This window comes from Marinomonas ostreistagni (assembly GCF_016461785.1).
GTDB lineage: Bacteria > Pseudomonadota > Gammaproteobacteria > Pseudomonadales > Marinomonadaceae > Marinomonas > Marinomonas ostreistagni_A.
This window is the reverse complement of the sequence record NZ_JAEMUH010000001.1, coordinates 230,686-339,475: the sequence shown is the minus strand read 5'-3', so window position 1 is coordinate 339,475 and position 108,790 is coordinate 230,686. Positions and strand designations below refer to the sequence as shown.

General features: G+C 43.8%; 116 protein-coding genes and 5 tRNA genes (1 of these 121 cut by a window edge). 48 read left to right on the top strand and 73 right to left on the bottom strand.

What is annotated here, in order from left to right; genetic code table 11:
- Positions 1–213: 213 nt before the first annotated feature.
- From pssA to JHD44_RS01665, 5 genes are read right to left on the bottom strand one after another with little or no spacing between them, the layout of a single operon-like run.
- On the bottom strand, positions 214–1,005 hold the full coding sequence (gene pssA, locus JHD44_RS01685; protein ID WP_418903724.1) for a CDP-diacylglycerol--serine O-phosphatidyltransferase: 792 nt from the start codon (positions 1,003–1,005) through the stop codon (positions 214–216).
- Between the two features lie 16 nt (positions 1,006–1,021).
- Complete coding sequence (gene hemL / locus JHD44_RS01680) at positions 1,022–2,308, bottom strand: glutamate-1-semialdehyde 2,1-aminomutase (protein ID WP_199460433.1); 1,287 nt, start codon at positions 2,306–2,308, stop codon at positions 1,022–1,024.
- A 24-nt stretch (positions 2,309–2,332) separates the two neighbouring features.
- The gene (gene hemJ / locus JHD44_RS01675) at positions 2,333–2,755 is read right to left on the bottom strand and encodes a protoporphyrinogen oxidase HemJ (RefSeq protein WP_199460431.1); all 423 of its coding nucleotides are present in this window, start codon (positions 2,753–2,755) and stop codon (positions 2,333–2,335) included.
- A 2-nt stretch (positions 2,756–2,757) separates the two neighbouring features.
- Positions 2,758–4,536 carry a chloride channel protein gene (locus JHD44_RS01670; RefSeq protein ID WP_233401563.1) on the bottom strand — a complete coding sequence of 593 codons (1,779 nt, stop codon included), beginning with the start codon at positions 4,534–4,536 and terminating at the stop codon, positions 2,758–2,760.
- A gap of 50 nt (positions 4,537–4,586) precedes the next feature.
- Entirely contained in the window at positions 4,587–5,018 is a 432-nt protein-coding gene (locus tag JHD44_RS01665) for an Lrp/AsnC family transcriptional regulator (protein WP_133562833.1), read from the bottom strand.
- Positions 5,019–5,164: 146 nt separating this feature from the next.
- Here JHD44_RS01665 and yjeH point away from each other — a divergent pair, with 146 nt between their 5' ends.
- Both yjeH and luxS read left to right on the top strand, forming a co-directional pair.
- Positions 5,165–6,439, top strand: coding sequence for an L-methionine/branched-chain amino acid transporter (yjeH, locus tag JHD44_RS01660; protein WP_199460429.1), 1,275 nt, complete (start codon positions 5,165–5,167; stop codon positions 6,437–6,439).
- Between the two features lie 56 nt (positions 6,440–6,495).
- Positions 6,496–7,008, top strand: coding sequence for an S-ribosylhomocysteine lyase (luxS, locus tag JHD44_RS01655; protein WP_199460428.1), 513 nt, complete (start codon positions 6,496–6,498; stop codon positions 7,006–7,008).
- 71 nt (positions 7,009–7,079) lie between these two features.
- Here the strand turns inward: luxS and JHD44_RS01650 are convergent, their stop codons facing one another.
- Positions 7,080–7,712: a LysE family translocator gene (locus JHD44_RS01650; protein ID WP_199460426.1), complete on the bottom strand. Its 633-nt coding sequence runs from the start codon at positions 7,710–7,712 to the stop codon at positions 7,080–7,082.
- Between the two features lie 171 nt (positions 7,713–7,883).
- Here JHD44_RS01650 and JHD44_RS01645 point away from each other — a divergent pair, with 171 nt between their 5' ends.
- Positions 7,884–8,768, top strand: coding sequence for a DMT family transporter (locus JHD44_RS01645; RefSeq protein WP_199460424.1), 885 nt, complete (start codon positions 7,884–7,886; stop codon positions 8,766–8,768).
- Here the strand turns inward: JHD44_RS01645 and JHD44_RS19025 are convergent.
- The 4 genes from JHD44_RS19025 to JHD44_RS01625 form a co-directional block, all read right to left on the bottom strand.
- Complete coding sequence (locus JHD44_RS19025; protein WP_199460422.1) at positions 8,749–9,207, bottom strand: Lrp/AsnC family transcriptional regulator; 459 nt, start codon at positions 9,205–9,207, stop codon at positions 8,749–8,751. The two genes, JHD44_RS01645 and JHD44_RS19025, sit on opposite strands and share 20 nt — an antisense overlap.
- Positions 9,208–9,333: 126 nt before the next feature.
- Positions 9,334–9,837 carry a hypothetical protein gene (locus JHD44_RS01635; protein WP_199460420.1) on the bottom strand — a complete coding sequence of 168 codons (504 nt, stop codon included), beginning with the start codon at positions 9,835–9,837 and terminating at the stop codon, positions 9,334–9,336.
- A gap of 247 nt (positions 9,838–10,084) precedes the next feature.
- Entirely contained in the window at positions 10,085–10,576 is a 492-nt protein-coding gene (gene ilvN / locus JHD44_RS01630; RefSeq protein ID WP_199460417.1) for an acetolactate synthase small subunit, read from the bottom strand.
- A gap of 1 nt (position 10,577) precedes the next feature.
- The gene (locus JHD44_RS01625) at positions 10,578–12,296 is read right to left on the bottom strand and encodes an acetolactate synthase 3 large subunit (protein ID WP_199460415.1); all 1,719 of its coding nucleotides are present in this window, start codon (positions 12,294–12,296) and stop codon (positions 10,578–10,580) included.
- A gap of 423 nt (positions 12,297–12,719) precedes the next feature.
- Here JHD44_RS01625 and JHD44_RS01620 point away from each other — a divergent pair, with 423 nt between their 5' ends.
- The gene (locus tag JHD44_RS01620) at positions 12,720–12,980 is read left to right on the top strand and encodes a hypothetical protein (RefSeq protein ID WP_133562813.1); all 261 of its coding nucleotides are present in this window, start codon (positions 12,720–12,722) and stop codon (positions 12,978–12,980) included.
- An 83-nt stretch (positions 12,981–13,063) separates the two neighbouring features.
- Positions 13,064–14,134: a tRNA epoxyqueuosine(34) reductase QueG gene (gene queG / locus JHD44_RS01615; protein ID WP_325097027.1), complete on the top strand. Its 1,071-nt coding sequence runs from the start codon at positions 13,064–13,066 to the stop codon at positions 14,132–14,134.
- Here queG and JHD44_RS19020 read toward each other — a convergent pair.
- Together JHD44_RS19020 and tesB are read right to left on the bottom strand one after the other, a co-directional pair.
- Complete coding sequence (locus tag JHD44_RS19020) at positions 14,061–15,428, bottom strand: GGDEF domain-containing protein (protein WP_199460413.1); 1,368 nt, start codon at positions 15,426–15,428, stop codon at positions 14,061–14,063. The genes queG and JHD44_RS19020 overlap by 74 nt on opposite strands.
- 160 nt (positions 15,429–15,588) lie before the next feature.
- A complete protein-coding gene (gene tesB / locus JHD44_RS01605) occupies positions 15,589–16,452 on the bottom strand; it encodes an acyl-CoA thioesterase II (protein WP_199460411.1) in 864 nt (287 codons plus the stop codon).
- Positions 16,453–16,609: 157 nt separating this feature from the next.
- On the opposite strand from tesB, the gene moaA reads away from it, so the two are divergent.
- The 4 genes from moaA to JHD44_RS01585 are packed head-to-tail and all read left to right on the top strand — an operon-like array spanning position 16,610 to position 19,809.
- On the top strand, positions 16,610–17,593 hold the full coding sequence (gene moaA / locus JHD44_RS01600; RefSeq protein ID WP_199460409.1) for a GTP 3',8-cyclase MoaA: 984 nt from the start codon (positions 16,610–16,612) through the stop codon (positions 17,591–17,593).
- A 16-nt stretch (positions 17,594–17,609) separates the two neighbouring features.
- Complete coding sequence (gene moaB / locus JHD44_RS01595) at positions 17,610–18,149, top strand: molybdenum cofactor biosynthesis protein B (protein ID WP_133562800.1); 540 nt, start codon at positions 17,610–17,612, stop codon at positions 18,147–18,149.
- Positions 18,150–18,151: 2 nt separating this feature from the next.
- Positions 18,152–19,342, top strand: coding sequence for a gephyrin-like molybdotransferase Glp (glp, locus tag JHD44_RS01590; RefSeq protein WP_199460407.1), 1,191 nt, complete (start codon positions 18,152–18,154; stop codon positions 19,340–19,342).
- A gap of 41 nt (positions 19,343–19,383) precedes the next feature.
- Entirely contained in the window at positions 19,384–19,809 is a 426-nt protein-coding gene (locus JHD44_RS01585; protein ID WP_199460405.1) for a hypothetical protein, read from the top strand.
- 67 nt (positions 19,810–19,876) lie between these two features.
- Here JHD44_RS01585 and serB read toward each other — a convergent pair whose 3' ends face one another.
- On the bottom strand, positions 19,877–20,797 hold the full coding sequence (serB, locus tag JHD44_RS01580) for a phosphoserine phosphatase SerB (protein WP_199460403.1): 921 nt from the start codon (positions 20,795–20,797) through the stop codon (positions 19,877–19,879).
- Between the two features lie 167 nt (positions 20,798–20,964).
- On the opposite strand from serB, the gene JHD44_RS01575 reads away from it, so the two are divergent.
- Entirely contained in the window at positions 20,965–22,398 is a 1,434-nt protein-coding gene (locus JHD44_RS01575; RefSeq protein WP_199460401.1) for an AhpA/YtjB family protein, read from the top strand.
- A gap of 49 nt (positions 22,399–22,447) precedes the next feature.
- Here JHD44_RS01575 and rpoS read toward each other — a convergent pair whose 3' ends face one another.
- The 13 genes from rpoS to JHD44_RS01510 form a co-directional block, all read right to left on the bottom strand.
- Positions 22,448–23,440 (bottom strand): RNA polymerase sigma factor RpoS, encoded by a 993-nt coding sequence (gene rpoS / locus JHD44_RS01570; RefSeq protein WP_199460399.1) that lies wholly within the window; start codon positions 23,438–23,440, stop codon positions 22,448–22,450.
- A 31-nt stretch (positions 23,441–23,471) separates the two neighbouring features.
- Positions 23,472–24,098, bottom strand: coding sequence for a peptidoglycan DD-metalloendopeptidase family protein (locus JHD44_RS01565; RefSeq protein ID WP_233401558.1), 627 nt, complete (start codon positions 24,096–24,098; stop codon positions 23,472–23,474).
- A 239-nt stretch (positions 24,099–24,337) separates the two neighbouring features.
- Positions 24,338–25,273, bottom strand: a complete 936-nt coding sequence (locus JHD44_RS01560; protein WP_199460395.1) for a DUF368 domain-containing protein — start codon at positions 25,271–25,273, stop codon at positions 24,338–24,340.
- Positions 25,266–25,928, bottom strand: coding sequence for a protein-L-isoaspartate(D-aspartate) O-methyltransferase (locus JHD44_RS01555; protein WP_199460393.1), 663 nt, complete (start codon positions 25,926–25,928; stop codon positions 25,266–25,268). The genes JHD44_RS01560 and JHD44_RS01555 overlap by 8 nt, the downstream gene beginning before the upstream one ends.
- A complete protein-coding gene (gene surE / locus JHD44_RS01550; RefSeq protein ID WP_199460391.1) occupies positions 25,925–26,671 on the bottom strand; it encodes a 5'/3'-nucleotidase SurE in 747 nt (248 codons plus the stop codon). The genes JHD44_RS01555 and surE overlap by 4 nt, the downstream gene beginning before the upstream one ends.
- On the bottom strand, positions 26,649–27,743 hold the full coding sequence (gene truD, locus JHD44_RS01545; protein WP_199460389.1) for a tRNA pseudouridine(13) synthase TruD: 1,095 nt from the start codon (positions 27,741–27,743) through the stop codon (positions 26,649–26,651). The genes surE and truD overlap by 23 nt, the downstream gene beginning before the upstream one ends.
- Positions 27,740–28,228: a 2-C-methyl-D-erythritol 2,4-cyclodiphosphate synthase gene (gene ispF / locus JHD44_RS01540; RefSeq protein WP_199460387.1), complete on the bottom strand. Its 489-nt coding sequence runs from the start codon at positions 28,226–28,228 to the stop codon at positions 27,740–27,742. Before ispF ends, truD begins: the two co-directional genes overlap by 4 nt.
- A gap of 9 nt (positions 28,229–28,237) precedes the next feature.
- The gene (gene ispD, locus JHD44_RS01535) at positions 28,238–28,936 is read right to left on the bottom strand and encodes a 2-C-methyl-D-erythritol 4-phosphate cytidylyltransferase (protein WP_199460385.1); all 699 of its coding nucleotides are present in this window, start codon (positions 28,934–28,936) and stop codon (positions 28,238–28,240) included.
- Complete coding sequence (locus JHD44_RS01530; protein WP_233401555.1) at positions 28,936–29,214, bottom strand: septum formation initiator family protein; 279 nt, start codon at positions 29,212–29,214, stop codon at positions 28,936–28,938. The genes ispD and JHD44_RS01530 overlap by 1 nt, the downstream gene beginning before the upstream one ends.
- Before the next feature lie 111 nt (positions 29,215–29,325).
- Positions 29,326–30,621, bottom strand: coding sequence for a phosphopyruvate hydratase (eno, locus tag JHD44_RS01525; protein WP_199460383.1), 1,296 nt, complete (start codon positions 30,619–30,621; stop codon positions 29,326–29,328).
- Between the two features lie 51 nt (positions 30,622–30,672).
- Complete coding sequence (locus JHD44_RS01520) at positions 30,673–32,307, bottom strand: CTP synthase (protein ID WP_199460381.1); 1,635 nt, start codon at positions 32,305–32,307, stop codon at positions 30,673–30,675.
- A 178-nt stretch (positions 32,308–32,485) separates the two neighbouring features.
- Positions 32,486–33,448 (bottom strand): PDR/VanB family oxidoreductase, encoded by a 963-nt coding sequence (locus JHD44_RS01515; protein ID WP_325097026.1) that lies wholly within the window; start codon positions 33,446–33,448, stop codon positions 32,486–32,488.
- Between the two features lie 82 nt (positions 33,449–33,530).
- Positions 33,531–33,824, bottom strand: coding sequence for a DUF6482 family protein (locus JHD44_RS01510; protein WP_199460379.1), 294 nt, complete (start codon positions 33,822–33,824; stop codon positions 33,531–33,533).
- Between the two features lie 64 nt (positions 33,825–33,888).
- On the opposite strand from JHD44_RS01510, the gene JHD44_RS01505 reads away from it, so the two are divergent.
- Positions 33,889–34,569, top strand: coding sequence for a hypothetical protein (locus JHD44_RS01505; protein ID WP_199460377.1), 681 nt, complete (start codon positions 33,889–33,891; stop codon positions 34,567–34,569).
- 141 nt (positions 34,570–34,710) lie between these two features.
- Positions 34,711–35,949: an outer membrane protein transport protein gene (locus JHD44_RS01500; RefSeq protein ID WP_199460375.1), complete on the top strand. Its 1,239-nt coding sequence runs from the start codon at positions 34,711–34,713 to the stop codon at positions 35,947–35,949.
- 53 nt (positions 35,950–36,002) lie between these two features.
- Here JHD44_RS01500 and tilS read toward each other — a convergent pair whose 3' ends face one another.
- Positions 36,003–37,250: a tRNA lysidine(34) synthetase TilS gene (gene tilS, locus JHD44_RS01495; RefSeq protein WP_199460373.1), complete on the bottom strand. Its 1,248-nt coding sequence runs from the start codon at positions 37,248–37,250 to the stop codon at positions 36,003–36,005.
- A gap of 78 nt (positions 37,251–37,328) precedes the next feature.
- Entirely contained in the window at positions 37,329–38,633 is a 1,305-nt protein-coding gene (gene tyrS, locus JHD44_RS01490; protein WP_199460371.1) for a tyrosine--tRNA ligase, read from the bottom strand.
- A 115-nt stretch (positions 38,634–38,748) separates the two neighbouring features.
- On the opposite strand from tyrS, the gene JHD44_RS01485 reads away from it, so the two are divergent.
- On the top strand, positions 38,749–40,062 hold the full coding sequence (locus JHD44_RS01485; RefSeq protein WP_199460369.1) for a peptidoglycan DD-metalloendopeptidase family protein: 1,314 nt from the start codon (positions 38,749–38,751) through the stop codon (positions 40,060–40,062).
- Positions 40,063–40,113: 51 nt separating this feature from the next.
- On the opposite strand, the gene trxA is transcribed toward JHD44_RS01485, so the two are convergent.
- The 6 genes from trxA to lptM form a co-directional block, all read right to left on the bottom strand.
- On the bottom strand, positions 40,114–40,440 hold the full coding sequence (trxA, locus tag JHD44_RS01480) for a thioredoxin TrxA (RefSeq protein WP_199460367.1): 327 nt from the start codon (positions 40,438–40,440) through the stop codon (positions 40,114–40,116).
- Positions 40,441–40,538: 98 nt separating this feature from the next.
- On the bottom strand, positions 40,539–41,252 hold the full coding sequence (locus tag JHD44_RS01475; protein WP_199460365.1) for an HAD family hydrolase: 714 nt from the start codon (positions 41,250–41,252) through the stop codon (positions 40,539–40,541).
- Positions 41,249–41,917 (bottom strand): DUF484 family protein, encoded by a 669-nt coding sequence (locus tag JHD44_RS01470; protein WP_199460363.1) that lies wholly within the window; start codon positions 41,915–41,917, stop codon positions 41,249–41,251. Before JHD44_RS01470 ends, JHD44_RS01475 begins: the two co-directional genes overlap by 4 nt.
- Positions 41,918–41,928: 11 nt before the next feature.
- Positions 41,929–42,759, bottom strand: coding sequence for a diaminopimelate epimerase (dapF, locus tag JHD44_RS01465; protein WP_199460361.1), 831 nt, complete (start codon positions 42,757–42,759; stop codon positions 41,929–41,931).
- 10 nt (positions 42,760–42,769) lie between these two features.
- Complete coding sequence (gene lysA, locus JHD44_RS01460) at positions 42,770–44,023, bottom strand: diaminopimelate decarboxylase (RefSeq protein WP_199460359.1); 1,254 nt, start codon at positions 44,021–44,023, stop codon at positions 42,770–42,772.
- 11 nt (positions 44,024–44,034) lie between these two features.
- Entirely contained in the window at positions 44,035–44,172 is a 138-nt protein-coding gene (gene lptM, locus JHD44_RS01455; protein ID WP_199460357.1) for an LPS translocon maturation chaperone LptM, read from the bottom strand.
- Positions 44,173–44,352: 180 nt separating this feature from the next.
- Between lptM and JHD44_RS01450 the strand changes: the two genes are divergently transcribed.
- Positions 44,353–45,165, top strand: coding sequence for a hypothetical protein (locus JHD44_RS01450; protein ID WP_199460355.1), 813 nt, complete (start codon positions 44,353–44,355; stop codon positions 45,163–45,165).
- A 65-nt stretch (positions 45,166–45,230) separates the two neighbouring features.
- Here the strand turns inward: JHD44_RS01450 and argH are convergent, their stop codons facing one another.
- Positions 45,231–46,637, bottom strand: coding sequence for an argininosuccinate lyase (gene argH / locus JHD44_RS01445; RefSeq protein WP_199460353.1), 1,407 nt, complete (start codon positions 46,635–46,637; stop codon positions 45,231–45,233).
- 156 nt (positions 46,638–46,793) lie between these two features.
- Here argH and hemC point away from each other — a divergent pair, with 156 nt between their 5' ends.
- From hemC to JHD44_RS01425, 4 genes are read left to right on the top strand one after another with little or no spacing between them, the layout of a single operon-like run.
- The gene (gene hemC / locus JHD44_RS01440; protein ID WP_199460351.1) at positions 46,794–47,720 is read left to right on the top strand and encodes a hydroxymethylbilane synthase; all 927 of its coding nucleotides are present in this window, start codon (positions 46,794–46,796) and stop codon (positions 47,718–47,720) included.
- A gap of 29 nt (positions 47,721–47,749) precedes the next feature.
- Positions 47,750–48,514, top strand: a complete 765-nt coding sequence (locus tag JHD44_RS01435; protein ID WP_199460349.1) for a uroporphyrinogen-III synthase — start codon at positions 47,750–47,752, stop codon at positions 48,512–48,514.
- A complete protein-coding gene (locus JHD44_RS01430; RefSeq protein ID WP_199460347.1) occupies positions 48,504–49,745 on the top strand; it encodes a uroporphyrinogen-III C-methyltransferase in 1,242 nt (413 codons plus the stop codon). The genes JHD44_RS01435 and JHD44_RS01430 overlap by 11 nt, the downstream gene beginning before the upstream one ends.
- On the top strand, positions 49,742–50,977 hold the full coding sequence (locus JHD44_RS01425; RefSeq protein ID WP_199460345.1) for a heme biosynthesis HemY N-terminal domain-containing protein: 1,236 nt from the start codon (positions 49,742–49,744) through the stop codon (positions 50,975–50,977). Before JHD44_RS01430 ends, JHD44_RS01425 begins: the two co-directional genes overlap by 4 nt.
- Before the next feature lie 76 nt (positions 50,978–51,053).
- Here the strand turns inward: JHD44_RS01425 and JHD44_RS01420 are convergent, their stop codons facing one another.
- The 3 genes from JHD44_RS01420 to JHD44_RS01410 all read right to left on the bottom strand — a co-directional run bounded on the left by JHD44_RS01420 (position 51,054) and on the right by JHD44_RS01410 (position 53,870).
- The gene (locus JHD44_RS01420; protein ID WP_199460343.1) at positions 51,054–52,601 is read right to left on the bottom strand and encodes a methyl-accepting chemotaxis protein; all 1,548 of its coding nucleotides are present in this window, start codon (positions 52,599–52,601) and stop codon (positions 51,054–51,056) included.
- 133 nt (positions 52,602–52,734) lie between these two features.
- Positions 52,735–53,649 carry a hypothetical protein gene (locus JHD44_RS01415; protein WP_199460341.1) on the bottom strand — a complete coding sequence of 305 codons (915 nt, stop codon included), beginning with the start codon at positions 53,647–53,649 and terminating at the stop codon, positions 52,735–52,737.
- Between the two features lie 26 nt (positions 53,650–53,675).
- Positions 53,676–53,870 carry a hypothetical protein gene (locus JHD44_RS01410; protein ID WP_199460339.1) on the bottom strand — a complete coding sequence of 65 codons (195 nt, stop codon included), beginning with the start codon at positions 53,868–53,870 and terminating at the stop codon, positions 53,676–53,678.
- An 89-nt stretch (positions 53,871–53,959) separates the two neighbouring features.
- On the opposite strand from JHD44_RS01410, the gene yaaA reads away from it, so the two are divergent.
- Positions 53,960–54,733, top strand: a complete 774-nt coding sequence (yaaA, locus tag JHD44_RS01405; protein ID WP_199460337.1) for a peroxide stress protein YaaA — start codon at positions 53,960–53,962, stop codon at positions 54,731–54,733.
- Positions 54,734–54,735: 2 nt separating this feature from the next.
- Here yaaA and prmC read toward each other — a convergent pair whose 3' ends face one another.
- The 3 genes from prmC to hemA are packed head-to-tail and all read right to left on the bottom strand — an operon-like array spanning position 54,736 to position 57,968.
- Positions 54,736–55,575 carry a peptide chain release factor N(5)-glutamine methyltransferase gene (prmC, locus tag JHD44_RS01400; protein WP_199460335.1) on the bottom strand — a complete coding sequence of 280 codons (840 nt, stop codon included), beginning with the start codon at positions 55,573–55,575 and terminating at the stop codon, positions 54,736–54,738.
- 34 nt (positions 55,576–55,609) lie between these two features.
- Complete coding sequence (prfA, locus tag JHD44_RS01395; RefSeq protein ID WP_199460333.1) at positions 55,610–56,698, bottom strand: peptide chain release factor 1; 1,089 nt, start codon at positions 56,696–56,698, stop codon at positions 55,610–55,612.
- 1 nt (position 56,699) lies between these two features.
- Positions 56,700–57,968 carry a glutamyl-tRNA reductase gene (hemA, locus tag JHD44_RS01390; protein WP_199460331.1) on the bottom strand — a complete coding sequence of 423 codons (1,269 nt, stop codon included), beginning with the start codon at positions 57,966–57,968 and terminating at the stop codon, positions 56,700–56,702.
- Positions 57,969–58,365: 397 nt separating this feature from the next.
- Here hemA and JHD44_RS01385 point away from each other — a divergent pair, with 397 nt between their 5' ends.
- The 13 genes from JHD44_RS01385 (at position 58,366) to JHD44_RS01325 (ending at position 66,037) form a co-directional block, all read left to right on the top strand.
- Complete coding sequence (locus JHD44_RS01385; RefSeq protein WP_199460329.1) at positions 58,366–59,940, top strand: tetratricopeptide repeat protein; 1,575 nt, start codon at positions 58,366–58,368, stop codon at positions 59,938–59,940.
- Positions 59,941–59,949: 9 nt separating this feature from the next.
- On the top strand, positions 59,950–60,528 hold the full coding sequence (lolB, locus tag JHD44_RS01380; RefSeq protein ID WP_199460327.1) for a lipoprotein insertase outer membrane protein LolB: 579 nt from the start codon (positions 59,950–59,952) through the stop codon (positions 60,526–60,528).
- On the top strand, positions 60,525–61,394 hold the full coding sequence (gene ispE, locus JHD44_RS01375) for a 4-(cytidine 5'-diphospho)-2-C-methyl-D-erythritol kinase (protein WP_199460325.1): 870 nt from the start codon (positions 60,525–60,527) through the stop codon (positions 61,392–61,394). Before lolB ends, ispE begins: the two co-directional genes overlap by 4 nt.
- Positions 61,395–61,444: 50 nt before the next feature.
- Positions 61,445–62,392 (top strand): ribose-phosphate diphosphokinase, encoded by a 948-nt coding sequence (locus tag JHD44_RS01370; protein ID WP_133562710.1) that lies wholly within the window; start codon positions 61,445–61,447, stop codon positions 62,390–62,392.
- Positions 62,393–62,460: 68 nt separating this feature from the next.
- Positions 62,461–63,039 (top strand): 50S ribosomal protein L25/general stress protein Ctc, encoded by a 579-nt coding sequence (locus tag JHD44_RS01365; protein WP_199460323.1) that lies wholly within the window; start codon positions 62,461–62,463, stop codon positions 63,037–63,039.
- 16 nt (positions 63,040–63,055) lie between these two features.
- Positions 63,056–63,640 carry an aminoacyl-tRNA hydrolase gene (gene pth / locus JHD44_RS01360; protein WP_199460321.1) on the top strand — a complete coding sequence of 195 codons (585 nt, stop codon included), beginning with the start codon at positions 63,056–63,058 and terminating at the stop codon, positions 63,638–63,640.
- A gap of 24 nt (positions 63,641–63,664) precedes the next feature.
- Complete coding sequence (gene ychF / locus JHD44_RS01355; RefSeq protein ID WP_199460319.1) at positions 63,665–64,756, top strand: redox-regulated ATPase YchF; 1,092 nt, start codon at positions 63,665–63,667, stop codon at positions 64,754–64,756.
- A 104-nt stretch (positions 64,757–64,860) separates the two neighbouring features.
- Positions 64,861–64,935, top strand: a tRNA-Gln gene (locus JHD44_RS01350).
- A 12-nt stretch (positions 64,936–64,947) separates the two neighbouring features.
- Positions 64,948–65,024, top strand: a tRNA-Met gene (locus JHD44_RS01345).
- Between the two features lie 12 nt (positions 65,025–65,036).
- Positions 65,037–65,111 (top strand) — tRNA-Gln (locus JHD44_RS01340).
- 21 nt (positions 65,112–65,132) lie between these two features.
- Positions 65,133–65,209, top strand: a tRNA-Met gene (locus tag JHD44_RS01335).
- Between the two features lie 14 nt (positions 65,210–65,223).
- Positions 65,224–65,298 (top strand) — tRNA-Gln (locus tag JHD44_RS01330).
- An 85-nt stretch (positions 65,299–65,383) separates the two neighbouring features.
- Positions 65,384–66,037 (top strand): TIGR04219 family outer membrane beta-barrel protein, encoded by a 654-nt coding sequence (locus tag JHD44_RS01325; protein ID WP_199460317.1) that lies wholly within the window; start codon positions 65,384–65,386, stop codon positions 66,035–66,037.
- Positions 66,038–66,116: 79 nt separating this feature from the next.
- Here the strand turns inward: JHD44_RS01325 and clpB are convergent, their stop codons facing one another.
- From clpB to rluD, 3 genes are all read right to left on the bottom strand, one after another.
- Complete coding sequence (gene clpB / locus JHD44_RS01320) at positions 66,117–68,720, bottom strand: ATP-dependent chaperone ClpB (RefSeq protein ID WP_199460315.1); 2,604 nt, start codon at positions 68,718–68,720, stop codon at positions 66,117–66,119.
- A 97-nt stretch (positions 68,721–68,817) separates the two neighbouring features.
- Positions 68,818–69,561, bottom strand: coding sequence for a peptidoglycan editing factor PgeF (gene pgeF / locus JHD44_RS01315; protein WP_199460313.1), 744 nt, complete (start codon positions 69,559–69,561; stop codon positions 68,818–68,820).
- 70 nt (positions 69,562–69,631) lie between these two features.
- On the bottom strand, positions 69,632–70,609 hold the full coding sequence (gene rluD / locus JHD44_RS01310) for a 23S rRNA pseudouridine(1911/1915/1917) synthase RluD (protein WP_199460311.1): 978 nt from the start codon (positions 70,607–70,609) through the stop codon (positions 69,632–69,634).
- A 105-nt stretch (positions 70,610–70,714) separates the two neighbouring features.
- Between rluD and JHD44_RS01305 the strand changes: the two genes are divergently transcribed.
- Positions 70,715–71,560: an outer membrane protein assembly factor BamD gene (locus tag JHD44_RS01305; protein ID WP_199460309.1), complete on the top strand. Its 846-nt coding sequence runs from the start codon at positions 70,715–70,717 to the stop codon at positions 71,558–71,560.
- A gap of 55 nt (positions 71,561–71,615) precedes the next feature.
- Here the strand turns inward: JHD44_RS01305 and JHD44_RS01300 are convergent, their stop codons facing one another.
- The gene (locus JHD44_RS01300) at positions 71,616–71,828 is read right to left on the bottom strand and encodes a cold shock domain-containing protein (protein WP_325097025.1); all 213 of its coding nucleotides are present in this window, start codon (positions 71,826–71,828) and stop codon (positions 71,616–71,618) included.
- Positions 71,829–72,272: 444 nt separating this feature from the next.
- Here JHD44_RS01300 and JHD44_RS01295 point away from each other — a divergent pair, with 444 nt between their 5' ends.
- Both JHD44_RS01295 and JHD44_RS01290 read left to right on the top strand, forming a co-directional pair.
- A complete protein-coding gene (locus JHD44_RS01295) occupies positions 72,273–73,484 on the top strand; it encodes an ammonium transporter (RefSeq protein ID WP_199460307.1) in 1,212 nt (403 codons plus the stop codon).
- Between the two features lie 98 nt (positions 73,485–73,582).
- The gene (locus JHD44_RS01290; protein WP_199460305.1) at positions 73,583–74,062 is read left to right on the top strand and encodes a DTW domain-containing protein; all 480 of its coding nucleotides are present in this window, start codon (positions 73,583–73,585) and stop codon (positions 74,060–74,062) included.
- A gap of 2 nt (positions 74,063–74,064) precedes the next feature.
- On the opposite strand, the gene JHD44_RS01285 is transcribed toward JHD44_RS01290, so the two are convergent.
- The 3 genes from JHD44_RS01285 to JHD44_RS01275 all read right to left on the bottom strand — a co-directional run bounded on the left by JHD44_RS01285 (position 74,065) and on the right by JHD44_RS01275 (position 76,593).
- Positions 74,065–74,766 (bottom strand): fumarylacetoacetate hydrolase family protein, encoded by a 702-nt coding sequence (locus JHD44_RS01285; protein WP_199460303.1) that lies wholly within the window; start codon positions 74,764–74,766, stop codon positions 74,065–74,067.
- Between the two features lie 12 nt (positions 74,767–74,778).
- On the bottom strand, positions 74,779–75,426 hold the full coding sequence (locus JHD44_RS01280; RefSeq protein ID WP_199460301.1) for a cupin domain-containing protein: 648 nt from the start codon (positions 75,424–75,426) through the stop codon (positions 74,779–74,781).
- A 231-nt stretch (positions 75,427–75,657) separates the two neighbouring features.
- Positions 75,658–76,593, bottom strand: coding sequence for a porin (locus JHD44_RS01275; RefSeq protein ID WP_199460299.1), 936 nt, complete (start codon positions 76,591–76,593; stop codon positions 75,658–75,660).
- A 485-nt stretch (positions 76,594–77,078) separates the two neighbouring features.
- On the opposite strand from JHD44_RS01275, the gene JHD44_RS01270 reads away from it, so the two are divergent.
- A complete protein-coding gene (locus JHD44_RS01270; protein WP_199460297.1) occupies positions 77,079–77,840 on the top strand; it encodes a sulfite exporter TauE/SafE family protein in 762 nt (253 codons plus the stop codon).
- A 79-nt stretch (positions 77,841–77,919) separates the two neighbouring features.
- Here the strand turns inward: JHD44_RS01270 and JHD44_RS01265 are convergent, their stop codons facing one another.
- Entirely contained in the window at positions 77,920–78,129 is a 210-nt protein-coding gene (locus JHD44_RS01265) for a cold-shock protein (protein ID WP_055462030.1), read from the bottom strand.
- A gap of 338 nt (positions 78,130–78,467) precedes the next feature.
- On the opposite strand from JHD44_RS01265, the gene JHD44_RS01260 reads away from it, so the two are divergent.
- From JHD44_RS01260 to JHD44_RS01250, 3 genes are all read left to right on the top strand, one after another.
- Positions 78,468–79,472 (top strand): 2-hydroxyacid dehydrogenase, encoded by a 1,005-nt coding sequence (locus tag JHD44_RS01260; RefSeq protein WP_199460295.1) that lies wholly within the window; start codon positions 78,468–78,470, stop codon positions 79,470–79,472.
- A gap of 149 nt (positions 79,473–79,621) precedes the next feature.
- A complete protein-coding gene (locus JHD44_RS01255; protein ID WP_199460293.1) occupies positions 79,622–80,578 on the top strand; it encodes a LysR family transcriptional regulator in 957 nt (318 codons plus the stop codon).
- A 6-nt stretch (positions 80,579–80,584) separates the two neighbouring features.
- On the top strand, positions 80,585–80,977 hold the full coding sequence (locus JHD44_RS01250; RefSeq protein ID WP_199460291.1) for a VOC family protein: 393 nt from the start codon (positions 80,585–80,587) through the stop codon (positions 80,975–80,977).
- A 54-nt stretch (positions 80,978–81,031) separates the two neighbouring features.
- On the opposite strand, the gene grxD is transcribed toward JHD44_RS01250, so the two are convergent.
- Entirely contained in the window at positions 81,032–81,364 is a 333-nt protein-coding gene (gene grxD / locus JHD44_RS01245) for a Grx4 family monothiol glutaredoxin (RefSeq protein ID WP_199460289.1), read from the bottom strand.
- Between the two features lie 239 nt (positions 81,365–81,603).
- Between grxD and argF the strand changes: the two genes are divergently transcribed.
- Together argF and JHD44_RS01235 are read left to right on the top strand one after the other, a co-directional pair.
- On the top strand, positions 81,604–82,509 hold the full coding sequence (argF, locus tag JHD44_RS01240) for an ornithine carbamoyltransferase (RefSeq protein WP_199460287.1): 906 nt from the start codon (positions 81,604–81,606) through the stop codon (positions 82,507–82,509).
- A gap of 98 nt (positions 82,510–82,607) precedes the next feature.
- Positions 82,608–83,528 carry a LysR family transcriptional regulator gene (locus tag JHD44_RS01235; RefSeq protein WP_199460462.1) on the top strand — a complete coding sequence of 307 codons (921 nt, stop codon included), beginning with the start codon at positions 82,608–82,610 and terminating at the stop codon, positions 83,526–83,528.
- Positions 83,529–83,549: 21 nt separating this feature from the next.
- Here the strand turns inward: JHD44_RS01235 and JHD44_RS01230 are convergent, their stop codons facing one another.
- From JHD44_RS01230 to JHD44_RS01205, 6 genes are all read right to left on the bottom strand, one after another.
- Positions 83,550–85,037, bottom strand: a complete 1,488-nt coding sequence (locus JHD44_RS01230) for an ATP-binding protein (RefSeq protein ID WP_199460285.1) — start codon at positions 85,035–85,037, stop codon at positions 83,550–83,552.
- A 5-nt stretch (positions 85,038–85,042) separates the two neighbouring features.
- On the bottom strand, positions 85,043–85,762 hold the full coding sequence (locus tag JHD44_RS01225; RefSeq protein WP_199460283.1) for a response regulator: 720 nt from the start codon (positions 85,760–85,762) through the stop codon (positions 85,043–85,045).
- A gap of 42 nt (positions 85,763–85,804) precedes the next feature.
- Positions 85,805–86,266, bottom strand: a complete 462-nt coding sequence (locus JHD44_RS01220) for a DUF1499 domain-containing protein (protein WP_233401549.1) — start codon at positions 86,264–86,266, stop codon at positions 85,805–85,807.
- A 16-nt stretch (positions 86,267–86,282) separates the two neighbouring features.
- The gene (gene rluB / locus JHD44_RS01215; RefSeq protein ID WP_199460281.1) at positions 86,283–87,197 is read right to left on the bottom strand and encodes a 23S rRNA pseudouridine(2605) synthase RluB; all 915 of its coding nucleotides are present in this window, start codon (positions 87,195–87,197) and stop codon (positions 86,283–86,285) included.
- 139 nt (positions 87,198–87,336) lie between these two features.
- Entirely contained in the window at positions 87,337–87,957 is a 621-nt protein-coding gene (locus JHD44_RS01210; RefSeq protein ID WP_199460279.1) for an L-threonylcarbamoyladenylate synthase, read from the bottom strand.
- Between the two features lie 60 nt (positions 87,958–88,017).
- Positions 88,018–88,869: a PHP domain-containing protein gene (locus JHD44_RS01205; RefSeq protein ID WP_199460277.1), complete on the bottom strand. Its 852-nt coding sequence runs from the start codon at positions 88,867–88,869 to the stop codon at positions 88,018–88,020.
- 66 nt (positions 88,870–88,935) lie between these two features.
- On the opposite strand from JHD44_RS01205, the gene JHD44_RS01200 reads away from it, so the two are divergent.
- Both JHD44_RS01200 and JHD44_RS01195 read left to right on the top strand, forming a co-directional pair.
- The gene (locus JHD44_RS01200; RefSeq protein WP_199460275.1) at positions 88,936–89,472 is read left to right on the top strand and encodes a septation protein A; all 537 of its coding nucleotides are present in this window, start codon (positions 88,936–88,938) and stop codon (positions 89,470–89,472) included.
- 3 nt (positions 89,473–89,475) lie between these two features.
- Positions 89,476–89,772 carry a YciI family protein gene (locus JHD44_RS01195; protein WP_199460273.1) on the top strand — a complete coding sequence of 99 codons (297 nt, stop codon included), beginning with the start codon at positions 89,476–89,478 and terminating at the stop codon, positions 89,770–89,772.
- A 94-nt stretch (positions 89,773–89,866) separates the two neighbouring features.
- On the opposite strand, the gene JHD44_RS01190 is transcribed toward JHD44_RS01195, so the two are convergent.
- Positions 89,867–90,154: a SelT/SelW/SelH family protein gene (locus JHD44_RS01190; protein ID WP_199460271.1), complete on the bottom strand. Its 288-nt coding sequence runs from the start codon at positions 90,152–90,154 to the stop codon at positions 89,867–89,869.
- A gap of 87 nt (positions 90,155–90,241) precedes the next feature.
- On the opposite strand from JHD44_RS01190, the gene JHD44_RS01185 reads away from it, so the two are divergent.
- Both JHD44_RS01185 and mnmC read left to right on the top strand, forming a co-directional pair.
- On the top strand, positions 90,242–90,793 hold the full coding sequence (locus JHD44_RS01185) for a peptidylprolyl isomerase (protein WP_199460269.1): 552 nt from the start codon (positions 90,242–90,244) through the stop codon (positions 90,791–90,793).
- Positions 90,783–92,729 (top strand): bifunctional tRNA (5-methylaminomethyl-2-thiouridine)(34)-methyltransferase MnmD/FAD-dependent 5-carboxymethylaminomethyl-2-thiouridine(34) oxidoreductase MnmC, encoded by a 1,947-nt coding sequence (gene mnmC / locus JHD44_RS01180; protein WP_199460267.1) that lies wholly within the window; start codon positions 90,783–90,785, stop codon positions 92,727–92,729. Before JHD44_RS01185 ends, mnmC begins: the two co-directional genes overlap by 11 nt.
- Before the next feature lie 24 nt (positions 92,730–92,753).
- Here mnmC and JHD44_RS01175 read toward each other — a convergent pair whose 3' ends face one another.
- Positions 92,754–93,083, bottom strand: a complete 330-nt coding sequence (locus JHD44_RS01175; protein ID WP_199460265.1) for a hypothetical protein — start codon at positions 93,081–93,083, stop codon at positions 92,754–92,756.
- Positions 93,084–93,187: 104 nt separating this feature from the next.
- Between JHD44_RS01175 and cysE the strand changes: the two genes are divergently transcribed.
- On the top strand, positions 93,188–94,006 hold the full coding sequence (gene cysE, locus JHD44_RS01170; RefSeq protein ID WP_233401547.1) for a serine O-acetyltransferase: 819 nt from the start codon (positions 93,188–93,190) through the stop codon (positions 94,004–94,006).
- Between the two features lie 84 nt (positions 94,007–94,090).
- Here cysE and JHD44_RS01165 read toward each other — a convergent pair whose 3' ends face one another.
- The 12 genes from JHD44_RS01165 to ccmA all read right to left on the bottom strand — a co-directional run bounded on the left by JHD44_RS01165 (position 94,091) and on the right by ccmA (position 104,206).
- Positions 94,091–94,324 carry a YheU family protein gene (locus tag JHD44_RS01165; protein ID WP_199460263.1) on the bottom strand — a complete coding sequence of 78 codons (234 nt, stop codon included), beginning with the start codon at positions 94,322–94,324 and terminating at the stop codon, positions 94,091–94,093.
- Position 94,325: 1 nt separating this feature from the next.
- Positions 94,326–96,362: an NAD-dependent DNA ligase LigA gene (ligA, locus tag JHD44_RS01160; RefSeq protein WP_199460261.1), complete on the bottom strand. Its 2,037-nt coding sequence runs from the start codon at positions 96,360–96,362 to the stop codon at positions 94,326–94,328.
- 69 nt (positions 96,363–96,431) lie between these two features.
- The gene (gene zipA, locus JHD44_RS01155; RefSeq protein WP_199460259.1) at positions 96,432–97,466 is read right to left on the bottom strand and encodes a cell division protein ZipA; all 1,035 of its coding nucleotides are present in this window, start codon (positions 97,464–97,466) and stop codon (positions 96,432–96,434) included.
- Positions 97,467–97,531: 65 nt separating this feature from the next.
- On the bottom strand, positions 97,532–98,710 hold the full coding sequence (gene ccmI, locus JHD44_RS01150; RefSeq protein WP_199460257.1) for a c-type cytochrome biogenesis protein CcmI: 1,179 nt from the start codon (positions 98,708–98,710) through the stop codon (positions 97,532–97,534).
- A gap of 2 nt (positions 98,711–98,712) precedes the next feature.
- The gene (locus JHD44_RS01145; protein WP_199460255.1) at positions 98,713–99,126 is read right to left on the bottom strand and encodes a cytochrome c-type biogenesis protein; all 414 of its coding nucleotides are present in this window, start codon (positions 99,124–99,126) and stop codon (positions 98,713–98,715) included.
- Entirely contained in the window at positions 99,123–99,632 is a 510-nt protein-coding gene (locus JHD44_RS01140; protein WP_199460253.1) for a DsbE family thiol:disulfide interchange protein, read from the bottom strand. Before JHD44_RS01140 ends, JHD44_RS01145 begins: the two co-directional genes overlap by 4 nt.
- Position 99,633: 1 nt before the next feature.
- Positions 99,634–101,571 (bottom strand): heme lyase CcmF/NrfE family subunit, encoded by a 1,938-nt coding sequence (locus JHD44_RS01135; protein ID WP_199460456.1) that lies wholly within the window; start codon positions 101,569–101,571, stop codon positions 99,634–99,636.
- A gap of 17 nt (positions 101,572–101,588) precedes the next feature.
- Entirely contained in the window at positions 101,589–102,020 is a 432-nt protein-coding gene (gene ccmE / locus JHD44_RS01130) for a cytochrome c maturation protein CcmE (RefSeq protein WP_199460251.1), read from the bottom strand.
- Positions 102,021–102,197, bottom strand: coding sequence for a heme exporter protein CcmD (ccmD, locus tag JHD44_RS01125; RefSeq protein ID WP_199460249.1), 177 nt, complete (start codon positions 102,195–102,197; stop codon positions 102,021–102,023).
- Entirely contained in the window at positions 102,187–102,933 is a 747-nt protein-coding gene (locus JHD44_RS01120; protein WP_199460247.1) for a heme ABC transporter permease, read from the bottom strand. The genes ccmD and JHD44_RS01120 overlap by 11 nt, the downstream gene beginning before the upstream one ends.
- A complete protein-coding gene (gene ccmB / locus JHD44_RS01115; protein ID WP_199460245.1) occupies positions 102,933–103,595 on the bottom strand; it encodes a heme exporter protein CcmB in 663 nt (220 codons plus the stop codon). The genes JHD44_RS01120 and ccmB overlap by 1 nt, the downstream gene beginning before the upstream one ends.
- Positions 103,592–104,206 (bottom strand): cytochrome c biogenesis heme-transporting ATPase CcmA, encoded by a 615-nt coding sequence (gene ccmA / locus JHD44_RS01110; protein ID WP_199460243.1) that lies wholly within the window; start codon positions 104,204–104,206, stop codon positions 103,592–103,594. The genes ccmB and ccmA overlap by 4 nt, the downstream gene beginning before the upstream one ends.
- A 105-nt stretch (positions 104,207–104,311) precedes the next feature.
- Between ccmA and JHD44_RS01105 the strand changes: the two genes are divergently transcribed.
- Both JHD44_RS01105 and JHD44_RS01100 read left to right on the top strand, forming a co-directional pair.
- Complete coding sequence (locus tag JHD44_RS01105; RefSeq protein ID WP_199460241.1) at positions 104,312–106,297, top strand: flagellar hook-length control protein FliK; 1,986 nt, start codon at positions 104,312–104,314, stop codon at positions 106,295–106,297.
- Entirely contained in the window at positions 106,298–106,573 is a 276-nt protein-coding gene (locus JHD44_RS01100; RefSeq protein ID WP_199460239.1) for an EscU/YscU/HrcU family type III secretion system export apparatus switch protein, read from the top strand. It abuts the gene before it with no gap.
- On the opposite strand, the gene JHD44_RS01095 is transcribed toward JHD44_RS01100, so the two are convergent.
- The 3 genes in view from JHD44_RS01095 to JHD44_RS18665 are tightly spaced (at most 27 nt apart) and all read right to left on the bottom strand, a layout consistent with a single transcriptional unit that may run on beyond the window.
- Positions 106,570–106,986, bottom strand: coding sequence for a DUF2802 domain-containing protein (locus JHD44_RS01095; protein ID WP_199460237.1), 417 nt, complete (start codon positions 106,984–106,986; stop codon positions 106,570–106,572). The two genes, JHD44_RS01100 and JHD44_RS01095, sit on opposite strands and share 4 nt — an antisense overlap.
- 27 nt (positions 106,987–107,013) lie before the next feature.
- Complete coding sequence (locus tag JHD44_RS01090; RefSeq protein ID WP_199460235.1) at positions 107,014–107,508, bottom strand: chemotaxis protein CheW; 495 nt, start codon at positions 107,506–107,508, stop codon at positions 107,014–107,016.
- 16 nt (positions 107,509–107,524) lie between these two features.
- Positions 107,525–108,790: the 3' portion of a chemotaxis protein CheW gene (locus tag JHD44_RS18665; RefSeq protein ID WP_233401545.1), read on the bottom strand. It continues 33 nt past the right edge of the window; the window shows 1,266 of its 1,299 coding nt (coding positions 34–1,299); the start codon falls outside the window, past its right edge — the gene reads right to left on this strand; its stop codon occupies positions 107,525–107,527.

The window sequence follows — 108,790 nt, the reverse complement described above, 5'->3', positions numbered from 1 at the left end:
TGCAAGCTCTTTTTTAATTAATTTTAAAAAAGTTCCGTTTATTGCGAGAAAAACACAAAATTGATTGTTTATCACTCAAAAACAGCCATTTATCGATCAAGAAACAATCAAAGCAGCTATAAAGCAAGTAACCAGCCCCTAAACCTATGACTCTAAAAACAAAAAGCCCGCTACTTGTATAAGTAGCGGGCTTTAAATACGTGATCAATTTCGTTAGCGTAGTTGTTTAATAAAAATCCCGAGCAGCCCCCATAAACCATAGGCACAGAAGACGCCAGCAAGAACAAGTGCAGGCTCAAGAGCAATCAAAACCAATACCAATACGGCAATAAGCAGAACAACAAAAGGAACACGCCCTTTGATATTGAGGTCTTTAAAGCTTCGGTACTTAACATTGCTCACCATAAGCAATCCAGTTACAGGAACTAACAAAGCCATCACGCTTGCCACTTGATCACCTGATACACCTGAACTTTCACAAGCCCAAATGAAACCAGCAACAATGCCCGCAGCCGAAGGGCTTGGTAACCCTGTAAAGTAACGTTTATCTTGACTACCAATCATAGTGTTAAAACGCGCCAATCTTAGGGCTGCACCAACGGCATAAATAAATGCAGCAATCCAACCTACTTTACCTAGCGGAGCTAATGCCCAAGTAAATGCAACGAGTGCCGGCGCAATACCAAATGACACCATATCAGCAAGTGAATCATACTCAGCACCAAAGGCACTTTGAGTACGAGTCAAACGAGCCACTCGTCCATCCAGACCATCCAAAACCATAGAAATAAAGATGGCCACAGACGCTTGAGTGAAATTGCCGTTCATAGCAGCAATAATTGAATAGAAACCTGAAAATAAAGCGGCCGTAGTAAATAAGTTTGGCAGTAAGTAAACGCCTCGGTGCGGCTGTTTCTTAGTCGTTTCTGAGTTTTCACTACCTTCAACTTGTTCCGAACGCAGTTCTGTTTCAGTTTCTTCTGCAGGCATATTGTCTTCTTTCATAATTAAAGACCCTTACCTATACGAGTTTAGCTAATGCACGTTTGGCAGCGGCTATCGTATATTCAATGTCTGCTGCTGTGTGCGCTTGAGATGTAAAGCCAGCTTCAAATGCAGAGGGCGCTAAATACACACCTTCTTCAAGAAGGTGATGAAAAAACACCTTAAACTTCTCAGTATCACATTTTTGCACATCCGCAAATGTGGTCACTTTCTCTTGCTCAGTAAAAAACAATCCAAACATTCCACCACCGGCACATACCGTAACAAGAGGAACATTAAGCTCGTCTGCAGCAGCTTGAATCCCCTCCATCAACGCAACGGTTTTTGCTTCTAATGTTTTGTGGAACTCTGGTTCACTGATTTTATTCAAAACAGCAAGACCGGCCACCATTGCAACGGGATTACCTGATAATGTACCCGCTTGATAAACAGGGCCAAGCGGCGCAATGTATTCCATGATTTCACGTTTACCACCAAAAGCACCTACAGGCATACCTGCGCCAATCACTTTACCCAAAGTTGTTAGATCAGGTTTGATATTGAATCGTTCTTGAGCACCACCTAATGCAACACGAAAGCCCGTCATAACCTCATCAAAAATAAGCACTGCTCCAGACTGATCACACACTTCACGAAGTGCTTCAAGGAACCCCTCTACAGGTGGAATACAGTTCATATTTCCAGCTACGGGCTCGACAATAATACAAGCGATCTGTTCACCCATTTCAGCGAAGCATGATTTCACTTCTTCAATATCATTAAACTGCAGAGTAATCGTATGTTGCGCAAGATCTGCAGGCACACCAGGAGAGTTAGGTACGCCAAGTGTCAAAGCACCGGAGCCAGCTTTTACTAATAAGGAGTCAGAATGGCCATGGTAACAGCCCTCAAACTTTACAATTTTATCTCGTCCAGTGTACCCACGAGCTAGACGAATAGCACTCATAGTCGCTTCGGTACCTGAGTTCACCATTCGTACCATATCCATCGATGGTACAAGCTCGCATACCTTATCAGCCATAGTGATTTCTACTTCTGTAGGTGCACCAAAGCTCAAGCCAAAGTCTAACTGCTTACGCACTGCATTCATGACATCAGGATGCGAATGACCGAGGATCATTGGCCCCCAAGAACCCACATAGTCGATGTAGCGCTTTCCATCCTCATCATATACATAAGCACCTTCTCCTTTTTGGAAAAAAACTGGCGATCCACCTACACCGTTAAAAGCTCGAACCGGTGAGTTCACACCACCAGGAATGTGTTTTTGGGCACGTGAATATAATTCTTCTGAACGACTCATATTTGGATCCATAAATTCGATAAATTAAAACGGTCTTACAACGACGAGAATACACACGCCGATGAGAATTAGAACGGGAAACTCATTAAACCAACGATAAAACTTGTGACTGCGTGTATTTTGGTCATTAGCAAATTTTCTTAACAAGCGACCACATGCGTGGTGGTAGCCTAGCAACAAAGCAACGAGCAGCATTTTGGCATGGAACCAGCCTGAACTAAAATAGTACTCAGTGTTATAAGAAACCACCCAAAACCCTAAAACAACAGTCGCGATAGCCGATGGCGTCATAATGCCACGATATAGCTTACGTTCCATGATTTTAAAGCGCTCAATACTTTCCCTATCTTTTGCGTCAGCATGGTAGACAAATAATCGCGGCAAATAAAACAGTGCAGCAAACCAACATACCACTGCAATAATATGAAATGCTTTAACCCAAAGCATGATTACCCCTTTAATAACATTTGATCGAGCTGTTGCGATGTTACCAACCATAGCTCTTGTTGCTGAGAGAAGCTGACCAAAACCTGATGCTGCTCATTTTGATGTAGCCAACTTAATAGCTCGGCTAGAGAAAGCGATGAATCCAGCACGTGAACCTTATAACTTGGTGCGGCATCCAATACAGACATTGCAATACGTTCTTGATCTTTAACCAACCATGGTTGCGGACCCGCATCTAACGTCTTTAACGCCTCTATTAATGAAGAAACAGATACAACATAGTAGTACCCACCTCTATCAATAACAACATAGTCTACCATACTCGACGCTAAATCTCGGACTCGCTCAAAATGCAGCAATTCAGGAAAGATGTCGACTTTAGCTGCCACACTTCTAACATCATGCTGGCGCAATACCCTTTGAACTGGACTCCACTCAGACACCATACCTAATGAGTGCATCCGCTCTACAAAGATAGAATCCTGCTTAAACACTAAACGAACGGTGATACAGGACAAGACAATGACGAAGATAGCAGGAGGAATAGCGACAGAGGTATGAGTCATCTCCACCATTGCAACGATAGCTGTTAGCGGTGCTTGAAAAACCGTCCCCATCATCGCAGCCATTCCTAGTAATACAAATAACCCCAGCTCTTCTGACATCGGAATAGACGTATCAAACCAAAAGGCAATTTGCGCCCCTAACAGCCCACCAATAACAAAGGTAGGCCCAATCATGCCACCAGGGATGCCTAAACCAATCGATATAGATGTTAACAAGACTTTGGCCACAATCAGGCCAAATAAAGAAACCGCAAGTACTTCGCCAGTGAGAAGAAGGTCTAGCGTGTCATAACCACTGCCTAATACCTGAGGGTAGAATAGGCCTATCACCCCAGTTAACACACCAACGGTTAAAAACCTCCCCCACACAGGAATGTAAGCAACGCCCCACAAAATACGCTGAACCTGATAAAAAAGGCCCGCAGCTAAAATAACACCGATCGACAGCACAGCATAAGCCGCCATCATCTCCAAATCGTATAGGGGCATGAAAACAGCCTGCAACTCAAAGATTTCAATGCGTCCCAATAACCATTGGCTAATGGCCGTTGCTACGATAGCCGACAATAAAACAGGCAATACTAAACGCAACCGATATTCGTGGAAGATCACCTCATAAGCAAACAAAACACCTGCTAGAGGGGTCTGAAAAGCAGCCGCAATAGCACCTGCCACACCACAGGCAACCAAGGTATCCACACCGATGTAAGACAATCGAAAATGCTGTGCAAGACGGCTACCAAAGGTCGCGCCAATGTGAACAGCAGGTCCCTCTTTGCCAATTGAAAGACCGCCAAAGAGACCAATAAATGCACCAAAGAATTGCACAAATGCGTTCAACCAACGCAAGTTTCCTTGATGATAATTTAATCGCTCCACGACGTAAGGAATCCCAACTTTCAAACCTCTCTCTGGTACCAAATACCAAAACACCGTCAAAACAAGACATGCTGCAACTGGAAGGATAAAACGAAAATTTGGCGATAACTCTTCATAGTTTTCACTATGGGATGGCAACACAGCAGATGACAACCAATACAGAAGCTCAATCATGCCCGTCATTGTTAGGCTACTTAAGACTCCGCATCCAATAGCCAGCATAGATAACAACAGTAAATCGTCCGTTGCGATATCTCGATTACGCCAACGTGCGATGAAATCTAAGCCTTTCAGAACAGCACTCTCCCTGACATATAGATGATTGTGTTTACGCAAATGCTAAATCAAGTAGACACGAACCAATTAAGCAAATCACTACTAGTGTACTACAAACGATCCAGTCGTGTGGCTAAACACATATGAGTCATCACTTTATCGATATTTGGCCAACTGTCCATTTCCAATCGTATCTCATGTAAACGTTTCATAGATGGCACCTGAACAAGAATCATCAGATCAATATCGCCGCTAATAGAATGCGCTAGCTTAACTTCGGGAATTTTATCTATGTATGGCTGTACTTGTTCGCAAGATAAAGGCCTAAACGTCAAGGCTAAGTAAGCAGAAATAAGATCTTGGTCCATTTTTGACACATGAGCGTGGTAGCCAGTAATCATGCCACCTTCCTCTAATCGCTTTATACGCTCAGAAACAGCGGAGCGAGAAAGGTTCACCTGGCGGCTAATATCCGATACAGACAAACGAGCATCTTGCACCAGCAATGCCAGCACCTTTTCGTCATAGCGATCTAGAGTCATCTAACAACCTTATTGTTATCACCGTCACTTTGCTGGCAAAACCGACACATTGTCATCAAATAGGCGCAAAGTGACTCAAGCATTCTTATTGCGCTCATTTTATCCTGTACAACATAAATTCAAAGCACTTTCATTAGGAATGAAGCATGCAGTACCAGCGCACTCTAGGCCCTATACAAGGCATCGCAATGACCGTGACCACATTCGTCGGTACCGGATTAATGATTTTACCGGCGATGTCCGTTGCACAAGCAGGAAGCTTTGCATTTTATGCTTGGCTTGTAACGGCCTTAATCATAGTCCCCGTAGCATTTGTATTCTCCTTTTTAGGGAGCCGCTTTCCTTCAGCAGGAGGTGCTTCCCACTATATTGGCAAGGTACTTGGGCAAAAAGCAGAAAGAGCCGTTGGTTGGCTATTCTTAAGCATCTTGCTAGTTGGCCCAGCTGTTGCGATTAAAGTGGCTGCCGCATACCTTGCAATCGTACTAGATGTTTCCGAAAGCAGCCTTTTCCTATTAAGTAGTATCACTTTGATAGGAATGCTGTTGTTCTCCATAGCTGGCATGAAAAACTCGGCTAACTTTCAAACGGGAGTGGTCATCTGTCTTATTGGTACAGTGTTAGGGCTTTTTATATTAAGCGATGTATCCATCAGCAACCTAACAGTCCAGCAACCTACGAATTGGGGAGAATGGGAAAGTACCTTGCTCGCAACTGGGACGATCTTTTGGTGCTTCCTCGGTATCGAGGTCATGGCTCACATGGGTTCAGAGTTTAAAAACCCAAGCCGAGACTTTCCAATTGCGCTACTGGGCGGAATTGCATTAGTTGTACTGCTCTACTTAGCCACCGTGCTAATGATTGCTCACTATCAAGTCTACGGTGATGAGCTGACCAACAGTCAATCCCTTGCTCTGTTAGTCGGCGCCTTACTCGGTGAAGACGCTCGCAGATGGTTTGCCTTAGGCGCCTATGTTATTGCGTTTTCTAATGTTGGGGCTTACATCTTGGGCTTTGCAAGGATGGTTCAATCTATGGCCAGTCAACAGGCACTGCCAAGCTACTTTGCTTCCCTATCAAAGCAAGGTACACCAATACGAGCAGTTACCTTTGTTGGAGTGATGTGTTTACTATCCTTGCTATACATTGAGCTCTTCACTGCTCAAATGGAATGGCTCATAGAAATGACCAACGGCGCATTTTTACTGATCTACTTACTGACCTGCGCAACTGCGGTGAAATCACTTGGCCAAAAGCACCTTTGGCTCTCTGCTCTAGCAACGATTAGTTGCCTGATCATGGCATTGTTTGTAGGACAAAATATGTGGTTTGCTGGTTTTGTCTTCGTTCTTGCATTGCTATGGGAACATGTAAAAACTCGCAATCCCCCCATGATGGAAGACAAAATTCATGTACAATAGCAGACATAAATAATCACCTCGCCCACTGCTTGGCGAGAGCATAGGAGAGAATTCAAATGCCACTATTAGACAGCTTTCGCGTAGATCACACTCGTATGTATGCGCCTGCCGTGCGTGTTGCAAAAACTATGGAAACCCCAAAGGGTGACACCATCACGGTATTTGATTTGCGTTTTTGCATTCCGAATGAAGAAATCCTTTCTGAGAAAGGCATTCATACTCTAGAACATCTGTTTGCAGGCTTTATGCGTGACCACTTAAACGGTGACAGCGTTGAAATTATCGACATTTCGCCAATGGGTTGCCGAACTGGCTTTTACATGAGCCTTATCGGAACGCCAAGTGAAGAAACCGTTGCTCAGAGCTGGAAAGCTGCTATGGAAGATGTGCTGAACGTGGCTGCAAAGGAAGATATCCCTGAGCTAAACGAATATCAGTGTGGCACTTACACTATGCACTCTTTAGAAGAAGCTAAGCAAATTGCGAAAAATATTCTAAGTCGTGACGTGAAAGTAAACAGCAACCAAGAACTGTACTTATCTGAAGAGTTTCTTGCAGAGCACTCTTAATGAATCTGCCTTGATACCAAAGAGGGAGCCAATGGCTCCCTCTTTTCGTTTTAACTGCTTTAGCCTTGCTTCTACACTCTAGAAGCCGTTGCCAGAAAAGCACTGGCTAGAACAAATATCCCGCCCATCCCTCGATTTAAATTAATCATCCCTTTAGGGCTACGAATCAGTCTACGCAGCTGACGCCCACCCAATGCATAGAAAAATGCCGCAATAAACTCTGTTGCCATGAACGTTACCCCCATGATTAGAAACTGTGTCGTAACTGGCTCAGAAAGATCTAACATCTGCGGGAAAATAGCTGTAAAAATCAAGATCGCTTTCGGATTACTGATCGCTACCATAAACTCTTGGCGCATACGACTCACATGGGTGCTAGGCACCACTACCCCTCCTTCTTCCATGTCAGATAGACTGTTGGACGCATTCACCCACGCTTTAACACCAATGTAAAACAGATAAATCACACCTAACCACTTCACGACATTAAACCAAAATACCGATGAAACAATGACCGCACCCAGCCCTAATGCCGATATGAGCATCAGTAGACCAAAAGCAATATTTCGCCCCACAACCGCCACCACAGCAGAACCCGCACCGACACGAATACCGTTATACATTGCCGTAAAGTTATTGGGGCCTGGCCCAAAAGAAAGTAGTAATAAAATAGGAGCTACCGCTAGCCAAACTTCAAGTGCCATCTATTGTTTCTTTTACCTCTCACATTAACGCTTTCGTTTTGAAAGCAAATATTATTTAAAAACTTATAAAAACAAGGAATGAGCTTTGCTTTCGAAGGTTTCACGCTGTTTCGAATGCCTCGCACCACCTTAAAATGGACGGCAACTCTACTCATAAAAGACGAGGTTGTCATGTCTATTTCGCACTTATTTTTATGGCTTACCGCTTGTATTTGGGGATTTGCATTTGTTGCACAAAGTACTGCAATGGATGTCATTGGCCCGCACACTTTTAATGCTGTTCGCTTCTTTCTCGCCACCCTTTCCTTAATACCCCTCTTGTTTATCTTTAAGGTAAAAGAGCCCTATTCGAAGCCAGCTCTTTTTAAAGGGAGCGCGGCTGCAGGCACTTTGTTGTTCTTTGGCTTTACGTTTCAACAAACCGGCCTACTCTACACCACTGCGGGCAACGCTGGTTTCATTACTAGTATGTATATTGTGATGGTGCCACTAGTGGGACTACTATTTAAACATGCGGTAGATCGTCTCACCTGGGGAGGCTTAGCCATAGCTCTGGTTGGCTTTTATATTCTCACTATCGGACCAAACCTTAGTATTAACAAAGGGGATGCACTTGAGTTTGCTGGCACATTATTTTGGACAGGACACGTATTATTAATAAGTTACTTATCTCGCTCTCTTCCCGCTTTGCCATTGTCGATTATGCAATTTGCTGTTGCCACCGTTTGGGCAACGCTAACCGCCTTTAGCTTTGAAACTCCAACGTTGAATTCGATCGAACTGGCTTGGTGGCCACTTGTTTATGCTGGGGTTGCTTCTTCAGGGATTGCGTTTACATTGCAAACACTAGGACAACGTAACGTCAGCCCTAGTAGCACCGCTTTGATATTATCAATGGAAGCCGTCTTTGCAGTACTAGGTGGATGGCTATTAATGGGAGAAGTGTTGAGTGATCGCGCTCTGTTTGGCTGTGCTCTGATCTTTTCTGGAATGATTGTGAGTCAGTGGCCACGCAAAACCGCTACACTGGAACCTATTAAGGAAGCGAACTTGTAACCTTTTCAATATTGAGCGGCATTTCACGATCAACTGGTTGTGACATAATCATCATAGTCTTGGTGTCGCTCAAATCAATCAGCCTCTCTAACAAGACATCCAAACAAGACATAGATGATACTGCAACACGCAAGATAAACGCAGATGGACCAGTGATGTTATAACAATCCACCACTTCATCAAGGCTCAGCACCAACTCTTTGAATGCTCTTTCTTTCGTACGATACACCTCGCATTCCACCAGAGCGGTAATTGGAATCCCTACTTTTTCAAGATTGATGGTTGCTCGATAACCTGAGATTGCCCCCTGCTCTTCAAGCTTTTTAATGCGTTCAGCGACAGCCGGAGCGGATAAGTGAACTAATTTAGCAAGCTCTGAATAACTCAAGCGAGCGTTCTTTTCTAAAGCCCTCAACAATTTCCAATTAATCTTATCCACTTCTCAGCCTATATTCTTTAAAACTCCATGCACGTTAGCATGTAAAAGTATTTCTAAAAAGCGCTACTCTTAAATACAAAATGGCCACCGTCAAGGTGGCCATTCTAAATCACCAACAATTATTGTTTATGACTCATTAATACCCAACTTATCTTTTAGTGCTGCGACAGAATCCTGATAGGTATCAGTAATTTCTTCCATTGTCTCATCATAGGTATCTTCAGCGGCGGCTAAAGCTTTATCTGTTTCCGCCTTATCTTTAGCGTCTTCATAAACGTCTTTTGCATTGTCGACCTGCTCTTCGAACTCATCGTGCAGATCAGCCATTCCCTCTTGGAAGTCTTCTTTAATTTCCTCCCAGTTTTCATCCGTATCATTGGACGTTACATGTTTATCAATAAAGCACTCTGTTTTCGCTGCTGCCAACTCTGCTTGTGTCGTAAAGATCTCACTCCAATCATCTTGCGCTTTCGCTATCTCAACGGCGGCTTCGTTCCCTGCAACTCGAGCACAAGCAAGGTCGTCTGCGTAGACTGAAGTCCCAACTAAAGTGGTTGCGGCAATCGCCGTCGCAAGAGCGCCTTTTTTAATCACTGTTTTTGTATTTTTAAATGCTGTTGAAGTGTTCATAGTATCGTCCTGTTTCAATGAATGTGTCATTTCATTGTGGCTACTTTCAGATAAAAATAAACCAAGAAACAGGCAGTTACGCTTTTACTCCTAGTAAGAACAGATTATTCGTTAAAATGCCCATTCACTCAACAATTGTCAGAACAGTGCCAAGAGTCATCATAAAAAAACATATTAAAAGACAAATATGCAGGCACAAAAAAACGCGCTAGAAAGCGCGTTTTTTCAAAGAATAAACAGCCATCCCTTACAGAGAGAGCGTTTTCTCGCCTCGTGCCACACCAGATACACCTGTACGAACCACTTCAAGAATGTGCATACCACCTAGTGCTTGAAGAAAGCCATCCAGCTTGTCTGACTCACCAACAATCTGCATCGTGTAGATAGAAGGCGTCATATCAATGATATTGCCTCGAAAAATATCAACTGTACGCTTAACTTCAGCACGTTGAGCACCAGAAGCTCTCACTTTGACCAACATCAATTCACGCTCGATGTGCTGACCTTCTGTTAAGTCTACTAACTTAACTACATCAATCAGTTTATTAAGCTGTTTGGTAATCTGCTCAACTACTTGGTCAGAACCAAATGTTGTTAACGTCAATCGAGACAATGTCGGGTCATCTGTTGGCGCCACGTTCAATGATTCAATGTTGAAGTTACGCTGTGAAAACAGGCCAACAACACGCGACAAAGCCCCCGGTTCGTTTTCCATTAAAACTGAGATAATGTGTCGCATATTAAGTTCGCTCCGTTTTGCTTAGGAACATATCACGCATAGAGCCACGTGGTACTTGCATTGGGTATACGTGTTCCTCAGGGTCTACATAACAGTTGATGAATACAAGCTGATCTTTCATCGCGAACGCTTCTTCCATCTTCGAATCTAGCTCATCTTTAGTACGAATCTCTACATACTTGTGACGGTAAGCGTCCATTAGAGTCTTGAATTCAGGCAATGAGTCTAGGTAAGAGTTTGAATGACGGCCTTCGTAGTTCATGTCTTGCCATTGGCGAACCATGCCCAGGTAACCATTATTCAAACAAAGAATCTTCACTGGTAAACCGTATTGTAGACAAGTCGATAGCTCCTGAATGTTCATCTGGATACTACCTTCACCTGTTACACACACTACAGTCTCTTCAGGGAAGTTCATCTTAACACCCATAGCTGCAGGCAAACCGAAGCCCATAGTGCCTAGACCACCAGAGTTAATCCAGCGGTATGGCTTAGCAAACTTGTAGTACTGTGCTGTGAACATTTGGTGCTGACCAACGTCTGATGCGACAAATGCATCACCGTTCGTTGCGCGCCAGCAAGCTTCTACCGCTGCTTGTGGCTTGATCTTGTCACTAGATGTGTCATAACGACCACCGTGAACTTGACGCCATTCATTAATCTGTTTCCACCAATTCTTGATAGAGTCCTGATTAGAGCGAGCTGGTGCATCGTCGATCAGTGACAGCATTTCTTCTAAAACTTGGATCACAGGACCTACAATTGGCACGTCCGCACGGATAGTCTTAGAAATCGACGCAGGATCAATGTCCACATGAATTATTTTTGCACTTGGACAGAACTTATCAGGGTCATTCGTTACACGATCATCAAAACGTGCGCCAATCGCCAATATCAAATCACTATGATGCATCGCTTGGTTAGCTTCATAGGATCCGTGCATTCCAAGCATACCAACAAATTGGTCGTCCGTTGCAGGATAACCACCTAGCCCCATCAGCGTATTGGTAACAGGGTACTCAAGCTGCTGTGCTAATTTGGTCAATAATTCAGAACCACCACCCATAATTACACCACCACCGGCGTAGATCATTGGTCGCTTAGCGGCTAATAATAGGTCAACCGCTTTCTTAATTTGCCCACTATGACCTTTTGCTGGCGGAGTGTAAGAACGAAGCGATACAGACTCAGGATAGTTGTATTCAAACTTCTCATTCGGCATGGTCATATCTTTGGGAATGTCAACAACCACAGGACCAGGACGACCTGAACTCGCAATGTAGAAAGCTTTCTTCAATACGCCAGGAATTTCAGACGGGTGCTTAACACTGAAGCTATGCTTTACGATTGGACGAGAAACACCAATCATGTCTGTCTCTTGGAACGCATCTTCACCAATCAAGTAGCTCATTACCTGACCACAGATGACCACCATAGGGATGGAGTCCATGAATGCTGTCGCAATACCTGTCACAGTATTGGTTGCGCCAGGACCAGAGGTAACTAGTACGACCCCAGGTTTGCCTGTCGCACGAGCGTAACCGTCAGCCATGTGTGTCGCAGCTTGCTCGTGACGGACAAGAACATGCTTGACATCAGATTGGCGATGCAGTGCATCATAAATGTGCAGGGCTGCACCACCTGGATAGCCATATATGTATTCTACTCCCTCATCTTTGAGGAAGCGGGCGATCATTTCACCACCGGATAATAACTCCACCTTGTTAACCTCTATAGTGTTCATCAATCTGCTATTTTGGTGCGGCTATTGTAACCGCATACCAAGCTCAGATAAAAGTTGATAAAACGAAGTTTGCAAAACAAATGAGATGCCTGAAATCAAGGAACACTCAAACGCAAGAAATCGCAGTTTTGACACTGCCCGCGTTTTTTCGCGAGGGAAGCACTGCTTGTAAAAATTTTACTCACAATACTTTGTGTAACGACTATACTCTAGTCGTATAGAAAGGGGCTGTTGGCCACCATCAGAAGAGATGTCAGCGGGGTATTGCTGACGTATGAGCCCATTCTGTCAGGCGCACCATAATGTGTCAATGAAAAAGCACCACAAAACGCCATTCTTCTTGCTCTACAACGGCTTTCATGGTGTCATACTTACATTGTAAATTAAGGAGTTACCACTATGGCTTCACAATTGAATCAACAACGTATTATTGATGAGTTTCTACGTTGCTTCCGTAAAATTCTTATGGAACCAGAATTAGCAGGAGAATTGGTTCGCATTGCCAAAGAGCACATCAATGAGCCCAATGCTTATCAAGTCATCGCAGAAGCGGTTTCAAGCCAAACCACACTAAAAATCCCAGAAGAACACTCAGATGCAGACCGTTTATTCATCAAACTGTTGATGGACACGGTTAAGAGCGATAGTAACTTATATTAAGTACTCCAGCTGGGCAGAGGAAGCCCCTTGCCCAGCCTCATGTCATTGCACCATTTTTGTGCCTAATCGATATCCAATAAATCGTGTCCTCTTTCTCAGAACTTGAATTACAGCAACTCTCTCAAGACATAAAGTCATGGGCTTTAGAATTTGGCTTTAGCGAATGCCGTATAGTCGATCCCGAACTTGAGCAATATCGCGAAGGCTTTCAAGCGTGGCTTGCTAAAGGCTACCACGGCGAAATGAGTTATTTATCTAACCACGGCGATTTACGCTTTTCTCCAGCCAAGCTTCATACAGGCACTCAACGTGTTATTAGCCTAAACATGTCCTATTTGCCTGAGTCTGTTGAAACCGTAAAGCGTCTAAAAACAAAGGAAAGAGGCTATGTTGCACGCTACGCGTTAGGCCGTGATTATCATAAATTGATTCGTAAACGCCTAACCCAGTTGGCTAAGAAAATTGAGCAAGCAGTAGGGGAACATGGGTACAGAGCATTTGTTGACAGTGCGCCTATTTTAGAACGCCAGATTGCAGAGCAGGCAGGCATGGGCTGGATCGGTAAAAATACCTTATTACTATCACCCAAAGCTGGCAGCTGGTTTTTACTGGGAGAGGTATTCACCAACCTCCCACTTCCTGTTGATAAGCCAACAGCAAAACGTCACTGCGGCAGTTGCAGTGCATGCATTGATAAGTGCCCTACCAACGCATTTGTTAAACCTTGGGTTCTGGATGCCAGTAAGTGCATTTCATACTTAACTATTGAATACGATGGTATTATTCCAGAAGAGTTACGCTCAAAAATGGGCAACCGTATTTTTGGCTGTGACGACTGCCAGCTGGTTTGCCCTTGGACAAAGTTTGCTAAACACACTCAAGAACAAGACTTCCAACCTCGCCACAACCTGGATAATGAAGACTTACTCGCACTATTTAAGTGGGATGAAGAAACCTTTCTTAAAAACACGGAAGGCTCTCCAATAAGGCGAACAGGTTATGAAAACTGGCGCAGAAACATTGCGGTCGCTCTTGGTAATGCACCGACACGGATTGATATTATCGAAACGTTAGAAAATGCTAGGTTAACAGCTTCTGAGAAGCTTCTGGTTCATCTTGACTGGGCTCTAGCGCAACATCAAAAACCTCAATGAACTCCCCAGCTTGGAGATCATCAATTTCCAGTTGAGTGTGACTGTTTTCTAAATAAGCAATAATGACACGATTACGGCCGCCCCCCTTCGCATCATAAAGCGCATCGTCCGCACGCTTGAGTAGTTGTGATGCTGTTTCCTGCATACACAACTGCGCGACACCGATGCTAGCTGTGACTTTAATCGCTTGCTGCTCGAAAACAGCATTGGCCATTTCTGCACGCAGACGCTCAGCTTTTTCTTCAGCCATACTTAAATCAAAATACGGTAAAAGAACGGCAAACTCTTCTCCTCCCCATCGAGCAACTATGCCATCCTCTAACGCTATATGTTGAATGACACGAGCAGCGTGTTTGAGGACCTGGTCGCCAACTTGGTGCCCATGTTGATCATTGACTTTTTTAAAGTCATCTAAATCCACTAAGAGAATAGATAATGGAGTATGCCTCCGGGTAGCGATAGCAACATGTTCTTTAAACAAAACATCGAAACGAGTTCGGTTATACACTTGAGTTAAAGCGTCAGTATTCGCGATAACAGATAACTGCTTGTTCAATTCAAGTAGCTCTTCATTACGCTCTTCTAATACCGCTGTTTTATCATGTATCCGTGTTTCAAGCTCTTCATTAATATCAGAAAGCTCTTCACGCGATCTAGCTAGAGATAAAATAACTCTATTTACGCTGGCTAGCATTTGCCGATATTCAGCAAATTGACCAAGAAACGCATCCGCTTGCAATGGCTCTGGGTGACGTAAATTAATCACACTTAGCTCTCTCATAAAGCCACTAAATACCCCATCAAGACTTCTATTTATGAGAATTCTTAACGTCAGTAAAAGCAGCGCTAGTTGAAATGATAAAAGCCCAAGCACAGGTAAAAAATGATGATAGACAAAACCCGCTAGAGTTGAATCTGAAAAGGAAATATGTAATTGGTACTGATTGCCAAGCTTGTCTGCAAGATAGAACGACTCAATGTTTGCTGACACAGAATCAGAGTTTTCTCCCCAGTATACTAACTTCGCCCCTTCGCTATTCTCCAAAGAAACAAGAGAAATGGGGGATCCATTTTTAGATGAAAGCTCAACCCCTAACATGACACTATCAAGTGCAATATTTTGTTCTTCAGCAGGCATTTCCAAAACATTTAAGAAATATGACTCTAGTTGCTGAGTAACTTTCTCGTGCTGCAAAGCTAACTGTTGATGGGACCACAAGAAAAAGCCAGCAAGCGCAATACCCGCTACAAAAACGTAGCAGGCAAAGAGTTTACTTAAAACAAATTGAGACACATTTCTTCGAGGTATCACGCTAAACCCTTCTATATCCTTATCAGAGCGAAAAGCCTTACCACAACAGCGACTTGTCGTTAAATCAATTGTTAATTGGTCAATCGATCAAAATTAACACAAAAACAACACTTCAAATAGATCGTTTACATTTTGTAACACTTTACTTATTCATTAACCTAATCAACCCTTCTTGAGCCGTTGAGGCAACGAGATTTCCTTCTCTGTCGAAAATTTTGCCGCGTACAAACCCTCGCGCTCCAGATGCTGAAGGGCTGTCGGCCACATAAAGCAACCAATCATCTAAACGAAATGGTCGATGAAACCATATGGAGTGATCCAAGCTCGCAATTTGAAGGCCTGGATTGCCAATCGAAATTCCATGGGGCTGAAGTGCGGTCTCCAAGAAGCCATAGTCCGTGGTATAAGCCAGCATTGACTGATGCACCAGTTCATTATCAGGTAGCGGCGACACACTTCGAATCCACATATGTCTCGCAGGCAAACCTGGTCGTGGGCGAAATGGGTTTTGATTTTCGACAATACGGTATTCGATTGGCCTTTCTGCTGTTAATAGACTTCGAATGCGCTCGGGGATTTCCTCAGCATGTCTCTGAAAAAGGCTCAACTCTGATTTAAAGTTTTCCGGCCCCGGAACATTCGGCATGGCTTCTTGATGGGATAAACCATCTTCAAACTTTTGAAAGGATGCAGTCATAACTAGGATCGTGTCGCCATTCTGACGCGCAATCACACGTCGCACACTGAAACTGCCCCCATCGCGAACGGTCTCTACATCATAATCAATCGTTTGCTTTGCATCGCCTGGGCGAATAAAGTAACTATGTAATGAGTGCGGGAAGCGATCTGCTGGAACAGTTTGTGCTGCGGCACTTAGCGACTGCCCCACAACTTGGCCTCCAAACACCTTGGGAAAGCCTAAATCTTGACTCTTACCGACAAATTGTGTGTCAGACACACGATTCAAAGTGAGTAACTCAATCAAATTATGTATAACACTATGCACTGCGATTCCCCTATTTCAAAAATTGGCGTTAATGATCGATGCACGGCATGCTATGCGCATCACGTCAGCCGCAGTTAGGACAGAGAACTTTGCCTCTGTGAACAAATTTTGCTTCTATTAGAAAGTTGTAGCGAGGCTAATTCAAGTGTCAGATTCCATGCTTATAGATCCATTCGGTCGAAATATCGACTATTTACGCATATCGGTCACCGATCGATGTGACTTTCGCTGCACCTATTGCATGGATGAGAATGCGACATTCCTACCTCGCAAGGATATATTGTCTCTTGAGGAAATAGTTCAAGTTGCTAAGGCCTTTGTTGAATTAGGTACACGTAAGATTCGCATTACAGGCGGTGAGCCTTTGGTGAGAAAAGATATCTTATGGGCATTAGAACAGATTGCCATGCTACCAGAGTTAGAGGAACTGACCATCACCACCAATGGTTCTCAACTCGAAAAAATGGGTCAGTCGTTATTCGACTTAGGCGTATCACGCATTAATATCAGTTTAGATACACTTAAACGTGATCGTTTTGAAAAGCTCACACGAAGGGACAAACTAGAACAGGTATTGCGTGGTATTGATACCGTAACCGCCCTCCCCTTTAAACAGCTAAAGCTCAATGCGGTTATTCTTAGTGGCCACAACGATGATGAAATTGAAGAACTTGTTGAATACGCTTTGCAACGCAATATGGACATCAGCTTTATTGAGGAGATGCCTCTTGGTGCCATATCAGATCATGATCGTGCTGAAGTTTACGTCTCTAGTGACAGCATACTCAAACGACTACAGACGCAATGGCAATTAACCCCCAGCCAACATAAGACTGGCGGGCCATCGCGTTATTTTCAAATCGAGGGAGAGCACTCTAAAGTTGGTTTAATTTCTCCACATAGCCATAACTTCTGTAGCACCTGCAACCGTGTACGTATGACGGTTGAAGGCCGTTTGCTGTTATGCCTTGGCAATGAGCACTCTAAAGATTTGAAAAGCGTTCTCAGAACGCACCCAAATGACCTAAAGCCATTGCAAGATCAAATCGTGAAAGCATTGGCTCTAAAACCTGAAAAACACCATTTTAACTTAGATGAAGAGCCGCAGATTCTACGCTTTATGAGCGCTACTGGCGGCTAAATATAAGGATGTCTCCATGGCTAAAGTGCCTTCTCCATTTCGTCCCTTAAATATAAATGTTCTAACGGTATCCGACACACGCTCTTTGGCCGAGGATACTTCAGGTGACGCGTTAATCCATGCGTTAACCGAAGCAGGCCATACCCTTGGCGAGCGAACCATTGTCAAAGATGATATTTATGCGATGCGTGCCGTCGTATCACAATGGATCGCAGATAACTCAGTGAACGTTGTATTAATTACAGGCGGTACGGGGTTTTACTCTCGCGACAGCACCCCTGAGGCCATCACACCACTACTCGATAAGCAGGTCGATGGTTTTGGCGAACTGTTTAGACAAATCTCCTACGATGAAATCGGCACATCTACGATTCAATCTCGTGCTCTAGCGGGACTGGCTAATAACACTCTTATTTTTTGTTTACCTGGTTCAACAGGGGCCTGCAAAACGGCTTGGCATGGCATTATCAAAGAGCAGCTTGATGCACGCCACAAGCCATGTAATTTTGTCACTATGCTACTAGGTCCTTATCAACCACCAGTGCATGAGGTATAACAATGTCATCTCTTATGCCTCTGCAAGAAGCACTTGAACATATCACACAGACCTTAGATGTGATCACGTCTACTGAAAGCGTTCCATTATTGGAAGCACTGGGACGTGTTCTTGCTTGCGACATAGAATCACCAATAAATGTTCCTCCAGCGGCCAACAGCGCCATGGACGGTTATGCCGTTCGCTGTAGCGATCTAGCATCCCAATCAGATCTAATCGTTTCTCAGCGCATTGCTGCTGGACAACCCCCTTCCCCTTTAGCAGAAAACTCCTGTGCACGTATTTTTACTGGGGCAGAAATACCTGCCGGTGCAGATGCCGTTGTGATGCAAGAACATACAGAGATTCAGGGAGATAGAATCCACTTTCTTAAGACGGTCGTGACACATCAAAACATTCGTCCCGCAGGGCAAGATATCGCCAAAGGCATGAAAGTTCTGAGCCAAGGCAAACGTCTCAATGCCATTGATATTGGTGTATTAGCCAGTATTGGTGTAGCTGATATTAGGGTTTATTGTCCCTTGAAGGTGGGTATTTTAACCACTGGCGATGAGCTTCAATCGCCTGATGCAGCACTGCAACCGGGACAGATTTATAACTCCAACGGCCCACTCATGACGTCTCTTGTACAAAGCGCAGGCCACCAAGTTTGCAAAGTTATGCATGCCAATGATTCTGTGGCCGATACCGAGCAAGCATTGCAAGCACTGAGCGAACAGTGTGACATCATTTTATCCTCCGGTGGTGTATCAGTTGGCGAAGAAGATCATGTAAAAAATACCATTGAGCGCAACGGTGCTTTACACCTTTGGAAGATTGCCATCAAGCCTGGTAAACCATTAGTGTTTGCAAACGTGTTTAATACACCGTTTATTGGCCTTCCTGGTAATCCAAGCTCCACTCTTGTCACGTTTCACCTGTTCGCCCGTCTAGCGTTTGCAAAAGCGGCAGGAGAACACTTAACTCTTCCTACCCCCTATCCAGTGACGTGTCATTTTTCCCGTAAAGGCAATCAATCTCGGGATGAGTTTTTAAGAGTATATGTGCAAAACGGTATCGCCACCCCTCATACGCAACAGAGCTCAGGTGCATTATTAGCGGCTAGTCAAACAGATGGCTATCTCCATGTACCAGCAAAACATGACATAACTCCGGATAGTAAGCTCAACTTTTACCCATTTGATAGCTTCTAATCTACACTTAAGCAAACCTTGAAGTTTTAAGGAGTTTACCTGTGAGAGATAAAGCTTGGGAACAATCGTTGTACGAACATCAGCATGCCATGATTAAGCGTCTAGATATTCATCGTCAAAAAGAGAGATCAACATCCCTGAGTCAAGATGAAGTAATGGCCGTTGAACATACCTTTCAATTGTTAGTCGCTTCAATGCTTGACTTGGCTATTTATGTATTACAACACCATTATGATGTCTCGATAGAGCGCCGAGATCAGGTATTGGACGCACTTATTAAGCACCAAGATGTTACATTTGAGCAGGGTGAACAAATCAAAGTTTTAGTCGAATTAAGACAGAAGATCTTATTCGATTATCTAGATGAAAATTTTGATGAGCTTGCTTCCGCTTTATCACTAAGACGCTACGGATTAGTAGAAATTCTCACAAAAGAGTGGACCGCTCGCCTCGATAACAACGAATAGAGCGCTGAAAACCAAAATGCCCGATACTGTTTTATCGGGCATTTCATTTCACATCTTAATAATAGAATTAGTCTTGGAGTACTGTGGCAATCTCGTCACTCGTTAAACCTAACAAATATAAGATACCATCAAGCCCCATCTGACTCATGGGGCATGGAGCTTGCTCTCGAACGATAGGTTTTGCATGGAGTGCCACGCCCAATGCCGCATCATTCAACATAAGTAGGTCATTCGCACCATCGCCACAAGCAATTGTTTGTGAGGCTGGTACTTGATACTTTCCTTTCAGTTCTCCAAGCAGAACTTGTTTACGCTGTGCATCAACGATAGGACCCAAGTGCTTACCCGTCAACTTACCATCTACGACCTCTAATACATTTGCATGCACTTCAGTCATGTTATGGTCCTTTTGTACTCGGTCGGCAAAGTAAGTAAATCCACCCGACAAGATCGCCGTCTTCCATCCATAATGATTGAGCACTTTCATCAATGGAGAAATACCATCCATATGCTGAATACGCTGGTAAACAGAATCCATCACATCACTACTAAGACCATCTAATAATGATAAGCGTTGTGTAAAGCTTTCTGTAAAATCTATCTCACCACGCATCGCGCTGGCTGTTACAGCGGCAATTTGTTCGCCAATGCCCATCTCTACCGCCAGTTCGTCCATCACTTCTGCTTTAATGAGCGTAGAATCCATATCAAAGACCGCCAACCCTGGTTTCGATAAAAGCGGCTGAGATGTTTGTAAAATATGATCAATTTTGGTTGTGTCAGCTAATGCTAAGAGTTCCAAACGCAAGCTGTTATGTTTACCATCTTCAATGGGAGTGCTAAGGTCATATCGCCACACATTAATAGAATCTTGCGGATTAGTAAGAACCGTTCGTGTCGCATCTAAAGATTGTTTCGTTAACCAAGCATTAAAGCATGGTTGATATTGAGATAAACGGTCGCCAATAAGTGTGATCGAAGCAGTCATATTAACTCCTGATAATGGGGACGCCTACTATACCAAATCCCAACCAAGACGCTAACCGTTATACAGGGTTAAAGATTTTACAACTCGGTCCGAAAACACAGAGAGACCATTTCGAAATATTGGATAAATCAATAAGATACCCATATTAAAAACATACTAGGACGTCGATGGACATCGTGAAAAAACTCTCATCTGGGTACCAAGCACTTTTGAAGAAGTGCTCTTCTGCGAGCCTTTTGCTCACTGCCTATTTATCTCTTATATTGATTACCTTAGTGGTTATATGGTTTTCTGTCACGTCAGCAGTAAACAAACATCTTAATCAACAAACCGATGTTTTAGGCAGCAGCCTTGCCACTCAAGCCGCATTCAATGCGACACAATCGATCCTAACCAACGATCTTTTAAGTTTAAATGTCTTACTTAACCGCTTGGTAGTAAGTGATAGCATTCTAAGCGCCCGCGTATACAACAAAAAAGATGAGCTCCTAGCTGAAGCGAATCGTAACGGTACTCAAAGCAGTAGTGAAAGTGAAGTAAGACCTACCGACACACACCGAGTATTTAGCTCTCCGATTCGCTTTAGGGACGACGTGGTAGGGCATGTATTGATTACTCTCGATAAAACATCAACACAAAGTACGTTAAAACATATTAGTAATCTTATGATTGGTCTTGGAATTTTCTTGGCCGCCATCACCAGCGTACTTTTATTGTTAATCATACGACGAATGTTCATGCCGATTGCTAGAACAACCGATGCCATAGAAGCTTACACCAATGGGACAAACAATGCCCCGATGCCAGAGCACACATATAAAGAGGCTTATGAGCTGATCAATCAAGTTCGCTTATTACAAGGTCTCGATCTAGTCTCGCCAATCAAACATGAAGTAGATGAACAAGACGTGCAAGCTACGCCAGTTGATGAGGAAGGTCAATTTGAGATCAATTTTGAGCAAATCATCAAAGAAACAGAACGCGAATCCTGCGCTTTATTCATACAATTTAAACATTTAAATGAATGGCGAGAAGAACTCCCGCCACTTCAGGTAGCCAATCTACTTACACCTTTATATAGAACGATTTTCTTAGCAAGTGAGTTTTACAACGGTCAAGTTCACCAGTATGAAAAAGACAGCGTATTAATGCTCTTTCAGGCTAAGAATTGCGACGATAATCTATATATGAATGCAGCTTGTTGTGCAGAGCTGATTCAGAAACTGCTTGAACAGCTGATGGAAACCAACCTCTATACAGACGTTCCTGATGTAAATTACCACATGGGACTACACAAGGGCTCTGAAGCCTTGTCAAAAATGTTCGAAGCAAATCAAATTGAACAAGATGAAATACGTAACTTGATTGACGCGGCCGATGCACTAGCCTTGTCCGAATCCCAAAATATGCTCGTAGTGAGTGAGGATGTAATAACCGTCCCTGAAATTCAGAATCGAATTATTCTAAGCCTGCCTGAGATCATCGAAAGAGATCATGGTGAAGTGCTTGCTTATACGGTGAAAGGCCTCTCTGAAAAATACCGAGCACGTGTGCAAGACCAAATTGAAGAACTTCAAATCTCAACGGAAGAAGATCATTAATAAAAAAGCTCTAGTACGAACTAGAGCTTTTTATAACACAACCTATTTTTTAATGGTCTAAATCAATAACATCAGCCAGAGAGAGCCCACGTGTCTGTAGCATCATTCTAAGCTTACGGAGAGCTTCAACCTGAATTTGGCGGACACGTTCACGTGTTAAACCAATCTCAGCACCCACATCTTCAAGTGTACTTGGTTCATAACCTCTTAGCCCAAAACGTCTAGCGATGACCTCACGTTGTTTATCATTCAGCTCATCCAATAGCTGCTCAATATTGTGATGGACATCCCCTTCTTGACGGTCGTCTTCTGGACCAGAATGTTGAGTGTCAGCCAGCACCTCAACAAGACTTTTATCGTTATCCATCCCTCCTACAGGAGAATCAATCGAACTGACACGCTCGTTCAGACTTAGCATTTTTTGTACGTCTTCAACGGGTCGATCTAACATCTGAGCGATTTCTTCAGGCGTTGGTTCATGATCTAACTTTTGAGTCAATTCACGGGCGGCGCGAAGGTAAACGTTCAACTCCTTGACCACATGAATCGGCAAGCGGATTGTACGGGTTTGGTTCATGATCGCTCTTTCGATGGTTTGTCTTATCCACCAAGTAGCGTAAGTTGAAAAACGGAAGCCTCGTTCTGGATCGAACTTCTCCACTGCTCGAATTAGGCCAAGGTTTCCCTCTTCGATCAGATCCAGTAACGTTAGTCCTCGATTTAGGTATCTACGAGAAATTTTAACGACTAATCGCAAGTTACTTTCGATCATTCGTTTGCGAGCAGCATCATCACCTTTTAAGGCAAGTCGAGCAAAGTACACTTCCTCTTCAGCACTTAATAAAGGTGAATACCCAATTTCACTCAGGTAAAGTTGTGTTACATCTAGAGATTTAGTATCGCTGTCTGCGTAACGAGCATTAACAGCCGATTCGAACTCCTCGTCCGTATCATCAACTACATCATCTATACTTTCGAAATCAAAATCATCAGTATTGTGAATTAGATCTTCACCTGATTTGTCCGTCTCTACCGATTTCATATAGCCCTCCTCAATTCCCAAATTATGATTATTATTGTTTGGGTAACACTTTTAGTGGATCAATTGGCTGGCCATCTCGCCTCACTTCAAAGTGCAATAAAGGTCTTTCTGAGCCTTTACCACCAATGATAGCGAGGGAGTCACCCGCTCGAACACTTTGTTTTTCCTTGACTAGAATTCGATCATTGTACGCATAGGCACTTAAGTAGACGTCATTATGTTTTACAATGACCAAATTACCATAACCAATCAGACCATTGCCCGCATAGACGACTACACCATCTGCTGCTGCTTTAACATGCTCAGAATTCTTCCCTTTTATGTCTATACCTTTACTACTTACGCCAGCATTTGAAAAGCTTTTTGTGACAGCTCCGACTATCGGCCAATGCCATGAAGACACTTTTTGCTCAGGTATATTTACAGTTGACACAGGTCTTGAAGAGGAGTTCACTTTTTCTGTGGTCTTTTTTGTTACAGTCTTAGGAGCAGATGTTGATGGTTTTGTTTTACTTGTTGAAGCAGTGGATGCTGTGCGACTGGCTGAGCCCCTTAATCGAATTTTCTGGTTTGGGTAGATAATGTAAGGAGCAGCGATTCCATTAATACTCGCTACATTTCTATAGTCTAGACCGTAAGAAAAAGCGATAGAAAACAATGTATCACCTGATTGAACTCGATGGATTCCTGAACTTGGAATGGACCTAGTACTTGGTGCAGTCGACGAGTTTCTAGAATTGGCAACATTAGAATAATGGAAACTATCAGATGCACAGCCCACTATAAGAAAACATGCTATTGCCACAACACTGAATCGCTGTGTCAGCAAAATAAACAATCTAATAATGTTTCTCAGCAAGCATGCACCCAACATTAAACACTTCTCTATTTACATATCTATGACGGTTTTGTGTGGGTGTTAGTTTTTTGTAATGAGATGTAATGTACTCCGTAAACCATTAGCACTCCTAATAACATCAAAAAAACTGGTATTAATAACGTATCAACTATATTAAAGCCTGCCATTTGCCATGGCAGAAGCAATTGCTCTTCACTTGGTAAGCGCTTACTACCCACATCAATATAGGCAGTTACTTGTTTCCATGGCCAGACTTTCACTAACGCGCCTAACATAATGCCAGTTAACAATGTAAGGGTTATGGACTTAGCTTTTTTTAGCAACCAGTTCAACACTTTAGAGAAACTTAAAAGGCCTAATAGAGCACCCAAAGCAAAAATAGAAATCACCAATATGTCTAGCTCTTTTATTGCGGTCATAACGAAGCCGTACATTCCCAACATCAAAAGAATAAAGCTGCCAGAGATACCTGGAAGAATCATCGCGCAGATCGCAATCATTCCAGAAAAGAAAATCATTAGGGAGGTAGCTGGCACTTGCGTCGGCACCAATAAGGAAAGAGATGCGCCAACTATTACACCTAACATCATGATTGCAACGTGTCGTTTAGAAAAACTTGGGACTTGATGCAACAAAACATACGCTGATGCGAGAATCAAACCAAAGAAAAAGCTCCACAACCAAACGGGGTAAGCTGCTAATAAGGCAGTTATGGCACTCGCAATACCAAAAATACTGGTTGCAACGCCTAGCAAAAGAGCCAGTAAAAAATAACCATCAAAATGATGCCATAACCCTTTAAAGTCACCTTTGAACAACATCATTATGCTAGTCTTATTCACACCACTTAAGGCATTAATTAAGCGGTCATATATTCCTACTATGAACGCAATGGTACCACCAGATACGCCAGGCACTACATCAGCAGCTCCCATTAATAAACCACTTAAATACGTTCTAAGCCACTTAGGCATCCACTTTCCCTTCTAATAATGGAACAAATTGCGCTGGAGTAGATTCTAAACGCTTCCACTTATCTCCCATGCGCTGCCAGCAACCAATGCTGGGTACTTCATCTGCAATTGGCATAATTAAAATGCCATCTTCTTTTAACATATCGGTTAAGGCAACTGGCACTTTACTGGCCATAGCAGTGACAATAATGGCGTCCATTTGAACTTTTTGCGGCCACCCCAAATGACCATCGCCATGTAAGAACTCAACATTGTTGAACCCCATACTTCGAATACGAGTCTGAGCTTGCAGATAGAGGCTCTTCTGTCTCTCAATGGTGTGCACTTTATTAAAAAAGTGAGCCAATAAACAGGTTTGATAACCAGACCCAGTCCCCACTTCTAAAACTCGCCCCAGACGCGCATAACTCAACAACCACATGGTCATCTTAGCAACGGTCAATGGCTGACTGATTGTCTGGCTTCGTCCAATCGGGAGCGGTGTTGGGCTGTACGCTAGATGAGAAAAAGCTGGTTCCACAAACTCATGGCGCGGAAGCCGCCCCATGAGTTCAAGCAACTCAGCATGTTCTACACCTTCACACATTAAGTGTTCTAGCATTTGACTAGATCGAGGCTGAGACCTTTTTAATAACTCATCCAATGCCATACTCATGGTGCTAAATCATTCACCCATTGACGTAATTGATTGATAGATGAATGGCAGGTCATATCCGTATGAATAGGAGTAATAGAAACATAGCCATTAGAAACAGCATAGAAATCTGTGTCATCAGCCGCATCATTTGGTTCTGCCAACATCCCAATCCAATAGCATTCAATACCCTTTGGATGGTTCGCAGGAATCGCAGGATGAGCTTGATGGCGATAGCCTAAACGAGTCACTTTGATACCTTTCAACTCTTCAAAAGGCAAATCTGGCACATTAATGTTAAGCAGCACTTTTGGCGGTAATGCTAACGCATGCGCATCCTGCAAAAGTGTATCAATGACTTTTGCTGCCGTGTCAAAGTGCTGTTTCCCTACCAATGAAACGGCAATTGCTGGCCGCCCAAGGTGACGCGCTTCCATCGCAGCGGCTACTGTTCCCGAGTAAAGAACATCGTCTCCTAGGTTAGGCCCATGATTGATTCCTGAAATCACAGCATCAAAACGGCCATCAATCACTTCAGAGATCGCCAAGTTAACACAATCTGTTGGTGTGCCATCCACTTTGTATTGGTTCTTACGAACGTTAGTCGGACGCAATGGACGAGTTAACGTTAATGAATTGCTAGCACCACTTCGGTCTCGGTCAGGTGCGACTAAAGTGACGTCATATCGACTTTTTAGTTGTTTTGCTAAGGTTTGAATACCTAGAGCATCCAGTCCATCATCATTCGAAAGAAGTAGTCTCATTATGCTTGTCTTGAGATCGATCGTTAATAGTAAAAAGTTCTCTTAGAACACTCGTTGCAAAAGCGCCTTTCGGAAGCTCAAATTGCAACACCAGTTGGTCTGCTTCCTTTGTATTAGATAGCAATTCCCAGGCCATATTAGTTGGGACGATTCGTGTCGCACGACTGTCTCTAGAGAAATCGAAGCTGATCAACCCCTCTAATAAATCACTCTGATCAGCATATAGTTCAGTCATCGCCTTAGCTCGCTCTGAGTTAGTGCCCATCGGCCAACCATCACTGATCAAAGGCAGAACTGGCGAAATGTCTCCATTACGATGGCGCACTAGGTTTTCTAACGAATGCTCTTTTATACGAAAGGATTGTGAACCATCTCTCGGTTGGGCAATATCACCAACACTCAACGTATCCCAACTGCCCTGCTCTACAAATTGCGATAACGCTTCATTGAAGAACCATGAGCGGATTGCTGATAGCCAAAACGACTGAGTTTTATTCAGTTTGTGAGTACCTTTTCGTCCTGGCATGACAAATTGATAGCCATTAACTAAATTGTTGCCTTGAATACCAAAACGTTGTTCACCGTAATAGTTCGGCACGCCAAAGCGTTCAATTAGACTTAAACGTTGCTCAACCTCTGAACGCTCTCCTTGAAGGTTGCGTAAGCGTAATACAAAGCGATTCCCTTGCAGGCCACCTGTTTTTAGCTTTTTCGAGTGACGTGTTTGCAATAACACTCGAACTATTTCAGGCTCACGAAATACTTGCTCTATTGGAGTAAGATCCGGCGCTTGCCCAGTCATGTGCAAACAAAACCACTGGCGCGTACAAGCATGTCGATCCTTAACCCCCGCATAGGTCACTCTATTCGGAGAAATATCGGCAGCTTGTGCCAAACGTTTGGCTAAGTAATCAGTATTAACACCCTGCTTCTCAATCCACAAATAAACGAACTCGCCTTTGCCTTCTGGTTCAAATCCTAAGATTTCTTCAACAAGGAAATCGCTGGCAAAGGTTTTTAAATCTGCGCGCGCATGGGGTACTGTCCACGCGTAATGCCAATCAGTGTTCATGCATTCTCTCGGTACAATAGTGCCACGGCTTCGACAGCAATACCTTCTTTACGCCCAGTGAACCCCAACTTCTCCGTTGTCGTTGCTTTGACGTTCGTGGCTGACATATCGATTTGAAGATCCTCGGCTATGTTGGCACGCATGTCATCAATATGCGGTCGCATTTTAGGTGCTTGCGCGATAATAGTTACATCAACGTTAGCTACAGACCAGCCGAGCTTTTGAATCTCTGAATAAACCTGACGCAACAACACTCGGCTATCAGCACCTTCAAATTCAGCATCCGTATCAGGAAAGTGTTTACCAATATCCCCCAATGCGGCCGCGCCAAGCAAAGCGTCCGTTAAAGCATGTAGCGCAACATCGCCATCGGAGTGCGCTATCAGCCCTTTGTCATAGGGTATGGAAACACCACCAATAATAATATGGTCGCCTTCTCCAAATTTATGAACATCAAAGCCGTGGCCTATACGAAATGGAAGCATAGCATTCTCCTATGAGTTAGCGGTTGGCTGCAGGCTAAGCAAAGCTTGGGCAATTACAAGATCTTCTGGCACAGTAATTTTCAGATTACAGGATTCACCCTCTACCAAATCAGGTTGCCACCCAATCAATTCCATTGCCGAACTTTCGTCGGTAATCGCAATACCCTCTTCCATTGCTGCAGCAATACCTTGATACAATGCCATTAGTGGGAATTTTTGTGGGGTTTGTGCTTGCCAGATCACACTACGGTCTACCGTCGCAGTAGAACGCTTCTCTTCGGCTAATTTCAAAGTGTCTTTACACGGTATCGCTAACAATGCACCTTGCTCACCTGTATGCGCCATAATCCGAGTTAATGCCGCTTCAGTCACAAGCGGACGCGCTGCATCATGCACTAAGACAGATTCGTCATCCGCTACACCGATCGCCATTAAAACTTGTAAGCCATTCAGTACGGTTTCAGACCGTTCTTGGCCACCATCGAAACGGACGACTTGTGGATTACCGGCCCACTCCGATTGTTTCCAATATTCGTCATCTGGACTGACGCCGACAGCAATACCCGCAATCTGCGGATGCTCTAGAAACTTTTCTATCGTGGTATCCAGAATGGTTTTACCATTTAACATTAAGTATTGCTTAGGCTGTGTGCTGGCCATACGCTTTCCAACGCCAGCCGCTGGAATAATCACCCAAAACTGTGTCATTACTTTTCTACTATTCGATAAAAGACTTCGCCGTCTTTAATATATTGGAGTTCGGTCCGAACATGCTCTTCTATGGCATCCTCACCACGACGAAGATCATTAATTTGTGCCCGCAGTGCATCATTACGTACCTTTAAGCGTTTATTGATTTGCTCTTGATACTCAATTTGTTTGGCAAGCTCCTCTTCTCGTTTTACACCTTGATCCCCCCAATAAAATTGAAAGGCAAAGTATGTGGATACGGAAAGAAAGATAGCTAAGAAAATACGCAACATCATGTTGGACGATTCAGGCTCTGGACAAATGAGTGCCCATTATTTCGCGAATTGAGTGAAAAAAAAATAAAAAAGGGAGAACGAATGTTCTCCCTTTGATAAATAGACCGTAAATTAAGCTTGGCCTTTGATCTCAGAACGACCTTTGTATGGTGCCTTGCCACCCAATTGCTCTTCAATACGAAGCAATTGGTTGTACTTAGACACACGGTCAGAACGACATAGAGAGCCAGTTTTGATCTGGCCAGCGGCTGTACCCACTGCAAGGTCAGCGATAGTCGCATCTTCCGTTTCACCTGAACGGTGAGAAATCACAGCTGTGTAGCCAGCGTCTTTCGCCATCTTGATCGCTTCTAGAGTCTCAGTTAGAGAACCGATCTGGTTGAACTTAATCAAGATAGAGTTAGCAATGCTTTCGTCGATACCACGCTTCAGGATCTTAGTATTGGTTACGAACAAGTCATCACCAACAAGTTGGATCTTGTCGCCAAGGATCTTAGTTTGGTAAGCAAAACCTTCCCAGTCAGATTCATCTTGACCGTCTTCGATCGAAACGATTGGGTACTCTTCACATAGCTCAGCTAGGTAATCAGAGAACTCTTCTGACGTGAAGACTTTACCTTCACCTTTCATGTTGTACTTGCCATCTTCGTAGAATTCTGAAGAAGCACAGTCCATCGCTAGTGTAATGTCTTTACCTAGCTCGTAGCCTGCCGCTGCAACCGCTTCTTTGATTACCGCAAGTGCTTCAGCATTGGAAGCAAGGTCAGGTGCGAAACCACCCTCATCGCCTACTGCAGTATTCAAACCACGAGCACTAAGAACTTTCTTCAATGCATGGAAGATTTCGGCACCGTAACGTAGCGCTTCACGGAAGTTTGGCGCGCCAACTGGCTGAATCATGAACTCTTGGATATCAACGTTGTTATCCGCGTGCTCACCACCGTTGATGATGTTCATCATCGGAACAGGCATTGAGTAAACGCCTGGAGTACCGTTGATGTCAGCGATGTGTGCATACAGAGGCACCTTCTTAGAAACAGCCGCGGCTTTCGCTGCAGCCAAAGAAACCGCTAGGATAGCGTTCGCACCAAATTGAGATTTGTTCTCTGTACCATCAAGATCGATCATGATCTTATCTAGCTCAGCTTGCGCTGTTGCGTCTTTACCTAATAGCGCTTCACGGATTGGACCGTTTACCGCTGCGACAGCTTTCAATACACCTTTACCTAGGTAACGGCTCTTGTCGCCATCACGCAGTTCCAAAGCTTCACGAGAACCGGTAGAGGCACCAGAAGGTGCACACGCTGTACCAAACGAGCCATCCGCTAGGATTACGTCAGCTTCCACAGTCGGGTTACCACGTGAATCCAGAACTTCTCTGGCTTTGATATCAACGATTTGACTCATAACAAACCCCTTTTAGTAGATGAAAAATTCACAAACATCTGTCTGCTAAAATTATTTTTCTTTTCCTGCATATTTCAGTGCTGCATGAACGAATGCACTGAACAGGCCGTGACCATATCGAGGTGTAGAAGTAAATTCTGGGTGGAATTGACACGCGACAAACCAAGGATGGTCCGCGATTTCCACCATTTCTACTAAAGAGTTATCAGCCGACAAGCCTGAAATAGTTAAGCCTGCTTCTTTCAGTGCTGGAACATAGTAGTTGTTTACTTCGTAACGATGACGATGACGTTCACTGATCACATCTTGACCGTACGCAGCATGGGCTTTCGTACCTTCAATCAGGTTACAGTTCTGAGCGCCAAGGCGCATCGTTCCACCAAGATCGGATTCCTCTGACCGGATTTCTTTGGAACCTTCAGAGTTGACCCATTCAGTAATAAGGCCAACCACAGGATTCTCTGTTTTTAAGTTAAACTCAGTGCTGTGTGCACCGGTTAAATTTGCTACGTTACGAGCAAATTCGATAACCGCTACTTGCATACCTAGACAGATACCCAAGTAAGGGATTTTGTTTTCACGAGCATATTGTGCAGTACGGATTTTACCCTCTACCCCACGCTCACCGAAGCCACCAGGTACCAATATCGCGTCCATACCTTCTAGCACTGACGTACCTTCTTCTTCAACTTTTTCAGAGTCGATGTAATGAAGTTTTACTTTAGTGCGAGCATGAATGCCAGCATGATCCATTGCTTCAATCAAAGACTTGTAGGCATCTAACAACTCCATGTATTTACCAACCATGGCGATGTTTACTTGTTTCTCTGGGTTTAGTTTCGCTTGCGCTACTTTGTTCCAGATTTCCAAGTCAGCAATGTTACAGTCTAAGTTAAAGCGTTGAACGATCAAGCTATCAAGACCTTGGTCCGCTAGCATCTGTGGAATTTTGTAGATCGTGTCTGCGTCTGGTAGAGAAATAACCGCACGTTCATCAACGTTTGTGAACAAGGCAATTTTCTTACGCTCAGGCGCTTCAATTGACACTTCAGAACGACACACAAGGATATCAGGTTGAATACCGATAGAACGTAGCTCTTTAACAGAGTGTTGTGTCGGTTTCGTTTTCGTCTCACCCGCTGTACGGATGTAAGGAACCAGCGTCAAGTGCATGAACAAAGCACGGTGAGAACCTAGCTCAACTTTTAACTGACGTACCGCCTCTAGGAATGGCTGTGATTCAATATCACCTACCGTGCCACCGATTTCAACCAAGGCGACATCGGCACCTTCAGCACCTTTGATAACGCGGCGTTTGATTTCATCGGTGATATGAGGAATAACCTGAACCGTACCACCAAGGTAATCACCACGACGCTCTTTTTGTAAAACGTGCTGATATACACGGCCAGAAGTGAAGTTGTTCAGCTTAGTCATCTTAGTATCGATGAAACGCTCGTAGTGACCTAAGTCTAGGTCAGTTTCAGCACCGTCTTCAGTGACATACACTTCACCGTGCTGAAATGGGCTCATTGTGCCTGGATCAACGTTGATGTATGGATCCAGTTTAAGCATGGTGACTTTTAGACCACGGGATTCTAGGATCGCCGCAAGAGATGCTGAAGCCAATCCTTTACCAAGTGATGAAACCACGCCGCCTGTGACGAAAATATATCGTGTCGCCATGAGTGTTAAGCCCGCCTTAAATTTGTATGATCGAAATGAGAAAAGGCACTTAAAAAAGCACCTTTAGGACGGGAGGAAATAATAGCATCAGAGCGGGATTCACTCAACGTAAAAGCTCAGAAGATTTGCCTCTTTTGTAATCAAAAAACGTAACGTCCCATTCATTTGAGAGCGTATTCTATAGATCAAGAACAAGGCAATCACTGCGAGATCCGGAGCAACATGGCATTATCAGACTATTTCGAGCATGTTCTTGAGGAGATAAAAACGTATCTCTATGGTCAGGAACACCATCAATCACTCGAGTCATACATGTGCCGCACCAGCCTTCTTCACAGGATATTGGGATATCAATTCCATTCATCTCCAATGCTTCTGTAATACTAACACCCGGCGGTACATCAATCATCTGCCCAGAGCTAGCAATCTTCACCTGAAACATCTCACGCGGCACCTGATCCATTAATGGTGATTTTGTCCCCGTGAAGAACTCTCTGTGCAATTTCTCTTCTGGCCAGCCCATCACTTTTGCGCAATTCATTACTTCTTCTATATATTGACTAGGTCCACATATATACAAGTCCGGATGGCTAGTAAAACCCCTTAATAGAGATTCAATATCTAACCGTGAATTTGAATTACTAAAATGCCAGTGCACTTTATCGGCAAAAACAGATGTCTTAAGTTGATCATAGAATGCAGCAGACGCTGGCGACTTCGCAGAATAATGCAGAGCAAAATCTACGCCCGTTTTAGATAGCATCTGTGCCATCGGTATCAGTGGTGTAATACCAATTCCAGCACCTAGCAAGATAGCCGTTTTTCGCGGATTCTTAAGTAGGAAGTGATTTTGAGGGTAGCTAGCCTGAAGACGGTCTCCCACTTGCATTTTATGCAGTAATTCAGACCCTCCTCTCGAATGAGGGTCTTTCAATACGGCTATTTCGTATGACATACCCGTTGTAGGCAAGCGACATAACGAGTATTGCCGCAATAAACCATTCGGCAACTTTAGCTCAATATGAGCACCCGCTTGGTAAAGCGGCAAAGCGCTACCATCATGTGAAACGAGCTCTATAAGAACAATACTACTGGTTTCTTTTACGATACGGCTAATGTCTAAATCCAGTACTGCTTTCACAATCTAACCCTACTGTTTGTTAATCAACACTGAAACTATAGACAATAGTGACCTACATAAATAGCCAAACAAAAAAGATCGTTTATTTAAATGGATTACCAATTGGTACTTCTAAAATATTTCCCTCACCTATTGGCTGACCAACCATCTCGTCATAAGCACTTTGATGGCATAGAACCATACTACCTACGCTTTTATCACTAAAAAGGTGCTGTAGATCTAGTTTATTATGGCTGGTTAAAAACCCTCCTTTGACATCTTGAATATAGTGCTCCTCCCCTGAAATAATAATAGACAATTGATATAAGTTTGATTCAAGCGAGTGAATGCAAACTTTTTCCACAGAAGTAATTTTCGCTAGCTCAGTTAAAGTCATTTCGATACTCTCCACTTATAACCATAGAAGATATACGCAATGCTTATTACATTGGATGAAACAAATGACTCTAGATCTTTTCCGTATTTTGGATCAAAAAACGTCATATCAAGACGCTCTTGCAAAGGTTAAAAAGCGCTTAGAGGGCTCAAGTGGTCGCTATATTATTGGAATCGCTGGCCTGCCTGGATCAGGCAAATCGACTTTAGCGAACTACATTGAATTTAAGCTAAATAGGGCATACCCAAAACAAGTGGTCAGTGTCAGCATGGACGGGTTTCATTTTAGTAAAGCGCAATTACATTCATTCCCAGACTCTAAGGCAGCCTTTGACCGACGTGGGGCCCCTTGGACCTTCGATAGTGAACGCTTCCATCAACATCTAAACGCATTCAAATCCCACTCTCACCAAACGCTAACATGGCCGAGTTTTGATCATACTCAGGGTGACCCTATAGAAGACAGCATCATTATACCTTCCGAGACTAAATTACTTATCGTTGAGGGGCTTTATATTCTTCATGCACAACATGGATTCGAACAAGCACAGCAATACTTAGATGAAAAATGGTATATAGACATTCCTATTGATATGGCTATGACACAGTTAATGGAGCGCCATCAAAAAGTATGGGGAATATCTTCAGAAGAAGCAAAACAGCGAATAGCCAAGAATGATGCTTTAAATGCTCAGATTGTTGAACAAACGAAATCCCATGCAGATTACTTTTTGTCGATAATGTGATCGAATTTGCCACCAATATCGCAACAAAATTACATGGAATACATTTTTAGATAAGACTAAGGTCTATAGACAATTGTTCACTGTGACCTAAAGTGCTTAGGTTCATGGCCATCCCAATAATAAGAAATAGGAAACAACTGTATGAACGCGTCATTCCCTTTTAAGCGCACGTTGTTAGCGTCCGCGCTTGCATTTTCTGCCCTAAATATTCATGCGGCAGGGTTTCAGCTTAATGCTCAATCCGCTACAGGTTTAGGGCGAGCATACGCAGGAGATGCAGCAATTGGCGACAATGCCTCTGTCATAGCTAGAAACCCAGCAGCGATGTCTTTATTTGACCGGCCCGCACTTTCCCTTGGGGTCGAAACCATTACTACAGACATTGAAGTAAAAGACGGTACTTACACCAATAATTTGACCGCCAGCAGTGCAGATGCAAACTCTGACAGTATTGGTGATACGTCTGTTGTGCCAAATTTGTATTATATCCATCCGGTTAACGATAAATTCGCTTGGGGTATCAACGCGTATTCAAACTACGGCACTAAAACAAAGTTTGAAGAAGAATATGCTGGTTATGAATACGGTGGTAAAACGGATGTAGTCAGCGCCAATTTTGGTATTGTCGGATCCTATAAAGCCACTGAGCAACTGTCTTTAGGTGCTGGTGTTGATGCAGTCTATGGCAAAGGAACATTTGTTCGTCCCGCAAACCCTGTTGTTTCAGGGCTTTACGGCGTCGACAATCTATTAGAAATAGAAGCTGATGGCTGGGGGTTTGGTTATAACCTAGGTCTACTTTTTGAAGTGGATGATAACAACAGGTTTGGCTTTGACTATCACTTTAGCCCAGACATTGAAGCCGACGGGGAAGTTTATCGATTTGGCGCCACGGCAACAAAACAGTCTGACACTGTAATCATGCCACTCCCAGATATTGCTGAATTTTCTGGCTTCCACCGCCTTGCCCCGGAGTATGCAGTTCATTACAGCATTCAGTTTATTCGATGGTCAGAGTTTAAAACATTAGAAGCTCAAAATGCTGGGACCATTAATACTTACAACTGGCAAGATGCTTGGCACTACTCAATTGGTGGTACGTATTATATGAATGATGCTTGGGAGCTAAGAGCAGGTTATATGTACGATACCAGCGCACAAGACCAAAAGCGCTCAATCTCAGTACCTGACTCTGATCGTCAGTGGCTTTCAGCAGGGGTGACTTACAAGCCAGATGAAATGAGCAGTATAGACTTTGGGGCCACTTATTTACTTGGTCAAGACGTTGATGTAGCTGAAAGCAATGCGGTATCTAGTATTACTGGTACGACTCACGCAGATGCACTTTTGCTTGGCCTACAATACAGCCGCTCGTTCTAATATCATTATGAGAGCGCTAGATAACCAAATGCCCAGCAAATTGCTGGGCATTTTTATGATTGGCTAGGCCATAACAACTGCCCATTTGGCTCCCACTTCACATTCCCTTGCCAGTTGGGTGCTTGCCATAAATCAGCGATCGCCACGAGTTCATCATCAACATAAATATAGGGAATCTGCTCGCGCCACCAATTTGGTATATTTTTATCTTGTAACCATTTCTTTAACGGTCGTGTCTTACCATTTTTTAAATGTAGCGACACATTATCAGGGCGGGGTTTAATCACTGCCTCTTGATCGCAGTAGACTCGATCAAATGCTCGAATCAGCCATTGTCCTGCCGCTATGTTTTGCTCAACAACAGGCAAAGCTTTTGGCAGCACATGCAGTACATTTTTGTAACGTACAATACGATGCCTGCGGTGCAGAAACTCAGGCTGGTTCTGATGATGACTATAAAACATTTCCACCAGAGCCATTTGTTGTTGCTGAGTAATCGAAATACCTCGATCACTCAAATACGACGCCAGCCAAAATCCCCTTTCCTGCTCTGGTAGCATGTTTAATTTCAAGCCATTATCTTGATCAACAAAGCGCTCTAGCGCCTCCCCCAAAAGCCGATTAATCACCCGCCCTTCCGCTTGCATTCGATCCACACTTTGGGCGATATGTTTGGCGATATTTGGTTGCCCCTCTTGCCAAGGTGCCAGCACTTTGTGACGTAAAAAGTTGCGGCGATAACGCGTATCATCATTAGACTCATCTTCCACCCAGGAAAGCTGTTGTTTAGCCGCATACTCTTCAATGTCAACACGAGGCGTTTTTAGTAATGGCCGATAAACGTTAGCCACGCCAAGGGAGCGCTCTTCGGGAATCCCCTGTATACCACGCCAACCACAACCACGTTCTAGACGAAACAAAATGGTCTCAGCTTGGTCGTTTGCATGATGGGCCTGAAGTAAGACATCGCCTTCCCGTAAAACCTTGTCAAACGCACGATAACGCTCTTTGCGCGCTTGCTCTTCAATAGACCCCTTACCCTCTAAAGTGACTCTTTCAAAACAAAAATCCACTTCGAGGTTTGAGCACAGTGTCTTGCAGAACTTCAGCCAAGTGTCAGCGTTTTCGCTCAAACCATGATGGACATGAATCGCCGCCACACGGTCACGAAGCTCTGATGGAGCATCCTTGACTAAGAGGTGCAACAAAACAACAGAGTCCACACCACCACTCAAAGCAAGCCAAATCTTGCCTTGCTCACCGAGCAATGTTTGGAGTCTCAGCCAGTCAATAGTGATCATTCTCTCCATCTCTTAAATCATGCTATGACACAAACAGAAAAGGCGCCGAAGCGCCTTTAGAAGAATAAACCGAATGGTTTACAGAGCAAACAAGTGGTGTTTTTTCTTACCTAGCTTCACTAGGAAATACTTACCGTAGTAACCATTCTCTGCTTTAAAAATCTCTGCTGCCGCCATGTTATCTTCCATGCCTTTCGCAACGCCGTTTACAAAGACAGAGTTACGCTGCAGAGCATCTTTTACTTGCTTACCACTTGCAGCAAGGCCCGCGTCTGCTAGCAGTGAAGTCAATGGTGTTTCAGCAAGGTTGATGCCTTCTAGTGAGCTGCTTGGTAGACCATCCAATTGGATCTGCTCAAGGTCTTGCTCACTTAGTTTGTCGGTTTCGCCGCTGAACAACGCTTGCGTGATGCGTTCTGCTGCCGCTAGACCTTCTTCACCGTGCACTAGACGCGTTGCTTCACGAGCAAGAATAGCTTGCGCTTGTGGCTTACCACCGTTTTCTTGGTCAGCTTTTTCAATCGCTTCAATTTCTTCGATAGACAAGAATGTGAAGTACTTCAGGAACTTGTATACGTCAGCGTCTGCTGTACCCAACCAGAATTGATAGAAAGAGTACTGGCTGGTTTTCTTAGGATCCAACCATACAGCACCGGATTCTGTTTTACCGAACTTAGTACCGTCAGATTTAGTAACAAGTGGAACCGTTAGACCAAACACTTGTGCTTGGTTCTGACGACGAGAAAGATCGATACCGCCAACAATATTCCCCCATTGATCGCTACCACCAACCTGAAGTGTACAGTCGTATTGGCGGTTTAGCTCCGCAAAGTCCATACCTTGTAGCAAGGCGTATGAGAACTCAGTGAATGAGATACCAGAACCTTCACGGTTTAGGCGCTGCTGCACAGACTCTTTGTTAATCATGGCATTGACTGAGAAGTGCTTACCGATTTCACGCAGGAACTCAATCACATTCATGTTGCCAGTCCAGTCTAGGTTGTTCACCACGCGTGCAGGATTATCAACACCTTCAAACGAGATAAACTGGCTGACTTGTCCTTTGATCTTGTCAGCCCAACTCGCTACCACGTCAGACGTATTCAATGAACGTTCTGCTGCTTTGAAGCTTGGATCACCGATCATACCCGTTGCACCACCCACTAGAGCGATTGGGTTATGACCAGCATCTTGGCAACGCTTAAGCACTAATAACGGTACAAGGTGACCTAAGTGTAGGCTATCTGCGGTTGGATCAAAGCCACAATACAAAGTACGACGACCGGATGACAAGTGAGCACGAAGCTCCTCTTCTGCTGTCATTTGAGCGATAAGCCCACGAGCCTGTAAGTCCGCTAATAGGTCGGTGTTTTGCTGTGTCATTTTACGATCCAAATCCTAATTGAGTTAAAATTAATTGGCGTTCAATTATAGCCACTTAGTTGGTAGGATTATATGACTTTATGTTGAAATTTAAGCCTTTATATTGGACAAAACCTTGCTTACTAAAAGCCTATTAACCGTTTCCGTTTCATTACTCGTAGCAGGCACAGCTACTTTATTTTGGGCATTGACGCCTACCTCAAACGAAACTCAAGAAACCACCATTCAATCGCGACAGTCAGCAGGCCCAGTTCCTCAAAAGGCAAACTTAACATCCCCCCTTGATCAACAAAAAAAGGCACAAACACTTCAAGCCACCACTATCATTTTAAAAGCAGGGGATTCTTTGTCTAGAACTCTTAATCGGCTGGGTATTTCAGACCGTCAAATAGCAGAGTTGCTTGAAGCTGATCAGGCAAATGTACTAACAACATTACAGCCTGGCCAGAAATTGATGGTTCAAAGATGGATGCCAAATCAGCGCCTGGAAAGTCTGACTCTGTCCCCCAATAAAGAAAAAGCGTACATATTTCAGCATAACTCAGAGCAAGGTAACTTTTCCTATCGTGAGCAACTCTCTCCAGTGGAAAAAAAACTTCGCTATCAAGAGGTAGAAATCAGTAGTTCACTTTTTCTAGACGGCACAAGATCTGGCCTCAGTGATAAAACACTATTAGAGCTAACTAATATATTCCGCTGGGATATTGATTTCGCCTTAGACCTTCGCCAAGGAGATCGCTTCGCCATGCTACTGGAAGAACGTTACATTAACGGTGAATTATTAGACTCAGGAGAAATCATCGCAGCGCAGTTTATTAATAATGGCAGGGTCTTTGAAGCTATCCGATATCAACTTAATAGCGGAACGGACTATTTTACTCGGGATGGCTTGTCTCTTAGGAAAGCGTTCATTCGCTCCCCTGTTGAGTTTACCCACGTTTCATCTAAGTTTAACCCAAACCGATTACACCCTATTTTTAAAACCACACGCCCTCATCAAGGCGTAGATTACGCAGCTCCAGAAGGAACCCCAGTGTACAGTTCTGGTGACGGCATTATTTCTTTTGTAGGAAACATGAAAGGTTATGGCAATACCATCATTATTGATCATGGCAAAGGATTTAGCACCCTGTATGCGCATCTTAGTGAATTTAGTGATGGATTAATTGCTGGGCAAGAAATTAGACAAGGTTCAGAAATCGCTAAAGTCGGCCAAACCGGATGGGCGACAGGCCCACACCTTCATTACGAATTCCGCATTCAAGGGCAACACAAAAATCCTGAAACCGTCGACATTCCTTATGACAGTCCAATGAATAAAGATGAATTAGTGAATTTCTTACCTTATGCTGAGCAAATCATGGCACGTCTGCAACGATCACAGTCCAGTGATTTTTCACAATATCTTAGCCAACTTTCTAGAAGGTAAAACGAAAAAAGGCTGCGTAAGCAGCCTTTTAGAAAACGTATTAGCGAGCGATTATAGCGCGCCTTCAACGAACTCAATTAGTTGAGATTTTGAAACAGCGCCCACTTTCGTTGCTGCCACTTCACCGCCTTTGATAACTAGCAGTGTTGGGATACCACGAACGTTGTACTTAGGTGCAGTTTCTGTGTTGTCGTCAACATTGACCTTAACAACTTTAACACGACCAGCGTATTCATCAGCAACGTCTTCTAAAACTGGGGCAATCATTTTACAAGGACCACACCATGGTGCCCAGAAGTCAACAATAACAGGAAGATCCGCTTTCAAAACTTCTTCTTCGAATTGAGCATCCGTTACGTTAAAAATATTTTCGCTCATTGCAAATTCCTTAAATCGGTTAGTGATTAATGAGGCTAGTGTAACACTATTAAAGCTCAGGCAAAATCAGATTACTTAACTGCACTGATAGCAAATCGCTATAAGTTCATATTCTCAATTAAGGTCACCAGTTCGGACAATGAGTGAACCTCAAACTCAGGCGTTACACGCCACTCATCTCGCCAGCGTCTTGCTCCATGACGATTAAACCAGACTGCTCGAGCGCCAGCATTAATGGCGCCTTGCACATCGTCAATCGGGTGATCACCAACATGGATAATTCGTTCCATAGGTGTGTTTGAACGTTCCGCTAATCGCTCAAAAATCTCAGCATCAGGTTTTGCGATCCCTTCTTTGTCCGCACGGATCACAGTGCCAAAGTATTGCGCTAAATCGATGTGTGGATGAAAGACATCAGCATTACCATTGGTCAAAGCTGCTAATGAAAAACGATTAGATAAGGACATTAAAGCACTTAACGCATCAGGGTATAAATCTACCCGCTGACGCCAATCATAAAAGACATTAAACGCCTGAGTTGCTCGCTGCTCTGCTTCTTCTCGAGGTAATCCATAACGCTGTAAAGCAGTGCGATACTGGGCTAAACGAACCTTAGTAACATCGTGCTTAATGTCTGGATACAACTCATAGATTTCATGCTTAAGCGGATCCATATTCGGTATAAAAAACTGATCTGCAAAACCAGGAAAGTTGTCTTCAAACCATTTTTCCATGGCATGTTCCGCCCGCACTAAAGTCGGATCCACATCCCATAAGGTGTTATCTAGATCGAAAGAAACGAGAATACTCATGGCAGCAACCTCAATAGCAGCGCACTCAGCAAGTCTGAAAGGTAATCCAAAAACAAAGCGCCTTTCTCTTTGTCAAAATGATTTAGCCTGTTTGACCCAAGAGCAAGCACACCGTGGTAGACCACCTTCCCGCCTTCTAAGAACACTAGCGGCAAAATCGCAGACGACATCACAGCATCGCTTTGACCTTCAAACAGAAACTCAGATTCTGCGACTGACAACACACCACAATAGCAACCAGATTGAACCAACATTTCTTTTAAGATCGGTTCAGCCGCTTCCCAAGAAGCAGTACGTATCGAGGTATCGAGTGCTTGATCAGCAAATAACACCATCGATTGATACTGAATGGAAAAGTCTTCACGCATGACCTCTTCTACAATGCCAGCAAAGTCATCGAGAGATTCACAGCTTAGACATTTCAATATCAAACGTCGGCTCTTTTTCATAATGGCTTCGTTTTCACGAGCGATTGTAACCAAACGCTCAAACTCGCCACGATAATCCGACGTCGATTTACGTAACAAAGCGACTTGTCGCTCTAATAGAGAAATAGCCCCTCCATGAACCGGATGAGGGATTGTTAATGTTTCTAATAACGCTGGGTGGCGTTCAAAAAATCCCGGCGTCTCTTGCAGATACTGAACAACGTCCTCTTCCGTCATGGATACTTCACCTATAGATAAATTTGACCTTCAAAGACCTTTTCCGCAGGACCAGTCATTTGAATAGAATGCCCTGGACCTTGCCAAGCAATACGTAAATCACCGCCAGGCAAGTGCACCAATACCTCTGGTGCTAACCAGCCTTGCTTGATACCAGCTACCACCGCCGCGCAAGCTCCCGTACCGCAAGCTTGAGTTTCGCCCACACCACGTTCATACACTCGCAAATTCACTTCATCTGATGACAGCACTTGCATAAAGCCGACATTGACGTTGTTAGGAAAACGTTCGTGATCCTCAACCAATGGACCAACATGCTCAACCATGGCATCGCTTAATTCTTCTACACGAATCACAGCATGAGGGTTACCAACGGATACTGGGGTCAACTCAAACATGTCGCCCGCAACATCAATGGGGTAAAGGTCCGCAAGTCCGTCCGCGACAAACGGCAGATCCGCCGGTACAAAACTTGGCTCTCCCATATCCACACACACCTGGCCATCGTCTTGTACTCTTAATTGGATTTGGCCACGCTTGGTTTCGACATCAATCACGCGTTTATGCGTCAACTCACGGTCTAACACAAACTTCGCGAAACAGCGTGCACCATTACCACAATGCTCCACTTCTGAACCATCACAGTTATAAATACGATAGCGAAAGTCCATATCTGGGTTGGATGGCGGTTCTACTATCAGCAATTGGTCGAAGCCAATACCGCGATTACGATCGCCAAGGCGCTCAATCTGTGCCTTGTTAAAGTACACTTTACGTGACACCGCATCGACAACGACAAAGTCGTTGCCAAGGCCATGCATCTTAGTAAATTTTAGTAACATCATGATCCCCTTAAGCTGGTAATAGTTGCTCACCAGCTAACTGGTGATCAATATCTTCACGCTCACGGATCAAATAAGTTTTATCTCCATCCACCATCACTTCAGCTGCACGGCCACGACTGTTGTAGTTTGATGCCATGGTAAAACCATAAGCACCGGCTGAACGAACAGCCAACAAATCACCAGGCTGAATATCTAGCTCGCGCTCTTTACCTAGAAAATCACCCGTTTCACAAATTGGTCCGACCAAATCGTATACGCGTTTACCTTCGGGTGTTACTTCAAGGCTAACCGGAACAATATCCATCCAAGCACCGTACAGTGATGGACGAATCATGTCGTTCATCGCACCATCGATAATGGCAAAGTTCTTGTGTGCCGTACATTTTAGAAATTCAACTTTGGTCATCAGCACGCCAGCATTAGCTGCGATAGAACGACCTGGCTCAAACGCCAAAGAAATGTTGCGATCTTTAATTTTTTCTAGGATCAAAGCAGCGTAATCTTTTGGCTCTGGCGGTACTTCATCACGGTAGCGAACACCTAGACCACCACCTAAATCAAGGTGCTTAATTTCGATGCCTTGCTCAGCTAGTTGGTCGATCAATGCAGTCAAACGGTCAAATGTATCCAAGAAAGGTTGCAGCTCAGTTAATTGCGAACCGATATGGCAATCAACGCCCATTACATTCAAGTTTTCAAGTGAATGCGCAACCCCATAGATACGTACCGCATCCTTGATATCAATACCAAACTTGTTGTCTTTTAAGCCAGTGGAAATATATGGGTGCGTTTTGGCGTCCACGTCTGGATTTACACGAAGTGAAACAGGGGCGACTTTGCCCATTTCGCCCGCAACTTTGTTTAGACGGTGAAGTTCCGACTCTGATTCCACGTTGAAGCAATGAATGCCGACTTCTAAGGCACGACGCATCTCATGCTCTTGTTTTGCTACACCAGAGAACATGACTTTAGTTGGGTCGCCACCTGCGCGAAGAACACGTTCTAACTCCCCGATCGAAACGATGTCAAAACCAGAACCAAGACGCGCAAGCACATTCAAGATAGCAATATTTGAACACGCTTTGACAGCATAACAAATCAAAGTTGGGTGAGAAGCAAATGCATCTGCGTAAGCTTTGTAATGACGTTCAAATGTAGCGCGCGAGTAAACATATGTTGGTGTGCCATGTTGAGCTGCAATATCAGCAAGTGAGACACTTTCAGCATGTAGCTGATGACCTGAGTAATTAAAAAAATCCAAGGGGGCATTCCTCAATATTCATTGGAAGAAGTTACTGTTTCAGTCGGTAAGGTTTGATCAGGTAAATACAGAGAACCTTTGTTTCCACAACCAACAAGCACGAGGGTTGTTATAAACATCAAAAACAGCTTAGACACAGTAACGACCATCCATTAAGACAATTTGTTGACAGTATACTGATCCCCTCTGCTAAACACACCCCTACATACTATTTTGCTAGAAAATCTTTACTTTCCCGGTGTGTTTAAAACTCTCCAATTTGCTATAGTTGTGTGTTTGAGAACACGTTGTTTTCAAAGGTGAATTTGACCGACGCTTTGGACCAAATAATGAAACGCCTGCTCAAACCATGGGTATTTGCACTACTCGCTGCTTTAAGCTTGCATGCCGTAGTATTTGTTTGGTTAGAAGATGGGCCTTGGCATCTGGCGCTCCCTAAACTAACGCCCCCACATTATCTTGAAGTTTCTTTGCTAGCATCAGATGCCCCTACGCCGGATGAGCTTTACGTAAACAACGACAAGCAAGCGCCTGCTCCACAAAAGGCCACGGAATCTGACAATCTCTTTCCCAAGTCAGTAGTGGAAAACGTTGAACCTTCGCCTGCACCTGCTAAACAACCAAACAATCAAGCTATATCTACTAGCGGTAGCTCCCAGACAACTAAAGAAATGTCTAGTGAAACTCAGGAAATTTCCATGAAGGACAAACCAATTTCCCTACAAGATATCTATGAAGTAACTGAATCCGAGCTATTTTCTGAGCAAGATTGGAAAACCAACTCTCTTCTCGACATAGGTCCCGTGGAGGCCAGTCGCCCCGCTGTTGATCCTAGCAAAGACGCGTTCTCTCCCAAATTTCGTCAGGCCATTCGCCAAGCTAAACGCGTACAAGAAGAATACTCAAAAGGTATCGTCGAAGAAACAGAGTATCCGATCACAGAAGATGCAGACGGAACTAAATACGTCAATATAAAGGGGCTATGCTGGAAAATGCCTGAACCTGGCAGCATGGACGCATGGCAGATTGTGCTATCGGGGTGTTCGGGACAGAAAGAGGTCTTTCGATTTGAGCTTAATATTACAACCGATATTTTGCGTAGTGATGTGTTTCAAGACTTGCCATTTGGCCCTATTGAATAGCGCTAAACTGGCATAAAAAAGCCCCTAATCATATTAGAGGCTTTTAGACAAATCAGATCAGATGTTTATTTCAAACGATCAGCAAGCTCAGCCTGGGCACGCTCAATCGCTGCTTTTACTTGCGCTGGTGCTGTACCGCCAATGTGGTCACGGGCTGCAACCGAACCTTCAAGCGTTAATACTTCAAACACATCTTGTTCGATCATATCACCAAAGCCCTGCAACTCTTCTAAAGTCATTTCAGACAAGTCACGGCCTTCTTTCACACCAAAACCAACGGCTTTCCCCACGATTTCATGAGCATCTCGGAAAGCAACACCTTTACGTACTAAGTAATCTGCTAAGTCAGTCGCAGTACTGAAACCACGACGCGCCGCTTCGTACATATATTCGCCTCGAGCTTCTATCGCAGGAATCATGTCTGCAAAAGAACGCAGAGAACCGCGCAGCGTATCCACCGTATCAAACAGTGGCTCTTTGTCTTCCTGGTTGTCTTTGTTGTAAGCCAAACATTGAGACTTCATCAGGGTCAGAAGACCCATTAGGTGACCGTATACACGACCTGTTTTACCACGTACTAGTTCTGGCACGTCTGGGTTTTTCTTCTGCGGCATAATCGAAGAGCCAGTACAGAAGCGATCCGGTAAGAAAATGAAATTAAACTGTGCTGAAGCCCACATCACTAGTTCTTCAGCCCAACGAGACAAGTGCATCATAGTGATCGATGCTGCTGATGTGAATTCAATCGCGAAGTCACGGTCACTTACCGAGTCTAGAGAGTTGTATGTTGGACGCTCAAAACCTAGCAAGTCAGCCGTCATATGACGATCGATTGGGTAAGTCGTACCGGCAAGCGCTGCGGCACCAAGAGGCAGGATGTTCACACGCTTACGACAATCAGCTAGACGCTCGTAGTCACGCTGAGCCATTTCGTACCACGCCATCAGGTGATGGCCAAAGGTCACAGGCTGAGCGGTTTGCAGGTGAGTGAAGCCCGGCATGATAGTGTCTGTGTTACGTTCCGCTAGAGACAAGATACCTTGTTGTAGGCGTGTCACTTCTTCTAGCAGGAAGTCGATTTCATCACGCATGTAAAGACGGATATCCGTTGCTACTTGGTCGTTACGTGAACGGCCGGTGTGCAGTTTCTTACCTGTGATACCGATCTTTTGTGTTAGGCGAGCTTCGATGTTCATGTGCACATCTTCTAGCTCAACTGACCATTCAAACTCACCACGAGCGATCTCTTGCTCGATTTCCGTTAGCCCCTGGATGATTTGGTCGCGCTCTTCGTCTGTTAATACACCTACTTTTGCAAGCATTGTTGCGTGTGCAATCGAACCTTGAATATCTTGTTTCGCCATACGCTGGTCAAATTCAACCGATGCGGTAAAACGTGCGACAAACGCATCAACAGGCTCAGAAAAACGGCCACCCCATTGCTGGTTAGTGGTTTTGTTGGTATCAGTCATTTCTTCATTTCCCAGTGTGAGATCAATGTTGCGGCAAGATTACCTGATGACGCGTCCATTATAAAGGGCTCTGGGATGACGCCTACTAGGCAAGGGAGTATGATATAGCGAAATTTTATCGTTATTTTTGTGCTTGATGTCACTCTAGGAGAGAATGTGAGAAAGAAAATCGTCATTGCAACCCGTGAAAGCCAACTGGCCCTTTGGCAAGCCAACAATGTAAAAGCCTCACTGGAAGCGCTCTACCCTGAGATCAGTATTGAACTATTGGGCATGACCACAAAAGGCGATCAAATTCTGGATTCCCCTCTTTCCAAAATTGGCGGTAAAGGCCTGTTTGTCAAAGAACTTGAAAAAGCGCTTCTGGAAGGTGATGCAGACATCGCAGTTCACTCCATGAAAGACGTGCCGATGGAGTTTCCCGAAGGTCTAGGTCTAAGCGTGATTTGCGAACGAGAAGACCCTACGGACGCATTTGTTTCAAACGCTTACCACAGCATTGAAGAGTTACCACAAGGTTCAGTCGTTGGCACATCAAGTCTACGCCGCTCTTGCCAGTTACAAATGCACCGCCCAGATCTAGTGATTAAAAACCTACGCGGCAATGTTAACACGCGTCTTCGTAAGTTAGACGATGGCGAATACGATGCCATCATTCTTGCAACAGCGGGCTTGGTTCGATTAGAAATGGAAGATCGTATTAAAGCCCGTATCAGTGATACCTTCTCACTACCAGCAGGCGGTCAAGGTGCTATGGGCATCGAATGCCGTAGCAATGATGCTGAGCTAATCAAGCTACTTGCTCCTCTACAACATCAAGAAACGACATACTGTGTTGTGGCTGAGCGTGCCGTTAACAAACGTCTAAACGGTGGCTGCCAAGCACCGATCGCCTGCTTTGCTTTGCTAGAAGGTGACGAACTGTTTATCCGCGGTCTGGTTGGTAGCACAGATGGTAAACGTATGGTGCGTGGTGAGGTTCGCGGCAATAAAGCTGACGCAGAAAACTTAGGCATTCAATTAGCTGAGCAATTGCTCACAGATGGCGCCCAAGCTTTGTTGGACGAAGTATACCAACACTAGTTATTGACCAGATTCGGGACACTCTTACCATGCAAGGTGTAAAAGTATTGGTCACACGACCAGAACCTGAAAATGCTTTGACCTGCCAAGCGCTGACTGCGCTTGGCGCTACGCCTATCTCTTTGCCTATGCTAGAGATTCGACCTCTTTCTAGCAATGCGGAACTGTCCGCATTGCGTTCACAACTCTATAACCTCGATCTATATCAATTCGTTATATTCGTTAGCAAAAATGCTGCAAGGCTTGCTGCAGAGCTGATCGACGAATGCTGGCCGATGTTACCGGTAGGCATGCATTGGCTGGGGATTGGGCAGGGGACCACAGAGACACTCAAAGATCTAAACATCCCAGCCTTGAGCAACCCTGGTAATAACACCGAGGCAATGCTTGATTGGCTGAAACCTGCCAAGATGCGCGACCAACGTGTTTTGATTGTTAGAGGTGTCGGCGGTAGACCTGATTTAGCCAAAGGGCTAGAGGAACGTGGCGCCATAGTCGACCACTTAGAACTCTATAAGCGACTTACGCCTGAATATACCGCACAAACTTTTTTATTCTTAGAGCATCCTGACGTAATATGGGCAACAAGTGGTGAGAGCTTGGCTAACCTGACAACCTATGTTGATCAATTTGCCCCTAATTTTAAAAGCACTGCCCTGTTTGTTCCGAGTGAAAGAGTGGCGCAACGAGCAAAGTCCCTTCACTGGAATACGGTAATCTGTGCACATGGTGCTGACGACCAGTGTTTAATCGCAGCGACAAAGCAGCATTTAGGACGAAAACATGACCGATAAAAACGAAAAGGCTTTAACTGATAACATGGAAAACAGTAACGAAGCAGCGTCTACCAATACGAGTCTAGATGATGCTTCCACCACCACTGCAAGTAAACAGACAGAAAAGAATCCCTCATCTGCCCTATCAACTGCTGCATTGATAGTTGGAATCGCCGCTATTGGCCTCAGTGGTTGGCAATATTACCAAACTCATTTTTTAAATAACCATGATGCAACCATCACTGCGACAGAAAACAAAGTGGTTGCCCTTGAGCAGCAACTTAGTCGCATTGACCGTAATGTAGAAAGCAACACTCAACTTACTCGTCGCATCTCAGACATTAACAACACCGTCACAGCGACTCAAGAAGAAGCCAAAGCGCTTCAATCCCAAACAGAACAAGCTTTAATTGATATTTCTAGCAAGATAAACAAATTAAGCAATGCTGATAAAAATGACTGGTTACTGGCCGAAGCAGAATATTTGATTCGCCTCGCCAATCAGCGACTTTTACTTGATAAAGACACTCGCAGTGCAATTTCCTTACTTAGTAATGCCGACACGATTTTAGCGAGCCTCGAAGACCCTCTTATGTTCGCTACTCGTAAAGCGGTTGCACAAGATATTCAAGCCTTAAAATCAGTGACTTCATTTGATATCGAAGGCCGCTACCTGCAACTCTCTGCTTTATACGATCAAGTCGGCACATTACCACAGCGTGAACCATCAAAAGCGTGGTTAGCTCAGCAAGCTAGCAATGAAGCCACTACAGCCCAAGCAAGCAGTTCAGCAATAAAACAGCTACTACAAGAAGCATGGCAGGGCATTAAATCCCTTGTGGTCATCAACTACGATCAAAAGCCAATTAAGCCATTACTACCACCAGCAGAATATCAAGAGCTGGTGACTGGCATTCAGTTGCAACTAGACGTTGCTCAAGTTGCATTGCTAAAAGGTGAACCAGTCATCTATGAAAAGTCTTTGGAGCGTATTGCTAAAGCTGTAAACCAACACTTTGACACCTCGGCTCAATCTACCATTGCTTTCATGACCACATTAACATCGCTGCAGCAAGTGAACCCTAATCCAGATGTACCGATGCCGCGCGCGTCACTACAGGCTATGAAATCCTTAATGCAAAACTGGCAGAGCTCAGATAATGAGCCCACGATGCCTGCTACTCAAGATCAAGAAGGGAAAACCTCTGATGCGGTAGTCACTAGTGCAAAAGAGGATACTTCATTATGAGAAAAGCACTGATTTCAATCATCGTTGTTCTACTCATTGGTGGCACGCTAGGGTTGATCATGAAACAAGATCCCGGCTACGTCATGATTTCTTTTAAAAGCGTGACCATTGAGATGAGCTTATGGATCATGCTTTTGCTGATTATTATCGGCTATATTTCCGTCATGCTGACGACTAAATTTGTTTGGATTCTTCTCCATCCCAACTCTTCAATCTCTAAGATAACTGGGTCCTTGTCTCATAAGAGGGCTTTAAAATCGACAATTAAAGGTATGCTTGAACTGGCTGGTGGTAACTGGGGAAAAGCCGAGAAATTACTCACTACTTCAGCCAATAAAGTGTCGTACCCACTGTTGAATTATATCGGTGCAGCCTACGCTGCCAGTGAGCAAGAAGAGCATGAGCGTTCAAAAGAGTTATTACGTAAAGCTCATCTCACTTCTCCAGACGCAGAGTTTGCTATCAGCTTTGTTCAGAGCCAATTACTTCTTAAACAAGGCCACTACGAAGGTGCTCTTGCCTCTCTCAAGCGACTGCATAATATGAAGCCAAAGCATCGTCAAACTCTAAAGATGTTGGTATCTGTTTATACAAAACTTAAAGATTGGGAAGCTCTGCAAGAGCTGACTCCTGTCTTGAAGAAGCAGGGTATTTTTGATGATTCCAACTTAAGAGAACTGGAAGTAAACGCTTTTCTAGCTCAACTTGAGAAACTACGTTTTCGCCAGAAGATGGGGCAGGACCCTCAAGCCCTGTTAGATGAATTACAGCGAAACTGGAAAAAGCTCGATAATCTTGCCAAAGATGAATCTATGCAAGTGCTTTATGCAACCACCTTAATTGAGTTTGGCGAGGAAGCAAAAGCCGAGTCTTTCATTCGAATTTCTTTAAATGACCAATGGTCTGATGCACTAGCAGGCGTCTATGGTCAACTTACGAATGTATCGTTACAAAAAGCGCTCGCCAATGCTGAAACTTGGATTAGACGACACCCTGAATGTGCAGCGCTTTATTTAGCTGCAGGGCGTATCTGTCAACGTCTACAACTCTGGGGGAAGGCGCGTGACTATTATGAAAAAGCTTTGAAATATGATTCCTCTTCAGAGGCTCTAGTCGAATTAAGCGCTCTACTCGAAGCTATGGGGGATGTAGATATCGCCCAATCTTTGATTATAAAGCGCATTCAACACGATAGCTTATCTGTAAAATCTCTTCCTTTACCAAAGCATTAAATCATTTCTCTGAAACACAAAAGAGGCCATCATGGCCTCTTTTGTGTTTCAGATAGCATTTACTGTTCTTGAGAGATTATTTAAAACGAACCACAAGCTCATGCATATCTGATGCAACTCCCCTAAGTGTCACCATACTCTGCATCGCCTCTTCCGCCTCATCTTTACTTGATGAGGCAAGGTCAGAAATTCGTACTAGCTGCTGATTAATATCTTCAGAAACATGAGCCTGTTCTTCAACCGCTGCCGCCATTTGAGTTGCCATATCGGAAATATTAGCCACTGAGGATACAATCGTCGTTAATGAGTGCTGTGCTTCAGACATCTTTAACAAACCTTGATCAGCACTCTCCTTACCGTCACCAGCCACATTCACTGCTTCTTGAGCACCATTTCTCAAGCGCTCTATTATGGCATGAATTTCTTGCGTGGAGCCCTGAGTTCTTTGCGCTAACTGGCGAACCTCATCCGCAACGACAGCAAAACCTCGACCATGCTCCCCTGCTCTAGCTGCTTCTATGGCAGCATTAAGCGCTAATAAATTTGTTTGCTCCGCTATCTGATCTATCATTACAGCTACTTCGGCAATGCTTTCAGATTGTTTCGACAAGTTACTCACCGAAGCACCGATTTGCTCTACTAAACCCGCTAATGACTGAATAGCTTGTGTGGTTTCTCCAATCGTTTGATTTCCTTGCATCGCCAGCTCTTTCGTCGACTCAGCACTGTCAGCGGTTTCTTGTACATGCTTGGAAACATCAGACACCGTGGTCGTCATTTCTTGCATGGCCGCAGCCACTTCTTGCGTTTCATGCTGTTGACGTTCTATCTTCTCAGTGGCACTTTGCGTAAGCTTTAAGCCATGTTCTGACTTATTAAAAACCGACTTAGACTCTGTTTCGATACGCGTTAAAACGGTATCCAAGTGCATCATCTGACTCTTCACCGCCACTTCTAACTTAGCGAGATCAGCATTGTGATCAGAGTACGTTTTCGCCGCAAGCGGGTGGGAAAATGCATTACTGAGAGATTTCTCAAGACTTCTGCGCATATGGCGCTGCTGACCGATACTGTAGACCACCATAACGACTGATGAAAGCAAAGCCGGAAACTCTGCGTAAGGATTGCTCATAAAAAACATTAGGATGGAAGCAATCCACGCCAAGATAACGCTTGCAGCAACAACTCCCCCCATTGGTACTGATATCGATTTACGGCCAGCGCGTATGTTCGCATAAAGCTTTTCAGCCCTGGCAACCGCTTTTCTATCTGGTGTGGAACGAACCGATTCATAGCCAATAACTTGACCATTCTCGGTCATCGGTGTCACGTAAGCATCCACCCAATAGTAGTCACCGTTCTTACTTCTGTTTTTAACTAACCCCATCCATGGTTTACCAGCCTTTAAATGTGACCACATCACTTCAAAGGCCTGAGGAGGCATATCTGGATGACGTACTAAATTATGTGGTGAGCCTAGTAATTCTGCGTATTCGAAACCACTAATTTCAACAAAAGCATTATTACAATAGGTGATTTTCCCTTTTAAATCTGTAGTAGAAATTAGTCGAACACCATCAGGAACAAGCCTTTCTACATTGGTAACAGGTAGATTCTTTCTCATAATTCCCTCATGCACATCCAAAGGTTTAGTTACCTTAACTTTTGAAACTCACTTTCAAAGCTCTCTTTTTTGTACACTTTCCAATAGAAGCGTAGCCAAAGGTTAGATGTTTTGCATATAAGAGCTGAAATTATTAACGAGAATTTAAGTACTTTGCTAGGCGCCTTGTAATCACAGGCAAGAGGTATGTCGGTACTTGCATCGCCCCAGCAAGAGGCAGAAAAGCAGGCCCTAGTAACATTCCAGCAATAGAATAGGTTAACAACACATTTCGATTGCCCGATGTAATAGCAGCGGTAAGAGATATATCGACCCCTAAGTGCCGGTAACAGAGAAAAGTCACCACAAAGAAGAAGGCGACAAGCCCTACCGCTATCCCCAAAAACATCAATGCTTCACTAATGTTTTGATCCCATAGCAGGCGATAACTTCCAACTAAGCCAAAAGGAAAGGCAAAGACCAATAGAATGGTATACGGCGATATTTTAAGTAGCAGACGCTGTAGCTTCTCTTGCGGCAGGCAACGATGTAACAGATAAGAAATCAGGATAGGACCTGCGATAAATACTAACAACCTAATTCCATAGGTCACAAAGTCCAAACTTCCTGAAGCGTACGGAAAGAAATGTATCGGAATAAACAGAGCCAGTGGCAGCAGCAATGTTGTAGCAATTGTCATCGCCATGGCTTCAAGGGCATCAAAGCCCAACGCGCGAACAATAGCTGGGGTGGCAAACAAAGAGCCTGTCGCCCCCACACCAAGCACTGCCAACGTCAGCTCCTTTGAAGCACCAAGCAACCAACATAGAGCAAAAAATACCGCCATATAAAAAGCACTGTGGAGCAGCGCATACAGCCATATCCCTGTTTGGCATAAACGTTGAATCAGCCGAGACATCGGCATACCCGCCAATGTCAACAACATCAAAGTGAACAATACATAGGGAAGGAATGGAAACAAGCCATTAGATAAATCGGGAAGAAGAAAACCCAACAGTGCGCAGGCAAACATACCCACTAAAGAATGCCTTACCAGAAAAGCCAACACAGCTTCGTCCTTGATCTATTATTATTTTACTTACGAGCGAGCGCGCACTTACGATTTTGTTCAGGTAACTCGGAAAGCTCAAGAGGCCACTGTTTCCTTGCTTCATCAAATGCATTTCGCAGAGCATCTAATTGCTGTTCTGACGTGTTTAGAACATCTGTCTCCTTAGTGCATTCTTCAGAATTCACTAACTTAGGAAACGGAATAATATTGTTCTTCATACACTGTCTCTATCAAGTCGATTAGTGGATATGTCCTTACACTCTATGGATAATCTTATTAAAACGCAATGACATGCCAAGGTAAGATTATGAAATATTTAATATCACCAGCCAAAACACTGGATCTAGATAGCGCTCTACCTACGACTAATAAAACAGAACCAACATTTTTAGATCAAGCACAAACACTTATTGAAACCATTCGCCCATATTCACCAGCGGACATTGCTTCTTTGATGAAACTTAGCGACAAGCTTGCCACTCTTAACGTTGAGCGCTACCAAGCTTGGCAGAAAAGTCATAATTCAGAAAATAGCAGACCGGCCATGTTTACCTTTATGGGAGACGTTTACACCGGGCTCGATGCATATTCTTTAAGTTCTGACCAAATTGACTATGCGCAATCCCACTTGCGTATTCTGAGTGGGCTTTATGGGCTACTTAAACCACTCGATTTGATGCAGCCTTATCGTCTCGAAATGGGCACCAAATTAGCGAACCCTGAGGGCGATAACTTGTATCATTTTTGGAAAGAGACGATTGCACCGGCTTTGAATGCGGAACTTGAAGAAGATGAGTTGTTGGTGAACTTAGCTTCCACAGAGTATTTCAAAGCGGTAGATAAGAAAGCTATCAAGAACACGATTGTCACACCTAACTTTTTAGATGAGAAAAACGGCCAATACAAGGTAATCAGTTTCTACGCGAAGAAAGCACGTGGCTTGATGGTACGCTACTTAATTGAAAGCGGCGCAGAATCCATTGATGACATCAAAGAATTCAACTTGGCAGGCTATCGCTACGACGCGGAGCGCTCTAAGCCTCTAGAGCCTGTTTTCATCCGCCCTGAAAGTGCTCAGTAATCCTATTCAGTCAAGCGGCCTATCGTCACGCGATCGTTGCCACCTAAGTCTTGATAGGTGGCAACGCTCACAAAGCCATGCTCTTTGAGTAACTTTCTGACCGACTCACCTTGATCGTAGCCATGCTCAAACATCAGCCATCCTAAGGAGGAAAGATGGCAAACAGCCTGCTTAATGATATGTCTGATATCGGCTAAGCCATGATCCTCTGCAATCAAAGCGGTTAATGGTTCAAAACGCACATCCCCTTGGGAAAGATGCTCATCCTCAGGATCGATGTAAGGCGGGTTTGAAACAATCAGATCAAATGGCGCTTCATCAACCAATGCAGAGAACCAATCACTTTGTCGAAACGTCGCATTGCTGATCGCATTTCGCTGAGCATTTCGTACAGCCAATTGTACGGCTTCAACTTGATAATCCACACCAATGACTTGAGACGCAGGCCACTCTTTCGCAAGCGCCAAAGCAATCGCACCGGTCCCGGTTCCTAAGTCTACGATTTTACTTGCGCCAGAAGGAATCAATTCAAGTGCCACTTCAACCAAGCGCTCTGTATCAGCACGTGGAATCAAAGTACTTGGAGACGTTTCAAGTGACAAACTCCAGAAGTCTTGTTCACCCAAAATGTAGGCAATTGGCTCACCCTTTTCACGACGCTTTAATAGGCCTTCAAACGCCTGACGAGACGCTTCACTGACCTCTTTTTCAGGCCAAGTAAAAAAGTAAGTGGTGGATACACCCAATGTATGCGCCAACAGCAACTGGGCATCCAGCTGCGCGGTTTCAGATAGGCCAGACAACCGTCCATAAGCCTGTGTTAATAGCGTTTCGATGGTCATGAACGGTGTCTATTATGCAGAAAACAAGAAAAACTTAGTTATCGCCACTTAGTGCTGCAAGCTGCTCAGCTTGGTACTCATTAACAAGTGGGTTGATCAATACATCAAGATCGCCCTGTACAATCTCATCTAGCTTGTACAGAGTTAGGTTGATGCGGTGATCTGTCACACGCCCTTGCGGGTAGTTGTAAGTACGAATACGCTCAGAACGGTCACCACTACCCACCAAAGAGCGGCGTGCTTCAGATTGCTCAGAAGCTGCTTTTTCTTCTTCCGCTGCTTGCAGTCGAGATGCCAATAGCGCCATCGCTTTAGCACGGTTCTTATGCTGCGAACGCTCATCCTGACACTCAACGACCACACCGGTTGGAATGTGCAGAATACGTATTGCGGAATCGGTTTTGTTGACGTGCTGGCCACCGGCGCCCGATGCACGGAACGTATCGATACGAAGATCCGCTTTGTTGATATTCACCGCTTCAACTTCGTCCATTTCTGGAAGAATCGCTACAGTACAAGCAGACGTGTGGATACGGCCTTGAGATTCTGTCGCTGGCACACGCTGAACACGGTGCGCACCAGATTCGAATTTCAATTTAGAGTAAGCACCATCGCCGACGATACGCGCGATAACCTCTTTGTAGCCCCCGTGTTCACCTTCACTGGCGCTGACGATTTCCACTTTCCAACGCTGGGTTTCAGCGTAACGAGAGTACATACGGAATAAATCACCAGAGAAGATAGACGCTTCATCGCCACCCGTACCCGCACGAACTTCTAAGAATACGTTCTTAGAATCATTCGGGTCTTTTGGTAACAATAGCTTTTGCAGGTCAAGCAGCAACGCTTCTTTCTGCTCATTGCCTGCTTTCAGCTCTTCTTGACCCATTTCTTTAATGTCTGGATCAGAATCACTTAGCATCAATTCTGCTTCTTCAATGTTCTCAAGTACTTGCAGGTATTCTTCGAAACACTTAACGACTGGCTCAAGCTCAGCGTATTCTTTACTGTAATTACGGAACAAATCTTGATCCATAATGACATCTGCATCACTTAATAATGCCGCAAGCTCTTCATAGCGCTCAGCTAAGCTTTCTAACTTAAATTTAATCGATTCTTTCATTCTACTGTTCTTTCGTATCGGTTATGCCCAACACTTCAGCCGCGTGCTGTAGCGCTGCTTGGTCTGCTTCTGAACCCGCTTGGCGCAAATACTGTGTTGGGGAATGGATTAACTTATTCATTAACCCATGTGCTAATTTTGCCACCACCTGCTCGGGCGATTGACCGGATTCGAGACTTTTGAGCGCTCGCTCTAGCTCGGACTGCTTAACTTCTTCAGCTTGGGCGCGGTAGCTTACAATTAGATCAGCAACTTTGCGAGACTCTTGTTTACGTTTGAACTCTTCAATGCCCAGTTCGATGATCTTTTCAGCCGCTTCAGCCGCTTCTTGACGAGCACGCACATTCTCTTCAATAACAGAGTGAAGATCATCCACTGTGTAGAGGTAGGCATCTTCCACCTCCTGCACTTCTGGTTCAATATCTCGTGGAACAGCAATGTCCACCAATAGCATTGGCTTGTGACGTCGCTTGTGCGTGGCACGCTCAACCATTCCTTTACCAATAATCGGTAACTGACTGGCTGTGGATGAAATAACAATATCCGCCTCATGCAAATAATCCGTTATATCACCTAATAAGATTGCCTCTGCCCCCAACTCGTTCGCCAATATCTGCGCTCGCTCTAACGTTCGGTTCGCGACAATAATACGCTTAATGCCTGCTTCTTTTAGATGCCTTGCCACCAGCTCGATAGTTTGCCCAGCACCAATTAACAATGCGGTACTGCGTTTAACATCAGCGAAAATTCGCTGCGCCAAACTAACGGCCGCAAAAGCAATCGAAACAGGGTTTTCACCAATGGCAGTATCAGTACGAACCTTCTTAGCGACTGAGAAAGTTTGCTGGAACAAGCTTTGAAGCTCAGAACCAATACACTTCCCTTCTTGAGATACAGCATAAGCCGATTTCACTTGACCCAAAATCTGAGGTTCACCAAGTATTAAAGAATCTAAGCCCGCAGCGACTCTCATGACATGTCGAACACTCTCGTCACCTTTATGGGCATAACAAAAGCGTTCAAGCTCTTCTGCAGATACTTGATGATACTCTCCAAGCCATTGAATAATGTGCTTTTCACCCACCTCTTCAGCAACAGCACAGTACAACTCGGTGCGGTTGCAAGTCGAGACGATAACGGCCTCAGACGCTTTAGCGCCAGACACAAGTGAATTAAGCGCCTCAACCATTTTCTCAGGAGCGAACGAAATTTTTTCTCGAATAGATACTGGTGCAGTTTTGTGGTTTACGCCCACAGCAATTAGCGGCATTCAGGAACTCTTCTCACGACTTGAGATCGAACAGTTAGTTTCAGAAACACATCTGCTTGGCAGATACAGCATTAAATGCCCCTATTATAAGTGGAATTTTTAGCTCTTCGCACCCCACTAAATCAATAAATCTACTGTTTCCTTACAGTCAACCATGGTTTATGAGGCTGACAAGACGGTAAACACAAGGCTAACATAGTAGGTGGGACATACATTTACCCACTCTAGGCAGGTTTTTATGCAATCTATGCACTACCGAGTTTCGCTAAAACGTACATTTATCATTTTAGCACTTGCATCCCTTACCAGCGCTTGCTCAATAACGCATCATTCAGCGCACGCCCTTGTTATGAATCCTGATTGGGGAACCAATTCAAACTCAGCACATGGAATGCAAATGAAGCAATTATTAACTGCAGAATTCGCTTTGCAGAGGCAAGGGAGTGAAGTAGCCAGCCCATTGTATCTTGAAGCAGCCAAACAAAGCTCTCAAGCCGAAGTAGCGCAACGGGCAACGTCAACAGCAATGATGAATGACAACACAAACGAAGTTCTGGCTGCAACAGATCGCTGGTTGGAGCTTGAGCCTAATAATAGCGCCGTTTACCCAATACGACTTCAAGCCCTACTGATTGATGGTAATACGGAAAAAGCAGCGGCACTTTTACATGAAGCCATAGAGCGAAAGGTATCACTCGACTTTTTACCTAATTTTGTCGATCAAAACGTACGACAAACATCGGTAACAGATCAATTAGAGTCAATCCTTACTCAAGAAAGCTTCAGTGAAAATATTTTTATCGAACTGGCGCAATATCATCTTCTTTTTGTTAAGGGAGGATATCCTTACATCGTTGAGAATATTTCCAACCTCATGCAGCGAGCCCCTGCTTCAGAGCAAGAAAGCCTAATTATTATAAAAGCGTTCAGCGAAGAGCAACTAGGCTTCCCTAAAAAGGCACTCATCACTCTCGATAAAGGTATAAAAGAATTCCCTAACAGCCAGCGTATCGCAGCAAATTTGCTCGAAGCATGGATCAAAAATGGCCAACAAAAGCGTGCTTTAGAGGCATTCTATAGTGCAGACTTCAATATTTTCACGACGCAACAAATTGGTCTAGCAATGGGGCAACTATTGATTCAGAAAGAGCAGATACTGCCTGCAATAGAACTGCTTTCCACACTTCCTAAACAAGGTTCGTTTAAGGACCAGATACTTTTTTTATTGGCTGAGGCCCAATATCAAGCAGGTCAATATAATACGGCTATAACCAACTTACTAAACGTGTATGGTCAATTGAGCTGGAACGCTTCCGAGTTATTGGTAACTTGGCTCTACCATTCCAAAGATGAAGATCAAATAAATGCACTGATTTTGAGCCGAGCACAACAAGATCAAGAGGCTGGGCACGTCACAGGGGTTGCAGACTTACACCTGGAACACAATAGACCTGAACTAGCAATCGACCTACTGACCCAAGCACTGACATTATTCCCGAACATTGATGGTCTACGTTACAAAAGAGCCATCACCTATGACATGCAAGAACTTTGGCCTCAGGCACTTAAAGACCTTGAATGGCTATTACAAAAACACCCAAATGACCCTGCTTACATGAATGCATTGGGGTACACTATGTTAGTACGCTCGCCAGACAGTTTTAATCAGGCTTTCACACTTATCCAACAAGCTTACGCCATTGATAGCGATGACCCTGCAATTTTAGACAGCATGGGCTGGGCGTATTTTAAAAAAGGTGAATTGGATGAAGCAGAAGTTTTTTTAGAGCAAGCTTGGACACAGATGCAAGACGCTGAAATTGGCGCACATTACGGCGAAACTCTCTGGCAACTAGAACAACAGAATAAAGCGATAGATGTTTGGAAAAAGGCACTACAAGACAACCCCGAGTTACCTGTTCTGCTAAGAACACTTAAACACTATGTACCAGAATTGCTGTCTGAAACATAAGGACAATAAATGAATTTAAAACGCTTATTTGCAGGTCTTATTACAGTCATTGTAGTCACTGGCTGTAGTATGACACCGACCACCCCTACAAAACCTGTACCGGAGAGTATTGAGCAGATTCAATCTTGGCAAACGGAAGGTCGTGTCGGTATCAGAACAGAGACTGATGCGATATCTGGAAACTTTAATTGGTCTCATAATACAGAACACTACGAACTCAACATCTATGGCCCTTTCGGCCAAGGTGCAACACGCTTAGAAGGTACGCCTGGTAGTGAAGCTAAACTTAGTTACGATGACAAAGTAGCCAAAGGGGAAAGTGCCGAGGCATTACTTTATTACGAGTTAGGGTGGCACTTTCCAGTGACTAATGTTCAATATTGGATTCGTGGTTTAGCGTCCCCCAATACACCAGCAGAGACCGCTTATAGGGAAGATGGAACACCTGAGCAAATCATTCAAGATGGCTGGACAATCACCTACAAAGAATTCACCAATGTTGATCAACTAAAACTGCCACAACGAATGCAGGTAGTCCACACACCTTATCGAGTGAATTTAATCATTACAGATTGGGCTGTTCAATGAATTCTATAGCCTTACCTTCACCAGCAAAATTGAATTTATTTTTACACATAACTGGACGTCGGACGGACGGTTATCATGAGCTACAGACATTGTTTCAGTTTATCGATGTTTGTGACGACATGTGTTTTTCAATTAAAGAAAATGATAGTTCCATCAGTTTAGAACCAGAGTTTGCAAGCGTTCCTTTTGCGGATAACTTAATCGTAAAAGCAGCAAATTTGCTTAAACCCTTCCGGCAAAATCTTGCTGGCGTACATATTAAAATCAATAAACAACTACCGATGGGCGGTGGCATAGGAGGTGGCAGTAGCAATGCCGCGACCACCCTGCTAGCACTCAATCAGCTCTGGAGTTGTCATTTGTCCCTTCAAGAATTAGCTGAACTTGGCAAACACTTAGGAGCCGATGTCCCGATCTTTGTATTTGGGCATTCAGCTTACGCCGAAGGCATCGGCGAAAAACTCACTAAAGTTGAGCCTGAGACCCCGTTTTATCTGTTATTAAAGCCAAATTGCGAGGTGCCAACTGGTCAAATTTTTACCGATAAATATTTGACAAGAGACACCCCTGCCATCAGAATATCGCACGCCTTGAAACTGGAGGGGCATAACGATTGCCTCGAAGTCGTTAGAAGACTTTATTCTGAAGTGGATGAAGCGTTTTTTTGGCTACAGCAATTTGGTGACGCAAAGCTTACTGGCACAGGCGCCTGTTTGTTTTTAGCGTTTGACTCAATTGATGAAGCGAATCGAGTTAGAGCCGCAGTACCAGACAAATGGCAGGCTTGGGTTTGTCGAGGTTGTAATACCTCCCCCACTCACAACGCACTGAACCAGTGGATTACGCATCAGCATACTGAGTGCTGAATAAAACGCCAGTCTCTTTTTCATCGCTATAAATACAAAGGGTATACACAGTGTCCAAGTTGATGGTTTTTACCGGTAATGCCAACCCGGAACTTGCTCGTCGAGTTGTTCGTCGCCTAGGTCTTCCTATCGGCAACGCAACGGTTGGAAAATTCAGTGACGGTGAGATCACAGTTGAGATCAACGAAAACGTTCGCGGTAAAGATGTTTTCATTATCCAATCAACCTGTGCTCCAAGCAACGACAACCTAATGGAACTGATTGTAATGGCTGATGCGCTGCGTCGTGCGTCGGCTACCCGCGTTACAGCGGTGATCCCATACTTTGGTTATGCACGTCAGGATCGTCGCGTTCGCTCGGCGCGTGTGCCAATTACAGCAAAAGTAGTGGCGGATATGATTTCTGCAGTGGGTATCAACCGTGTACTAACTGTTGATCTTCACGCTGATCAGATTCAAGGATTCTTTGATATTCCAGTAGATAACGTATATGCAACACCTTTGCTGCTAGACGATCTACAACGTCAAGGTCACGAGAACATTACCGTTGTGTCACCTGATGTAGGTGGTGTAGTTCGCGCTCGTGCCTTTGCAAAACTACTAGATGATGCGGATTTAGCCATCATTGATAAGCGTCGTCCACGCGCTAACGAAGCACAAATCATGCACCTTATCGGTGATGTAGAGGGTAAAACTTGTGTGCTTGTAGATGATATGTGTGACACAGGTGGTACATTATGCGCTGCCGCGAAAGCACTAAAAGAACATGGTGCATCGAAAGTTTTGGCTTACTGTACTCACCCAGTACTGTCTGGCAAAGCGATTGAGAATATTAGCAACTCTGTGCTAGATGAATTGGTTGTGACGGATACGATTCCGTTATCGCAAGCCGCACAGAATTGCCCACAAATCCGCCAACTGTCAATGTCTGACATTATGGCTGAGGCTGTTCGTCGCGTATGCAATGAAGAGTCAATTAGCGCCATGTTTGGGGCCTAAGCCAAACGTTTACGCTCGGAACGGGTCGCAGTTCTGGGCAAATTTAACTTAATTTTAGGATATTCAAAATGTCTCAAATACTAAATGCTTCTGTACGTAACGAAGAAGGTAAAGGTGCGAGCCGCCGCCTTCGTCACGCAGGTCTTGTTCCAGCTGTAATCTACGGTGGCAACACTGACGCAGTTTCTGTTACGTTCAAAAACAACGAAGTTGCTAAAGCTGTAGAAAGCACAGCTTTTTTAACTAGCGTAGTAAAAGTATCAGTTGATGGTGCAGAGCAAGAAGTAATCGTTAAATCTCTACAACGTCACCCAGCAACTGGCGATGTTATGCACATTGACTTGCTGCGCGTTGATTCTGAAACGAAACTGGTTACTCGCGTTCCTCTAAACTTCATCAACGCTACGAAGTCTGAAGGTGTTAAATCTCAAGGTGGTCGTCTACAAGTAGAAGCGAAACTTGCTGAAGTTCGTTGTCTTCCAAAAGACCTACCAGCTGCACTAGAAGTTGACACAATCAAAGGTCAACTAGGCGATATCTTCCACCTTTCTGATGCTCAACTACCAGAAGGCGTTGAATTGGTTGCTCTTCTTAAAGGCGAAGACCACAACCAGCCTATCGCTCGTATCGGTAAAGCTAAGCGTTAATCATTGAGGCAAGTCTGTGGCAGGTTTTAGATTACTCGTTGGCTTGGGTAACCCAGGTACTGAATATGAAAACACCCGCCACAATGCTGGCGCACAATGGATAGAAGCACTGGCTCGTATGAGTCAGTGTTCTCTTCGCACTGAGAAGAAATTTTTCGGTGAGTTTGGAAAAGTTTTTATAGGTGGGCAGGAATGCTACCTCCTAATTCCTACGACCTATATGAATTTAAGTGGCAAAGCCGTTCAAGCTGTTTGCCAATTCTATAAAATCTCCCCCCAAGAAGTTCTAGTCGTTCACGATGAACTCGATATCGCTCCAGGCACCGTAAAGCTCAAGAAAAGCGGTGGCCACGGTGGCCATAATGGTCTAAAAGATATTATCAGCAAACTCGGTAACAACCGTGATTTTGGTCGTGTACGCATCGGTATTGGTCACCCAGGACATGCGAGCCAAGTAGCAAGCTATGTACTTAAAAAAGCTCCAAGTGATGAATACCAAAAAATCGAACAAACCATTGATGAGTCATTGCGCTATTACGAAGATATTGTCGCGGACAACTGGAATAGTGTCATGAACCATCTTCATAGTTTCAAAGCATAAAACTACCAGCTTTAGGAAATCTTTATGGGCTTTAATTGCGGTATCGTCGGCTTACCAAACGTCGGCAAATCAACTCTGTTCAACGCGCTAACCAAAGCCGGTATCGGCGCTGAAAACTTCCCTTTCTGTACCATTGAGCCAAACGCTGGTGTAGTGGCCATGCCTGACCCACGCCTAGACGCTCTAGCAGAAATCGTAAAACCTGAGCGTGTGTTAGCGACAACGATGGAATTCGTTGATATCGCAGGTCTAGTAGAAGGCGCATCGAAAGGTGAAGGTCTCGGTAATAAATTCCTAGCCAACATCCGCGAAACGGATGCGATTGCACACGTTGTACGCTGTTTCGAAGATGACAACGTTATCCACGTTGCTAACCAAGTCAACCCAAAAGCAGACATCGAGGTCATCAACCTTGAGCTGATCTTTGCCGACATCGAGTCCATTGATAAGCAAATTCTGCGTACTGCTAAGAACGCTAAGAGCGGTAACAAAGAAGCCATTGCACATAAAGAGTTTCTAGAAAGCATCAAAGCACACCTAGAAGATGGCCTTCCAGTTCGCTCAATGGACTTAACAGACGACCAGAAGAAAGCGGTTAAGCAACTTCACCTGCTAACTACTAAGCCAACCATGTACATTGCCAACGTTTCCGAAGACGGTTTTGAAAACAACCCTCACTTAGACGTTGTACGCGAGATCGCCGAAGCAGAAGGCGCTATGGTGGTACCGATCTGTAACCAGCTTGAAGCTGAAATTTCCGAGCTGGATACTGAAGAAATGAAAGAATTCCTAGACGAAATGGGCATGGAAGAGCCTGGTCTTGATCGCGTGATTCGCGCAGGCTACGAGCTACTAGGTCTTCAGACATACTTCACAGCCGGTGTAAAAGAAGTCCGTGCTTGGACGGTTAAACAAGGTGCTACAGGCCCACAAGCTGCTGGTGTGATCCATACAGACTTTGAGAAAGGCTTTATCCGTGCCGAAGTCGTTGCCTACAACGACTTTATTCAATACAAAGGCGAGAACGGTGCGAAAGAAGCAGGCAAATGGCGTCTAGAAGGTAAAGACTACATCGTGAAAGATGGCGATGTGATGCACTTCCGTTTTAATGTTTAACTTTTTTCAAAAAAATCCTTGACCCATGAATGGGTTATATGAATAATATCGCGCCACAGACACAGCGAAGCATTGTTTCAAAACTGTCTGTGTTGCGAGATTGTTGGGGTATAGCCAAGCGGTAAGGCAACGGGTTTTGATCCCGTCATGCGTTGGTTCGAATCCAGCTACCCCAGCCACTCTCTTGCAAAGGCTATGTAGCTCAGTTGGTTAGAGCACATCACTCATAATGATGGGGTCACTAGTTCGAATCTAGTCATAGCCACCAATTTTGATGAATTGGGGTATAGCCAAGCGGTAAGGCAACGGGTTTTGATCCCGTCATGCGTTGGTTCGAATCCAGCTACCCCAGCCATCAAAATACACTTCAGCACAAGGCTATGTAGCTCAGTTGGTTAGAGCACATCACTCATAATGATGGGGTCACTAGTTCGAATCTAGTCATAGCCACCAGCTTTTTGATAAGTTGGGGTATAGCCAAGCGGTAAGGCAACGGGTTTTGATCCCGTCATGCGTTGGTTCGAATCCAGCTACCCCAGCCATCAAAACTTTTCGACTTTTCCTTAGATTTTATTTTCCTCTTAGTTATAATTCGTGAAAATCAAAATCAATAAAGGGATTCTCTTTATGAAGAAAGCACTGATTGCTTCCACTCTTCTTCTTGCAGGCGCAGCACAAGCAGACATTCTAGGTTTGACAGCTGAAGTCGGACAATTTTCTCCAGACGTTTCTTTCGACGGCAGCTTAAATAGCCAATCAGCCGATACTGACTTTAGTGGTGAAGACAATACATACTTCGGTATTGCTTTTGAACACCCAGTTCCTCTTATCCCAAATGTTCGCCTACAAGGCTCAACATTAGAAGGCAAGAGCACCGATGTCGACATGAAAGTGGAAAGTACAGATTATACACTTTACTACGAGTTCTTAGATGGCCTTGCATGGATTGACCTAGATCTTGGCATTTCCATTCGCGACATGGATATTGACGCACGCGTTAATACTAGCCGAGAAAGTGAAAGCATTGTTTTACCGACTGGTTACTTATCTGCATACTTCACCATCCCTACTCTTCCAATACAAATTGGCGGTGAACTAAAGACTTTATCAGCGGGTGATTCAAGCATCAATGACACCACATTTAAGATTAAATACCAATCTCCGTTTATCGTGGGTGTAGAAGGCGGTTACCGCACAGCTAACTTCGACATTGATGAAGGCAGTATCGACTCTGAGATCGAGTTTGACGGCTTCTTCGTAGGTGTTTTTGCTGACTTCTAAACTAGACAGCCATTAGATACAAAAAAGCCTGCTTAAGTAAGCAGGCTTTTTTTTGCAGTTGTACTTTCAGGTCAATCACTTACGATGCTTGCAAAGTTTCCTGTAACGCTTCGAAGGTCATTCCTTCCTCGTTAACATCCACTTTAATCAAGTCGCCTGCAACAAACTTACCACCTAACAGCTCGTTCGCTAATGGGTTTTCAATCCATTGCTGGATAGCACGCTTCAATGGACGCGCACCATAAATTGGGTCATAACCCACTTCAGCCAAACGCTCCATCGCCGCATCACTTAAATTCATCGACATCCCCATCTCAGTCAAACGGTCATTTAGATGCGCCAGCTGAATCTTAGCAATGCCTTTGATCTGCGATTGCATCAATGGGTGGAACACCACCGTTTCGTCGATACGGTTAATAAACTCTGGACGGAAATGTGTACCCACTACTTCCATCACTTTGCCCTTAATGGCTTCATATTCGTCGTTGCTACGGTACTCTTGAATCATGTCTGAGCCAAGGTTAGAGGTCATTACAACAACCGTGTTACGAAAGTCGACCGTACGTCCCTGACCATCCGTTAGACGACCATCATCCAACACCTGCAAAAGAATGTTAAACATATCCGGATGCGCTTTCTCGACCTCATCTAGCAGCAATACAGAGTAAGGACGACGACGTACCGCTTCCGTTAGATAACCACCTTCTTCGTAGCCAACGTAGCCTGGAGGTGCACCAATTAAACGCGCAACAGAATGCTTCTCCATAAACTCAGACATATCGACACGCACCATTGCTTGCTCGGTATCAAACAAGAACTTCGCCAACGATTTACACAACTCAGTCTTACCCACACCAGTAGGACCTAAGAACAGGAAAGAACCATTAGGACGATTTGGATCCGCCAAGCCTGAACGTGAACGACGAACTGCATTAGAAACGGCGTTCACAGCTTCATCTTGGCCAATCACCGACTCGTGCAACGCGTCTTCCATACGTAGCAGCTTGTCACGTTCGCCTTCGAGCATTTTATCCACTGGAATACCAGTCCAGCGAGAGACTACCGTGGCAATCTCTTCTTCTGTCACGCGGTTTTTCAGCAGCTGAGTTTCTGCCTCATGCTCTTCGTCTTGCGTTGCCTTTTCAATTTCCGCTTCCAGCATTGGAATCACGCCATACTGAAGCTCTGACATTTTTGCCAAGTTACCTTGTCGACGCGCCTCCTCCATTTCTTGGCGTACACCTTCCAGCTCTTCTTTAAGCTTTTGCGCACCTTGAACAGCCGCTTTCTCAGCATTCCAAATTTCTTCAAGATCTGAAAATTGCTTTTCCAAACCATCGATATCATCTTCAAGCTCAGCTAAACGCTGCTTGGAGGCTTTATCTTTTTCTTTCTTGAGGGCCTCTTGTTCAATCTTAAGCTGAATCAAGCGACGCTCTAGGCGATCCATTTCCTCTGGCTTAGAGTCCATTTCCATGCGAATACGGCTAGCCGCTTCGTCAATCAAGTCAATCGCTTTATCTGGCAGTTGACGATCCGTGATATAGCGCTGAGACAGCTTCGCCGCAGCAATGATTGCCGAGTCAGTAATATCAACCCCATGGTGAACTTCGTAACGCTCTTTTAAGCCACGCAAAATAGCGATGGAGTCCAGTACATTTGGTTCTTCAACCAGCACCTTCTGGAAACGACGCTCAAGCGCTGCATCTTTCTCAATATACTGGCGATACTCATCCAACGTGGTAGCACCCACACAGTGAAGCTCGCCACGAGCCAGAGCAGGCTTCAGCATGTTTCCGGCATCCATAGAGCCTTCGGATTTACCAGCCCCCACCATGGTATGGATCTCATCAATAAACAGAATGATCTGGCCTTCTTGCTTCGCCAATTCATTCAAAACGCCTTTTAAGCGCTCTTCAAATTCACCACGGTATTTTGCACCCGCGATCAAGGCCCCCATGTCTAGGGACAAGACTCGCTTATTCTTAAGGCCTTCTGGCACTTCTCCATTAATGATACGCTGAGCCAAACCTTCGACAATCGCGGTTTTACCCACCCCTGGCTCACCAATTAGAACAGGGTTGTTTTTGCGACGACGTTGCAACACTTGGATGGTGCGACGGATCTCATCGTCACGACCAATCACAGGATCTAAACGACCTTCTGAAGCACGAGCAGTTAAGTCCACAGTAAACTTGTCTAACGACTGACGGTTCTCCTCAGCATTAGGGTCGTTGACTGCATCACCGCCACGAATGGAATCAATGACCGAAGCAATATCAGCTTTAGTCACACCCGTTGCTTTAAGCGCCTTAGCAACATCATCTTTAGCATCAAACATTGCCAACAGAATCAGCTCAGACGAAATGTATTGATCCTTTCGCTTTTGCGCTTCTTTATCGGCTAAGTTAAGCAGCCGACCTAACTCTGGTGACATTTGTACGTTGCCATCATGATTAGAGACTTTCGGCATACGCTCTAGAATCTTATTTAACTCTTCACGAAACTTCGTTATCTGCACGCCAGACTGCTGCAGAATAGGTCGTACGCCACCGCCCTGCTGATCAAGCAACGCTATCAACAAATGCACGGCTTCAATGTAATTGTGATCCTGCCCTAGCGCCACAGACTGAGCATCTGATAGAGCAATTTGCAACTTACTGGTTAATCGATCAATTCGCATAATGACCTCCGAAATCGATAACTAAACTGTCTTCTACTAGCTTTATAAGATCACTATTTTGCTTTTCAATGGATGAGTGTCATTTTTTTGACAGCCATCATTTTTCTATCCAAATAAGTGTCGCCATTCGACCAGTTACTCCATCACGACGGTAGGAGTAAAAGCGTTCCTTGTCTGTCACAGTACACAAGTCACCACCAAACACCTGCTGACAACCTAATTTGGCCATGCGCTGTTTAGCGATTAGATACAAATCACCAAGCCACTTACCTTGATTGGACGAAGGCTTAAAAGCGCTTTCAGCCTCAGGGTCCACATCCATAAATGCTTGACGCACTTCTGCTCCCACTTCAAAGCAATCTGGACCGATAGCTGGCCCGAGCCAAACCAATACGTCACTAGGCTCATCAAATTGCTTAAGAGTCGACTCCAGCACACCATCACATAATCCACGCCACCCAGCGTGCGCTGCCGCCACTTGAGTACCTTCTTTATTGGTAAATATTGCTGGTAAGCAATCTGCCGTTAAGACTGCACATACAGTATCTTCCTGTTTAGTGAAAGACGCATCGGAGGTTCGCTTATCAACCTCTGTTGGCAATTCGATGACAATATCTGAGTGCACTTGGTTGAGCCATTGAATCGTATTAGGGTAATTTGTGAGACGTTTCAATTCTGCTCGGTTAGCTTCAACCGTGGCTGGTTCATCCCCCACATGAGCACCTAAATTAAGACCTTGATACACTCCCTCACTTACACCGCCAAGCCGTGTTGAGACGCACGCTTTTATGTTTTTGGGTGCTGGCCATTCAGGGATGATTAGCGTGTTTATATTTTTCATGCAACTGTCCATTCATTTTATTAAACAAAGAAAAAGGCAGCCGTGGCTGCCTTTTTAAATGGATTAACTACTACATATATTGGTTCTGGCCACCGTTTTTCAAATCGGCTTCCAACATTTCAACAAGCTCTAACATATCTTCTGGTAGATCCACTTCCCATTCCATCCACTCCCCTGTCACAGGGTGAGATAACTCCAACTTCTTCGCATGCAACGCTTGGCGACGAAAATCTCTCAAGCCTTCCTGCAATTCAGGTGAACAGCCTTTAGGCATTTTCAGGCGTCCAGCATATTGTGGATCCCCCACTAATGGGTACTGAATATGAGCCATATGAACACGAATTTGATGTGTACGACCTGTTTCAAGCTTAAGACGAATATGGGTATGGTTGTTGTAGCGCTTAATCAATCGATAATGAGTAATCGCCTCTTTACCATGAATAGGCTCAACAGCCATTTTTTGACGATTATGCGGATGTCTCCCGATCGGCTCATCCACCACACCACCACCTGTCATAGCACCTATGGCAATGGCCTCATATTCACGCCCCATACTGCGATCTTGAAGCTGAGCAACGAGATCCGTCTGCGCTTGCAAAGTTTTAGCAACCACCATCAACCCAGTCGTTTCTTTATCTAGACGATGCACAATACCAGCACGAGGCACGGTTGCCGTCTCAGGCGCATGGTGCAATATCGCATTAAGCAATGTTCCATCACTATGACCTGCTGCTGGATGAACCACTAAACCTGCAGGCTTGTTGATGATTAAAATATCATCATCTTCATAAACAATATTAAGCGGAATTTCTTGAGCGTCATGAACTGCCTGCTCTTCCAACTCCACATCAAGCGTAATGGTCTCACCACCAAACAACTTCTCTTTGGGTTTGGTTTTCTTTCCATCCACTAGCAAGACACCTTCTTTGATCCAACTTTGGATTCTTGAACGTGAATAATCTGAAAATAATTCGGTAGCAATTTGATCAAATCGCTGACCTGAGAAATCCAACGAAACTTGGGCTTCTTTTACTATGCGCTCTGCCATACAATAAACTTTCTATGCTCGATGCTGCGTCCTCTCGACGCGAAATATGCTAACCGCATAGCCATGATTGTAGGCTATGCCACGTTTACTAGGGTTGTATTATACATGGGATTTAATAAGACATTGTCACGATTTCTGACAATTGCCAGCTTTTACGCTGTTTTGACGGCCTGTTCTAGCAACCAACCAACCGTTGAACCAGACTTACCAGAAAAAGAATATTTCCGTCTTGCCCAAGAAGCTCTGGACAACAACCTGCCCACTACTGCTGCAGAACAGCTTAAAGAGCTCGAAACTCGTTATCCATTTGGCGAATACTCTATTCCAGCTCGCCTTGATTTAATATATGCACAATTTGAGGCAGGCAATTACGCCGCAGCTCATGCCACAGCTGACCGGTTTATTAAAAACTATCCTGACAATCAGGCTCTAGACTATGTTTACTACATGCGTGGCCTGTCTACTTATAAAGGCGCAGAATCATTTTTGGGGCGCTTTTTAAATCTAAACCCAGCCGATCGTGACACAAGTGAGTTTGACAAATCTTTCAGTGAGTTTGCTGACTTTTTACGCCGCTTTCCGGAAAGTGAGTTTGCACCCGATGCCAAAGCAAGAATGGTTTACTTACGAAACATGATTGCTGAGCATGAAGTCGCTATTGCTCACTATTATTTTAAACGCAAGGCTCCTCTTTCAGCATTGCGTAGAGGGCAAGAAGTTATTCAACATTATCCATCCACTCCCTCCGTTGAAGAAGCACTTGCTATCACCATTCAAGCATATATGGACTTAAATCTTTACGATGAAGCAAAGCAAAACTTAGCTATTCTCGTAAACAGCTATCCAGAAAGTCAGTATCTAGATAAAGAACAGAAGTTCATTCCTTTCGAGCTACCTAGAGAAGCCGATCCAGACTTCCTGTATTGGGTCAGTTTAGGCATGATTGACTAAACGACAGACACAAAAAAGCCAAGCAATCGCTTGGCTTTTTACCTTTTATGCCAGATCAAACAATCGTGACATTCTCAGCTTGAGGGCCTTTTTGACCTTGAGTTACCTCAAATGTCACTTTTTGACCTTCTTGCAAAGTACGGCGACCAGTACCGTTAATTGCGCGGTAGTGAACAAAAACATCTGTACCACCATCACGCTCAATAAAACCAAATCCTTTTTCATCGTTAAACCATTTTACGATACCGGATACCAATTGATCTGACATAACAACCTCTTTTACGCTTACTACCCACTACGGTAGCTTGTTAAACTGTTCATCTTGCTTTCTAGCAAGAATATGTTCCTTTGTGCTGCCTAAATCCCTTTTACACTTGAGTTATTTTTAAACAGCTACCTTTCGATAATATGTCGACTAAAAAAAAATAGAAACCCCAAAATTACACAAAGAGTGCACAGTCCATACTATTTTTAACCACATCCTTTCGACTGTTCATTTTACTGGGAAAAAATGACAGTTTGTTGAATCGCAAAATACCAAAGCACCAAAATAAAACACCAGCACCAAAATAAAACATTTCAGGCACAATTATTGCTTATTTTCGTGTTCGCCGAGGAAAGGACACCTCAAAATCAGAAATAACGCCCTAAAATTGGGCTTAAATCTAAAAACAATACCAACTTAGTGCAAAAGCACCCTAAAGGAGAGAATGTGGATCACATTAACAGTGCAGTTGAAACATTAGTTTCCAGCTCTAACACCTTATTTATTTTACTCGGCGCGATCATGGTATTCGCAATGCATGCTGGCTTTGCATTTCTTGAAGTCGGTACTGTTCGACATAAAAACCAAGTGAATGCTCTGGTAAAAATTATGACGGACTTTGCCGTCTCTGCGCTCGTATACTTTTTCGTCGGCTATCAAATCGCCTACGGCGTTACTTTCTTTGAAAGTGCTGAGGTGCTATCAGAAAATAACGGCTACGAACTAGTGAAGTTTTTCTTCCTAATGACTTTTGCAGCCGCGATCCCCGCCATTATTTCTGGTGGTGTTGCGGAGCGTGCGAAGTTTTACCCTATGCTAATCTCAGCAGCCGTTATAGTTGGTTTAGTTTACCCATTTTTTGAAGGTATTATTTGGAATGGTAATTATGGCTTCCAAGATTGGCTAGAAGCTAGCTATGGCGCAGGCTTCCATGATTTCGCTGGTTCTGTTGTTGTACATGGTGTTGGCGGCTGGGTTGCATTGGCGGCCATCATTTTACTTGGCACACGCAACGGCCGCTTTCGTCAAGGTAAGCTAGTAGCTTTTGCACCTTCTAATATTCCATTCTTAGCACTAGGCGCTTGGATTCTTTGTATTGGTTGGTTTGGCTTTAACGTGATGTCTGCTCAAACACTTGATGGTGTCAGTGGTCTAGTTGCGGTCAACTCCTTAATGGCTATGGTTGGTGGCGTATTAACTGCAATGTTTGTTGGCAAGAACGATCCTGGCTTTATTCATAATGGCCCCCTAGCAGGCTTAGTGGCAGTCTGTGCTGGCTCTGATGTCATGCACCCTATCGGCGCATTAATCACCGGAGGCATTGCAGGCATCTTATTCACCATGCTATTCACATGGATCCAACAAAAGCTGCATTCTGTTGATGATGTGCTAGGGGTTTGGCCTCTTCATGGTATTTGTGGTGCTTGGGGCGGCATTGCTGCTGGCATTTTCGGCAGTTCCTCTTTAGGTGGACTTGGCGGCGTGAGTTTCACTGTCCAGCTGATTGGCACACTGGCTGGTGTAGCCATTGCTCTTGCCGGAGGCTTTGTTGTTTATGGTGCATCCAAAGCTATTTCTGGATTACGCTTAACGGAAGAAGAAGAATTTAACGGTGCAGATTTAAGCATCCACAAAATCGGCTCAATTGGTAAAGAGTAATCTTTTCATACAAAAGTGGAAGGGAACTCAACCGCCCCTCCACTTTTTGCTATGATGCTTTTAATCCCATCATAGCACTGCTTTAAAGAACTCTTCTTATGCACATCTGGCTACTGACTCACTCCGAAGAACTAAAAAAACGTAATGGCACAGGCCAAATTGTTAAAGCTCAACTTCCCCAAGCATGCACAGTCGTTGTATGGAAAAGAACAGAGCCCGATCAGCAACTCACAGACTTACCACTGGACAAAACCTTGCTCATTTACCCAACAGCAGAACCTGACTATCCTGACTCAGATTCTGAACCTTTAACGATTAGCCAAGCAGAGCATGTCATTCTATTAGATGGCACTTGGCAGCAAGCACGAAAAATGTATAACCGGACAGAATATTTGAAGAGATTCCAGCACTACGCTATCCCTAACCAACAATCTACCTTTCAAAGACGTCGTAACCAACTCGATGGCGGCTTGTGTACTGCTGAAACCGCTGCCTACCTACTCCAGCAAAAAGGGCTTACAAAACAAGCAGAGGCAATTAATACAGCATTTCTAACTTTCAATGCCTTGCAAAACTAATGTTAGCGTACTTGAACCACAATCTTACCAACCCCCTCCACAGAGGCTTCCATGACATCTCCCGCTTGAACCGCCCCCACGTTCTCAGGGGTACCTGTCATAATCAAATCCCCTGGGCGCAATTCAAATTGCTCAGACAGCTTCGCTACAACCTCAGCCAAATCCCAAGTCAAATGAGTAAGGTTACTGTGTTGCATCAACTTCCCATTAACACTTAATGCAATAGCGCCCTGGTTAAGTAGCGCTTTGCCATTTCTAGGGATTATGGAAGACATAGGCGCACTGTGATCAAAAGCTTTACCGGACTCCCAAGGTCGCCCTTTTTGCTTAGCTTGAGCTTGTAAGTCACGTCGAGTCATATCAAGACCAACACTGTAGCCCCAGATCGCCTCATCAGCCTTATCTAAAGATAGATTCTTACCACCTTTAGTTAACGCAACGACTAACTCAACTTCATATTCAAGCTGCTTCGTTGCCTGTGGATAGGGCATAAAGTTGTCCATATCTGAGCCTATCCACTGCACGCAAGTTTTATCCTTACAAAAGAAAAACGGCAAATCTCTAGAAGGGTCATCCCCCATTTCACGGGCATGAGCAGCGTAGTTTCGACCCACACAATAAACGCGACGCACAGGAAATCTTTCCGTCATCCCTTCGATAGGCAAAGAGACCTCAGCTTCAGGGGAAATAATATACTGGCTCATAATATTCCTTGGTTAAAAGTGACCTTGCTTAACCCACAAGATGCTTTGTTCTAAGATAGAGAATGCATGCCAGTCTAACACAGGGAAACGCAACCAACTTAGTGACGGATATGAATGTTCACCATAACGGATAGAGCCACTTACCACTAGCAACTCAATCGCGCCATCATCAACTGGCAGTAACGATTTAAAAGCCTTCCCATCCCCTACATCAAGCCGAAGAAAGCCAACCTTTTCTGCCTCATATTCATGTAGAGGAATATATTTACGTGGTGGCAACTCATGAAATGCCTGAGCCTTCGAAACCACTTGCAGAGTATCTAAAGGCTGAAATTGATGCAGTTTTACGAACAAGATACAGCCCTTTGGACTGAAAGGAGCATGACTTGAACCTGGTGGGTTTCGAAAATAAGTACCTGCCGGAAAACACCCTGTCTCATCACAAAACTCCCCCGAAAGCACCAAAATCTCTTCTCCTAAAGGATGAGGATGGGGACGAAAGACTGAATCTGGCGCGTAGCGAACAATGCTGGTTGCATGACCTCGCTCCGCGTCTTCTCTAGCAAGAGGCTTTCTATCCACACCGGGCATAGGGCTGGATACCCACTCCAACTGTCGTGCATTCAAGAGTACAGGTTCAGAGAAATCCATGTTGAGCATGAGCTACTACCTGTTCAATTTATAGTCTACCTAGTCTATAAATATTTCGAAGGTGTAAGCAACATTGATCAGTAATAAAAAAAAGGCACTAGACTAAGCGCCTAGTGCCTAAATGTTCCAGTCAGTCTATCTCCGAACGAAAAAGGACATGTGGAACCTTGAATGATCACATTTAACATAAGGCTCCCTTAGGAGCCTTAGAGTAAACATAATCCACTTAGAGGCAAGGGATTAGAATAGGTAAGTTGCACCTACTGCTGTGATGTCGTCTTCAGATGAACCAGTTTGGCCAAATTCACCGTAAACGTACATGTTAGAAGCTAGGTTGTAAGTCGCGCCTACACCGTACTCGTTGTAATCATCAGAACCTACAGCATCAGGATCAACGTTTTGGTAAGTACCGTAAACATCACCCGCACCGTAGTTGAAGCGTGCAGCTAGACCAAGAATAGTGTTTTCATCTTCTTCTTCTTCCCATTTAGCACCAACAGAAAGCGCTGGCGTTGCTTGGAATGTAGCACTTACACCGTAAGTTGCAGAATCAGCTGCAGAACGAGCAACATCATTTTCTAGGCTATCGTAACCAGCAGCGATAGTAAGCGCGTCAACAGAGTATTTAACCACTGCAGTTAGAGCTGTACCATCTTCTGTAGTACCGTCACTAACTTCAGTTTCTGCCTTGCCTTTGAATTGAGCAGAAAGTTGAACTTCAAAACCACCCATTGATGGAGAGAAGTAAGCGATTGTATCGCCTTCATCCGTTAGACCAGCGTTAGTCACACCGTAGTATTCGAATTGGTCATAAGTATCTTGAATAGCATTGTTGTAGATGCTATCGAATGAACCAACTTGCACTTTACCGAAGCCACCTTGTAGACCAACGTATGCTTGATCAAGATTAACATCGATATCGCTTGTTTTCTCATCCGCGTCAGCTTCAAGCTCGTACTTGAAGAAACCCGTTAGATCATCACTGATTGCAGTGCTACCTTGGAATCCAAAAGTAGAACCATTGTCAGTAATTTCAGAGTCGTTTGAATCAGAGTCTGCATACACTAACTGGATGTTACCGTAAACATCGAAGTTAACTGTATCTTCAGCTGCAAAAGCAGATACTGAAGTTAATGCGGCACTTGAAACTGCGATAGCAACAAGAGTCTTTTTCATAAATCGGTTTCCTTTCTGTTGATTCACTTATTATGTACAGCGCTCGAACTGTGCAAGCCACTTAACGACAATGTAATATTCGTCCATTTTTAATCAATACTGCGCAAGTTATTTGCACTCTCAATTCACCATAGGTACATTTTTCGTACTAAGTTTCAAAAAAGTAATATCCTGAAAACATGAAAAAATAAAAATTACAATATATTTCAATAACTTAATAATAAAAGCATAACTCTTTCATCCAAAAGGGGTAAGAAAACACTTCATTAATGCAAATAGATCGAAAACAAATCAGCATCTATTTCCAAAAATACGAAATTGATATGAAAAAAAACGAACCAGAATGCATCTTTCTTACATAATGCACCCTAAAGCATAAAATATCCCAGCTTGTGCGGGTCATTTTTCTTACACGTTTTTAGAGAGAAATGAGATACTTCCAAACAACTTTGTTTCTATAATCTAAAAAATGTGGAGGGTACTCTTTGGAACTAAGCGCGACATATATCACCCTATTAATTGCTACAGGATTTATAGCAGGGATCATCAACACTCTTGCTGGTGGTGGTTCAAACCTAACCCTTCCAGCTTTAATGATAATGGGAATGCCTGCAGATGTAGCAAACGCCACCAATCGAGTAGCGGTTTTTATGCAGGGAATCGTTGGAGTCAAAGGGTTTCACCGTGCAGGAAAGATAAAGCGCTCTGATGTCCTGCCCGTGCTAACACCTACACTTATCGGGGGACTCATCGGAGGCCTGTTAGCTTCCTTTTCACCAGAGAGCTATCTCAAACCCCTACTCTTGATGGCCATGATCAGCATGACTGTGGTAATGCTGGTCAAGCCTAGTGTTATTGTGCCTCCCGAAGGCACTAAAGCTTTTTCTGTCTCAGAAAAGCCTAGTGCATGGTATGCACTCTTTCTTGCAGGTATTTATGGGGGTTTTGTACAAGCTGGGGTGGGGTTTGTCTTAATTGCTGCACTCGCTGGCACTTTGAGATACGACTTAGTGACAACCAATGCTTTGAAAATGGTTTGCACCCTATCCTTCACGCTCCTAGCACTGATTGTATTTATCTGGAATGATCAGGTTCGTTGGCAGCCTGGACTAATTTTGGCAGTCGGTACGATGCTAGGCTCAATGATAGCTGTAAAGTTTGCCATTAGAGCTAAAACATCTCAGTTGAAGTGGTTTCTATTTATTATGACTATCATCGGTAGTTTGGCAGCCCTGCTTAGCGAATAAAAAACTAAGATCGAGCACTTTACAGACAACAAAAAAGGCAGCTTAAAGCTGCCTTTCGAGAAACGATTACTTCTATAGATTATAGAGGTTTAACGTTTTGAGCTTCTGGGCCTTTTTTACCTTGAGCTACTTGAAACTCAACTTTTTGACCTTCAGCTAGAGTTTTGAAGCCTGGTACGTCGATCGCTGAGAAGTGAACGAATACGTCTGGACCAGATTCTTGAGTAATGAAACCAAAACCTTTAGTTTCGTTGAAAAATTTAACTGTACCAGTAACTACGTCTGACATGATGATATTCCTGTTTGAAATAAGTTTTATTAATGTTGTATTGCTACAACGGGTAGTGCTTAAAAAACTCGGTATTACTTATGACAAAACAGGACTAACCGTATTTGGCCGCAAGGGACACTGTACATAAATAGCGCCAATTATTTAAACATCTTGATTGTAAGATTGTTTTGCTAGTGGGGTCAATGCAATCACAGCATTTTTTGTAACTTTATAAATTAAATATCATGAGCCAGTTAGACAACTCATTTGAGATAAGTCAATTAGCATTGCATTGCTATTCGCAAAGACAGTGAAGCACTCTATATTACAAATTCAACATGCTCCTAGGAGGGCCTATGAAAGTCGCAGTGTTCTCATGTAAACCATACGATAAACGCACACTAGAGGCTGCAACACAAAATAGCAGTGATGTTGAGCTGTTTTTTTTTGAAAGCAGACTTAGCAGTGAAACTGTCTCGTTGGCCAATGGTTTTGACGCCATCTCATGCTTTGTAAATGATGACTTGAGTAGAGACATCCTTGAGCAACTATCAACTTTTGGTATAAAAGCTGTTGCATTACGTTGCGCAGGCTATAACAACGTTGACTTATATTGCGCCAAAGCGCTTGCCATACCGGTGTTTCATGTACCAGATTATAGTCCTACATCTGTAGCAGAGCACGCAGTCGCACTGATCTTAACCTTAAACAGAAAGATTCACAGAGCATATCATCGAGTTAAAGAAGGGAACTTTGCTCTTGAAGGGCTCATGGGGTTCAATTTAGAAGGAAAGACCGTTGGTTGTATTGGTACAGGACGAATAGGCCAAGCTTTTTGTCGAATTATGGCGGGGTTTGGTTGTCGCGTTATTTGTTACGACTTAGCGCCAAATGATGAACTGATTGAGTATGGTGCTGAATATGTCGATCTCGAAACCCTTTATGCAGACAGTGACATAATTAGCCTTCACTGCCCTTTAAATGCGTCTACACATCATTTAATCAACAAAACCTCGTTAGATAAAATGAAAAATGGCGTCATGATCATCAACACTAGCCGAGGCGCTTTAGTGAATGCACAAGAAGCCATAGATGGTCTTTACAATGGAAAAATCGGCCACCTAGGACTTGATGTGTATGAGCAAGAAGGTAAATTTTTCTTTGAAGACATGTCCGATCATATCATTTATGACAGCGTGTTCCAGTTACTGCTAACCTTTCCAAATGTCATCGTCACAGGGCATCAGGGTTATTTTACAGACATTGCACTGAGGCATATTGCAGACACAACCCTTGAAAACTTAGCTCAACTGAATGACGCTCCAGAACATTTTTTAAGAGAGCTGACTAACAAACACTAATCCTTCCAAATGGCCTTATTTATTGAAACACCTCAATAAATAAGGCCATTTTCTATTCTTATTTCATCTTCTAAAAAGCTTGTACTTTCTTGGCTTCGCAATACAATTATTCGCATCCAGTTATTAGACTTATAGTGCGCATAAGAATCATGAATATAAATAAGATAGACCTTAATTTACTTATTTACTTAGACGTTTTATTGCGTGAGTGCAATGTGACTCGCTCTGCAAACAAGCTCAACATCACTCAACCAGCCATGAGCAACGGACTGAAAAGGTTACGAGACCTGCTTAATGACCCACTGTTAGTGCGCACCAGTGAAGGCATGAAGCCCACAGAAAAAGCTATTCGCCTACAGCCGATTGTAAGAAAAGTACTGCTGGAGTTAGAAGAAGCCTTACAACCTGAAGCGGATTTTAATGAAAAAACTTCGACCCGCGTCTTCCGAGTTATGGCAAGTGATTATGCTGCTTCTACGGTCATCCCAAGATTACTTAATCGGTTACGTGAAAACGCACCAGGTATCACCATAGATATTATGACCCCAAGTGACGTGACATTTCATGATGTGGAAGCGGGGAAAATTGATATGGCAATTAACCGTTTCGAAGAGCTACCACAGTCTTTCCATGAAAAAAGTGTGTGGTTGGATACTTTTGTCTGCATGATGGCTGCCGACAATCCCATCGCTCAAAATTTCACTCTTGAGACATACCTAGAAGCGCAACATATTTGGGTAAGTAAAACAGGCTTCGGGGTCGGTGTAGGAATGGATCCTACAGATGTTCAAAAGCTTGGCTGGGTTGACGAAGCTCTGCAAAGGCAAGGGCGTAAGCGCAGCATTCGAGTATTTACGCGTAGCTATCACACTGCGATGCATTTGGCTTTAGAGCAAGACCTTATTGCCACACTTCCACGGAAGGTCGCATTAATTAACCGGAACAACCCTGACTTGGTTATCCTTGAGCCTCCTTTTGCAATCCCTCCCATTGAGTTGAAAATGATTTGGAGCCCTTTGCTACACCATGATGCTAGCCATATATGGTTTAGAAAGCAGGTCATTGAGCTTGCTAATGAGCTAAAATCTCAAAGCTATGGGCAATAAAGGATTATGGGATTTCTAGTTAGTGGAATACATCATGTCGCCATTATTTGCTCTGACTATCAGCGCTCGAAAGCCTTCTATCATGAGCAATTAGGTTTTAAGATCATTCAGGAAACTTACCGGCAAGAACGCGATTCATATAAACTGGATATGGCTGTTGACGAGCACACACAAATTGAGCTGTTTTCGTTTCCTGACGCTCCAGTGAGGGCTTCATTTCCAGAAGCGCAAGGACTAAGACATCTAGCTTTTAAGACAACAAAACTGGATGAGACGGTGAACTATTTAATTAGGCAAGGCATTTCTGTAGAAAACATTCGCTTAGATGAAATCACAGGTAAGCGCTTTACATTTTTCCAAGACCCAGACGGGCTTCCGTTAGAACTTTATGAAGTTTAAAAAATGCCTCATGAACGGATTCGTGAGGCATTTTTAACACATTTCCAGGCAACTTTACTCGCTGTCTTGCTCTTCAGCAGCTTCAGTAATCAAAGTTTGTAACTCGCCATTTTGAGCCATCTCAACAACGATATCACATCCTCCAATCAACTCACCTTTCACCCAAAGCTGAGGGAACGTTGGCCAATTAGCGTACTTCGGTAGCTCTGCACGGATATCTGGATTTTCAAGAATATTCACAAACGCAAAACGCTCACCACATGCCATCAGTGCTTGAACAGTTTGCGCAGAAAAGCCACACTGGGGCATACGTGGTGTGCCTTTCATGTAAAGCAAAATTGGGTTGTTATTAATCTGTTCTTTGATTGTCTCAATAGTATTGCTCACGATCGGTAAACCTCATGATTCTGTCGCTTAATAAACTGCGACTTGTAGGGTGTATTTTCAGTGAAGTATGGGGATGTTTATTAATTTTACAACCCTCATACCAGTAAAACCCTTGATGAATGCCCTTTTTAGTAGAATCAATCTTTATTACAGGCGACCTACTCTTTACTACAGGCGACCTGTGTATTAAATTGGCTGATTCCTTATATTATTGGTTGAATTTTGACAGGAGCAATATCGTGTCGCCGAGACATTTTTTGACTCTGAAAGACCTATCGTCTGACGAGCTAAAGCAACTACTTTCACGTGCCATTGAACTTAAAAAAATGCACCGTGAAGGCACGCTATACGAACCAATGAAGAACAAAGTTCTTGCGATGATTTTTGAGAAATCATCCACACGAACCCGCGTATCTTTTGAAGCAGGTATGGCACAATTTGGCGGACACGCTCTATTCCTATCACCACGTGACACCCAACTTGGTCGCGGTGAACCTGTTGAAGACAGCGCTCGTGTTATTTCAAGCATGGTTGATGCTGTAATGATCCGCACTTTCGATCACCAAATGGTTGAAACATTTGCAGCAAACTCTAGTGTACCTGTTATTAACGCATTAACAGATGATTATCATCCATGTCAGCTACTGGCAGATATGCAAACATACCTTGAACACCGTGGCTCTATCGAAGGCAAGCGTGTTGTATGGGTTGGTGACGGTAACAATATGTGTCATTCATACATGAATGCCGCAGACATGCTTGATTTTAACCTTGTTGTTGCTTGTCCAAAAGGCTACGAACCCAATGACCAGATCCTTTCTGAGAATAAACATTGCGTAACGGTGACCCATAATGTCCGAGAAGCAGTCGCAGATGCAGATCTTGTCGTAACAGATGTATTTGCATCTATGGGACAAGAAGATGAGCAAGAGCAACGACTACAAGATTTCGATGGCTTCCAAGTAAATAAAGAATTGATGTCACTTGCCAAAATTGACGCCCTATTCATGCATTGCTTGCCAGCACACCGTGGCGAAGAAGTAACAGCGGAAGTAATTGATCATCAAGACTCTGTTGTATGGGATGAAGCAGAAAACCGCTTGCATGCACAAAAAGCTTTACTTGAATTTTTGATCTGTAACTAAGACAATCTCGTAAGGCTCGTAGTTAGAGATATCTGGCACGAGCCTTTTTTATACGTTATGAGCTGAATAAAACTCAAAAACTCGAGATTATTATGAGCATTATTGAAGTTAGGCATCTTAAAACACTCACTGCATTGCGAGATACAGGAAGCCTAGTCGAAGCCGCTGAACGCGTACACCTAACGCAATCAGCCTTATCACACCAACTCAAAGACTTGGAAGAAAAGCTAGGTTGCCCTCTTTTTATACGCAAAACGAAACCCGTACGCTTTACCAGTGCAGGACTGCGTCTACTCCAGCTTGCTGATGACGTTTTAATGGCATTTCGATCAGCTCAGAGAGACATTCAACGCTACGCTGAAGGTGAAAGTGGCCGTTTGCACATAGCGATTGAGTGTCATAGTTGTTTTGAATGGTTAATGCCAACTATTGATCATTTTCGAGAGCACTGGCCAGATGTAGAACTAGACTTGTCTACAGCATTTAGCTTTATGCCTCTACCGGCACTAGCTCGTGGAGACCTTGACCTAGTGGTCACTTCAGACCCTCAGGATTTACCCAATATTGAGTATATCCCTTTGTTTCAATACGAGTCTCAAGTCGCCCTTTCACGTCACCATCCACTCGCTAAAAAAGAGTATTTAGTCCCTGAGGATTTTAAAAACGAAACTCTAATAACCTATCCCGTCGAATCAGAACGTCTAGATATATTTAAACATTTTTTGACTCCATCTGGTGTTGCACCAGCTAAAATCCGCCACAGTGAACTTACACTAATGATGATGCAGCTGGTTGCTAGCGGTCGGGGGATCTGTTGCTTACCAAATTGGGCTTTAACGGAATATACAAATAGGCAATACGCCATCACTAAATCCTTAGGGGAAGAAGGTGTTTGGTGCAAATTATACTTGGCTATTAGAAAGGATCAGCGTGAGAACGCATATATGGATGACTTAATCACTACCGCATCAAAAACATGCTTTAAAAACCTACGCGGTATTTTATCACCAGATCTATAGCGAAAAAGCCCAGCACCTAGTTTAGCCAAGGCTATTCTGGTGCTGGCTTTTTGACCAAATAAAACTGAATTTTGCCCCACCTAGCTCACTCCCCTCAACCAGTACAGCACCACCATGCCAGAATGCGATTCTCTGCACTATAGCGAGGCCTAAGCCATAGCCGCCAGAGGCTCGCGTACGAGAGTTATCCAAGCGCTGAAATGGGATAAATACCTTATCTCGATCTTCTTCAGGAATACCTCGACCATCATCCTCAATATCAACCTGCCAACGCTCATCATCAGCAGTAAATGTAATAGCAATAGTCGAATTGGCATACTTAGAAGCATTCAGAATTAAATTTTGCAGCGCTCGATGCAAATGATGGGCATCGGCATTCACCCATTCATCACCTTGAATTTCAATATGTACTTTATAGTTCTGCAGCAAAGCATTATTGTGCTCCACAATGCTATCTAATATTTGACGAATACTCGCACGCTCGAAATTTAGAGCAAGGGTACCTTCCTCTAACTTTCCGTAGGTGAGCACCTCATCTACTAAAGTATTTAGCTCTTCTACGTCATACTCTAGTGCAGTAATAGACGACTCAAGTTCTTCACTCACATCATCTTTAAGAACCTCTAAACCAAACCTTAGTCGGGCAATAGGCGTTCTTAGCTCGTGAGAAATGGCATTTATCATTTCACGCTGAACTTTGAGTAGCCTTTGGATGTGTGTCGACATTGAATCAAAAGAGTAAGCCAACTCTTTTAGAGTACCCGAGCTATCTACCACACCATGGGGCAGAGCTCCTCTTCCTCGAGCAATCTGACGTGTAATAGTCTCAAAATGTACCCTTTTACGATCAAGCCCCATAAAGCCAATCCACACCAACACTAAAAGAGCGGCCAAAGACAGTAAAATAAACGCAAAAACGATTGTTCCAAAAGAAAATGTATTAGCTTGATTAAATTGAATACGCCACGCCTGATCCGAACCACTTGGCTGCCATAGGAAATAAAGCTGCCTATCAACGGCTTGGTGAAGGCTCACCTCACTCGTTAACCATGGGCTTGGTTCAATTTTCTTTATCGAAATACTCTTGAGAGTGTTTAACAGGTCTAGTTTTTTCGACCACTGCAATGGATACACTTCTAGAAATCTTTGAAGCATAGGCTGTAAAAGAGAGAACTGCACCGCATGACTTTCACCTTTCAGTGCCAGCTGGGTACCACTGTAGACATTCGCTAATACGAGGTCTGAATCATGAAGCAGTTCAGTACGAGATTCAGAGGAAATAGGCCCAAGCGGCTCCCACTTAAATACAGAAACATTTGATATATCAGTAAGTGTGCCATTTTCTTTATAGAGAGCAGCAGTTAGTTCTACATCCACAGCAAGCTGCTGTAATAGCTCACGCTCTTGGTAAGATTGCTTGAGCCAAGCAATAAGGGAAAAGCAAACGAGTGATATGAGCAAGCCCCCAATCAAGATATGTCGATAGAGGCGCCACATATCACTTCGCATTAAGACTAAACCTCTTTCACAAATAGGTAGCCTTTACTACGAATCGTTTTGATTCGACGCGGATGAATCGGATCATCGCCAATCTTTGAGCGAATTCTTGAGATACGGACATCAACAGAACGGTCTTGACCATCATATTCAATACCACGCAACTCACTAAATATTTCTTCACGGCTAAGAATACGGCCAGAGTTACTAGCGAGTAACCAAAGCAAATCAAACTCGGCGCTTGTTAGCTCAATTTCTTCACCTTCACGCCAAGCTTCTCGACGAGAGTTATCAATTACTAAGCTACCAAATTCAAGTGTTTGTTCTGCTTCTGCAGATACTGAGGACAAATCAACATCTTGTGTACTGCGTCGTAACAATGATTGAACCCTTGCTAACAACACACGAGGTTTAGCTGGCTTAGAAACATAATCGTCGGCACCAATTTCTAATCCCAAAATTTGATCGACATCGTCACTACGAGCTGTCAGCATCAATATTGGGCCATGGTAATCATTGCGAACACTGCGACAAACTGTAAAACCGTCGGCGCCAGGCAGCATCAAATCAAGAATCACAAGAGAAGGTTGTTCTTCAATAATGCGAGAAATGGCATTTCGTCCATCTGGCTCAACATCTACATTAAAACCATTCTTTTGTAGATACTCTTGGGTTAACGTGGCGAGGCGCTCATCGTCTTCAACAATCAGGATCGATTGGGTATCATTCGCGCTCATAGTCTATCCTCGTCCATTTGATAATTAATAAAGCCTTCAAGATCAATCTACTAGAAGATCCTGTATTTGTCTAACTCGTTCTCGATTAACATCTAGGTCATCATAACCAACTCTAGAAGCTGAACGAACGTGCATTACACTATCGGCTTCGGGGAAGTAGATTTCTAAGTCATCTTTGAAACCAAAAAGGTCACTAGAAATTTCAAAGTGAGTATAGCCTAAACGACTGTCAATAATACGACCGTTTCCTTGACTCAGCAGCGCTTGCTCTACCTTAAGCTGGGCTAATTTTACAGAAGTGCGATAAATAATCGGCTCGACGTAATGTTGCTCATCCTCAACAGGAGCTTGCGAAGAGACGCAATTCGGCATATCTGGGCAGGGTGCTAACAGCCCCTCATTCACACCAAGGTGATCAGGAACACCGTTGTTCATGTCTACATAAACAAAAAAACCAATTAGCATTGCAATGACAACAACTAAAATCCATCGCACCATGCTCATAGCCTACAATCCTCTTTTATCTGAATGAACGGCGCCCTGGTCGACGCGGTTTAAATTCCTGTTGCTTCTCAGATGCTTGCCAATCAAAACCTTTTTCACGTCGTTTCGTTTTGGCTACGCTACCTGTAACACGCGCACCACTTTGTCTACGACGGTCATGTTTCTCTTGTTGGCTTTTCAAGCCAGTAATCTTATGTTCAAGGCCAACAACCTCACACAAAGCGCTAACATCCGACTCGTCCATCTCAACCCATCGACCAACTTTAGCTTTTGATGGCAAAAATACTGGACCAAATCGTACACGCTTTAGACGGTTTACTTTTAGCTCTTGCGATTCCCATAGGCGGCGGACTTCACGGTTACGCCCTTCCATCAGACACACATAAAACCAATGGTTAATCCCCTCACCACCACCATCTACGATGTCAGTAAATTGAGCCATTCCGTCTTCTAGCAAGACTCCTTTTTTAAGGTTTTCAATGTGCTCTTCCGTTACATTCCCCATCACGCGGACTAGGTATTCACGGTCAATTTCGGTAGATGGGTGCATCAAACGGTTCGCTAATTCACCATCAGTGGTGAACAGCAGTAGCCCTGAAGTGTTGATATCAAGACGACCAACCGCTATCCAGCGACTTCCACGTAGCTTTGGTAGGCGATCAAAAACAGTGGGGCGACCTTCAGGATCTTTACGAGTACAAACTTCGCCTTCAGGTTTATTATAAATAATGACTCGACGCTCAACTTCACTAGACGCTGTTGTTTTGACCTCAACACCATCAAATTCAATCACATCATTAGGACGCACTCGATCACCAAGCGTGGCAACATTACCGTTTACAAGCACTCGACCTTCACGAATACGATTCTCCATTTCACGACGAGATCCTACACCTGCTCTCGCCAACACTTTTTGTAATTTTTCGTCCATTACGACCTCTTTCGGGAATGCTTCGCAGCAACCCAGTTATGTTAATTACACAATTTAAACTTAGAAAGTCATTCTAAGTTAATTCTGACCGCATTATAGTCGGATCACATTTCAGTTGATAGCGTACCTTACGCAGTTTTTACTCGAACGGAGCAGGATCTCCAGCACCAATTCTTAAGACTTTGATTTCTTCGGAGTCCATCCCAATAACGGTAGTCGGTTGCATACCACAGAACCCTCCATCTATGACTAAATCTAACTGATGCTGTAACGTATCACGAATGTCATAAGGGTCCATCATGGGGTCTGTTTCACCAGGCAAAATAAGAGACGAACTCATAATAGGCTCCCCTAACTCTTCTAGTAGGGCCTGAACAATTTTGTTGTCTGGAATTCGAATGCCAATCGTTTTACGCTTTGGATGCATCAAACGTCTTGGGACTTCAGATGTCCCATTGAAAATAAACGTATAAGGTCCTGGCGTATGATGCTTCAGCAAACGATAAATGGCATTATCATAACGAGCATAGGTCGAAATTTCAGAAAGGTCACGGCACACCAAAGTGAAATTATGCTTATCGTCTAACCTACGAATAGTACGGATTTTTTCTAAAGCTGCTTTATCACCAATATGGCAACCTAGTGAATAACCACAATCTGTAGGATAAGCAATAACAGCTCCCTCACGAATCAATTGTGCCGCTTGCTTAATCAAGCGAGCTTGTGGATTTTCTGGGTGTATCTGAAAAAACTGGCTCAAAGTATTCTCTCCATAACACCTCATGTTGAGGTGAACATCTAATTATTCCTAGCAAGTGGATTAAGTTTGCCATTGATACCAAATAGGTGAAATCTCTTGCTCATGAACTTGTGTAAATCGTCCTACTTGAGTCCAAGGACCGAATGGACCATGGTAATCACTTCCTACTGACGCTTTAAAACCAAATTCTCTAGATAACCGCTCTAAAAATCGGACGTGATCAGGCCGTTCATTACCAGATGCCACTTCGATCGCACTGCCACCCAACTTGCTAAAATCTTGCAACACTGATTTAAGCTTAGTCACAGTCAAGGGATATCGCTTAGGATGCGCTAAAACTAACTCGCATTTACTTGCGGTGAGCTCTGGCATAATTTCCTCTAATTGAGGCCAGACATCTCGTATCTGCCCTAATTTTTTGTTGTTGAGGTAATGGTCGAATGCTTTGTTAGTATCTTTGACAATACCTTCTCGAACCATAACTTTTGCAAAATGTGGCCGTCCTAATTGACTACCACCTGCTTCCTCTATTGCTTTATCAAATAGGTCTGGCAACCCTTTTTTAGACAACAAATCAGCAATCTGACGACCTCTTTCTAGACGTACCGTTTGATTCTTTTTTGTCCACTTACCAATTATGGCACAATCTTCTTCAAAGCCTAACGCCACCATATGCAGTGGAATCTTTTTCCAAGCTACAGAGAGTTCACAGCCATTAATAAATGTCATACCAAGAGAGTTCGCCGTGTTGCGAGCTTGCTTTAAACCTGACGTGGTATCGTGATCTGTCAAAGCGAACATCTGAACACCTTCTTGGTGTGCAAGTTGCACTAATTCTATCGGTGTTAACTGGCCATCTGAGGCTGTGGAGTGAGTATGTAAATCTATTGGCTGGTATCGAGTATCAGGCATCAAAGGGGTATTTTTTCCGACAGTTGCTAGGTATTATCATTCGAGCATACATAAACTGGCTTGACTATGAAATTACTATTCGACTTTTTACCCATTCTTGTTTTTTTCTTGGTTTATAAAACAACAGGCGACATCATCATCGCAACGGCTGTGCTCATCCCTGCAACGCTTGTACAAGTAGGCTACACATGGATAAAGCACCGAACCATTGAAAAGATGCATATTGTTTCACTTGTTTTGGTTGTTTTACTCGGCGGGGCAACGGTACTACTTGGTAATGGCGATTTCATTAAATGGAAACCCACTATCGTAAACTGGCTCTTTGCTGTCGCATTTTTTGGTAGTCAATTTATCGGCCACAAAAACATCATCGAACGCATGATGGGAGATAAAATCGAATTACCTCACAATACTTGGCGAACCTTAAACCTCGCGTGGGTTGGTTTCTTTATATTATCAGGTGCCGTGAATCTTTACGTCGCCTTCAATTTCAGTGAAGACATATGGGTTGACTTTAAGTTGTTTGGCCTATTGGGGATGACCATAGTATTCATCATTCTTCAAGGAATTTACTTATCTTCTCAAATGCAAAATAAGGATTAAGCGATGCTTTATTCAGTCGTTGGCCAAGACGTTGAAAACAGCTTAGAAAGTCGATTAGCTGCTCGCCCAGCTCACCTTAAGCGACTTCAGGAATTACGCGGTCAAGGTCGCCTTGTGTTAGCAGGACCGAACCCCGCAATTGATTCAAACGACCCTGGCACTGCAGGTTTTACAGGCAGCGTAGTCATAGCAGAATTTGCTTCACTAGAAGATGCAAAAGCATGGGCGGACGCAGATCCGTATGTTGCGGCAGGTGTCTATGCTAATGTTGAAGTTAAACCTTTCAAACAAGTTTTCTAAGGCTCTTCTAAATCAAGCAAAAGCTAAAAAAACAGTAGGCACTCAGTGCTGCCTACTGTTTTTCTGTATTTCATTTCAGTACGGTTAAACTTGTTTATTCAGATTTCTTAACATCTGAGTGACCAAGATCTCGCTCAGGATCAATAACATCTCTCATACGCTGCTTTAATACTTTTGCTTCAGGGAAGCCCCCTTCTGCTTTACGACACCAAATCTCTTCACCGTTAACACGAACTTTAAAAATGCCGCCTTGAGTCGGAATTAAAGTGACGCTTTTTATGTCATCATCAAAGGTCATTAACAATTCCTGAGATAACCAAGCAGCTCGTAACATCCAACGACAAAGGGTGCAATATTCGATTTCAACCACCGCAGTTCTCATGTTTAGACCTCTCAAATCAATTTCATCTTGGCGTTCTTAATTGAACACCCTAATATTATGGGCGCATTGCCAATAAGGAAGACTCAAATGAAAAAAAGTTTACTCACAGGTTTAGTGCTTTCTGCACTGAGCTTGCCTAGCTTCGCAACAGAAGTAAATATTCAAACAAGCCTTGGCGACATCCGTGTTGACCTTGATGAACAAGCAGCCCCAAAGACAGTAAAAAACTTTCTTCAGTATGTTGATGAAGGGTTTTACGAAGGAGTAATTTTTCATCGTGTCATCAAAGGCTTTATGGTTCAGACTGGCGGTTTTTCTCCCGAAATGGAGCGTAAGCAAACGCACAAAGCAATTGCATACGAAGGTAATAATGGACTTTCAAATTACCGTGGCACTTTAGCAATGGCTCGTACCAATGATCCTAATAGCGCAACCTCTCAGTTTTTTATTAACCAAGTTGATAATGCATTTTTAAATCATGGTGCTCGTGGCGGTGCTGGCTACACCGTATTTGGTAAAGTGATTTCTGGATTAGACGTAGTCGATGAGATAGCCAATGTATCGACTCGAACAGTAGGCCCTTATCAAAACGTACCTGTTTCGCCTGTGACAATTAAGAAGGTCACTCGTGTTAACTAGCTACAAACTTGAGCCACCAGCACTAAATTTTGGCGAGGATGGCGTACCTCGCTCTAGTGCGTTTGATGATGTTTACTTTGATAAAGATGCCGGACTTGATGAAACGCGTTATGTCTTTCTTGAGCATAATCTGCTCTCAGAGCGCTTCTCCAGTCTGTCACCACATCAACGCTTTACTATTGCGGAAACAGGGTTTGGTACAGGTTTAAATTTTCTTTGTGCTTGGCAACTTTTTTTAGAGCAATCCCCCAACGATAGCTGGCTACACTTTGTCTCTGTCGAAAAGTACCCACTAAGTAAGGATAAGCTCGAGCAGTCTCTTGCTATGTGGCCAAGTCTTAAACAGCTGGCTCAACCGTTGGTTGCCAAGTACCCCGTGCTTTGTCATGGTTTGCATACACTTTTCTTTCCAGAGCAACGCACCACGCTCACCTTATGGTTTGGGGAAGCCAGTGAAGGCTTTAAGGCGTTAAATGGTCAAGTCGATGCTTGGTTTTTAGATGGCTTCGCACCCAGCAAAAACCCTGACATGTGGAGTGATGAATTGTTTCAGAACATTCAGCGCTTAAGTATCGAAGGGAGCACTTTTGCAACATTTACCGCTGCTGGAATCGTCCGTCGCGGCTTAAAGTCTCATGGCTTTGATGTGCAAAAAGTAAAAGGGTTTGGGCACAAACGCGAAATGATGATAGGTAGCTTTATACCTACCGAATCAGAAAGTTCGCATGAAGCGCCATGGTTCGTCGTCAAACAACAGAAAACAATCAATAAGGTATTAGTTGTCGGTAGTGGAATAGCGGGAGCAACTACAGCTCATGCGCTGGCTGAAAAGGGAATCCCGGTAGAGGTATGGGAGCAAGGCAACAATATCGCTTGCGGTGGTTCTGGCAACGCACAAGGGATGCTTTACCCAAAACTTAGCGTATCAGACACACCTTTGAATCGCTTTTATTTGACAGCTTACCTCTATGCTAACCGCTTTTATAATGCGATTGGCGACCAGACTGCAGCATGGCAGCAATGTGGACTCTTGCAACTACCGAAAAATGAAAACGAGCAAACTAAGTTTTCTAAGATGCTAGCGAGTCAACTTTACCCTGATTCCATCATTCGAGCTCATGATCAAGGATTGGAGCTGCCCCTCTCAGGATGGCTAAAGCCGCAATCTGTTTGTGAGCACCTTCTATCACATAAAAACATACAACTTTCGTTATCGACACAGTTGCTTGATTTAGCCCCATGTGAAGCAGGTTGGCAAGCGACTAGCCAGCATTCAACCGAAACATACTCTCATGTGGTGCTTTGTACTGCTAATGAACAGGCACCCCTGAAAACATGGCAAGAGTGGCCCACAAAACCCATTCGCGGCCAAGTGACTCAATTGGCCATCTGTGATCTCACCTCAAAAGATCAAGAAACGATTAAAAAAGTTAGCCAGGTGCTCTGTGCAGAAGGGTACTTATCTCCTGCTTTGGAAGGCCAAATCAACTTCGGAGCGACTTATGATTTAGGGGACAATCGCCTTGATGTTCTAGAGCAAAGCCATCAAGACAACTTAGTCAAATTGCAACACTTACTTCCAATTGATTCAGAAGCAATCAATCTGGCGAACTGCAAAGGACGCGTTGCAATGCGCTGCACTGTCGCGGATTATACTCCGATTGTTGGACCTTTCAGTGCTCAAAAAGCACTCGTTGATCGCTATGCGCCTTTGCGTCAGAACGCAAAATGGCTGTCAAACGAAACAGGAGAGTTACTAACTGGGTTATATATTAATGTTGGTCATGGCTCACGTGGATTAGTCAGTGCACCACTTTGCGGTTTTTATATTAGCAGTTTAATTCTCAACGAGATTACGCCATTAGAACAAACTGTTATTGAAACACTTCATCCTAATCGCTTTACTATCAGGCAATTGAAAAGAGGAGAAGTCTAAGACTTCTTCTCTTTCACTCAAACTTTAGATTTCAAATAGGTCACATGCACTTGGAATCAAATCATCTAACCTTCTAAAGGTTTTGGGACGATAAACGATTCCGCCCATTAAAGGATGTAGCTCACGTAATTTATCACTCAACTGAACCACACCAGGGTTGATTGGTTCGTAAGGATAAATATGATCTTGCATACTCAACTTGTGCAATTCATCAAGCTCATCCTGCAACATGGACTTCATAGAGAAAAACAAATCCTTGCTATTTATGTCATTTGTTTCCCAATATGCATCAGACAAAGCGCTATTTAATTCGTAAAATATATGTAACGCATCAGATACGGTTTTTTGACTCATAGTGTCTCCATAAAACGAGCATTCTGTTTACATTCACCCTTGTATTGGTAGATGCTACCCCCATAACCACACTCTAGCCACGAAAACATGTAGGTAATTTGATTTTGAGTAACACAATCCAATCTGACGTGACCTTTGACAACCTGTGGCCATCGTTACAAGCTGAAGCTGAAAAACTAGCACAAGATGAACCCATTTTGGCAAGTTATTTCAATACAACCATTCTTCGTCATGACTCACTTAGCTCTGCTTTGAGTTTTTTGCTTGCCAGCAAGTTGGATAGTATCTCTATTCCCGCGATGGTGCTGCGTGAAGTCTTTCAAGAAGCGATGGCTGATCCAAAGTCAAAAATTGTTGAATGTATGGCTCAGGATATCTTATCAATCAAAGAGCGTGACGCTGCATGTGATTGCCTCACTACACCACTGCTGTTTTTCAAAGGTTTCCATGCCTTACAAACCTACCGTGTCGCTAACTGGCTATGGAAACAAGGTAGAGAGAGTTTAGCGCTTTATTTACAAGGACAGATGTCCATGACTTTTGGTGTCGACATTCATCCAGCGGCACGAATCGGCTGCGGCATCATGCTCGACCATGCAACAGGTTTAGTCGTAGGTGAAACCTGCATCATTGAGGACAATGTTTCTATTCTCCAATCAGTGACATTAGGCGGTACTGGTAAAGAAACAGGAGATCGTCATCCAAAAATTCGCACCGGTGTTCTAATAGGAGCAGGGGCAAAAATTCTTGGTAATATTGAAGTTGGCGAGGGTGCTAAAGTGGGTGCTGGCAGCGTGGTACTTGATCCTGTTGAACCTCACACAACCGTTGCGGGGGTTCCTGCAAAAGTAGTGGGACGCAACAAAGAAAAAGAGCCTTCCAGAGAAATGGACCATACCATTCGTAGTTGTATTCGCGACTAACCCCTATCCGTTGCATCCTAGCAGCACTAAGGACAGTAAAAGGGCTATCAAAATAGCCCTTTTCCTTACAAAACAACCATTAAATTACGTGTAACGGTTTTGAACCGCACTTTTTGAAACCAGCTGAATCGTCTCACTTTCAGTATCAAACAATAAAACGGCTTCACCAGATTTCAATGCGCGTAAAGCTTGTTCTCGCTTTTGCTCTGAGGAAAGATCGTAATCCCCGTAATCCGTGCCGTCTCGGGAAACAATATCATTTAACACATTTGCAAGAGTTTCAGGATCAAGCGAGTCGAAAGGTATCAAAGTATCCATTCTATACCGCTCCTAAATCAGTCAACATTTGATGAAGCGCCTCTTCATCCATAACAGGCACATTTAGAGACTGAGCTTTCGCTAGTTTAGACCCGGCTTTCTCACCGGCAACAAGGCAATCTGTTTTACCTGACACTGAACCACTCACTTTAGCACCAAGTTTGATCAGTGTATCTTTTACCTCATCTCGTGAATATCGGCTTAGTGTTCCGGTTACAACATATGTTTTGCCAGCGAGAGGTTGTTCACTCGCATCGCCTATTTGAGCAATTTCCCAAGTGATGCCTTGTTCCAACAAGCCTTCGACTGTCGCTACATTGTCTTCTTGATCGAAGAACAAACGAATATGCTGAGCAACAATCGGCCCAACATCTTCTACTTCAATCAGATCCGCTTCTGTTGCAGACATTAATTTTTCTAACGAGCCAAAATATTGCGTTAACGTACGCGCCGTGGCTTCACCAACCTCTCGAATTCCCAAGGCATAAACAAAGCGGTTAAAAAGTGTTTGTTTTGATTGCTCAATCGCATTCAGTAATTTCTCAACTGACTTATCCCCCATACGCTCCATTGCTAACAGGCGAGCTGGCTTATCCTTTAAGGAATAGATGTCCACAGGGGTCGTCACTAACTTAGCATCGACTAATTGCTCAATGAGCTTGTCACCTAAGCCATCAATGTCCATCGCTTTTCGAGATACAAAGTGTTTTAGACGCTCTTTTAATTGAGCACCACAAACCAAGCCACCTGTACAACGTTGTACGGCCTCCCCTGCCACTCGCTCAATGTCCGAATCACAAACAGGACACTTAGTTGGAAACTCAACCTCTTGCTCGGCACCCGTTCGACGCTCATTCAAGACATGTACAACCTGAGGAATCACATCACCAGCACGGCGTATGACCACCCAGTCATTGACTTTAACACCCAATCGATCAATTTCATCTTGATTATGCAGCGTTGCGTTGGAAACGGTGACACCACCAACAAATGTTGGTTGTAGACGAGCAACAGGTGTAATAGCACCGGTACGGCCCACTTGAAAATCCACTCCGAGGATTTGCGTCACTTCTTCTTGGGCAGGGAATTTCCGAGCAATGGCCCAGCGCGGAGCACGCGCTACAAAACCAAGTTTATTTTGCTGTGTAATACTGTCCACTTTATACACAATGCCGTCGATATCGTAGCTAAGCTCATCACGCTCGGTAGCCAGTTTATCGTAATACTCTAAACAGCCTTGGACACCTTTAACTCGCGCCATGAGGTTATTCGTCTTAAAGCCCCATTCAGCCAGTTGCAGCAACCCTTCATAGTGGCTGTCAGGTTGCTCCCAACCCTCTACATAACCAATACTGTAAGCACAGAGCACTAAGGGGCGAGATGCCGTAACCTTGGGATCAAGTTGACGTAAGCTACCTGCCGCAGCATTACGAGGATTAACAAACGTTTTCTCTCCTCTTTCTGCCGCCTGTTGGTTGAGCTTCTCAAAGCCTGCCTTAGGCATGTAAATCTCGCCGCGCACTTCAAGTACCGGTGGCGGGTTATCCGAACGAAGTTTTAATGGAACGGAGTAAATGGTTTTAATATTCGAGGTAATGTCTTCACCTGTTAATCCATCACCACGTGTGACACCACGAACCAATTGGCCATTTTCATAGCGTAGACTGATCGCTAAACCGTCCAACTTAGGTTCACAGCAATAGGTAATATCAGTCATCTTAGACAACTTTTGAATACGCTCATCAAAGTCGACCATGCTGTCATTATCAAAAGCATTATCAAGAGATAACATCGGCACAGTATGATCAACTGATGCAAAACCATTATCAGGCTTCTCCCCAACCCGCTGTGTCGGGGAATCTTGCTGAACCCACTCAGGGTGTTGAGCCTCCATTTCTTGCAAAGCTCGATAGCAGCGATCATATTCCGCATCAGGTACTATTGGGGCATCTTGAACATGATATGCATAGCTGTAGTCATTTAACGTTTTCGTTAATGCTTGAATATCTTCCAAGGTGAAAGCTTGCTTGTCGCTCATAGTGTTCTCAAAACAATTACAGGTAAAAAGAATCAAGGCCCCATTAAGGAGCCTTGTTTATTTGAAGGGTTAGGACTGTCGTGCCTTTTTTGTTAGCTGCCTGCGTTCGAAATCTTTGATTCGTTGACGGCAATGGGCAATAGTTTGCTCTGTCATCGGCGCTCTGCGCTCATCAAGCAGCTCACCGCCCAAATTACGAACCAGAGCTTGAGCTGTCTCAAGCATAAAGTCGAATGCTTTCATACTGTTCTTAGGCCCTGGTAACCCCATGAAAAAGCTAACGCCTGGACAATCTGTTTCACCCATGGTGTCTAGATTGAAGGTTCCTGGCTCTATGGCATTCGCCATTGAAAATTGGATTTTCCCCTTATCAAAACCCTCTTCATGACGGTGAAAAATATCCATATCACCGTAACGCATACCGCAGTTCAGTACTAATTGAAGTAACTCCATACCAGCGAATGAATTATCTTGTGGCGCAAACACATTGATAACAATGACTTCTTCAATCTCGGCCTCTTCTTCGTCTGATGTGTGCTCTTCTGATGCGGGGCTGAGTTGAGATGCTTGGTCAAGATCAACACTCGAATAACTGCGCTCTAGATCAATTTCCTCAAGATCAGAGTGCTCAGAAAGTTCTTCAGATTCATGCCCAACATCTAAGTCGTAGCCATCATACAGCACATCACCGTAATCTTTATCAGCCTGTATTGATGTATTCTCTTCGTAACCATCAAAACGCTCAGGCACAAGAGAAGCTAACTCATCCAATTCAAACTGATCATTACGATCAAGCTCAGGCCCAGCATCTACCTTATGCGGCATGTCAGTCAAAGGCCCCCTTGCCGTTTTACGGGCATTCTCAAAGGCATTCATGACAGGGTCAGCAGAATCTACTGAGCGATTAACAGGTCGCGCACCACCATTCGGTAATTCTCTACGTAATAACGCTTCGCGTTTACGCTCTTCAGGGTCGTCATAGTCATCATCGTCACTTATTGTCATCGGCTGGGGTTTACGATAACGACGATAACCATCGACTAAAATGCCAATAATAATGATGATACCAATTAAAATTAGCCACTCACGCAAGCTAAAATCCATTATAAAAAGTCCGCTTAAGATCAATACATTACCCGTATTATCAGTCGAAGCGGAGTTGGTTTCAATTATAAGGACACTTTGACCTTAAAAATCTTGCCACTACGACTCGGAACGGATGACAAATGACCAACTATTTCACCTTGACTCAAGTCTTGAGCCAAAGAATTCGATCGCTTAACAATAATATCGACTGTTGTTACCTCTGCCAGTGTTTTACCTGGCATTAGGTTGTCAATGTTTGTTAAAACAATGGGCGCATCAAATTCCTGTGCTGATATACGCTGAATGGCGACAGGCATGGCTTGGTCTGGTGCTTTGGCATAAACCAAATACACATCATCTTGCTGCACTGAACCACTAGCCAAGATGAGTTTTAACTGTAACCTATGAGAGATAAGAGCGGGAACCTGCTCCTCTGTAATTCCACCTTGTTTACGAGCCGCCGCGATTCCTGACAATAAATCTAAACGCTCTTGACGGTCTGTTCCCAATTGGATTGCCTTCTGCCATGTTAGAATTGCAGCTTCATATTGTGCAGCATCAAAATGAATAATACCTTGAAGACCGAGTGCTTTGACATTATTCGGGGTAGCTTTAAGAACTTCTGCAACCGTTTCACGCATACTATCCGAAACCATATTGTTATTGGCATAAAACATCGCTTGAGCAAGTTCTACTTGAACATTAATACGATCCTCAGACTCTGGCCCCAATTTTTCCAATACTTGTCGGTAAGATGCTATCGCAGACGGATAATCCTGTGCTAAGACTTGTTCACTAGCAAGGTAATACCAATCTTCAGCTCGGTCGTAACGCGCTACTCGGTAATCAAGAAAATCAGCAATATCTTGGTCATTCGCACTGCGTTCAAGCATCTTCTGCGTAAACAGCACATCCGGTGCGAAACCAAGCTTATGGTATAAAGTAACTGAGCCGACTAAAATAATGGCAACAGCACCTGATAAAAAAAGACGTGCCCAACGTACTTCTCGATTTAGTATTAAAGTTCCATGTTCGTTAATATAGCGAGCTTCGCTGCTGATATCTTGATGTAACTGTTGTGCTTCACTGTCCGTTAAACGGCCCGCAAGACGCTCTTCTTCAACTTCTTGTTTACGTATCGCTAAAAAACTCTGCCCCGCATCCTCATTTTGCTCGTACGTCCGCTGACGCAAAATAGAGCGCAATAAGTACAAAAGCGATATAGCTGTCACCGCAATCATAATGACCCAAGCGAGTATCATAGTTAGGCCCCTCTATCTGTTTGTCGTTTGTTTTTAATCACTACAATGACAAAAACCAGAGCACCGATGATCAGCAAAGCAAAAGGACCGTACCATAAGATAGCAGTGCTTTGATCGTGAACGGGGCGGTATAATACGAACTCACCATAACGCGCAACCATGTAGTCGACAATCTGCTCATTAGATTGCCCATCGTTCACCATGCGATAGATTTGATTACGCAAATCTACTGCAATACCAGCGTTGGAATCTTCTAAATTTTGGTTTTGACACTTAGGACAACGTAACTCCTCCGTTAAGATACGGTAACGGAGTTGATCTTCCGGCGTTTTGAACTCAAGAACTTCCATTGCGATAACATTACTTCCCCAAAAAATCAGAAACAATGTTGCAGCTCTGATAAGGCTCCCTATCATTGCATGTATCCCTTCAATGTCTTCCAAACCGCCTCATCAACAACACCTTGGTGACGGTAGAGGATTTCCCCAGTCGCACTGACTACAAACGTCTCTGGGGCCCCGGTTATTCCCATATCCACACCAAAATGCCCCATCTCATCAAGCAGAACCAATGAATATGGATTACCTCGCTCTGCTAGCCACCTCTTTGCAGCCGGTGTTTCATCTTTATAATCTACTCCAACAATATTGACGCCCTGTTCAGCTAGCTCGCCTAAGTAGGCATGTTCAGCACTACAAGACGGACACCAAGTTGCCCAAAAGTTAAGTAGGTATGGTTCGTTTGGCATAGCGCTGTTATTTACCACTGCATCGGTTTCCATATCTACTAACTTGAAGTCTGGTATCTGCTGACCAACCAATGCCGATGGCATATACTCTGTGTCTTTACCAAGTTGTTGATAAAACACGGCCCCTAAAGCGACAAAAGCAATAAAAGGAATAAAAAAGAGTAGTTTTTTCACGTTAAGCTCCTGTTTTACGGCGGTAGCGTTTGTCCCATGCAGCTAATAAGCCACCAGCCATCATCAGCAATCCACCTAGCCAAATCCAACGAACAAAAGATTTGACGTAAATTCGTATCCCCCAAGCATCCCCCTCTAACCGCTCACCGAGTGAAATATAAAGATCGCGGGTAAAACCAGGGTTAAGTGCTGCTTCCGTCATCATCTGTTGACGAGCTTGGTACAAGCGTTTTTGAGGTAGCATTTGGGCTATATTTTCACCATTTTCATATACATTTATTATTCCCGTATCGGCAGTGTAGTTAGGACCTTCGACATGACGTGTCCCCAAAAATTCAAAATCGTAATGGGCTACTGTAACTCGATCACCAGGTGCCATACGAACAATAGTCTCAGTGCTATTCATGCTAACAAAAATCACGCCGATTAAGCTTACTGCCACACCTAGATGCGCAAGCTGCATACCATAATAATGACGAGGTAACTTACAAGCACGCTGCCACAATGACTGACGAGTAGATAACACTTTATCTAACCAATCTCGTACGCACATCAGCACTAGCCACAATGCTATCGCAAAGCTGAGCCATAAATAGGCATCAAAGTCATGGAATGTAAAAACCAAAGATGACAATGCAGTCGCCAATATTGCTGGCAACCATGACATTCGCCATAAAAGACTGCCTTTGGTATTGTGCCATTTAGCCAATGGCGCAATACCCATAAAGATAATCAACAATAGTGCTATGGGGCTAAACACAGCGTTGAAATACGGAGCGCCCACTGAGATTTTACCAAGATCAAAAGCATCAAAAATCAGCGGATATAAAGTTCCTAATAGCACCGTCAGCGTGAGAATGGTCAGTAGAATATTATTGATAAGCAACCACGATTCACGTCCGGTTAAACCAAAACTAACTTTGGATTTCACCTGAGAAGCTCTTAAAGCATATAGAAATAAGCTACTACCGATAATGATCACCAGCAATGCTAGAATAAAAACACCGCGGGTTGGGTCAGAAGCAAAAGCGTGAACTGATGTCAAAACCCCTGAACGTACTAAAAATGTACCAAGAAGAGATAAGCTAAAAGTAAAAATCGCCAGTAATACCGTCCAGCTTTTAAACACACCACGTTTTTCAGTGACGGCTAAAGAGTGAATCAGCGCGGTTCCTGCAAGCCATGGCATTAATGAGGCGTTTTCTACTGGGTCCCAAAACCACCAGCCTCCCCACCCCAGCTCGTAGTACGCCCACCAGCTACCAAGAGCGATTCCGAGTGTTAAAAATGCCCAAGATACATTCGTCCAAGGACGAGCCCAACGTGCCCAAGAGGCATTCAGGTTGCCCGTGATAAGAGCAGCAATGGCAAAAGCAAATGCCACAGAAAAGCCAACATACCCCATGTACAACATAGGTGGATGAATAATTAGTCCTATGTCCTGAAGCAAAGGGTTCAGGTCGACGCCATCTACTGGCTGGTCTGGTAGCAAACGCAGAAATGGAGAGGAGGTGAATAGTATGAATGCCAAAAAGCCAGTTGCAATAATGCCCAACACACTCAACACAACTGGACCAGTACTGTTTGGTAACGTATGACTTTTAAGAGCTAACAACGCAGCCCATAGCGTTAGGATAGTAATCCATAATAAGAGAGAGCCTTCATGCCCTCCCCAGACAGCACTCACTTTATACCAAATTGGTAGCAGGCTATTTGAGTTTTGGCTGACATATAAAACAGAAAAATCATCCTGTGCAAAAGCAATGGCCAAAACAACAAAGCTAGCGCACGTTAATATCGTCATCACATATGTCAAAGGCTTAGCGGTAGAGAGCAAAATGGCATTGCGCTTGAAATAGCCAACCATGGGTAAAACCGCCAAAACGAAGGCAAACATCATGGCTAAAATTAAGAGGTAATGCCCTACTTCGGGAAGCATAATCATTCAAAGAATCCTTATTGAGCTTTCGCCTTTTCTAGCGCATCAGTTACTTCAGGTGGCATATATTCTTCATCGTGTTTGGCTAATACCTCACTTGCAATCAACACACCGCGCCCATCCAGCTTACCTTGAGCAACAATCCCCTGACCTTCACGGAATAGATCTGGCAAAATACCACTGTACTCAATGCGAACAGTGTGTTGATAATCAGTCACCATAAAAGCAACATCCAAGCTGTCTTTCTTGCGCTCGACACTGTTGTCTACCACCATACCTCCGGCACGAATCGTGACATTCTGAGGCGCCTCACCCGCTGCTATTTGCGTTGGCGAATAGAATAAATTGATATTTTGTGAAAGCGCATACATTACTAGGCCTGTAGCAGCGGCGAACACGGTTAAAATCACTGCAATAATGGTCATGCGTTTTTTTCGGACTGGATGCATTTAACGACTTTGCTCCCTTTGGTAACGCTTTTTTAACTGCTTACGCAATTGTTGGTTATGGTAGCGCGTTGTAATAAATAACCCCATTAACGCAACTAAGCTGATTGCATAGGTAGACCATACGTATAGGCCGTGTTTTCCCATTTGAAAAAAATCCATCAATGATTCAAACGCCATGACTCATCACCTCTTTTTTTACCCAATTTGCTTTGCGCTCTCGTTTTAGCACTTCACTTTGCATTCGCCACATAGCCAAGCCCGCCGCAAACAAATACAAACCTAAAGCTGAAAACAGCAGAGGCAACCACATTTCCATAGGCATCGAAGGCTTTTCTGTTAATTTGAACGTTGCCGGCTGGTGCAGTGTATTCCACCATTCTACGGAATATTTAATTATTGGAAGGTTAATCACACCAACCAGACTAACAACAGCTACCGCTTTATCCGCAAACACTTGATCATCAAGGGCATTTTGAATCGCGATAACGCCCATATATAGTAAAAACAACACTAGAACCGATGTTAAACGCGCGTCCCACACCCACCAAGTTCCCCATGTTGGCTTACCCCAGATTGCACCAGAAACCAAAGCAATAAATGCCATTACCGCACCAACAGGTGCGACAGACTTGATAAATACAGGGGCCAGTTTCATTTGCCAAACTAAAGCCACAAAGCCCGCAATCCCCATCCCTAAGTAACAACTTTGCGCCAGTACTGCCACGGGCACATGGATATAGATAATTCGAAAGCTATTTCCTTGTTGGTAATCTGCAGGAGCAAAAGCCAGCCCCCAAACAATACCAATGACTAACAACATCAGCCCAAGATAGACACATCGCCCGCCCCAATTTGAAGCCCATTGATAAAACCACTTTGGTGAGCCAAGCTTATGAAACCACGTCCAATTCATTAATTTACACTCGCTCTAATTGAGATTGCTGCCATGACTGGAGACAGCGTTAAAGCAACCAAAGAAATAGCTGCAAGAATTGCTAACTGGCCGCTATAGACCATTTCCATTTGCGCTGCCCGAACGGCGCCTGTCGCAAAAATAATGACTGGTATATACAGTGGAAGTATTAATAACAGCATTAATACCGCCCCACGGCGCAATGACACAGTTAAAGCAGCTCCAATGGAACCAATAAAAAATAGCGCAGGCGTTCCAAGCAAAATGGACAACATAACGACACTCAGAACTGACATAGGCAAAAACAACATCTGAGCTAACAGTGGCAACACCAGCAATAAGGGCAACACCACCATTAGCCACTGAGCTAAAACTTTCAAAAAAACTAAAAAAGTAACGGATAAACCACTGGTCAACCATTGCTCCAAAGAGCCATCGTTATAGTCTTCTTTGTACATGCCTTCTACAGCCATCAATACGGATAAGGCCGTTGCACACCATATAATCCCACCAGCGGCGGGTGCTAAAAAATCTGCGCTCGGGTCGACACCTAATGGAAATAAAGTAATGACCATTACAAAGAACAACAAAGCATTAAGTGTGTCCTGCTTTCGGCGCAATAATGACATCCACTCAGCTTTAAAATACGACCGATAATTCATGCGACAAGCTCAATGACTTTGGGAGCCAAACTTAATAGTGGCTGGTGTGTCGTAATAACAATGGCACCACCACTCGATAAATGGTCAGACATACGCTGTTCTAAAGCATCAACACCTTTAACATCTAATGCTGTAAAAGGCTCATCAAGAAACCACAATGCTTTATCGGTCAACCACAAACGCGCCAACGCGATACGACGCTTTTGTCCAGCAGACAATTGCGCTGCTGGCGTATCCACAAAAGCTCCTAACTGCACTTGATCAAGCGCGAATTCCAGTGCCTCTTCACTTGCCTGCGGGCAATAAAGTCTCAGATTTTCCAATGCCGTAAAAACACTTTTAATGCCTGGTGTGTGACCAAGATACAACTGACATTGCAATAACATATCTCGATGTTGAGTCACATCTTCACCATTAAATTCTAAATTGCCCGCTTCCAAATGCACCCACCCTAAGATGGCTTTTATGAGAGAGCTTTTTCCCGCCCCATTCTCTCCTGCAATACGTATAAGCTCACCGTTTAAAACCGAAAACGAAAGGTCGCGACACAAATCACGTTCACCACGCTCAATCCAAAGATTTTTAAGCTGTAAGTTCACTGTTTTTTGCAAAAGAATTACCCATTTCGGCCGTTAATAGAGTTAGAGCAGAACTCTAGATTGACGCCTATTATAAAATATATTTCTAGCTTTTCAGAAAGAAAGGGTGGTGAAAGCATGATCACGGACATAAATTCGCTTATTTCTAGTCAAGGAAAAACGTCGTCTACACAAACAACGACAACTTCCAACGTGGGAAGCATTGCGAAATTAAGTAGCGAACTAAAGTTGATCGATGGCCTACATGCGATTCAAATAACATCCGTCAAAAATGCTCAAAGCGATCATGGAAACAAACAGTTGATTGGCATAACACGAAATGATCTGCAGCAATACACTCTAATTAATGACAAACCCAACCAGCAAATCCAAGCAGGTGACAAAGGTTCACTGAACGTTGCCGGCAATCAGGTCTCTTTAACCGTTGCAAGTCAGCGACCTAACCAAACAAACAGCAATATTCAACAACCTATCTCATCACAGACAACAGGCTCTTCTACAACGCCTCAACCTTCAATCAGTTATGCCTCGCCATCTTCGAGTGCAACTATTAATACAAGTTCCCCTAATACAAACACTCCTACCAACAATCAAACGTATACTAATCAGACTAGAAGCGATGTAGCTAATACATCTACTGTTATCAGTCAGCAGGCAACAACAATCGCACAAGTGGTCGTTGCTAGCCGCCCTATTACTCTGACTGTTATTCGTAGCAATACTTCTGCCACTCATCAAGCAAATACAACACCAGCAAAACCTAATGGAACACCTCAACAGGCAAATACAAACAACACACAAGACATTGCACAAAAGACAACATCTCGTTTGGAAAGCCCTACTTCACAATTAAATAAAACAACTGAGGCAGTAGCCAAAGCTTCTACAAGCCAACCACAGGCTAACAACTTAAAAGTTAACTCATTAACAAATAACTCTGCATCGATTAATGAAGTGTCAGCCATAAACCGACCTCTGACTAATACTCCGCCAGAGCAGACTCAGCCCCTTGCAACGGAACGAAACACACAGACAAATGTACAGTCAGGCTATGTTCAACCGCTTAATACTGTCTCTGCGAGCACGGTATCGTCGACAAATGCTACTCAACTCCAAACCAACTTCAGTGTAGTAGTAAGCGATGGCAAGGAAGAGTTCATTCTTAATACTCAACATCCCATCAAAGAGGGTGAGAAATTAACTGTCGTTATTGATAAACAAGGGCAAATGCAGCTTTACCCTGCAGAGAAAACGTCCCCAACCACCACAACACTTACCGAAGGCTTACGACAAACACTGCCAAAACAAATTACACCACAGGAATTTTTGTCGATGATTCGTCAGCTCAATACCCTATCTCAAAGTGGTGTCGCGTTACCGGAAAAAGTCGCTGGTGCTCTAGAGCAACTAGTGAAACAGCTACCCAACATCCAAAACTTGACCCAATCAGGCGAAGGAATCAAACAAGCAATCCAAAATTCTGGCCTTTTTAGCGAAAACAACTTGGCTAAGAACATGAATATTGCAACAGACTTTAAACTCAACCTTTCACGACTAGACGTTGCAAACCAAGACGTAGCAAGACAGGCCAATGTAACAGGTGTACAAGCAGCTAATTCTCATCAAGCTCTGAATCTGGTCGCAGGCGCCATTGAACGTATCACCACCAATCAGGTTCGAAACCTGATAGAAAATGCTCAGCAGGACGGCTCTATTTTGCCTTTGAGTGTTGAAATCCCAATCAAAGATGGGCGTTCCACTTCGGTGGTAAACATCAACATAGATCAAGACAAATCGGGTAATAACGAGGACATTGAACCTCATAAAAGACGTTGGTTGGTGCAGCTCAAATTTGACTTTGAAGAAACGGGGCGTTTTGAGGCTAGGACTAGCATCCAAGATAAAAAGGTAGGAATTATCTTTGCTGTTGAAGAAGCAGATACAGAAAGGCTTATTCGTGAACACTTGGACGAACTTCGAACAAGCTTACGTAATAGGCAAGTGGAAATCGAGACACTTGATTGCTTTAGAGCAAACTTACAAACACAATCAAACCAATATCAAGAACAGAAACAGCAACGATTAATTGATGTGAGAACGTAGATGAGCCAAACACTTAATAAAAAAGCTGTTGCACTAAAGTACGACTTTCAAAGTGCGCCAAAGGTCATGGCTAAAGGAACTGGTTATCTAGCAGAACAAATCATGCGTGTGGCTGAAGAAAATGATGTACTACTTCACAAAAGTCCTGAGTTAGTTGAAGTACTTTCGACTCTAGAACTCGGCGATGAGATACCTGAAACCTTATATCTTGCTGTTGCTGAAATTATTGCCTTTTCACATTCGTTAAAAGGCAATAAAGATCTTCAGCCGTTTTAGTAGGATTGGCTTGAGTTAGGGTTACGACGCGCTTCTTTTTTTAATAAACTGATCAATTCAGCCTCAGCTCGAATTAACCCACACTTAGATACTAAATCATCAACACTGGCCCCCATTTCCAGAAGCTCCATTGCACGATTATAAGAAACGCTACTTCCCTCTTTGGAAATAATTTCAGATTGACGTTCAACGGCCATGTTAAGCCGCTTTTCAATCGCCACAAGACGACGCCCCATACCTATTGAACCGGAGGCCAATACTTGCACTTGCTTTTTTTGTGCCAGCTCGGCTTCGTTAGCAGAGCGCTCAAACTTTTTTAGTCTCTTAGATAGACGAAATGCCCAAAAAGCTAACGCTAACAACAAAACAAATTGCAGCACTAACAATAAATTAAAAACCCATTGAGATTCCATCAATCGCCTACTGAAATATTATCGATTTTAGAGAGAAGATATTTCGCTCCACTCGTCTTCAGATAGCATTTTATCTAAATCTACCAAAATCAACAAAGTATCATTTTTGTGGCAAACACCTTGAATGAACTTAGAAGACTCATCGTTACCAACGCTCGGAGACACTTCAATTTCAGATTGACGAAGATAAACGACCTCTGATACGGCATCGACAAGAATACCGATAACATGACCTTCAACTTCGACAATCATAATACGAGTTGCATCCGTTATTTCACCTGACACAAGACCAAATCTCTGACAAGTATCAATAACGGTTACGACCGTACCACGAAGATGAATGATACCTAACACAAACGATGGCGCACCGGGTACTGGAGCAATTTCAGAATAACGCAGAACCTCTTTTACCTGCATCACATTGATGCCGTAAATTTCATCCTCTAAACGAAACGTTACCCATTGCAGCATTGGATCATCGTTTTCTTTTACTTCTTTTTTCAAAGCAACACCTGTCGACATCACGACCTCCGCAAGCTTAGTCTTTTAAATGTTTACGAAAACCATTTTCAGGATCTTCTAGTAACTCAATAAAACCTTGTACATCTAATATAGCGCACATATGATCAATTACCGTACCTGCCAACCAAGGACGTCGACTTCGATCGGAACGCCATTTTACCTGTGATGGCTCAAGGGAAATAGCTTCTGCCACCTTTTCACACGCCAATCCCCAGTTTGAACGATCTAATTGAATCACAAATTTAAAGTGATCTTTCAAGTCACCCTCATAGTGATTAGGCATCACCCAACGAGCCGTGTCGACTGTTCGCAAATTACGCTCACCCACATTCGCCATCCCCATGAACCATTTTGGCTGACCAAATATCTCAGTAAGTTTCTCATCACTGGATTGGTATATTCCTCCCAACTCCACCAAAGGAACAGCTATTTTTAAACCACCAACATAAAAAAGTAGGCATTCAAATCGACTCTTTGCCCAAGGTAGTGGTTCAGTCTTAGGAATAAACTTAGATGGTTCTGGTTCTGGCTCTGGCTCTGGCTCTGGCTCTGGCTCTGGCTCTGGCTCTGGCTCTGGCTCTGGCTCTGGCTCTGGCTCTGGCTCTAGAGAAGCTACAATTTCCGCTGGCTCCTGGAAAGTTTCTTGCTCAGCATTTGCATGTAATTGCTGTGCTTCTTGTTCAGCGACTTCAGCAAAGGCCTTCTCAAGGTCAAATGCTTCATCAGTCTCAGTCTCAGTCTCAGTCTCAGTCTCAGTCTCAGTCTCAGTCTCAGTCTCAGTCTCAGTCTCAGTCTCAGTCTCAGTCTCAGTCTCAGTCTCAGTCTCAGTCTCAGTCTCAAGAGCACTATGTTCTAATTGCTCTTCAATAGAAGCTAAATTTGCTTCCATATCCCATGTTTGCAATTCAGCAGAAGGAATAACATTTGGCTCATACTCAGCTTGTAACGTTTGAATTGCTGTTTCAAAATCTGCAAACGAAGCATCTAAAGCTGAGTAATCAAACTCTTCATTATTTTCATTACTAAGATTGTAATGTTCCGGCTCGCTATATTCTTGAGATAGTTCTTGGCTAGCCTCAAAGTCATTGTCTTGATTACTGTTAGACTGCGAATCTGACTCATGGATTTCAGGCTCGCTCTGAACAACATCATCGTGCTTTGAATCACTATCCGCTACAGCGGACGTTTGTTTCTCTTCAGCCTGCAATGGAGCATCTACAGGAAAAGTCGTTTCCTGTAGTAATTCATTTAAGTAGTTCTGAAGCGCTTGCTGCGGCCCGTT

What these genes read in the sequence shown, in the direction of transcription:
- pssA (WP_418903724.1), bottom strand. Translation starts at nt 1,005, where the DNA reads ATGAAAGAAGACAATATGCCTGCAGAAGAAACTGAAACAGAACTGCGT.
- hemL (WP_199460433.1), bottom strand. Translation starts at nt 2,308, where the DNA reads ATGAGTCGTTCAGAAGAATTATATTCACGTGCCCAAAAACACATTCCT.
- hemJ (WP_199460431.1), bottom strand. Translation starts at nt 2,755, where the DNA reads ATGCTTTGGGTTAAAGCATTTCATATTATTGCAGTGGTATGTTGGTTT.
- JHD44_RS01665 (WP_133562833.1), bottom strand. Translation starts at nt 5,018, where the DNA reads ATGACTCTAGATCGCTATGACGAAAAGGTGCTGGCATTGCTGGTGCAA.
- yjeH (WP_199460429.1), top strand. Translation starts at nt 5,165, where the DNA reads ATGCAGTACCAGCGCACTCTAGGCCCTATACAAGGCATCGCAATGACC.
- luxS (WP_199460428.1), top strand. Translation starts at nt 6,496, where the DNA reads ATGCCACTATTAGACAGCTTTCGCGTAGATCACACTCGTATGTATGCG.
- JHD44_RS01650 (WP_199460426.1), bottom strand. Translation starts at nt 7,712, where the DNA reads ATGGCACTTGAAGTTTGGCTAGCGGTAGCTCCTATTTTATTACTACTT.
- JHD44_RS01645 (WP_199460424.1), top strand. Translation starts at nt 7,884, where the DNA reads ATGTCTATTTCGCACTTATTTTTATGGCTTACCGCTTGTATTTGGGGA.
- JHD44_RS01635 (WP_199460420.1), bottom strand. Translation starts at nt 9,837, where the DNA reads ATGAACACTTCAACAGCATTTAAAAATACAAAAACAGTGATTAAAAAA.
- ilvN (WP_199460417.1), bottom strand. Translation starts at nt 10,576, where the DNA reads ATGCGACACATTATCTCAGTTTTAATGGAAAACGAACCGGGGGCTTTG.
- JHD44_RS01620 (WP_133562813.1), top strand. Translation starts at nt 12,720, where the DNA reads ATGGCTTCACAATTGAATCAACAACGTATTATTGATGAGTTTCTACGT.
- moaA (WP_199460409.1), top strand. Translation starts at nt 16,610, where the DNA reads ATGCTTATAGATCCATTCGGTCGAAATATCGACTATTTACGCATATCG.
- moaB (WP_133562800.1), top strand. Translation starts at nt 17,610, where the DNA reads ATGGCTAAAGTGCCTTCTCCATTTCGTCCCTTAAATATAAATGTTCTA.
- glp (WP_199460407.1), top strand. Translation starts at nt 18,152, where the DNA reads ATGTCATCTCTTATGCCTCTGCAAGAAGCACTTGAACATATCACACAG.
- serB (WP_199460403.1), bottom strand. Translation starts at nt 20,797, where the DNA reads ATGACTGCTTCGATCACACTTATTGGCGACCGTTTATCTCAATATCAA.
- JHD44_RS01575 (WP_199460401.1), top strand. Translation starts at nt 20,965, where the DNA reads ATGGACATCGTGAAAAAACTCTCATCTGGGTACCAAGCACTTTTGAAG.
- rpoS (WP_199460399.1), bottom strand. Translation starts at nt 23,440, where the DNA reads ATGAAATCGGTAGAGACGGACAAATCAGGTGAAGATCTAATTCACAAT.
- JHD44_RS01560 (WP_199460395.1), bottom strand. Translation starts at nt 25,273, where the DNA reads ATGCCTAAGTGGCTTAGAACGTATTTAAGTGGTTTATTAATGGGAGCT.
- JHD44_RS01555 (WP_199460393.1), bottom strand. Translation starts at nt 25,928, where the DNA reads ATGAGTATGGCATTGGATGAGTTATTAAAAAGGTCTCAGCCTCGATCT.
- surE (WP_199460391.1), bottom strand. Translation starts at nt 26,671, where the DNA reads ATGAGACTACTTCTTTCGAATGATGATGGACTGGATGCTCTAGGTATT.
- truD (WP_199460389.1), bottom strand. Translation starts at nt 27,743, where the DNA reads ATGAACACTGATTGGCATTACGCGTGGACAGTACCCCATGCGCGCGCA.
- ispF (WP_199460387.1), bottom strand. Translation starts at nt 28,228, where the DNA reads ATGCTTCCATTTCGTATAGGCCACGGCTTTGATGTTCATAAATTTGGA.
- ispD (WP_199460385.1), bottom strand. Translation starts at nt 28,936, where the DNA reads ATGACACAGTTTTGGGTGATTATTCCAGCGGCTGGCGTTGGAAAGCGT.
- JHD44_RS01530 (WP_233401555.1), bottom strand. Translation starts at nt 29,214, where the DNA reads ATGATGTTGCGTATTTTCTTAGCTATCTTTCTTTCCGTATCCACATAC.
- eno (WP_199460383.1), bottom strand. Translation starts at nt 30,621, where the DNA reads ATGAGTCAAATCGTTGATATCAAAGCCAGAGAAGTTCTGGATTCACGT.
- JHD44_RS01520 (WP_199460381.1), bottom strand. Translation starts at nt 32,307, where the DNA reads ATGGCGACACGATATATTTTCGTCACAGGCGGCGTGGTTTCATCACTT.
- JHD44_RS01510 (WP_199460379.1), bottom strand. Translation starts at nt 33,824, where the DNA reads ATGACTTTAACTGAGCTAGCGAAAATTACTTCTGTGGAAAAAGTTTGC.
- JHD44_RS01505 (WP_199460377.1), top strand. Translation starts at nt 33,889, where the DNA reads ATGACTCTAGATCTTTTCCGTATTTTGGATCAAAAAACGTCATATCAA.
- JHD44_RS01500 (WP_199460375.1), top strand. Translation starts at nt 34,711, where the DNA reads ATGAACGCGTCATTCCCTTTTAAGCGCACGTTGTTAGCGTCCGCGCTT.
- tilS (WP_199460373.1), bottom strand. Translation starts at nt 37,250, where the DNA reads ATGATCACTATTGACTGGCTGAGACTCCAAACATTGCTCGGTGAGCAA.
- tyrS (WP_199460371.1), bottom strand. Translation starts at nt 38,633, where the DNA reads ATGACACAGCAAAACACCGACCTATTAGCGGACTTACAGGCTCGTGGG.
- trxA (WP_199460367.1), bottom strand. Translation starts at nt 40,440, where the DNA reads ATGAGCGAAAATATTTTTAACGTAACGGATGCTCAATTCGAAGAAGAA.
- JHD44_RS01475 (WP_199460365.1), bottom strand. Translation starts at nt 41,252, where the DNA reads ATGAGTATTCTCGTTTCTTTCGATCTAGATAACACCTTATGGGATGTG.
- JHD44_RS01470 (WP_199460363.1), bottom strand. Translation starts at nt 41,917, where the DNA reads ATGACGGAAGAGGACGTTGTTCAGTATCTGCAAGAGACGCCGGGATTT.
- dapF (WP_199460361.1), bottom strand. Translation starts at nt 42,759, where the DNA reads ATGTTACTAAAATTTACTAAGATGCATGGCCTTGGCAACGACTTTGTC.
- lptM (WP_199460357.1), bottom strand. Translation starts at nt 44,172, where the DNA reads ATGGTCGTTACTGTGTCTAAGCTGTTTTTGATGTTTATAACAACCCTC.
- JHD44_RS01450 (WP_199460355.1), top strand. Translation starts at nt 44,353, where the DNA reads ATGAAACGCCTGCTCAAACCATGGGTATTTGCACTACTCGCTGCTTTA.
- argH (WP_199460353.1), bottom strand. Translation starts at nt 46,637, where the DNA reads ATGACTGATACCAACAAAACCACTAACCAGCAATGGGGTGGCCGTTTT.
- JHD44_RS01435 (WP_199460349.1), top strand. Translation starts at nt 47,750, where the DNA reads ATGCAAGGTGTAAAAGTATTGGTCACACGACCAGAACCTGAAAATGCT.
- JHD44_RS01430 (WP_199460347.1), top strand. Translation starts at nt 48,504, where the DNA reads ATGACCGATAAAAACGAAAAGGCTTTAACTGATAACATGGAAAACAGT.
- JHD44_RS01425 (WP_199460345.1), top strand. Translation starts at nt 49,742, where the DNA reads ATGAGAAAAGCACTGATTTCAATCATCGTTGTTCTACTCATTGGTGGC.
- JHD44_RS01420 (WP_199460343.1), bottom strand. Translation starts at nt 52,601, where the DNA reads ATGAGAAAGAATCTACCTGTTACCAATGTAGAAAGGCTTGTTCCTGAT.
- JHD44_RS01410 (WP_199460339.1), bottom strand. Translation starts at nt 53,870, where the DNA reads ATGAAGAACAATATTATTCCGTTTCCTAAGTTAGTGAATTCTGAAGAA.
- yaaA (WP_199460337.1), top strand. Translation starts at nt 53,960, where the DNA reads ATGAAATATTTAATATCACCAGCCAAAACACTGGATCTAGATAGCGCT.
- prmC (WP_199460335.1), bottom strand. Translation starts at nt 55,575, where the DNA reads ATGACCATCGAAACGCTATTAACACAGGCTTATGGACGGTTGTCTGGC.
- prfA (WP_199460333.1), bottom strand. Translation starts at nt 56,698, where the DNA reads ATGAAAGAATCGATTAAATTTAAGTTAGAAAGCTTAGCTGAGCGCTAT.
- hemA (WP_199460331.1), bottom strand. Translation starts at nt 57,968, where the DNA reads ATGCCGCTAATTGCTGTGGGCGTAAACCACAAAACTGCACCAGTATCT.
- JHD44_RS01385 (WP_199460329.1), top strand. Translation starts at nt 58,366, where the DNA reads ATGAAGCAATTATTAACTGCAGAATTCGCTTTGCAGAGGCAAGGGAGT.
- lolB (WP_199460327.1), top strand. Translation starts at nt 59,950, where the DNA reads ATGAATTTAAAACGCTTATTTGCAGGTCTTATTACAGTCATTGTAGTC.
- ispE (WP_199460325.1), top strand. Translation starts at nt 60,525, where the DNA reads ATGAATTCTATAGCCTTACCTTCACCAGCAAAATTGAATTTATTTTTA.
- JHD44_RS01365 (WP_199460323.1), top strand. Translation starts at nt 62,461, where the DNA reads ATGTCTCAAATACTAAATGCTTCTGTACGTAACGAAGAAGGTAAAGGT.
- ychF (WP_199460319.1), top strand. Translation starts at nt 63,665, where the DNA reads ATGGGCTTTAATTGCGGTATCGTCGGCTTACCAAACGTCGGCAAATCA.
- JHD44_RS01325 (WP_199460317.1), top strand. Translation starts at nt 65,384, where the DNA reads ATGAAGAAAGCACTGATTGCTTCCACTCTTCTTCTTGCAGGCGCAGCA.
- clpB (WP_199460315.1), bottom strand. Translation starts at nt 68,720, where the DNA reads ATGCGAATTGATCGATTAACCAGTAAGTTGCAAATTGCTCTATCAGAT.
- pgeF (WP_199460313.1), bottom strand. Translation starts at nt 69,561, where the DNA reads ATGAAAAATATAAACACGCTAATCATCCCTGAATGGCCAGCACCCAAA.
- rluD (WP_199460311.1), bottom strand. Translation starts at nt 70,609, where the DNA reads ATGGCAGAGCGCATAGTAAAAGAAGCCCAAGTTTCGTTGGATTTCTCA.
- JHD44_RS01305 (WP_199460309.1), top strand. Translation starts at nt 70,715, where the DNA reads ATGGGATTTAATAAGACATTGTCACGATTTCTGACAATTGCCAGCTTT.
- JHD44_RS01300 (WP_325097025.1), bottom strand. Translation starts at nt 71,828, where the DNA reads ATGTCAGATCAATTGGTATCCGGTATCGTAAAATGGTTTAACGATGAA.
- JHD44_RS01290 (WP_199460305.1), top strand. Translation starts at nt 73,583, where the DNA reads ATGCACATCTGGCTACTGACTCACTCCGAAGAACTAAAAAAACGTAAT.
- JHD44_RS01285 (WP_199460303.1), bottom strand. Translation starts at nt 74,766, where the DNA reads ATGAGCCAGTATATTATTTCCCCTGAAGCTGAGGTCTCTTTGCCTATC.
- JHD44_RS01280 (WP_199460301.1), bottom strand. Translation starts at nt 75,426, where the DNA reads ATGCTCAACATGGATTTCTCTGAACCTGTACTCTTGAATGCACGACAG.
- JHD44_RS01275 (WP_199460299.1), bottom strand. Translation starts at nt 76,593, where the DNA reads ATGAAAAAGACTCTTGTTGCTATCGCAGTTTCAAGTGCCGCATTAACT.
- JHD44_RS01265 (WP_055462030.1), bottom strand. Translation starts at nt 78,129, where the DNA reads ATGTCAGACGTAGTTACTGGTACAGTTAAATTTTTCAACGAAACTAAA.
- JHD44_RS01260 (WP_199460295.1), top strand. Translation starts at nt 78,468, where the DNA reads ATGAAAGTCGCAGTGTTCTCATGTAAACCATACGATAAACGCACACTA.
- JHD44_RS01255 (WP_199460293.1), top strand. Translation starts at nt 79,622, where the DNA reads ATGAATATAAATAAGATAGACCTTAATTTACTTATTTACTTAGACGTT.
- JHD44_RS01250 (WP_199460291.1), top strand. Translation starts at nt 80,585, where the DNA reads ATGGGATTTCTAGTTAGTGGAATACATCATGTCGCCATTATTTGCTCT.
- JHD44_RS01230 (WP_199460285.1), bottom strand. Translation starts at nt 85,037, where the DNA reads ATGCGAAGTGATATGTGGCGCCTCTATCGACATATCTTGATTGGGGGC.
- JHD44_RS01225 (WP_199460283.1), bottom strand. Translation starts at nt 85,762, where the DNA reads ATGAGCGCGAATGATACCCAATCGATCCTGATTGTTGAAGACGATGAG.
- JHD44_RS01220 (WP_233401549.1), bottom strand. Translation starts at nt 86,266, where the DNA reads ATGAGCATGGTGCGATGGATTTTAGTTGTTGTCATTGCAATGCTAATT.
- rluB (WP_199460281.1), bottom strand. Translation starts at nt 87,197, where the DNA reads ATGGACGAAAAATTACAAAAAGTGTTGGCGAGAGCAGGTGTAGGATCT.
- JHD44_RS01205 (WP_199460277.1), bottom strand. Translation starts at nt 88,869, where the DNA reads ATGCCTGATACTCGATACCAGCCAATAGATTTACATACTCACTCCACA.
- JHD44_RS01200 (WP_199460275.1), top strand. Translation starts at nt 88,936, where the DNA reads ATGAAATTACTATTCGACTTTTTACCCATTCTTGTTTTTTTCTTGGTT.
- JHD44_RS01195 (WP_199460273.1), top strand. Translation starts at nt 89,476, where the DNA reads ATGCTTTATTCAGTCGTTGGCCAAGACGTTGAAAACAGCTTAGAAAGT.
- JHD44_RS01190 (WP_199460271.1), bottom strand. Translation starts at nt 90,154, where the DNA reads ATGAGAACTGCGGTGGTTGAAATCGAATATTGCACCCTTTGTCGTTGG.
- JHD44_RS01185 (WP_199460269.1), top strand. Translation starts at nt 90,242, where the DNA reads ATGAAAAAAAGTTTACTCACAGGTTTAGTGCTTTCTGCACTGAGCTTG.
- JHD44_RS01175 (WP_199460265.1), bottom strand. Translation starts at nt 93,083, where the DNA reads ATGAGTCAAAAAACCGTATCTGATGCGTTACATATATTTTACGAATTA.
- JHD44_RS01165 (WP_199460263.1), bottom strand. Translation starts at nt 94,324, where the DNA reads ATGGATACTTTGATACCTTTCGACTCGCTTGATCCTGAAACTCTTGCA.
- ligA (WP_199460261.1), bottom strand. Translation starts at nt 96,362, where the DNA reads ATGAGCGACAAGCAAGCTTTCACCTTGGAAGATATTCAAGCATTAACG.
- zipA (WP_199460259.1), bottom strand. Translation starts at nt 97,466, where the DNA reads ATGGATTTTAGCTTGCGTGAGTGGCTAATTTTAATTGGTATCATCATT.
- ccmI (WP_199460257.1), bottom strand. Translation starts at nt 98,710, where the DNA reads ATGATACTCGCTTGGGTCATTATGATTGCGGTGACAGCTATATCGCTT.
- JHD44_RS01145 (WP_199460255.1), bottom strand. Translation starts at nt 99,126, where the DNA reads ATGATAGGGAGCCTTATCAGAGCTGCAACATTGTTTCTGATTTTTTGG.
- JHD44_RS01135 (WP_199460456.1), bottom strand. Translation starts at nt 101,571, where the DNA reads ATGCTTCCCGAAGTAGGGCATTACCTCTTAATTTTAGCCATGATGTTT.
- ccmE (WP_199460251.1), bottom strand. Translation starts at nt 102,020, where the DNA reads ATGCATCCAGTCCGAAAAAAACGCATGACCATTATTGCAGTGATTTTA.
- ccmD (WP_199460249.1), bottom strand. Translation starts at nt 102,197, where the DNA reads ATGGCGTTTGAATCATTGATGGATTTTTTTCAAATGGGAAAACACGGC.
- JHD44_RS01120 (WP_199460247.1), bottom strand. Translation starts at nt 102,933, where the DNA reads ATGAATTGGACGTGGTTTCATAAGCTTGGCTCACCAAAGTGGTTTTAT.
- ccmB (WP_199460245.1), bottom strand. Translation starts at nt 103,595, where the DNA reads ATGAATTATCGGTCGTATTTTAAAGCTGAGTGGATGTCATTATTGCGC.
- JHD44_RS01105 (WP_199460241.1), top strand. Translation starts at nt 104,312, where the DNA reads ATGATCACGGACATAAATTCGCTTATTTCTAGTCAAGGAAAAACGTCG.
- JHD44_RS01100 (WP_199460239.1), top strand. Translation starts at nt 106,298, where the DNA reads ATGAGCCAAACACTTAATAAAAAAGCTGTTGCACTAAAGTACGACTTT.
- JHD44_RS01095 (WP_199460237.1), bottom strand. Translation starts at nt 106,986, where the DNA reads ATGGAATCTCAATGGGTTTTTAATTTATTGTTAGTGCTGCAATTTGTT.
- JHD44_RS01090 (WP_199460235.1), bottom strand. Translation starts at nt 107,508, where the DNA reads ATGTCGACAGGTGTTGCTTTGAAAAAAGAAGTAAAAGAAAACGATGAT.